General features: G+C 32.0%; 110 protein-coding genes, 2 tRNA genes, 2 pseudogenes and 1 riboswitch (1 of these 115 only partly in view). Of the genes and pseudogenes, 88 read left to right on the top strand and 26 right to left on the bottom strand.

Annotation, left to right across the window (positions count from 1 at the left end):
• The 40 genes from fusA to J2Z39_RS00630 form a co-directional block, all read left to right on the top strand.
• A protein-coding gene (gene fusA, locus J2Z39_RS00825) for an elongation factor G (protein WP_209813287.1) crosses the window boundary here: on the top strand, positions 1-1536 show its 3' portion. It extends 519 nt beyond the left edge of the window; the window shows 1536 of its 2055 coding nt (coding positions 520-2055); its start codon lies beyond the left edge, outside the window; its stop codon occupies positions 1534-1536.
• Positions 1537-1550: 14 nt separating this feature from the next.
• Positions 1551-3545 carry an alpha-amylase family glycosyl hydrolase gene (locus J2Z39_RS00820; RefSeq protein ID WP_209813285.1) on the top strand — a complete coding sequence of 665 codons (1995 nt, stop codon included), beginning with the start codon at positions 1551-1553 and terminating at the stop codon, positions 3543-3545.
• On the top strand, positions 3542-4030 hold the full coding sequence (locus tag J2Z39_RS00815) for a GDSL-type esterase/lipase family protein (protein WP_117520094.1): 489 nt from the start codon (positions 3542-3544) through the stop codon (positions 4028-4030). The genes J2Z39_RS00820 and J2Z39_RS00815 overlap by 4 nt, the downstream gene beginning before the upstream one ends.
• 9 nt (positions 4031-4039) lie before the next feature.
• A complete protein-coding gene (gene mnmL / locus J2Z39_RS00810) occupies positions 4040-4969 on the top strand; it encodes a tRNA modification radical SAM protein MnmL/YtqA (RefSeq protein WP_209813284.1) in 930 nt (309 codons plus the stop codon).
• Entirely contained in the window at positions 4954-5568 is a 615-nt protein-coding gene (locus J2Z39_RS00805) for an isochorismatase family protein (protein ID WP_209813283.1), read from the top strand. Before mnmL ends, J2Z39_RS00805 begins: the two co-directional genes overlap by 16 nt.
• Before the next feature lie 292 nt (positions 5569-5860).
• Entirely contained in the window at positions 5861-10138 is a 4278-nt protein-coding gene (locus J2Z39_RS00800) for a 2-hydroxyacyl-CoA dehydratase (protein ID WP_209813282.1), read from the top strand.
• 9 nt (positions 10139-10147) lie between these two features.
• Positions 10148-10531 (top strand): pyridoxamine 5'-phosphate oxidase family protein, encoded by a 384-nt coding sequence (locus J2Z39_RS00795; RefSeq protein ID WP_117520086.1) that lies wholly within the window; start codon positions 10148-10150, stop codon positions 10529-10531.
• 117 nt (positions 10532-10648) lie between these two features.
• Positions 10649-11791: an LCP family protein gene (locus J2Z39_RS00790; RefSeq protein ID WP_117520084.1), complete on the top strand. Its 1143-nt coding sequence runs from the start codon at positions 10649-10651 to the stop codon at positions 11789-11791.
• 2 nt (positions 11792-11793) lie between these two features.
• The gene (gene fni / locus J2Z39_RS00785) at positions 11794-12813 is read left to right on the top strand and encodes a type 2 isopentenyl-diphosphate Delta-isomerase (RefSeq protein ID WP_209813281.1); all 1020 of its coding nucleotides are present in this window, start codon (positions 11794-11796) and stop codon (positions 12811-12813) included.
• Positions 12814-12908: 95 nt separating this feature from the next.
• Positions 12909-13535 carry an NfeD family protein gene (locus J2Z39_RS00780; protein WP_117520080.1) on the top strand — a complete coding sequence of 209 codons (627 nt, stop codon included), beginning with the start codon at positions 12909-12911 and terminating at the stop codon, positions 13533-13535.
• On the top strand, positions 13532-14479 hold the full coding sequence (gene floA, locus J2Z39_RS00775) for a flotillin-like protein FloA (RefSeq protein WP_117520078.1): 948 nt from the start codon (positions 13532-13534) through the stop codon (positions 14477-14479). Before J2Z39_RS00780 ends, floA begins: the two co-directional genes overlap by 4 nt.
• Positions 14472-14987, top strand: coding sequence for a hypothetical protein (locus J2Z39_RS00770; protein WP_117520076.1), 516 nt, complete (start codon positions 14472-14474; stop codon positions 14985-14987). The genes floA and J2Z39_RS00770 overlap by 8 nt, the downstream gene beginning before the upstream one ends.
• Positions 14988-15069: 82 nt before the next feature.
• Positions 15070-16011: a PhoH family protein gene (locus J2Z39_RS00765; protein WP_117520074.1), complete on the top strand. Its 942-nt coding sequence runs from the start codon at positions 15070-15072 to the stop codon at positions 16009-16011.
• 81 nt (positions 16012-16092) lie between these two features.
• Positions 16093-16542 (top strand): rRNA maturation RNase YbeY, encoded by a 450-nt coding sequence (gene ybeY / locus J2Z39_RS00760; RefSeq protein WP_209813280.1) that lies wholly within the window; start codon positions 16093-16095, stop codon positions 16540-16542.
• Positions 16535-17380 (top strand): diacylglycerol kinase, encoded by an 846-nt coding sequence (locus J2Z39_RS00755; protein ID WP_209813279.1) that lies wholly within the window; start codon positions 16535-16537, stop codon positions 17378-17380. Before ybeY ends, J2Z39_RS00755 begins: the two co-directional genes overlap by 8 nt.
• Positions 17377-17778 carry a cytidine deaminase gene (gene cdd / locus J2Z39_RS00750; protein ID WP_117520068.1) on the top strand — a complete coding sequence of 134 codons (402 nt, stop codon included), beginning with the start codon at positions 17377-17379 and terminating at the stop codon, positions 17776-17778. Before J2Z39_RS00755 ends, cdd begins: the two co-directional genes overlap by 4 nt.
• Positions 17775-18656 (top strand): GTPase Era, encoded by an 882-nt coding sequence (gene era, locus J2Z39_RS00745; RefSeq protein ID WP_117520066.1) that lies wholly within the window; start codon positions 17775-17777, stop codon positions 18654-18656. Before cdd ends, era begins: the two co-directional genes overlap by 4 nt.
• Positions 18643-19410, top strand: coding sequence for a DNA repair protein RecO (gene recO, locus J2Z39_RS00740; protein WP_209813277.1), 768 nt, complete (start codon positions 18643-18645; stop codon positions 19408-19410). Before era ends, recO begins: the two co-directional genes overlap by 14 nt.
• A 4-nt stretch (positions 19411-19414) precedes the next feature.
• Complete coding sequence (gene glyQ / locus J2Z39_RS00735) at positions 19415-20296, top strand: glycine--tRNA ligase subunit alpha (RefSeq protein ID WP_117520598.1); 882 nt, start codon at positions 19415-19417, stop codon at positions 20294-20296.
• A complete protein-coding gene (gene glyS / locus J2Z39_RS00730) occupies positions 20286-22355 on the top strand; it encodes a glycine--tRNA ligase subunit beta (protein ID WP_316122416.1) in 2070 nt (689 codons plus the stop codon). Before glyQ ends, glyS begins: the two co-directional genes overlap by 11 nt.
• Before the next feature lie 17 nt (positions 22356-22372).
• Positions 22373-23188, top strand: a complete 816-nt coding sequence (locus J2Z39_RS00725) for a pyruvate, water dikinase regulatory protein (protein ID WP_316115883.1) — start codon at positions 22373-22375, stop codon at positions 23186-23188.
• Between the two features lie 15 nt (positions 23189-23203).
• Positions 23204-24736, top strand: a complete 1533-nt coding sequence (guaA, locus tag J2Z39_RS00720) for a glutamine-hydrolyzing GMP synthase (protein ID WP_209813276.1) — start codon at positions 23204-23206, stop codon at positions 24734-24736.
• 302 nt (positions 24737-25038) lie between these two features.
• Entirely contained in the window at positions 25039-25620 is a 582-nt protein-coding gene (locus J2Z39_RS00715; RefSeq protein ID WP_115595586.1) for a hypothetical protein, read from the top strand.
• An 80-nt stretch (positions 25621-25700) separates the two neighbouring features.
• The gene (locus J2Z39_RS00710) at positions 25701-26501 is read left to right on the top strand and encodes a class I SAM-dependent methyltransferase (RefSeq protein ID WP_209813274.1); all 801 of its coding nucleotides are present in this window, start codon (positions 25701-25703) and stop codon (positions 26499-26501) included.
• Between the two features lie 41 nt (positions 26502-26542).
• Positions 26543-27004, top strand: a complete 462-nt coding sequence (locus tag J2Z39_RS00705) for a hypothetical protein (protein WP_209813272.1) — start codon at positions 26543-26545, stop codon at positions 27002-27004.
• Between the two features lie 872 nt (positions 27005-27876).
• Complete coding sequence (locus J2Z39_RS00700; protein WP_209813270.1) at positions 27877-29313, top strand: LCP family protein; 1437 nt, start codon at positions 27877-27879, stop codon at positions 29311-29313.
• Between the two features lie 40 nt (positions 29314-29353).
• Entirely contained in the window at positions 29354-30889 is a 1536-nt protein-coding gene (gene murJ, locus J2Z39_RS00695; RefSeq protein ID WP_209813267.1) for a murein biosynthesis integral membrane protein MurJ, read from the top strand.
• A gap of 1 nt (position 30890) precedes the next feature.
• A complete protein-coding gene (locus tag J2Z39_RS00690; RefSeq protein WP_209813265.1) occupies positions 30891-31514 on the top strand; it encodes a sugar transferase in 624 nt (207 codons plus the stop codon).
• 31 nt (positions 31515-31545) lie between these two features.
• Positions 31546-32652: a glycosyltransferase family 4 protein gene (locus J2Z39_RS00685; protein WP_209813264.1), complete on the top strand. Its 1107-nt coding sequence runs from the start codon at positions 31546-31548 to the stop codon at positions 32650-32652.
• A gap of 11 nt (positions 32653-32663) precedes the next feature.
• Complete coding sequence (locus J2Z39_RS00680) at positions 32664-33983, top strand: nucleotide sugar dehydrogenase (protein ID WP_209813262.1); 1320 nt, start codon at positions 32664-32666, stop codon at positions 33981-33983.
• A gap of 9 nt (positions 33984-33992) precedes the next feature.
• Complete coding sequence (locus J2Z39_RS00675) at positions 33993-34970, top strand: SDR family oxidoreductase (RefSeq protein WP_209813260.1); 978 nt, start codon at positions 33993-33995, stop codon at positions 34968-34970.
• A gap of 53 nt (positions 34971-35023) precedes the next feature.
• Positions 35024-36157 (top strand): glycosyltransferase family protein, encoded by a 1134-nt coding sequence (locus J2Z39_RS00670; RefSeq protein ID WP_209813258.1) that lies wholly within the window; start codon positions 35024-35026, stop codon positions 36155-36157.
• A gap of 195 nt (positions 36158-36352) precedes the next feature.
• Entirely contained in the window at positions 36353-37633 is a 1281-nt protein-coding gene (locus tag J2Z39_RS00665) for an O-antigen ligase family protein (protein ID WP_209813256.1), read from the top strand.
• A gap of 30 nt (positions 37634-37663) precedes the next feature.
• The gene (locus tag J2Z39_RS00660; RefSeq protein ID WP_209813254.1) at positions 37664-38875 is read left to right on the top strand and encodes a glycosyltransferase; all 1212 of its coding nucleotides are present in this window, start codon (positions 37664-37666) and stop codon (positions 38873-38875) included.
• 36 nt (positions 38876-38911) lie between these two features.
• Positions 38912-39946 (top strand): polysaccharide biosynthesis protein, encoded by a 1035-nt coding sequence (locus J2Z39_RS00655; protein WP_209813251.1) that lies wholly within the window; start codon positions 38912-38914, stop codon positions 39944-39946.
• 13 nt (positions 39947-39959) lie between these two features.
• On the top strand, positions 39960-41159 hold the full coding sequence (locus J2Z39_RS00650) for a UDP-N-acetyl glucosamine 2-epimerase (RefSeq protein WP_209813250.1): 1200 nt from the start codon (positions 39960-39962) through the stop codon (positions 41157-41159).
• A gap of 2 nt (positions 41160-41161) precedes the next feature.
• Positions 41162-42358, top strand: a complete 1197-nt coding sequence (locus J2Z39_RS00645) for a polysaccharide biosynthesis C-terminal domain-containing protein (RefSeq protein ID WP_209813249.1) — start codon at positions 41162-41164, stop codon at positions 42356-42358.
• Positions 42359-42456: 98 nt separating this feature from the next.
• Complete coding sequence (locus tag J2Z39_RS00640; protein WP_209813248.1) at positions 42457-43596, top strand: glycosyltransferase family 2 protein; 1140 nt, start codon at positions 42457-42459, stop codon at positions 43594-43596.
• Between the two features lie 237 nt (positions 43597-43833).
• Positions 43834-44763: an ATP-grasp fold amidoligase family protein gene (locus tag J2Z39_RS00635; protein WP_209813247.1), complete on the top strand. Its 930-nt coding sequence runs from the start codon at positions 43834-43836 to the stop codon at positions 44761-44763.
• Between the two features lie 2 nt (positions 44764-44765).
• Positions 44766-46256 carry a lipopolysaccharide biosynthesis protein gene (locus J2Z39_RS00630; protein ID WP_209813245.1) on the top strand — a complete coding sequence of 497 codons (1491 nt, stop codon included), beginning with the start codon at positions 44766-44768 and terminating at the stop codon, positions 46254-46256.
• Positions 46257-46367: 111 nt separating this feature from the next.
• Here the strand turns inward: J2Z39_RS00630 and J2Z39_RS00625 are convergent, their stop codons facing one another.
• Together J2Z39_RS00625 and J2Z39_RS00620 are read right to left on the bottom strand one after the other, a co-directional pair.
• On the bottom strand, positions 46368-47453 hold the full coding sequence (locus tag J2Z39_RS00625; RefSeq protein ID WP_209813243.1) for an NAD-dependent epimerase/dehydratase family protein: 1086 nt from the start codon (positions 47451-47453) through the stop codon (positions 46368-46370).
• 12 nt (positions 47454-47465) lie between these two features.
• Positions 47466-48938: a nucleotide sugar dehydrogenase gene (locus J2Z39_RS00620; protein WP_209813241.1), complete on the bottom strand. Its 1473-nt coding sequence runs from the start codon at positions 48936-48938 to the stop codon at positions 47466-47468.
• Positions 48939-49209: 271 nt separating this feature from the next.
• Here J2Z39_RS00620 and J2Z39_RS00615 point away from each other — a divergent pair, with 271 nt between their 5' ends.
• The 5 genes from J2Z39_RS00615 (at position 49210) to J2Z39_RS00595 (ending at position 53083) form a co-directional block, all read left to right on the top strand.
• Positions 49210-49905: a YveK family protein gene (locus J2Z39_RS00615; protein WP_209813239.1), complete on the top strand. Its 696-nt coding sequence runs from the start codon at positions 49210-49212 to the stop codon at positions 49903-49905.
• Positions 49906-49911: 6 nt separating this feature from the next.
• Positions 49912-50568, top strand: a complete 657-nt coding sequence (locus J2Z39_RS00610) for a CpsD/CapB family tyrosine-protein kinase (RefSeq protein ID WP_209813237.1) — start codon at positions 49912-49914, stop codon at positions 50566-50568.
• Positions 50568-51344 carry a tyrosine-protein phosphatase gene (locus J2Z39_RS00605; RefSeq protein ID WP_209813235.1) on the top strand — a complete coding sequence of 259 codons (777 nt, stop codon included), beginning with the start codon at positions 50568-50570 and terminating at the stop codon, positions 51342-51344. The genes J2Z39_RS00610 and J2Z39_RS00605 overlap by 1 nt, the downstream gene beginning before the upstream one ends.
• On the top strand, positions 51341-51862 hold the full coding sequence (locus J2Z39_RS00600; RefSeq protein ID WP_209813233.1) for an SH3 domain-containing protein: 522 nt from the start codon (positions 51341-51343) through the stop codon (positions 51860-51862). The genes J2Z39_RS00605 and J2Z39_RS00600 overlap by 4 nt, the downstream gene beginning before the upstream one ends.
• Before the next feature lie 435 nt (positions 51863-52297).
• The gene (locus J2Z39_RS00595) at positions 52298-53083 is read left to right on the top strand and encodes a CPBP family intramembrane glutamic endopeptidase (RefSeq protein ID WP_209813231.1); all 786 of its coding nucleotides are present in this window, start codon (positions 52298-52300) and stop codon (positions 53081-53083) included.
• 1619 nt (positions 53084-54702) lie between these two features.
• Here the strand turns inward: J2Z39_RS00595 and thiH are convergent.
• From thiH to thiS, 4 genes are read right to left on the bottom strand one after another with little or no spacing between them, the layout of a single operon-like run.
• Positions 54703-55863, bottom strand: coding sequence for a 2-iminoacetate synthase ThiH (gene thiH / locus J2Z39_RS00590; RefSeq protein ID WP_209813229.1), 1161 nt, complete (start codon positions 55861-55863; stop codon positions 54703-54705).
• A 1-nt stretch (position 55864) separates the two neighbouring features.
• The gene (locus tag J2Z39_RS00585; protein ID WP_117519979.1) at positions 55865-56635 is read right to left on the bottom strand and encodes a thiazole synthase; all 771 of its coding nucleotides are present in this window, start codon (positions 56633-56635) and stop codon (positions 55865-55867) included.
• Positions 56625-57239: a sulfur carrier protein ThiS adenylyltransferase ThiF gene (gene thiF, locus J2Z39_RS00580; RefSeq protein ID WP_117519977.1), complete on the bottom strand. Its 615-nt coding sequence runs from the start codon at positions 57237-57239 to the stop codon at positions 56625-56627. The genes J2Z39_RS00585 and thiF overlap by 11 nt, the downstream gene beginning before the upstream one ends.
• A gap of 1 nt (position 57240) precedes the next feature.
• Positions 57241-57438 carry a sulfur carrier protein ThiS gene (thiS, locus tag J2Z39_RS00575; RefSeq protein WP_117519975.1) on the bottom strand — a complete coding sequence of 66 codons (198 nt, stop codon included), beginning with the start codon at positions 57436-57438 and terminating at the stop codon, positions 57241-57243.
• A gap of 158 nt (positions 57439-57596) precedes the next feature.
• Positions 57597-57693: riboswitch (TPP riboswitch) on the bottom strand.
• 107 nt (positions 57694-57800) lie between these two features.
• Between thiS and J2Z39_RS08405 the strand changes: the two are divergent.
• The 3 genes and pseudogenes from J2Z39_RS08405 to J2Z39_RS00565 all read left to right on the top strand — a co-directional run.
• Positions 57801-57956, top strand: a pseudogene (locus J2Z39_RS08405) (pyrimidine dimer DNA glycosylase/endonuclease V); the annotation flags it as partial.
• A gap of 19 nt (positions 57957-57975) precedes the next feature.
• Positions 57976-58167: a hypothetical protein gene (locus tag J2Z39_RS08400; RefSeq protein ID WP_245325659.1), complete on the top strand. Its 192-nt coding sequence runs from the start codon at positions 57976-57978 to the stop codon at positions 58165-58167.
• A 474-nt stretch (positions 58168-58641) separates the two neighbouring features.
• Positions 58642-59301, top strand: a complete 660-nt coding sequence (locus J2Z39_RS00565; RefSeq protein ID WP_209813227.1) for a hypothetical protein — start codon at positions 58642-58644, stop codon at positions 59299-59301.
• A gap of 766 nt (positions 59302-60067) precedes the next feature.
• Here J2Z39_RS00565 and J2Z39_RS00560 read toward each other — a convergent pair.
• From J2Z39_RS00560 to J2Z39_RS08690, 3 genes and pseudogenes are all read right to left on the bottom strand, one after another.
• The gene (locus J2Z39_RS00560) at positions 60068-60901 is read right to left on the bottom strand and encodes an IS3 family transposase (RefSeq protein WP_245325643.1); all 834 of its coding nucleotides are present in this window, start codon (positions 60899-60901) and stop codon (positions 60068-60070) included.
• An 82-nt stretch (positions 60902-60983) separates the two neighbouring features.
• The gene (locus J2Z39_RS08395; protein ID WP_245325642.1) at positions 60984-61517 is read right to left on the bottom strand and encodes a transposase; all 534 of its coding nucleotides are present in this window, start codon (positions 61515-61517) and stop codon (positions 60984-60986) included.
• A 79-nt stretch (positions 61518-61596) separates the two neighbouring features.
• Positions 61597-61725 (bottom strand): annotated as a pseudogene (locus J2Z39_RS08690) (cadmium transporter); the annotation flags it as partial.
• Positions 61726-61889: 164 nt separating this feature from the next.
• Here J2Z39_RS08690 and J2Z39_RS00550 point away from each other — a divergent pair.
• The 3 genes from J2Z39_RS00550 to J2Z39_RS00540 all read left to right on the top strand — a co-directional run bounded on the left by J2Z39_RS00550 (position 61890) and on the right by J2Z39_RS00540 (position 63334).
• Positions 61890-62039 (top strand): hypothetical protein, encoded by a 150-nt coding sequence (locus J2Z39_RS00550; protein ID WP_209813225.1) that lies wholly within the window; start codon positions 61890-61892, stop codon positions 62037-62039.
• A gap of 467 nt (positions 62040-62506) precedes the next feature.
• Positions 62507-62986 carry a hypothetical protein gene (locus J2Z39_RS00545; protein WP_209813223.1) on the top strand — a complete coding sequence of 160 codons (480 nt, stop codon included), beginning with the start codon at positions 62507-62509 and terminating at the stop codon, positions 62984-62986.
• 12 nt (positions 62987-62998) lie between these two features.
• Positions 62999-63334, top strand: coding sequence for a hypothetical protein (locus tag J2Z39_RS00540; RefSeq protein WP_209813221.1), 336 nt, complete (start codon positions 62999-63001; stop codon positions 63332-63334).
• A gap of 164 nt (positions 63335-63498) precedes the next feature.
• Here the strand turns inward: J2Z39_RS00540 and J2Z39_RS00535 are convergent, their stop codons facing one another.
• Genes J2Z39_RS00535 through J2Z39_RS00525 form a run of 3 tightly spaced genes read right to left on the bottom strand, consistent with a single transcriptional unit; the run spans position 63499 to position 65847 of the window.
• Positions 63499-65346 (bottom strand): heavy metal translocating P-type ATPase, encoded by a 1848-nt coding sequence (locus tag J2Z39_RS00535; RefSeq protein ID WP_209813219.1) that lies wholly within the window; start codon positions 65344-65346, stop codon positions 63499-63501.
• 3 nt (positions 65347-65349) lie between these two features.
• Complete coding sequence (locus J2Z39_RS00530) at positions 65350-65574, bottom strand: cation transporter (protein ID WP_040398200.1); 225 nt, start codon at positions 65572-65574, stop codon at positions 65350-65352.
• 9 nt (positions 65575-65583) lie between these two features.
• Positions 65584-65847, bottom strand: a complete 264-nt coding sequence (locus J2Z39_RS00525; protein WP_209813532.1) for an ArsR/SmtB family transcription factor — start codon at positions 65845-65847, stop codon at positions 65584-65586.
• 164 nt (positions 65848-66011) lie between these two features.
• Between J2Z39_RS00525 and J2Z39_RS00520 the strand changes: the two genes are divergently transcribed.
• The 5 genes from J2Z39_RS00520 (at position 66012) to J2Z39_RS00500 (ending at position 68493) form a co-directional block, all read left to right on the top strand.
• On the top strand, positions 66012-66725 hold the full coding sequence (locus J2Z39_RS00520) for an ATP-binding cassette domain-containing protein (RefSeq protein ID WP_209813217.1): 714 nt from the start codon (positions 66012-66014) through the stop codon (positions 66723-66725).
• Positions 66718-67833, top strand: coding sequence for a hypothetical protein (locus J2Z39_RS00515; RefSeq protein WP_209813214.1), 1116 nt, complete (start codon positions 66718-66720; stop codon positions 67831-67833). Before J2Z39_RS00520 ends, J2Z39_RS00515 begins: the two co-directional genes overlap by 8 nt.
• Before the next feature lie 13 nt (positions 67834-67846).
• Positions 67847-68023, top strand: coding sequence for a hypothetical protein (locus tag J2Z39_RS00510; protein WP_209813212.1), 177 nt, complete (start codon positions 67847-67849; stop codon positions 68021-68023).
• Between the two features lie 71 nt (positions 68024-68094).
• Positions 68095-68268, top strand: coding sequence for a hypothetical protein (locus tag J2Z39_RS00505; RefSeq protein ID WP_181965094.1), 174 nt, complete (start codon positions 68095-68097; stop codon positions 68266-68268).
• Between the two features lie 63 nt (positions 68269-68331).
• Complete coding sequence (locus J2Z39_RS00500) at positions 68332-68493, top strand: hypothetical protein (RefSeq protein WP_181965093.1); 162 nt, start codon at positions 68332-68334, stop codon at positions 68491-68493.
• A 58-nt stretch (positions 68494-68551) separates the two neighbouring features.
• On the opposite strand, the gene J2Z39_RS00495 is transcribed toward J2Z39_RS00500, so the two are convergent.
• The 4 genes from J2Z39_RS00495 to dhaK form a co-directional block, all read right to left on the bottom strand.
• Complete coding sequence (locus J2Z39_RS00495) at positions 68552-69244, bottom strand: PepSY domain-containing protein (RefSeq protein WP_209813210.1); 693 nt, start codon at positions 69242-69244, stop codon at positions 68552-68554.
• Between the two features lie 128 nt (positions 69245-69372).
• Positions 69373-69759, bottom strand: coding sequence for a dihydroxyacetone kinase phosphoryl donor subunit DhaM (gene dhaM, locus J2Z39_RS00490; RefSeq protein WP_117519959.1), 387 nt, complete (start codon positions 69757-69759; stop codon positions 69373-69375).
• On the bottom strand, positions 69752-70351 hold the full coding sequence (gene dhaL / locus J2Z39_RS00485; protein ID WP_117519957.1) for a dihydroxyacetone kinase subunit DhaL: 600 nt from the start codon (positions 70349-70351) through the stop codon (positions 69752-69754). The genes dhaM and dhaL overlap by 8 nt, the downstream gene beginning before the upstream one ends.
• Positions 70352-70359: 8 nt before the next feature.
• Positions 70360-71337 carry a dihydroxyacetone kinase subunit DhaK gene (dhaK, locus tag J2Z39_RS00480; protein ID WP_209813208.1) on the bottom strand — a complete coding sequence of 326 codons (978 nt, stop codon included), beginning with the start codon at positions 71335-71337 and terminating at the stop codon, positions 70360-70362.
• 455 nt (positions 71338-71792) lie between these two features.
• Between dhaK and uvrB the strand changes: the two genes are divergently transcribed.
• The 5 genes from uvrB (at position 71793) to J2Z39_RS00455 (ending at position 79094) form a co-directional block, all read left to right on the top strand.
• Positions 71793-73760 (top strand): excinuclease ABC subunit UvrB, encoded by a 1968-nt coding sequence (uvrB, locus tag J2Z39_RS00475; protein ID WP_209813206.1) that lies wholly within the window; start codon positions 71793-71795, stop codon positions 73758-73760.
• A gap of 1 nt (position 73761) precedes the next feature.
• A complete protein-coding gene (gene uvrA, locus J2Z39_RS00470) occupies positions 73762-76584 on the top strand; it encodes an excinuclease ABC subunit UvrA (RefSeq protein ID WP_209813204.1) in 2823 nt (940 codons plus the stop codon).
• Positions 76585-76593: 9 nt separating this feature from the next.
• Positions 76594-76872 carry a hypothetical protein gene (locus J2Z39_RS00465; protein WP_117519949.1) on the top strand — a complete coding sequence of 93 codons (279 nt, stop codon included), beginning with the start codon at positions 76594-76596 and terminating at the stop codon, positions 76870-76872.
• Between the two features lie 163 nt (positions 76873-77035).
• A complete protein-coding gene (locus tag J2Z39_RS00460; RefSeq protein WP_209813202.1) occupies positions 77036-77926 on the top strand; it encodes an ABC transporter ATP-binding protein in 891 nt (296 codons plus the stop codon).
• Positions 77919-79094, top strand: a complete 1176-nt coding sequence (locus J2Z39_RS00455; protein ID WP_209813200.1) for an ABC transporter permease — start codon at positions 77919-77921, stop codon at positions 79092-79094. Before J2Z39_RS00460 ends, J2Z39_RS00455 begins: the two co-directional genes overlap by 8 nt.
• Before the next feature lie 401 nt (positions 79095-79495).
• Here the strand turns inward: J2Z39_RS00455 and J2Z39_RS00450 are convergent, their stop codons facing one another.
• On the bottom strand, positions 79496-80068 hold the full coding sequence (locus tag J2Z39_RS00450) for a biotin transporter BioY (RefSeq protein WP_209813198.1): 573 nt from the start codon (positions 80066-80068) through the stop codon (positions 79496-79498).
• Between the two features lie 162 nt (positions 80069-80230).
• Here J2Z39_RS00450 and bioB point away from each other — a divergent pair, with 162 nt between their 5' ends.
• Positions 80231-81199, top strand: coding sequence for a biotin synthase BioB (gene bioB, locus J2Z39_RS00445; RefSeq protein WP_209813196.1), 969 nt, complete (start codon positions 80231-80233; stop codon positions 81197-81199).
• Between the two features lie 199 nt (positions 81200-81398).
• Here the strand turns inward: bioB and J2Z39_RS00440 are convergent, their stop codons facing one another.
• Positions 81399-82313: a helix-turn-helix domain-containing protein gene (locus J2Z39_RS00440; RefSeq protein ID WP_209813195.1), complete on the bottom strand. Its 915-nt coding sequence runs from the start codon at positions 82311-82313 to the stop codon at positions 81399-81401.
• 192 nt (positions 82314-82505) lie between these two features.
• Here J2Z39_RS00440 and J2Z39_RS00435 point away from each other — a divergent pair, with 192 nt between their 5' ends.
• Together J2Z39_RS00435 and J2Z39_RS00430 are read left to right on the top strand one after the other, a co-directional pair.
• A complete protein-coding gene (locus J2Z39_RS00435) occupies positions 82506-83594 on the top strand; it encodes a hypothetical protein (protein ID WP_209813193.1) in 1089 nt (362 codons plus the stop codon).
• Complete coding sequence (locus J2Z39_RS00430; RefSeq protein WP_209813191.1) at positions 83594-84367, top strand: pepsin/retropepsin-like aspartic protease family protein; 774 nt, start codon at positions 83594-83596, stop codon at positions 84365-84367. Before J2Z39_RS00435 ends, J2Z39_RS00430 begins: the two co-directional genes overlap by 1 nt.
• Before the next feature lie 107 nt (positions 84368-84474).
• On the opposite strand, the gene J2Z39_RS00425 is transcribed toward J2Z39_RS00430, so the two are convergent.
• A complete protein-coding gene (locus J2Z39_RS00425) occupies positions 84475-84744 on the bottom strand; it encodes a hypothetical protein (protein WP_245325641.1) in 270 nt (89 codons plus the stop codon).
• A 292-nt stretch (positions 84745-85036) separates the two neighbouring features.
• Here J2Z39_RS00425 and J2Z39_RS00420 point away from each other — a divergent pair, with 292 nt between their 5' ends.
• The 7 genes from J2Z39_RS00420 to iadA all read left to right on the top strand — a co-directional run bounded on the left by J2Z39_RS00420 (position 85037) and on the right by iadA (position 94441).
• Entirely contained in the window at positions 85037-86650 is a 1614-nt protein-coding gene (locus J2Z39_RS00420; protein ID WP_209813189.1) for a substrate-binding and vWA domain-containing protein, read from the top strand.
• The gene (locus tag J2Z39_RS00415; RefSeq protein ID WP_209813187.1) at positions 86650-87261 is read left to right on the top strand and encodes a 5-bromo-4-chloroindolyl phosphate hydrolysis family protein; all 612 of its coding nucleotides are present in this window, start codon (positions 86650-86652) and stop codon (positions 87259-87261) included. Before J2Z39_RS00420 ends, J2Z39_RS00415 begins: the two co-directional genes overlap by 1 nt.
• Positions 87258-88316, top strand: a complete 1059-nt coding sequence (locus J2Z39_RS00410) for a hypothetical protein (protein WP_209813185.1) — start codon at positions 87258-87260, stop codon at positions 88314-88316. Before J2Z39_RS00415 ends, J2Z39_RS00410 begins: the two co-directional genes overlap by 4 nt.
• A 9-nt stretch (positions 88317-88325) precedes the next feature.
• Entirely contained in the window at positions 88326-89474 is a 1149-nt protein-coding gene (locus J2Z39_RS00405; RefSeq protein ID WP_209813183.1) for a toxic anion resistance protein, read from the top strand.
• A gap of 80 nt (positions 89475-89554) precedes the next feature.
• Entirely contained in the window at positions 89555-91417 is a 1863-nt protein-coding gene (locus J2Z39_RS00400; protein WP_209813181.1) for a hypothetical protein, read from the top strand.
• A gap of 451 nt (positions 91418-91868) precedes the next feature.
• Entirely contained in the window at positions 91869-93317 is a 1449-nt protein-coding gene (gene nhaC / locus J2Z39_RS00395; RefSeq protein WP_209813179.1) for a Na+/H+ antiporter NhaC, read from the top strand.
• Positions 93314-94441 (top strand): beta-aspartyl-peptidase, encoded by a 1128-nt coding sequence (gene iadA, locus J2Z39_RS00390; RefSeq protein ID WP_209813177.1) that lies wholly within the window; start codon positions 93314-93316, stop codon positions 94439-94441. The genes nhaC and iadA overlap by 4 nt, the downstream gene beginning before the upstream one ends.
• A 227-nt stretch (positions 94442-94668) precedes the next feature.
• Here iadA and mnmM read toward each other — a convergent pair whose 3' ends face one another.
• The 3 genes from mnmM to J2Z39_RS00375 are packed head-to-tail and all read right to left on the bottom strand — an operon-like array spanning position 94669 to position 96157.
• The gene (gene mnmM, locus J2Z39_RS00385) at positions 94669-95211 is read right to left on the bottom strand and encodes a tRNA 5-(aminomethyl)-2-thiouridylate-methyltransferase MnmM (RefSeq protein ID WP_209813175.1); all 543 of its coding nucleotides are present in this window, start codon (positions 95209-95211) and stop codon (positions 94669-94671) included.
• On the bottom strand, positions 95208-95756 hold the full coding sequence (locus J2Z39_RS00380) for an ImmA/IrrE family metallo-endopeptidase (protein WP_209813174.1): 549 nt from the start codon (positions 95754-95756) through the stop codon (positions 95208-95210). Before J2Z39_RS00380 ends, mnmM begins: the two co-directional genes overlap by 4 nt.
• Positions 95756-96157, bottom strand: a complete 402-nt coding sequence (locus tag J2Z39_RS00375) for a helix-turn-helix domain-containing protein (RefSeq protein WP_209813172.1) — start codon at positions 96155-96157, stop codon at positions 95756-95758. The genes J2Z39_RS00380 and J2Z39_RS00375 overlap by 1 nt, the downstream gene beginning before the upstream one ends.
• A gap of 206 nt (positions 96158-96363) precedes the next feature.
• Here J2Z39_RS00375 and citD point away from each other — a divergent pair, with 206 nt between their 5' ends.
• From citD to J2Z39_RS00340, 7 genes are all read left to right on the top strand, one after another.
• Positions 96364-96657, top strand: coding sequence for a citrate lyase acyl carrier protein (gene citD / locus J2Z39_RS00370; protein ID WP_117519918.1), 294 nt, complete (start codon positions 96364-96366; stop codon positions 96655-96657).
• Positions 96654-97547: an aldolase/citrate lyase family protein gene (locus J2Z39_RS00365; protein WP_117519916.1), complete on the top strand. Its 894-nt coding sequence runs from the start codon at positions 96654-96656 to the stop codon at positions 97545-97547. Before citD ends, J2Z39_RS00365 begins: the two co-directional genes overlap by 4 nt.
• Complete coding sequence (citF, locus tag J2Z39_RS00360; RefSeq protein ID WP_117519914.1) at positions 97544-99094, top strand: citrate lyase subunit alpha; 1551 nt, start codon at positions 97544-97546, stop codon at positions 99092-99094. Before J2Z39_RS00365 ends, citF begins: the two co-directional genes overlap by 4 nt.
• 18 nt (positions 99095-99112) lie before the next feature.
• A complete protein-coding gene (locus J2Z39_RS00355) occupies positions 99113-100462 on the top strand; it encodes a CitMHS family transporter (RefSeq protein ID WP_209813170.1) in 1350 nt (449 codons plus the stop codon).
• A 62-nt stretch (positions 100463-100524) separates the two neighbouring features.
• On the top strand, positions 100525-101226 hold the full coding sequence (locus tag J2Z39_RS00350; RefSeq protein WP_209813169.1) for a GntR family transcriptional regulator: 702 nt from the start codon (positions 100525-100527) through the stop codon (positions 101224-101226).
• Positions 101216-101764, top strand: a complete 549-nt coding sequence (gene citX, locus J2Z39_RS00345) for a citrate lyase holo-[acyl-carrier protein] synthase (protein ID WP_209813168.1) — start codon at positions 101216-101218, stop codon at positions 101762-101764. Before J2Z39_RS00350 ends, citX begins: the two co-directional genes overlap by 11 nt.
• The gene (locus J2Z39_RS00340) at positions 101754-102749 is read left to right on the top strand and encodes a hypothetical protein (protein WP_181965090.1); all 996 of its coding nucleotides are present in this window, start codon (positions 101754-101756) and stop codon (positions 102747-102749) included. Before citX ends, J2Z39_RS00340 begins: the two co-directional genes overlap by 11 nt.
• A gap of 4 nt (positions 102750-102753) precedes the next feature.
• Here J2Z39_RS00340 and J2Z39_RS00335 read toward each other — a convergent pair.
• The 3 genes from J2Z39_RS00335 to J2Z39_RS00325 all read right to left on the bottom strand — a co-directional run bounded on the left by J2Z39_RS00335 (position 102754) and on the right by J2Z39_RS00325 (position 104812).
• A tRNA-Pro gene (locus tag J2Z39_RS00335) sits at positions 102754-102830 on the bottom strand.
• 226 nt (positions 102831-103056) lie between these two features.
• Entirely contained in the window at positions 103057-104055 is a 999-nt protein-coding gene (gene citC, locus J2Z39_RS00330; RefSeq protein WP_209813167.1) for a [citrate (pro-3S)-lyase] ligase, read from the bottom strand.
• Positions 104024-104812: a triphosphoribosyl-dephospho-CoA synthase gene (locus tag J2Z39_RS00325; RefSeq protein ID WP_117519902.1), complete on the bottom strand. Its 789-nt coding sequence runs from the start codon at positions 104810-104812 to the stop codon at positions 104024-104026. The genes citC and J2Z39_RS00325 overlap by 32 nt, the downstream gene beginning before the upstream one ends.
• Positions 104813-105073: 261 nt before the next feature.
• Between J2Z39_RS00325 and J2Z39_RS00320 the strand changes: the two genes are divergently transcribed.
• Positions 105074-106057, top strand: a complete 984-nt coding sequence (locus J2Z39_RS00320; RefSeq protein WP_209813166.1) for a hypothetical protein — start codon at positions 105074-105076, stop codon at positions 106055-106057.
• 295 nt (positions 106058-106352) lie between these two features.
• Here the strand turns inward: J2Z39_RS00320 and J2Z39_RS00315 are convergent.
• Positions 106353-106429: transfer RNA gene (locus J2Z39_RS00315), tRNA-Pro, on the bottom strand.
• A gap of 188 nt (positions 106430-106617) precedes the next feature.
• Here J2Z39_RS00315 and J2Z39_RS00310 point away from each other — a divergent pair.
• From J2Z39_RS00310 to rlmH, 9 genes are all read left to right on the top strand, one after another.
• Entirely contained in the window at positions 106618-107769 is a 1152-nt protein-coding gene (locus J2Z39_RS00310; RefSeq protein WP_117519898.1) for an NAD(P)-dependent malic enzyme, read from the top strand.
• Between the two features lie 348 nt (positions 107770-108117).
• Positions 108118-108930, top strand: coding sequence for a Cof-type HAD-IIB family hydrolase (locus J2Z39_RS00305; protein WP_209813165.1), 813 nt, complete (start codon positions 108118-108120; stop codon positions 108928-108930).
• An 8-nt stretch (positions 108931-108938) separates the two neighbouring features.
• Positions 108939-109730: an MBL fold metallo-hydrolase gene (locus tag J2Z39_RS00300; RefSeq protein WP_117519894.1), complete on the top strand. Its 792-nt coding sequence runs from the start codon at positions 108939-108941 to the stop codon at positions 109728-109730.
• 9 nt (positions 109731-109739) lie between these two features.
• A complete protein-coding gene (locus tag J2Z39_RS00295) occupies positions 109740-110552 on the top strand; it encodes a tRNA 2-thiocytidine biosynthesis TtcA family protein (RefSeq protein ID WP_117519892.1) in 813 nt (270 codons plus the stop codon).
• Complete coding sequence (locus tag J2Z39_RS00290) at positions 110545-111426, top strand: undecaprenyl-diphosphate phosphatase (RefSeq protein WP_209813164.1); 882 nt, start codon at positions 110545-110547, stop codon at positions 111424-111426. The genes J2Z39_RS00295 and J2Z39_RS00290 overlap by 8 nt, the downstream gene beginning before the upstream one ends.
• Positions 111427-111672: 246 nt before the next feature.
• Complete coding sequence (locus J2Z39_RS00285) at positions 111673-113124, top strand: APC family permease (protein WP_209813163.1); 1452 nt, start codon at positions 111673-111675, stop codon at positions 113122-113124.
• Between the two features lie 796 nt (positions 113125-113920).
• A complete protein-coding gene (locus J2Z39_RS00280; RefSeq protein WP_209813162.1) occupies positions 113921-114349 on the top strand; it encodes a DUF2188 domain-containing protein in 429 nt (142 codons plus the stop codon).
• On the top strand, positions 114346-114747 hold the full coding sequence (locus tag J2Z39_RS00275; RefSeq protein WP_117519886.1) for an ATP cone domain-containing protein: 402 nt from the start codon (positions 114346-114348) through the stop codon (positions 114745-114747). The genes J2Z39_RS00280 and J2Z39_RS00275 overlap by 4 nt, the downstream gene beginning before the upstream one ends.
• Positions 114748-114786: 39 nt before the next feature.
• The gene (gene rlmH / locus J2Z39_RS00270) at positions 114787-115269 is read left to right on the top strand and encodes a 23S rRNA (pseudouridine(1915)-N(3))-methyltransferase RlmH (protein WP_117519885.1); all 483 of its coding nucleotides are present in this window, start codon (positions 114787-114789) and stop codon (positions 115267-115269) included.
• The last annotated feature ends 74 nt before the right edge of the window (positions 115270-115343 follow it).

Below are 115343 nucleotides of genomic sequence, written 5' to 3'. Positions count from 1 at the left end.
ATTATAGATGTTTTAGATAAAAAAGCTTACACTTACGAAAATGGTGTAAAAAAAGAAGTAGAAATACCTGAAATAAGACTTGCAGAGGTTGATGCGGTTTATGAAGAAATCATAGAAGCTGTTGCTGAAACAGATGATTCTTTGATGGAAAAATTCTTTGAAGGAGAAGAATTTTCTGAAAGTGAATTTATAAAAGGACTTAGCCAAGCTATACTTGAAGGAACAGTAGTTCCGCTAATAGCAGGTTCTAGTGAAAAAGAAATAGGCTTGACACAACTCTTAGAAATCATAACAAGATATATGCCTTCTATAGATGATGAAGCTGCTAATATCGGATTTAGAGTTAAAGATGGATATGAAGCTTTTACTCCAAGAGAAGATGGACCGTTCTCTGCGGTAGTATTTAAGACTTTAGCTGATCCATTTTTAGGTAAGATTTCGATCTTTAAGGTATTATCTGGAACAATTAATAAGGATGATAAGATCTTTGATGTGAATAAAGATGAAGAACTTAAAGCTAGCAATCTATTTTTCCTAAGGGGTAAAGAGCAAATCAAAACTGACAAGCTTGTAGCAGGCGATATTGGAGCTTTCTCTAAATTAGATATCTTATCAACTGGGGATACTCTTGCAAGTAAAGATAAGCCAATAGAATATAAGCCTATCAAATATCCAAAACCAGTTTTATTTTATGCTATAAACCCTATAAGTAAAAATGATGAAGATAAGATCTCTGAAGCTTTATCAAGACTTATAGAAGAAGATCCAACCCTTAAAGATGAAAGAAATATAGAAACCCACCAACAAATATTATCTGGACTTGGAAATGTTCAACTGGAAGTAATATTGGATAAACTTCGTGATAACTACAGTGTAAATACAGAGGTTGTTGAGTACAAGATTCCATATAGGGAAACTATAAAGGGAAAATCAGACGTACAAGGTAAGCATAAAAAGCAATCTGGTGGAGCAGGTCAATATGGTGATGTATTTATTAGATTTGAATCAACTGATGAAGAATTTTTATTTGATGAAGAAGTTTTTGGTGGAGCAGTTCCTAAAAATTATTTTCCGGCTGTAGAAAAAGGTTTAGAAGAATCCTTAGTTGAAGGACCTCTTGGTGGATTTAAGGTTACTGGAATCCATGCAACTCTTTATGATGGATCCTATCACCCAGTAGATAGTAATGAACAAGCTTTCAAAACAGCTGCTAGACTTGCCTTCAAAAAGGGTATAGAAGAAGCAGACCCTATACTTTTAGAACCGGTTATGAAACTTGAAATAAAGGTTCCGGAAGAAAACATGGGTGATGTAATGGGAGATATGAACAAAAGACGTGGTAGAATCTTAGGTATAGAGCCACAAGCAGATGGTAGTCAAATAATACTAGCAGAAGCTCCGCTATCAGAAGTGCTAACTTATGCAATAGATTTAAGAAGCCAAACCTCAGCGCGCGGTTCATTCTCCATGGAATTTGAAAGATATGAAGAAGTGCCAAAAGAAATTACTCAAAAGGTTATAGAAGATAGATCATAATATAGGAGGAATATATGGCAAAGCGGGAAATTTTAGACATAGATCCTTGGATAAAGGACTATGAAGATGACATCAATCTTAGAATGAATGAATATGAAAAGCAGAAAAGTAGACTAATAAGTGATGGAGAAAAACTTACAGACTTTGCCAATGCTCACCATTATTATGGCTTCCACAAGGTAAAAAATGGATGGATTTATAGAGAATGGGCTCCTCATGCCGATGGTCTTTATCTAATAGGAGACTTTAATGATTGGGATAGGCATGCCCACCCACTTACAAAAATAAATGAAGAAGACTGGGAGATATTTATAAAAGGCATCAAGACAATTCCCCATGGTTCAAGGATTAAAGTTTTGGTAGATACTAATGGCTCTATAAGTGATAGGATTCCTCTATATGCTACTCGTGTAGAGAGGAATGATGATGGAGACTTTGCTGCTATTATGCAAAATCCTAGGTCTAAATTCAAATGGACTGATGAGGAATTTAAGGTAAATCACGATGATCTTTTAATCTATGAATCTCACATAGGTATGGCAGGAGAAGAGGGTAAGGTTTCTACTTATAAGGAATTTGAAGTAGATATACTCCCTAGGATAAAAAAAGCAGGTTACAATACAGTTCAACTTATGGCTATAGCTGAGCATCCATATTATGGTTCCTTTGGTTATCAAGTAAGCAACTTCTATGCACCTAGTTCTTGGTATGGAGAAATAAATGATTTAAAATCATTAATTAACACAGCCCACGAAATGGGACTTAATGTAATAATGGATTTGGTTCATTCTCATGCAGTAAAAAATACTGTGGAGGGGATCAATGAATTTGATGGCACGGATTATCAATTTTTCCATACTGGGCAAGAAGGTAATCATCCTGACTGGGATAGCAAGCTTTTTGACTATGCTAAGCCAGGTGTACTTCACTTTTTATTATCTAATGTAAAATATTGGTTAGAAGAATTCCACTTTGATGGTTTTAGATTTGATGGTGTAACATCAATGATTTATAAAAACCATGGTCGTGGAGATGCCTTTAATAATTACAAAAAATATTTTTCTATGAACACAGATATAGAAGCTATAAATTATTTACAATTAGCTAATGAATTAGCACGAGAGGTTAAACCAGATGTTATAACAATAGCAGAGGATATGTCAGGAATGCCTGGTATGTGCTTACCTATATCCAAGGGTGGAGTAGGTTTTGATTATCGCTTAGCTATGGGTATGCCAGATTTTTGGGAGCGTACCCTCCTAAAAAGAGATGAAGACTGGGATTTATCAAATATGTGGTATGAACTATCTACTCATAGACCGGAAGAAAAGCGCATAGGCTATGTAGAAAGCCATGATCAAGCCTTAGTTGGATCAAAGACTACAATCTTTCGATTGGCAGACAAAGAGATGTATGATTCTATGACTAAAGATAGTGAGAACTATATCATAGATAGAGCCCTTGCACTTCACAAGATGATTAGGTGGATAACTATATCTATGGGAAGTGATGGATATCTTAACTTCATGGGTAATGAGTTTGGTCATCCAGAATGGATAGACTTCCCTAGAGAGGGCAATGATTATTCTTTTCATTATGCTAGACGACAATGGTCTTTAGCAGACAATGAAAACTTGAAATATCATTATCTATCAGATTTTGATAAAGCTATGCTAAAGCATAGTGAAAAATATAATCAATTAGGTAATACTATATTTAGATTGTGGATAGATAATGACAGAAAGATAATAGCTTTTAGAAATAAGGATATAGTCTATATATTTAACTTTCATCCGACAGATTCTTACGAATCTTTTGCGGTACCAATTCATGATGTTGGACAATTTAGAGTTGTCATGGATACAGATGAAGAGAAATTTGGAGGAGCAGGTAGGATTAGCCACTCATATGTTTATAACACAGAAAGACTTGCTGGAACGGATTATGATGGCATAAAAATATATATACCATCAAGAACAGCTTTAGCTTTGGAGAAATATAACAAATGAAGATAATCTGTTTGGGAGACTCATTTACTGAAGGATTTTTGGTTGACAAAAGCTATGCAGATTATTTAGAAGACATGGGTCATAAAGTTATAAATCTTGGTATAAATGGTAATAGGACTTATCAAATGCTTGAAAGATTTATACCAGAAAAATCAGATGTTCTGATAATTTTTGGCGGTTCTAACGACACCTATGATCAAATAAGTCCTGATGATAGTTTTGAAAATATAGAGAAAATTTTGGATAAATCTTTATCTGATAAAAATATTGTGATTATACCACCACTAATGGAGTTAGAAGAGGCCTACCCAAGATATGAACTAAATAATAATGCTATCAATGCTCTGGGAGATTTGATAAACTCCCTAGAATGTGATGTAGTAGATGCTAGAAAAATCGAGCCTTCATATTTTATAGATGGCCTTCATATGAGAGGAGACTTTCATAAAAGGTTAGCAGATGAGATATCGAAATTTTTAAAGTAAAATAAAAGTATGCAGATTAATAAAAAACGTTACAATGATCTTGATAGCTATTATAAAAGAAAATATAATAAAAAAATTATAAAGCTCCCTTTAGATGGGGGCTTTACTTGTCCTAATAGAGATGGAACTTTATCAAAGCGAGGATGCATATATTGTTCAGATGAGGGCGCTGGAGAATGGACATATAAATCAGCAGGAGATATAAAAGCTCAGATTGCCTATCAAAAATCTAATTTATCAAAGCAGGGTAAGGATGAAGGCTATATAGCTTACTTTCAAAGCTTTACCAATACTTATGGAGATGTAGGTAAAATGCGTGAGATGTTCTATTCTGCACTGGAAGATGAAGATATAGTAGGGCTTTCAATAGCAACTAGAGCTGATTGCTTGCCTGATGAGGTATTAGACTTATTAAATGAACTTAATTCTATGACTGATTTGACGGTAGAACTTGGTATGCAAACAGTAAATGATAACACTATCAAATTTATAAATAGAGGCTATGATCATGAAAGTTTTAACTTAGGTCTTAACAAATTACATTATCTAGGAATAGCGACTATAGCTCATGTTATAGTTGGGCTGGTGAATGAAAGTATAGATGATTATATAAGGGATATAAGTTATATAAATGATAAAGGATTTTGGGGGATTAAAATCCACAACCTTTATATAGAAAATAACACCTATCTTAAATATTATTATGAAAAAAACAATATATCCTATACAATGACTAAGGAGGACTATGTAAATATAGTAGTAAGGATGCTTAGAAACTTAAATCCTGGTATAGTAATTAATAGACTAACGGGAGATGGAATAAGAGCAAATATCGCTTATCCTACTTGGTCAAAAAACAAGGGAGCTGTTTTATCAACTATTGATAAAATAATGAAAGAAAAAGATTATAAACAGGGGGACTTATGGAAAGAAATTTAGATGCAAAATACTATGTGAATTCTTATGATAAAGAAAAAAATATCTATTCAAGTAAAGAAAATACATTACTTTTAGTAATAGATGAACAACCAAAACTAATGAATACTATGGAAAATGGGGAACAAACTATTTTAAATACTCTAGTACTAATAAATGCATTCAAAGAATATGGTATGCCAATCCTTGCAACGGAACAATATCCAAAAGGGCTTGGTAGATCAGATGATAGATTACTAGCAGAAATAGAAGAAAATAATATTTTTGCTAAATCAATCTTTGATGCAGCTATTCCTGAAGTTATAGAATATATAAGAGAAAACAAGATTACAAATGTAGTTTTGACAGGTGCAGAAGGTCATATTTGTGTTTACCAAACAGTTAGAACTCTAAGAGATTTAGGACTTAACGTATTTTTGGCAGAAGATGCAGTTTCATCTTATTCAGAAGAACTAAAGAATACAGCTCTAATAAACATGAGAGATATGGGAGCTATGGTAGTAAATACAGAAATGTTATTATTTGATATAGCGAGAGATTCAAAAGATGCACATTTCAAAGTTATATCAAATCTTGTAAAAGAAATAAGAGCTAGAGATTAATTTCTCTTAGCTCTTTGCTTGAGTTTGATTTTTTCTATAGTTTGCATTTTTATCTAAGAATTATTAAAACAAATTAGATAGTTTTTGTAATTCTTGTATTTTTTATCTTTTTAAAAGTCTTTTAAATTCTTTGATTTGTTATTTTTAATGTGATTTATTTTTTGTCTAATTCCTAGTTTTTTGCTTGTGATTAAATTTTCTAAAGTGGTAAAATAGTATTGTTACTTATACAATAAATAAAATTATTTTATAGATAAATTTCACTATAGATTAAAATAAGGAAGGCGCTAATATGAATTTGCATATGGGACTTGATGTTGGTTCTACTACTGTAAAAATTGTTATTACAGATGAGAATTTCAACACCCTTTATCAAGTATATAGAAGACATAAATCAGATGTCAAAGAAACGGTAAAAGCTGTCTTAAACGAAGCTTATGATGAGTTTAAGGATGATAATATAACTATAAATGTAACTGGTTCTGGGGGTATGTTCCTTGAAAAATATATGGGAATCAATTTCGTACAAGAGGTTATAGCTGAAACCGCAGCTATTAGAAAATTTATTCCGGAAACAGATGTTGTTATAGAGCTAGGTGGAGAGGATTCTAAGATCACCTACCTATCAGGTTCTGTTGAACAGAGGATGAACTCAATCTGTGCTGGTGGTACAGGAGCCTTTATAGATCAAATGGCGGCTCTACTAGATACTGATGCATCTGGACTTAACGATCTATCTAAAAATTACAAGAAAATTTATCCTATAGCAAGTAGATGTGGAGTTTTTGCAAAGACTGATATACAAGCATTGATGAATCAAGGTGCGAGTAGGGAAGATATAGCAATCTCTGTTTTTCAATCTGTAGTTAACCAAACTATATCAAATCTTGCTTGTGGTAGACCAATTCGTGGTAATGTAACATTTTTAGGTGGTCCACTTCATTTTTTGCCAGCTTTAAGAGATAGGTTTATAGAAACTCTTGGAGAGGATGAAAATACATTTACTACACCAGAAGATGCTCAGCTTTATGTAGCAAAGGGTGCAGCTATCCTTTCTGCTGAAAACGAAGACTATGTTCCTTATAAGGACTTAATAAAAGAACTTGAAAAAGAAGCTCCAGAAGATATGGAGATGACAAAAAAGCTTGATCCACTTTTTACTTCAAAAGAAGAATACAAAAAGTTTGTAGCAGATCATAAGACGGAACAAATAGTTTATGAAGATATCAAAGACTATGAAGGTCCGATCTATATAGGGATTGATGCAGGATCTACAACTAGTAAAATGGTTTTGATAACAGATGAGGGTCATATATTACACGATGATTATAGGATGAATTTAGGTCGACCACTTGAAGTAGTCATAAATATGCTAAAAGACGCCTATGCTAAGAAAAATCCTAAGGCTTATATAGCTTCATCTGGTATTTGTGGTTATGGAGAGGATTTTATTAAAAATGCTCTACATATAGATAATGGAGAAGTAGAAACTATAGCTCATTATTCAGCAGCTAAGTTCTTTAATCCTGATGTTGACTTTATCCTAGATATAGGTGGCCAAGATATGAAAGCTATGCATATTAGAGATGGTATTATAGATTCTATCCAGCTAAATGAAGCTTGCTCTTCAGGCTGTGGGTCTTTCTTATCAACATTTGCAGCAAGTGTAGGTATGAGTGTGGAGGACTTTCAGAAAAAAGCTCTATTTGCAAAAGAGCCAGCTGATCTTGGTAGTCGTTGCACAGTATTTATGAATTCAAAGGTAAAGCAAGCCCAAAAAGAGGGCTCTGAAGTAGGAGATATAGCGGCAGGACTCTGTTATTCTGTAATCAAAAATGCTATCCAAAAGGTAATTAAGGTCCGTGATCCAAAATCTCTTGGCGAGAATATAGTTGTTCAAGGTGGTACATTTTATGGAGACGCTATCCTTAGATCTTTTGAAAATATCACTGGAAGAAGGACAACTAGACCAGAAATAGCAGGACTTATGGGAGCTATGGGTATGGCTCTTATTTCTCGTGATAAGTCTACTGGTCAATCAACACTAGCGGGTGTAGATGAGTTAGAGTCCTTTACTTATAGCCAAAAAAGTGCAAGATGTGGTCTTTGCACCAATAATTGTGCTCTTATCATAAATGTATTCCCAGATGGAACTCGCTATGTAACAGGCAATAGATGTGAAAGAGGCGCAGGAGTCAAAAAAGAAGAAACAGCAGCAGATTTAAACATGTATAAGTTTAAAAATAATTTGCTCTTTAATAGAAAAACTTTAGGTGATAATGCTCGTATGGGTAGGGTAGGACTTCCTAGAGTATTAAATATGTACGAAGACTATCCATTCTGGCATAAATTTTTTACATCACTAGGTTTCGATGTTGTTCTATCTGGCAAGTCTGATAGGAAAATGTATGAAAAAGGTATCAGCTCTATTTCATCAGAAACTGCTTGCTATCCAGCAAAACTTGCTCATGGTCATATAGAAGATCTAGCAGCAAGGGATGACTTAGATTTGATATTTTATCCTGCAATATTCTACGAATATAAACAATTTGATAAAGCGCAAAACCACATGAACTGTCCAGTAGTAAGTGGTTATCCTGATGTTATTAAAAATAACGTAGAAAACCTAGAAGGCAAAAACTTCATGAATCCTTATCTATCACTAGAAAGTGAAAAGATAATTGCTGATAGATTAGTAGAAGAATTTGATGGATACACTTATAATGGCATTGTCCTTAGTAAAAAAGAAATAAAAAATGCGGCTACAGCTGCCTGGAAAGAGCTTCAAGACTATCACGACCAAATAAAGATCCGTGGTAAGGAGATTATAGATTATGTAAATGCCAACAATCTTAATGCGATAGTTTTAGCAGGTCGCCCATACCATATTGATCCAGAAGTAAATCATGGTATACCAGAGTTGATTGAAGGAATGAAAATTCCAGTTATATCTGAAGATGCAGTTGCATATAATATAGAGGATGTAGACACCAAGGTACGAGTACTTGACCAATGGTCTTATCATGCTAGACTTTACCGTGCAGCAGAATATGTAGCAGATAACCCAAATCTACAACTAATCCAACTAAATTCTTTTGGTTGCGGACTAGATGCAGTAACAACAGACCAAGTACAAGATTTATTGGAAGCTCATGGTAAAATCTATACACTTCTTAAAATAGACGAAGTCTCAAACCTTGGTGCTATTAAAATTAGAATTAGATCACTCCTCCAAGCTCTTAATCAAAAGAAAATGGAAGGTATTGTATTTAAAGAAGACCTAGATCGACTTGATTATTCTACACCAGAATTTACAAAACAAATGGTTGATGAAGGTTATACAATACTTGCACCACAAATGGCTAGAGAACACTTTAGAATACTTGCTCCTGTATTTCACCATTATGGAATGAATATAGAATTTTTGGATTCGGTAAATGATAAGGTCTTAGACCAAGGTCTAAAATACGTAAACAATGATTCATGTTATCCATCCATAACAGTAGTAGGTCAGTTCATGGAGGCTGTTAATTCTGGTAGATATGATACAAATAAACTAGCTATAGTGATGACTCAGACAGGTGGGGCATGTCGAGCAAGTAATTATGTAGGATACATTAGAAAGGGGCTACGTGATGCGGGTTATCCAAATATCCCAGTAATAGCCTTATCTGCTCAAGGAATAGAGACAAATGCAGGTTTTGACCTTAAGAAGCCATCAACTATACCTTTCCTAAAAAGAGGATTTAGAGCGATAATATTTGGAGATCTAATCAATAGAGTTGCCAATGCAACAAGACCTTATGAAGTAGAGAAGGGTGCTACAGATAGCTTAAAAGAAGCTTGGATAGAAAGACTACAGGCAGAAGCTCCTACTATGAGTGATAGGGAATATAAAAAGTGTGTAAAAGAAATAGTTGATAATTTTGATAATATTCCAGTAAAAGATATTAAATTGCCAAAGGCAGGTATAGTAGGGGAAATACTAGTAAAATTCTTGCCAGAAGCTAATAACAACCTACAAAAAGTCTTAGAAGCAGAAGGAGCAGAGGTAATCTTACCAGATCTTACAGACTTCTTTATGTATTGTATGAAAAACTCAGAACTTAAAGCAGATTTATACGGCAAAAGTAAGATGAGTGCAAGGTTTGGTAGATTAGGTATAAATATAGTAGAACAATATAGAAAACCAGTTAGAAAAGCTCTTAGAGCATCCAAAAGATTTAATGAGCCAGAATATATCGATCAGATAGTAGAATATGCTGATACAGTTACAAGCTTAGGTAACCAAGCGGGTGAGGGATGGCTACTTGCAGGTGAAATGGTGGAGCTAATCCACGCCGATGCACCAAACATAGTTTGTATACAACCATTTGGTTGTCTACCTAACCATATCACAGGTAAGGGAGTTATGAAAAAAATCAGAGAAGATTATCCACAGGCCAATATTGTAGCAATAGACTATGACCCAGGTGCTAGTGAAGTAAACCAAATCAACCGTGTAAAACTAATGATGAGTCAAGCAAGAGATAATCTAAAACAAAAAGAATTACAAGAAGTGAATAAATAGGAGAAAACAATGTTAAGTGAAAAATTTTATGATGTCATAGATCATGAAGGAAGTGTATCAATAACTTCATGGACAAAAAAAGGAGCTCATGTAACTTGTACATGGAATAGCTATCTACAAGTGGTGAAAGAAAATAATATAGAAAAAATACTTATACCGGCAGCAGGTATGACAAGTACAGAAAATGATGTAAAAGAAAATGACAATGTGATCTTAACCATGGCAGCTAGAGAAGTCGAAGGATTTAATGGATATCAAGGCACAGGATTTAGAATAATTGGATCAGCTGAGTTTTTAAATGAAGGAGATTATTTCAATCAAGTACATGATAAATATTCATTTGCTAATAGAGCATTAGTAGTGACAGTAAAAGAAGATAAGCAACTATTATAAAAAAAATAAAGCCGCCACAAAATAGAGTTATTATTTTGTGGCGGCTTTATTTTTTTACTATAAAAGTTCAAATCTATTTACATATGGTATAATGAACTAATAAAGGAAGATTAAAATATGAAAGCAAAACGATTTTTTATTGCCTTACTTGTAGTCCTAGCCTCATTTTTTGGAACAAAATTAGTTCTTGATAAATTTGAAGCTAATGAAAAAGACTATGCTTATAAGGACATACCAAATTATGATGATGATGCAGTTAAAACAGCTGATGGAGAATATCTAATTCTATTAGTTGGTGTAGACAAGAATGGAGATGATGATAACAATACAGACTTTACTCGTACTGATACTATCATGCTTTTAAAGGCAAATACTAAAACAGGCAAGATGGATCTTATGAGTATACCTAGAGATAGTCGTATCAAGATTCGCGATAAGTTTGATAAGGCTAATCACGCCCATGCCTTTGGAGGTATAGAGCTAACAATGCAATCTTTAAGAAGCTTTTTAGGACTTGATATAGATTATTATGTCCAAATAAACTATCAAGCTCTTATAAATATTATTGATGCTCTAGGTGGAGTAGATTATGACGTACCAGAAGGCATAAGTATTGATAAGGGTAAGGTTCAAATCAAACCTGGAGAGAATCACCTTGATGGTAACGAAGTTATGTGGTATCTAAGAACTAGAAATATATATAATAATGGTGATATAGGTAGAGTAAATACTCAACAAGGCTTTGTAAAAGCTATGGTAGATGAATTGGTCAAAAAAAGTAAAAATATGAATCTGATGACCTTCATATCAAACTACCTTAAATACGTCAAAACTAATTTGCCTATGAGTGTAATAATGGATCTAGCAGGTAATGTTAATAATTTTTCATCAGATAAGATGGACACTCACATAGTTCCAGGTATGGAACAAACTATAAATGGGGTCAGCTATTATATCCCTGATTATGAAAAAACTTGGCAAATAGTAGATGAAGTCTATCCAAACTTTAAGCTTAAAAATTGGAAGAAAGAGGATTCTGGTTACCATGAGTACGATAGCTATGGAGATATCATAGATGAATCCAAAAGAAAAGGAATACCAGAAGTAGAAAAACCAGAGCAAGAACCTAAAAAAGATATTAAGTTGCCTGAAACCAAGACTGTAGAAGAGACTAGATCAGAAAAAAATAACCTTGCTAAACCAGATGAACCTAGAGATATGCTTGATGAATCATTAAGTGATGATAAGGAGAATTACTAAGTATGAATAGTCAAAGAAGAGAGAGAAAAGACCAACATATAGAAAATTACTTAAGAACTAGGTCAGGTGAAAATACCCTTCTTGAAGATGTGTATATAGAGCATTACGCTATATCAGATATTTCTTTGGATGAGATTGATACTTCTATAGAATTTATGGACAAGACTATAGCTATGCCACTTATGATAGATGCCATGACTGGAGGGGGCTCTTCTTCTGAGTCTATTAATGAAGACTTATCATCGATATGTGAGTCTTTAAATATTCCCATGGCTGTAGGAAGTGAATCTATAGCTATTTCCGATACAGATTCTAGGGAATCATTTGAATTAGTAAAGGCAAAAGAAGACTTACTAAGAATAGGTAATCTTGGATTTGAGAGAGACTTTGATGACTTTGTATTTGCTAGAGATTTGATAGATGCTCATGCTATGCAAGTTCATTTGAATCTTGCTCAAGAGTTAGTAATGAAAGAAGGGGATAACTCTTATCATTCATCCATAGGGCTTATTAAAGATTTGGTTGAAAACTTTAATTATCCAATTATTGTAAAGGAAACGGGTTCAGGAATCTCTAAAGCAGTAGCTGAAAAGTTAGTTGATGTAGGAGTAAGATATATTGATGTTGCTGGTAAAGGCGGCACCAATTTTATAGAGATTGAGGACTTAAGAGATTTTGAAATTGATTATTCAGATCTATATAATTGGGGGATTCCAACAGCGAAATCTATAATAGATGTAAGAAGTATATCAGATGAAACATTTATTATAGCTTCAGGTGGTATAAGAACTGCTATGGACGTTGTGAAATCCATTATAATAGGAGCAGATATGGCAGCTATGACAGGAGAAGTTCTAAACTACCTTCTACACGGTGGCTATGAAGCTTGTGAAGACTTTCTAAAAGAAATACAACACAAAATAAAAATAATAATGGCTCTACTAGGTGTGAAAAATATCAAAGAATTAAAGGAAGTTGATTACAAACTAGTGGGAGAGCTAAAGGAATTGATCGAAGGCTAGCATTTGCTAGCTTTTTTCGTTAATGTAAATATCTTGCAATTTTATAAACTTTATAAGATAATTGATGTAAGAAAAATAAGAGGGGGGTGTAGCAGATGCTTATAAACGATATTGTGATTGCTCTAAGCTTTGTTTTGGCAGTGATTTCTTTGATATCGGTTCTTTTTACTAACAAAAAATTACTTTTTGGCATAATAACTCTAATATTATTTGGATATTTTTACTATCAAAATAGTAAATATAATGTGGCAGATAATGTAACAATATTAACCTTTATAATGGGTATAACTCTCTTGGCTTTGGAAATATTTATACCAAGCTTTGGGGTTATAGGGATCATTGGTCTGATTTTAACAGGATATTCAGTAATGGATAGTTTTTCTGATAGCATGATGGGGATTTTGGTATTAGTAGTAACAGCGCTTGCTATAATCCTCACAGTTACTATTTATGTAAAACTAGGTTTTGATAGGTCTTTATTTGATAGGATGATCTTGTCAAATACGAATTCATCAACTAGAGGATATAATAGTAAAACTAATCATAATAATTTAGTAGGTAAGACTGGCCTTAGTAAGAGTATTTTAAGACCAACTGGTAGAATTGAAATTGATGGAAACACATATGATGCAAAATCTGAGAGTGATTTTATATCAAAGGATAGAAATGTTTTAGTAACTAGCATAAAAAATGGACATATAATCGTAAAGGAGATAGCATGAGTAATTTTATAGTACCAGCAATAGTAATTATAGTTTTGATAGTATTTTTCACCATGGTGCCAGTAGGTCTTTGGATAACAGCAAGATTTTCTGGAGTTAATATTTCTATGGGTTCCCTTGTAGCTATGAGATTTAGAAGATTAAATCCAAGTCTTATAGTAAATGCACTTATAAAATCTCACCAAGCAGGGCTTGAAATCAGAACAGAAGATTTAGAAAGTCACTATCTAGCAGGCGGTAATATCAATCAAGTTGTAGATGCCTTAATAGCAGCAGAAAGAGCGAATATTGATTTGACATTTGAACAAGCAGCGGCAATAGATCTTGCTGGACGTAATGTATTTGAAGCAGTACAAGTTTCTGTAACACCAAAGGTAATCAATACACCAGTTATAGCAGCAGTTGCTAAAAATGGTATAGAAGTAAAGGTTATTGCCAAAGTAACAGTAAGAGCAAACATAGAAAGGTTAGTAGGTGGTGCAGGAGAAGAAACAATTATCGCTCGTGTCGGTGAAGGAATTGTAACAACTGTAGGCTCTGCTAAATCTCATGCAGAGGTTTTAGAAAATCCAGATAATATCTCCCAAACAGTACTATTAAAGGGATTAGACTCTGGTACTGCTTATGAGATTTTATCTATAGATATAGCAGATGTCGATGTAGGACGTAATGTTGGTGCTGAGTTACAAAGAGATCAGGCAGAAGCTGATAAGAATATTGCCCAAGCTAAGGCTGAGGAACGTCGTGCCCAAGCTATAGCTCTAGAGCAAGAAAATAGAGCTAAGGTAGTAGCTGCAGAAGCTAAAATTCCAGAAGCTATATCAAAAGCTTTTGAAGATGGTAACCTAGGTATTATGGATTATTACAATATGAAAAATATCAATGCAGATACTAAAATGCGAGAATCATTATCAGATGTAGATAGTGGTGATATGGATGTTTAAGAAAAAGAAAAAAAGTGATAAAACAATAAAGTCATTTGATGACTGGGCAAAGCAAGCCAAACAATATCTAGATGATCTTGAAGCTGAGGCTAATGAACAGTCAAAAGATAAAAAAGTATATAGGAAATTTTCTAATAATAAAGAAGTGAGCGAACTCTTTCCTAGAGAGTCTAAAAATAAAAGCAAAAAAAATAAGAAAAGCTCAAATAATATAGACAAGAAAACTCATGAAGGCAATGAGAGCATAAGAGGCAGCATAAGAGGATCTACCATGATGGGAGCGCAAGGAGATCCAGTAAACCCTGACCTTAGAAGAAGACTTGCTGAAAAAAAGGCAAAGGATAGGCAAAAGGAAAGAGAAGAAGCCTATACTAGAAAAAAAGAAGCTTATGCATTAAAAAAGTCTAAGGCAAATCATAATGCTCTAAAAAAGAAAAAGGAGCTTAAAAAAGCCATCCTGTATGCAGAAATCCTATCTCCACCTCTTTCTAAGAGAAAAAATCGCTAAAAAAGGTATAGTATATACACAAATTTAATGCGGAGGGATAGACATTAATACAAGTATACAAATAGATAATCCAAACAATGTCGTGACCTTGTTTGGCAATTTTGATAAAAATAGAAAATATATAGAAGAACGCTTTAACACAAAAATAAAATTAAAAGAAGATGCTATAGATGTTACTGGTGAAGGTATCAATGTCGAGTTTACCAAGGAACTTATCATAGAGCTTCTCAATGAGATAAATAAAAATGGCAATCTTGAGTTTCAAAAGATTAAATACCATGCTGATATGTTGGAGCGAGAAAACAAGGATGTCATCAAGCAAGCCCTTGATGACTCAATAATAATAACTGCGACGGGCAAACCTATAAAACCAAAGACATTAGGACAACAGTCCTATATAGATAAAATTAAAAATAACGATGTAGTATTTGGTATAGGCCCTGCAGGTACTGGTAAGACTTACCTTGCTGTAGCTATGGCTGTCAGAAGTTTTAAGCAAGGTGAAGTAAATAGGATCATCCTAACCCGACCGGCAGTGGAAGCTGGAGAAAGCCTAGGATTCTTGCCAGGGGATTTGCAAGATAAAGTAGACCCATATTTACGTCCACTTTATGACGGACTTTTTGAAATATTAGGATTTGAAACTTATCAAGGTCTTGTAGAAAAAGGCATGATAGAAGTTGCTCCCCTTGCATATATGAGAGGTAGAACACTTGATAATGCTTTTGTTATCCTAGATGAAGCTCAAAATACTACAAGTGAACAAATGAAGATGTTTTTGACCCGTCTAGGCTATGGATCAAAAGCTATTATAACAGGAGATAAAACTCAGGTAGACCTTCCTCGTGGCAAAAATAGTGGGTTAAAGACAGCAGAACGCATACTAAAGAGTGTAAAAGGAATAGGGTTTCAAAACTTCACATCAATAGATGTAGTAAGACACCCACTAGTGCAAAGAATCATAGATGCCTACGATAAAGAGGATGCTAAAATGGAGCTAAAAATAAAAGAAGAACAAAAGTAGGGCGTAGGGCGGTGTAGTTTAGCTGACTTTATGTTGATTTCTAATAGTTTCATAGCATAGAAAAAAGAACAGGAAAAAATTATGAATCTCATTATAACAAATCAAACAGACCAAGATATAAATATGGATGATAAGTTAGAAGACGTTATTACTACAGTTCTTGAAACAGAAGGACTTTCTTTGAATTATGAAGTTTCTATTAGCTTTGTAGATAAGGATGAGATTCACAGATTAAATAAATATTACAGGAAAGTAGATAGGCCAACAGATGTCCTATCTTTTCCTATGGATGAGGACTTTTTTATAGAGGGTGTAGACACAATGCTAGGTGATATAGTGATTTGCATGGATGTAGCGAAAGATCAAGCAAAAGATTTTGGTCACAGTCTAGACCGTGAAATAATGTATCTTACAGCTCATTCTTGCTTGCATCTTTTAGGGTATGATCACATGGAAGATGATGAAAAAGTAAAAATGCGCGCCCGAGAAAAAGAAGTTATGAAAAGCTTGGGAGTCTTTAAAAATGAGTGAGAAAGACCAGAGAGAAATTCTTAAAGAAGAAATCAAAGTAGAAGTCCTTGAAGAGCTGAAAAGAGAACAAGCAAAAAAGGAAGAGGCAGAGCAAAAGCTCCATGACCGAAACTTTGAAAAAGAAGAGCTTAGTCATGGACAAAAGTTCCTAAAAGGTTTTGATTATGCCTATGAAGGGCTGGTATGGGCTATTAATCATGAAAAAAATATGAAATTTCATATGTTTGCCCTAGCTATACTCCTAGTTGCTTCTTTATTTTTTAACCTATCTAGGGTAGAGATGATTACCCTAGTTTTTGCTGTTTGCTTTGTCCTGGCTTTTGAGCTTATTAATACATCGGTGGAGCAAGCAGTAAACTTAGCAAGCAAGGGTAAGTACTCATCATTTGCCAAGGCAAGTAAGGATCTTGCGGCAGCAGCTACTTTTATAGCAGCTCTCAATGCACTTTTTGTAGCATACCTAATATTTTTTGATAAATTTATAGATTTTTACAATTCAGTTATCGTAAGGATAGTTCGAAGGCCAAGCCATCTTGCCATTATAACACTATCTCTAGTAATAGTAGTAACTATATTTTTAAAGGGTGTCTTTTATGAAGGACATGGAACTGCCTTTAAGGGTGGCTTTGTAAGTGGTCATACATCTATAGCCTTTGGCATAGCTACAATTGGTATGTTTTTGACTACTGATCCATTAATTAGACTTATGCTAATAGGACTAGCACTAATAGTTGCAGAAAGCAGATATGAAGCAAATATTCACTCAATGGCAGAAATAATTAGAGGAGCCATCCTTGGTACATCCATGGCAATGGCAATATTTGGTATATTTTCATGAATGAAATCGAACAATTAATTAATATAGCTTTAGAAAATAAGAAAAATTCATACTCGCCTTATTCTCATTTTAGAGTATCCTGTGCTGTAAAGACTGGAACAGGTTCTATTTATAAGGGAGTAAACATAGAAAACGCCGCTTATTCTCCATGTATATGTGCAGAAAGATCTGCCATGAGCGCAGCGATAAGTGCAGGAGAAATAGAATTTACCCACATAGTTATAAATGGAGATAGTCATGATACTTTTCCATGTGGGGTTTGTAGGCAATTTATAAGAGAATTTGCCGATAAGAATACACAGATTGTAATAGCAAATGCAGTTGATGACTATAGAATATTCACCATCGATGAGCTTTTGCCACATAGTTTTAGTAACGAGGATTTAAAAGAGATATGAAATCAGGATTTATATCAGTAGTAGGGAGAGCTAACGTTGGTAAATCAACTCTTATGGAGAAAATTCTTAGAGAAAAGATTTCCATAATTTCAAACAAGCCACAGACTACTAGAGATAAGATACAGATAATTTATAATGACGAAGATAGTCAGATTATTTTTATAGATACGCCAGGTATTCAAACTCCTAAAAATAAACTACAAGAAAAATTATTTGAGTTTAGTGAGGATAGTCTTAAGGAATCTGACATAGTAACATTTGTTATAGACAATTCGCTAGAAATAGGTAGACTCGATAATGAAATTATAGAAATGTTAAAGGGCATTCATGTTCCAAAAATATTGCTTATAAATAAAACTGACCTTTTAAGTGAAGAAGAATTTGAAACTATAAAAGAAAAGTTTGAAGCAATGAATATGTTTGAAGCTATAATTGGTATATCTGCTCTAGAAGAAACTAATATTGATAATTATATTGAGCAGATAAAATCAATGCTTGATGTGGGTCCAGCTTACTATGATAGGGATATGATAACTGATAAGAGCGAACGCTTTATAGTGTCAGAGATTATAAGAGAAAAAGCTCTTAACAATCTTTCTTATGAAGTTCCTCATGGTATAGCAGTTAGAATAGATAATTTTAAGGAACGTGATAATAAAAAATTAATAGACATAGATGCCACAATTATAGTCGAGAAAAATTCACATAAAGAAATTGTAATTGGCAAGGGTGGATCTATGGTAAAGAAAATAGGTATAGAAGCTCGCAAAGAAATTGAAAAATTCCTAGATAGCAAGGTCAATCTCAAGCTTTGGGTAAAAGTTGAAAAGGACTGGCGCAAAAAAGAAAAACTGGTGGATAGGTTTGGCTACAAATGATCTCTCAGATGTATGTGGCTTTGTTTTAAGAGAATTTCCTTATAAAGAAACAAGCAAGATTATAGAGATATTTACAGCTGACTTTGGAAGGATATCAATCCTTGCCAAAGGAGCTCTTAGTAAAAAAAGCAAAACTCTTGGGGTTACCCAAAGATTTGTGAAAGCTTCCTATAATTTATATAAATCTGGAAATGATTTTTATGGAATTAAGGAAGCGATCCTTATAAAATCTTACGGCAAATCAAACAAAAATTTTGATGTTATCCTCTATAAATCAGCCATTGCAGATTTACTTTTAAGAACAATTGATCAGATCCAATCTGAGACGATTTTTAAGCTGCTTGACAATACATTTGAAGCCTTTGAAAATGCAGATTGCAATCAAATTAATATATTTTTGGCATTTTTATTAAAATATATCTCATTTTCAGGTTTTAAACCAAACTTAAATTCTTGCAGTATATGTGGAAAAAGGCTAAGTTATAAAGAGGTGTTTTTCTCACCTTATGAGTCATCAATAATTTGTGATGATGACAAAAATTTGATACGTGATAAAATTTTCCTAAATAAGGAAGAATTTACCTACCTAAAAAAACTCCTCTATACAAAATCAGAGGACTTGGCTGGTATAGAAAAGCCAGCAGGCTATAAAAAGATAGCAATTTTAATAATTGATTACACCCTAAAAAACATTGAAATAACTAGGTTTTCATCTATTGATTGGGTGTATAGAAATGTTAGTGAAAGGAATTAACATGTTGTATTTTGAAGATTTAATACTAAAATTAGAAGAGTATTGGAAAGAACAAGGTTGCTCAGTCATGTTCCCTTATGATATAGAAAAGGGAGCAGGAACTATGAACCCAAATACTTTCCTAAGAGCACTAGGACCAGAACCTTGGTCAGTAGTATATGTAGAACCATCTCGTAGACCTGCAGATGGTCGTTACGGTGAAAATCCAAATAGACTCTACCAACACCATCAATTACAAGTTTTACTTAAACCAAGCCCAGATAATATCCAAGATTTATATCTACATTGTTTAGAAACAATTGGTATTGATCCAAAAGAACACGATATAAGATTTGTAGAAGATAATTGGGAATCACCAACACTAGGTGCTTGGGGACTTGGTTGGGAAGTATGGTTAGACGGTATGGAAATTACTCAATTCACTTATTTCCAACAAGTAGGAGGTATCAACTGCGAGATTGAAAGTGGAGAGATCACTATAGGTCTTGAAAGAATTTGTATGTACCTTCAAAATGTTGATAATGTTTACGATATAAAATGGTCAGAGAATCTCACATATGGAGATGTATTTAAGATTCCAGAATACGAAAACTCAAAGTATTCATTCGAAGATGCAGACAATGATACACTCATGCACTTGTTTGATCTATACGAAAAAGAAGCAAATAGACTCATAGACTTAGACTTAGTTTATCCAGCCTATGATAATGTACTCAAAACCAGCCATGCTTTTAATACACTTGATGCCAAAGGGGCTATTTCAGTTTCTGAGAGAAGCCACTATATAAAAAGAGTGCGTGATGTAAGTAGCAAGGTTGCGAAAAATTATTTAGCAAAAAGAGAAGAGCTAGGATACCCTCTTCTAAGAAAGGATAATGATGAGTAGATACTTATTAGAAATCGGAGTAGAAGAGATACCTTCAGATTATATTGAGGCTACTAAAACCCAATTAAAAGATAAATTTAAAAAATTAATAGATGATAATAAACTTACTGTAGATGAGATTAGAGTAGAATCAACTCCTCGTAGATTTGCAATATTTTTAGAGAATATCAATGCAGGTGAGTCTGATGAGCTAATCTCTATAAAAGGACCTAGTGCAGCTATAGCTTATGATGAAAATGGAAATCCTAATAAACCACTTTTAGGATTTTTAAGAGGTCAAGGAGCAGAGTTATCAGATGTAGTAGTAAAGGACTTTAATGGGTCTGATTATATATTTATAGAAAAAAAAGAAGAGAGCAAATCCGTAGAAGAAGTTCTAAGAGAAAATGTATATGATCTAGTAAAATCAATATCATTTAATAGGTCTATGCGCTGGGGAGCCAAATCCATCCGTTGGGCAAGACCTATCAGATATTTTGTATCAATTCTAGATGATAAAGTCTTAGATTTTGATGCAGAAGGTATCAGCGTAGGCAATATTACAAAAGGACATAGAAGTCTTGGTAGTGATCATATAGAAATATCAACTATAGATGAATATGAAGATAAACTTCGTGAAAATTATGTAATACTATCTAGTAAAGAACGACGTGATTTAATTATACGTGGTCTTAATAAGATAAATATGGAAAAGGGTGGAGAGTTCATGAAAGATGAAGACCTCCTTCATGAAGTAGTAAATATAGTAGAATACCCTACAGTGCTTGCTGGAAATATCGACGAGAAGTATTTGGAACTTCCAAAAGAAGTAATCATTACACCTATGAAAGACCACCAAAGGTATTTTCCAGTCCTAGATGAGAAGACAGGTCATTTGTTACCATACTTCTTACTGGTACGTAATGGCGATGATAACCATAGCGAAAATGTAGTTTCAGGTAATAAAAAAGTACTAGTAGCAAGACTCGAAGACGCTAAGTTCTTCTATGATATTGATACAGCAAGACCACTCGAATCATATGTAGAAGAGCTTAAGAATTTAACATTCTTTGAAGGTCTTGGCGATATGTACCAAAAAACTCAAAGACTTATGGATCTTACAGCTAAGTACCAACAACAACTTAACTTAGGTGAGGATATCAAAGAAGATTTAAAAAGAGCAGCTTACCTTTCTAAGGCAGATCTTGTAACAAAGATGGTAATAGAATTTACAGAGCTTGAAGGAACTATGGGTAGGATATATGCCAAAGAATCTGGCGAATCAGATAGAGTTGCAACAGCTATAGAAGAACAATATTTTCCAAACTCAGCAGGTGGAGCTCTACCAAAATCTATTACGGGTATAGTTTTATCCATAGCAGATAAGATAGATTCTATAGTAGGACTTTATGCTATAGAAAGGTATGTAACCGGTAGCCAAGATCCATTTGGTTTACGTCGTAGAGCATTAGGTCTTATTAATATTATCCTTAAAAACAATATTGACGTAGACCTTAAAAAGCTAATTAACGACTCACTTATAGTCTATACAGAAAAAAATGGCTTGCCATTTGACTATGATACAACTATGGAAAAATCAATAGAATTCATTAAAGATAGACTTAGAAACTTACTTATAGATGATGGCTATAGATATGATGTAGTTAATTCTGTAATTAATTCAGATGATACAAATATATTAAGGATAGCACAAAGAGTAGCAGCAGTAAGCGATTTTGTAGAAGATAATGATGACACATTAAGTTATTTTACAAGGATAAATAACCTAGCTAGGGATAGATCTCTTACAGAAATAAATCCAGATTTATTAGAAAATGATATAGAAAGAAGCTTCTATGAGACTATTAAGAGTCTAGAAGAGAAGCCTTTCCAAAATAGCGAAGATTACAGAAATGAGCTAAAACTGATAGCACAAACCCAAAATGTGGGTAATGATTATTTAGATAATACAATGATAAATGTAGAAGATGAGGCTGTCAAAAACAATAGACTTGCTATGTTAAATACTATTTCAAATAGAATAAGTAGAGTATTTGATATTAGCCAAATAGTCAGATAAGCTAGAAAGGAATTATGATGGGAGAAACATTAACAATTGTAATTATAAGTGATTCGACAGGTGAAACTGCTGATGCCTATCTAAAATCAGTTACAACCCAATTTCCAGATTTGCCAATTAGGGTAGTAAGACATCCAGAAGTGCGAAATATGGAACAAGTAGATGAGATATTTTTAACTATACCTAGCTACTCTATCATAGTTCCAACAATGGCTGATAAAGAAATATCTGATTACATTTGTAAGCTTGCAGATGAAAATCATATAGAGGTTCTATCAATCCTTGAGTATGGACTTGATGTATTTGAAAAAGTAACAGACAAAAAAGCTGTTAGAAAGCCAGGGTTAATCCGTACTCTTTCCCAAGAATATTTCAGTATGATTGAGGCGATAGAATTTGCTATTCAATACGATGATGGCAAAGATCCTAGAGGATTTTTAAAATCAGATATAGTACTTTTGGGAGTTAGTAGAACTAGCAAAACGCCTACAACTATGATACTTGCAACTAAGAACTATAAAGTAAGTAATCTACCGCTTGTACCAGAATCTAGAATGCCACGAGAGATTTTTGAGGTAGATCCAGATAGAATAATAGGTCTTATCATAGATCCAGAAAAACTTGTAGATATAAGAGCGGATAGGAGCAAGGAATTAGGCTTAATTGGAGATTCTATTTACTATAATGATGCAAGAATCAATAGAGAGTTAGAATATGCTAAAGAAGTCTATAAAGATCTAGATTGCAAGGTTATAGATGTAACCAACAACACTATTGAACAAACGGCCACAGATATCATCGAATATTATAAAGCAAAATTCGGCGATGAATAAGAAACAGGAGAAAAGATGAGTTTAAACAAAATTATTGTACTAAATTTTGGTGGACAAACCGATCAACTTATCGTAAGACGTGTACGTGAACTAGGAGTTTATGCAGAACTTCACCCATGCGATGTTGATATCGATAGCTTAGATTTAGAAGGATTAGCTGGAATTATTCTAACAGGTGGGCCACAATCAGTAAACGACAAAGATTCTTTAAGAGCAGATAGCAAAATATTTGAACTAGGAGTACCAATATTAGGTATTTGTTATGGTTTGCAATATATCAATAACTACTATGGTGGACAAATCGAAACACCCAAAAATGGAGAATACGGCAAGACACCACTTTTAGTAGATAAAAATAGCGAGATATTTAAAGATGTCCCACAAGAATCAACAATTTGGATGAATCATAGAGATAGAGTAAGCAAGCTTGCTGATGGTTTTAAGAAAACAGCTTGGACACTTCACTGTCCAGTAGCAGGTATGGAAAACAAAGAGAAAAACATCTATGCAGTACAATTCCACCCAGAAGTTGTTCACTCAGAATACGGTAAAGAAATGATAGCAAGTTTTGTTCTTGGTATTTGTAAAGCAGAAAAAACATGGAAGATGGATGACTTTGCAGATAAAATTATAGCAGAAATCAAAGAAAAGTACGCTGGGGAAAAAATGATATGCGCCTTATCAGGCGGAGTAGATTCATCTGTAGCAGCAACTATAGTATCAAAAGCTATAGGAGATAATCTTCAATGTATTTTTGTAGATCATGGTTTACTACGTAAAAACGAAGCAGATGAAGTTATGGAAACTTATAAAAATTTAGGACTTAAAGTCAAAAAAGTAGACGCAAGTAAAGAATTTTTAGACTTACTCAAAGGAGTAGATGATCCAGAGACAAAAAGAAAGATCATTGGTAACCATTTTGTAGAAGTATTCGAAAGAGAAGCTAAAGAATTCGGTGAAGCAAAATATCTAGTCCAAGGAACAATCTACCCAGATGTTATAGAAAGTGGAAAAGACAAGGCAAGTGTCATTAAATCTCACCATAACGTAGGAGGACTTCCAGAAGATATGCTCTTCGAAGGCTTAGTAGAGCCATTAAGAGATCTCTTCAAAGACGAAGTAAGAGCTCTAGGTGAATCCATAGGAGTACCACACGATATGGTATGGCGTCAACCATTCCCAGGGCCAGGTCTTGCCATAAGAGTCATGGGAGATATTACAGAAGAAAAACTAGAGATAGTGCGAGAAACAGACGCAATACTTAGAGAAGAAATCAAAAACCATGGTCTAAACGAAGACATATGGCAATATTTTACAGTATGGACACCAATTAAAACAGTAGGAGTAAAAGGCGATGCTAGAGTCTATGACAATGTAATAGCAATACGCGCAGTAGAAACAACAGATGCAATGAGCGTAGAGGCAGCAGAGCTACCATTCAATCTGCTACAAACCCTATCAAGTAGAATGATAAACGAAGTCGCTGGAGTTGGTAGAGTAGTGTATGATATAACCTCAAAACCACCTGGAACTATTGAATGGGAATAGATCAAAAAATTTCAGATTTAAGAATATATAAAAATATAAATTTAATTTTATTAAGTTATAATGGTCAATGATTGTCATTGACCATTTTAGTATAAATAATTAATACTTATAGTTAAATATATTTATAGTATCATACTTGAAATAAAAGAGACTGTATTATTTATAAATTCTATTATCTAATTTTAAAATTATAGTTTGTATTATAGAAGAACAAGAGACAATAGCCTTATTAATTGAGGTTTATATTATAAGCAATAATTAAAATCTTTAATTAGATTTTAATAAAAATTTTGGAGAATAATTTGGAAAATAAAACTTATAAAAATGTTTTGAATACTTTATTTGGATTATTAATTATAGGTATAGGTATTTATTTCTTAGTTAAGTTAATTATAAAATTTTTTTATTGGATTAGGAGCTTTGCCTCTAACACTGAAGCAGTTATAGTAGTTGCTTTAATTACAGGAACTTTATCGCTTTTAGGTATTGTAATATCAAATATTATTGAGTATAAACAGAATACTAAAAGATATTTATATGAGAAAAAAGAAGAAGCTTATTCGGAATTTATAGAAATGGTATATAAATTACAACAGATACAGAAAGATGGAAAGATATCTGAGAAAGAGATAACAAAGGATTTAATAAGTTTTTCTCAAAAATTAACTTTATGGGGTTCGGATGAAGTGGTTAGAAAATGGATTGAAATTCGAACATCAAGCTTAAATTCTGATAGCAATTCTATAAATAATCTTTTTGTTTTAGAAGATATAATTTTTTTAATTAGAAAAGATTTAGGTCAGAAGAATAAGGGGCTTAAAAGAGGTGATATTTTAAGTTTCTTTATAAATGATATAGATAATTACCTACCAAATAGCAATTAGATTTCATAAAAAAGATAGGTTTAGACTCTGAATATGGGGTTAAACAACTATCTATATACAATAAAAATTGGAGGTATAAAATGGATATTAAAGATGTTCTACAGATAAATGATGATTTAAAAAGAAATGAAGAATTATATAATATTTTCGATGAAGAAAAAAGACTACTAAGTAAAGCTGGTCAGGTTGAGAAGATTACTACCTTACGTGGGATCTCAAAATTAATAAATAATGATTCTAAAATTTTAGATATTGGTGCTGGAACTGGTGTTTACAGCGTGCCATTAGCAGAAGAAGTTTCTGAAGTGGTTGCTTTTGAGCCTGCAAGTAATAATTATAAACAAATAGTTGCAAAAGCTAAAGATAAGAATTTAAAAAATATTATTGTTGAGAATAAAAGCTCACTTGAGATGGATGATTTAGATGATAAATATTTTGATGTAGTATTACTTTTTGGACCTATGTATCATTTATCAAATGAAAAAGATAGGATAGAAACTTTAAGGCAAGCAAAGCGAGTGGTCAAAGATGATGGTTATATTTTAATTTCTTATATTAACCATGACATGGTCCCTATGACTGAAACTAAATTTGATAGCAACTTTTTTGAAAGCCCTCTTTATGTGAGTGATAAGCAAAGACTAATTGATAAACCGTTTATTTTCTTTACTTTAGATGAATGTATAAAAATGCTTGAAAAAGAAAATCTAAGTATTATTAGAAAGATAGGGACCAGTGGATTTTCTGAAATTTTAAGTGAAAGGATTGATGAAATGAGTGATGTATCTTATCAAAGATACCTCGATTGGCACCTAAACCATTGTGATAAGGAAGAATTAATAGGGGCTAGTAACCATTATTTATTTGTATGCAGGAAATAAATATCTAATAACTTAATTTATTGTAATAAGGAAGTACAAAATTGTTAAAAATAATTGTCTTACTAATATTTATAGTCCCAACAATCTATAACTTCATAATCCATAGAAATAATGTAATAAATGTAAAAAAGAAAGCGGTATTTGGATTTATACTAGCTATATTTTCTCTAATTGCTGGTGGTTTGTGCTATAGACTTGATAATACAATCTTAGGATATGCAATTGCTATCTCAGCAGTATTATTGGTCTGTACCGTAATGTTCTTTCCGGGTATTAGAAAAGATGGCTTCAATATTTTCTTAGGATCAAGTCCAATTTTAAAATTTGTAAGTTTTGATAAGGTAAAGAGTGTTGGTATTAAGTCAAGTAAAAATAATGATCTAGAATTGACAATAAAGGCGCATGGTGATACTTATAGTCAAACTTATGACTTAAAAGATAAAGACGTTATTATAAAAAATATTGAGAGTAAAACTAATATAAAACAAATATTTGAACAATAAAATAATACTAGTATATTATCATCAACAATCAAAACGGAGGTAAATGTACATTGATTTTATAAGTAATACAGAAATTTTGATACTATTTTTAGCTTATTTAGGTTGTTTTAGTATGCCATATTGTGAATAAGATCGGTGCGTTTACATAGTAATAGGTCTACTCACTTTTGTGAGTGGGCCTTTTTTATATTTTATTTTTGATATGATATGCTTCTTTAAGAAGGATTTATGCTTTCTATAAAAGATTTTATAATTGGACTACTAATGAACACATTTATGAGAAACTTGATCTAAGCTTAGGAGACTATAACAAATATGAATATATTAAATTATCAAAACTATTATTGAGTTTAAATTTTAAAAGATAAAAAATGTACAGAAATATTTCTAACTTATTAAGTGGGTAAAAAGTAAAATTTTTTTTACAAAAATGAATTTATATAAGGCATCTATATAATGATAGATGAACAAATTAAAAACTCATAAATATTTTTCAAACCACAAATAATATAAGATCTGAAAGAATATAAAGGCGTGATTATAGAAATTTCACGTGATAGAGCGATTAAAAAACCAAAAATTTGATAGTATATATTAATTGTATAATAATGGATTGAGAAAATATTTAAATGCAACTAGGAATTTCATTAAGTAATTAGTTTAATAAGTAAGATTCTTAGGTAGAATATGAGTCTTTTCAATAAAAAATACTCTTTAATAGTAAATATTAAATAACAATTATGCAAACATATTCCCGACAAAATGTTCACATATTTCCTACATTTTTATCTTATTATAATTGACAAAATCGATATGATAATATAATATGTTTAAGGAAATATATATATTATAAGGTCAGATGGAGTGGATTAATGGAAAGATCTAGTAACAAATTTTCAAAAATTGTAGTCATATTAGCTACTATTATTAATATTTTCTTTTTTATATTTTTGTTTAGATACAATATTTTACCATCAAAACAAAGATTGATACTATTGTTAATTTTTGCAATCTTTATTGCTTATTCTCTATATTCAGCATTCAAAAAAAAGAAATCATCAAAAGCTCTTACAGTTTTTGCAGTTATATTGATAATTACAAGTATATTACAAGGCTTTTTTGTAGCTTATGCTAACAAATCAATCAAGACTGTAGAGCAAATCAATCAAAAAAATGAACTTAATAAGAACGAGATGTCTTTTGTTGTATTAAAAGATTCGAGTATCCAAAGCCTAGAAGAAGCAGCTACCAAAGAGATAGGAGTTGCCAATGCTTACGATGAGGATAATACTAAAAAAGCCTTAGCGGAATACAAAAAAAATTATTCATATGATCTTATTACAAAAGATATGCGTACTTATTCACAAGCAGCCAGTGCTCTTATGAGTGGCGAAAGCGAAGTGATGCTACTTAACGAAAACTATAGACCACTTATAGAAGAAGATATAAAGAACTTTTCAGAAAAGACAAGGGTATTAGAGTCATTAGTAGTAGCAGATGATAAGAAAGAAAAGAAAGAAAAAGAACAAGTCAAAGAATCAGAATCATTCAATGTCTACATATCAGGTATCGATACCTATGGTAGTCTTTCTACAGTATCTAGATCAGATGTAAACTTAATATTAAGTGTCAATCCAGTAGATAGAAAAATCCTTATAACAACAGTGCCAAGAGATACCTACCTAGCTTTAGGCGGAGATAGTAATAAACTAGATAAGCTTACTCATGCTGGATTATTTGGTATAGATACATCTATAAGAAGTTTGGAAAATTTATTGGATGTTGGTATAGATTACTATGGTAAAGTTAACTTCACCACACTTACGGAGCTTATAGATGTTATCGGTGGAATAACCGTAGATAATCCTGTGGCCTTTACAGCTTCTAGTGGCAAATACGATTTTCCTCAAGGGAAAGTAGATATGGATGGTAAGAAGGCATTAGCATATTCTAGAGAAAGATACAATCTATCAGAAGGAGACTTTGATAGAGGTAAAAACCAAACTAGAGTCATGACAGCCATTATTAAAAAGATGCTTAGACCAGAAATCCTGCTAAACTTCAACGAAATATCAAGCATAGCTCTTAAGTCAGTAGACACAGACATATCCTATAACAAGATGATAGAACTAGTAAATAACCAATTAGAAGACGGCAGAGATTGGACAATAGAAACACAAGCACTAAAGGGTGAAGGAGCAAGTGGTTTAAACTCATATCTCATGCCAAATTCCAAACTTTACATGATGCAACCAAACAAGGACTCCATAAAAGAAGTCCACGACAAGATAGAAGAGAATAATAAGTAAGATAAATAGAACACAAAAGATAAACTTAAGGAAAGAAATAATGGGACAAACGACAATAGTGCTGATGATCTTAACAGTAATATCTAAAATATTTGGATTCGTAAGGGAATCAGTAATGGCGTCGGTAATAGGAGCTGGTGACTTAAAATCAATTTATGTCACCGCCACCACTATCCCAGATTTAATGACCTACACGGTAATAGTAGGCATTGTCGCTGCCTATATACCTGTATATACAAAAATAAGCTCTGAAAAAGGTGAAGGCGAAGCAGAGAATTTTACATCTAATCTAATAAATACGCTCATGATATATGGAGCTATAGCTTTTTTTATTGTAATTATTTTTGCAGGGCCCATATCCAAATTATTCTCACCAAAACTTACAGGCGATACCTTACAATTAGCAAAAGACTTTACTAGGATAATGGCTATATCCATATTTACTTTCCTGTATTCATCTGTAATTAGAGGATATCTAAATGCCAAAGGGAACTTTATTGATCCAGCAATACCAGGAATTATCATAAATGTATTCGTAATAGTATCGACTATACTTACGGGTATTTTTAATAATTCCTACATTTTAATTATAGGAACTCTAATAGGATATATTATTCAATTCGTTCGATTCCCATTTGTGAGTCGCAAGCTGGGCTATAGTTACAAGAAAACTATAGATTTTGAAGATCCTTACATAAAACATATGTTTACAATAATGATTCCAATCATTATCTCAAGTGCAGCAAATAAAATAGCTATACTAATTGATAAATCTATGGCATCAGCTTATCTAGGTATAGATTCTGTAGCAAAGATTTTCTACACTGAAAACATGCTGGATTTTATAGTGGAAGTATTTGCTATAAATATAGCAACAATAACTCTTCCTCAAATAGCGAAACTAGCAAATGATGGTAATATCAATCAGATGAAAGAAAAAACATCATCGACCCTGGTACTTACAATGACTGTGATAATACCAGCGACTCTTGGATTGATGGTTTTATCTACACCTATTATAAGACTAATATACGAAAGAAATGCCTTTAGCCCAGCAGACACAAGTATTGTAGCGTCACTATTAGTATCATACGGACCATACATCATTTTTATATCTATACTAAAGATAATATCAAATGCATTCTATGCAGTTGGAGATTCAAGGTCACCATTGTTAATTATCTTATTTCAACAAGTCATTAACATGGTTTTAAATGTATTTTTAGTAAAAAGATATAACATTGATGGCATTGCACTAGCGACATCTATTTCTACAATAATTGGGAGTATATGTATGATGATTGCTTATTATAATAGATTTGGGAGTCCAGCAAATAATAAAAATATTTTGTCGACTGGAAAAATTTTAGTAAGCTCAATTGTAATGGTATTAGTAGCAATAAGCACCTACGACTATATGACAATTAAACTATCATTAGTACCAGGCCTATTAATATCAGTTCTTTTAGCGGGTATTATATATTTAATTTGTATTGGATTATCTAAGATTGATGTTGTGGATGGGTTAAAAAGTGAAATGATAAGCAGAATAAATGATAATAAATTAAGGAAGTAATATGAAACCATATATTGTTACAAAAAGAATATTAGATGTATTGATTTCATTGATATTAATTATACTACTATCTCCCTTGCTTTTAATTATTTCAATAGCAATTACGATTGATAGTCCAGGGCCTGTTTTTTATAGACAAACAAGAACCGGTTTAAATGGCAAAGATTTTACCTTGATAAAGTTTAGATCTATGGCTGCGGATAATGATGTTTATGATTTTAAAACAGGAGATAAGATTACAAAAGTAGGACATTTCATACGAAAAACATCACTAGATGAACTTCCTCAATTAATTAATATATTAGAGGGAGACATGTCTTTTATAGGACCTAGACCATGGTTACCATTATTTAATGAATACTATACAGAATATCAAAAACAAAGATTTTTAGTAAGGCCAGGCATCACCGGACTCGCACAAGTAAGTGGACGTAAGGATTTGAGAATATTGGATAGAATAGATTATGATGTTAAGTACGTAAAAAGCATGAGTTTTAGGATTGATACAATTATTTTTCTAAAAACTATTGAAGTTATACTTAAGAAAGAAAATAATACATACGCTAACTATACCATTGAAGACGAATTTAATGATTTAATAGGTAATTACGAAAGATATACTTAGAGTAAAAATGTTAATTAATCGAGGTGTAGATATGGGAAAAAAAATAATGATTGTTGCGAATGATACCTCTTATTTTTATAGATTACGAAAAGAAATCTTAGAGAGAATATTAATAAATGGTAACGAATTAGTAGTTGTATCAAAAAAAACAAATTTTGTTAGGGAAATAGAGGAGTTAGGATGCAAATTTATAAACTTAGATATACCAAGACATGGAACTAACCCGATAGATGATTTAAGGTTGTATAGAAATATAAAAAGAATTTTAAAATCGGAAAAACCAAATTTGGTTTTTACTTACAATATAAAACCGAATGTCTATTTTGGAATAGCATGTAATAAACTTAATATTCCTTTTATTCCTAATATTACTGGATTAGGCGGAGCACTATTAAATCCTGGATTTGTTCAGCTTATTTCAAGAAATCTTTATAAGGCTGGATTAAAAAAATCAAAAATTGTATTTTTCCAAAATGAATTTAACAAAAACTTTTTTTTGAAGAATAAAATAATAAGTAATGAGAAGAGATATCATGTGATACCGGGTTCAGGAATAAATTTAGGATACTATTATTATTCTGATTACCCTTATGCAAATGATACGATAAATTTTATCATGGTATCAAGAATAATGAGGGACAAAGGTATAACTGAATATCTTGATGCAGCAGAAAGTATAAAATCAAAGTATCCAAACACTGTATTTACACTAGTTGGAGATTATGATGATTTGAGCTTTAAAGATAGAATTGATAATTTAAATGATAACGGAATTATAAATTATCTTGGTTATAGAAAAGATATTGATAAATTAATTAGAAGATCTCACTGCTTGATTCATCCTTCATATCACGAAGGCTTATCCAATGTTCTTTTAGAAGCAGGTGCAACTGGTAGACCAGTGATAGCTAGTGATGTTCCAGGGTGTAGAGAAACATTTGTTGATGGTGTATCGGGTCTAGCAGTAAAGGTAAAAGATTCAGAAGATTTAACTCACAAGATAGAAGAATTTATTAATATACCTTATGAGAAGAAAGTTCAAATGGGAAAAGCTAATAGGGAGCATGTATCAGAAAATTTCGATAGAAAAATTGTAGTAGAAAAATATATAGAGTGTATTGAAAAGTTTGCTAAATAGGCAGGAGCATTATGTATAAGGAATTATTTAATAAATTAAAAAATAGAGAAATAAGTTTATCTGTTGTAGGCTTAGGATATGTAGGATTGCCATTAGCAGTGGCCTTGGCCAGAAAATACAATGTATATGGTTTTGATATAAATGAACAGAAGATAAACTTATACAAAAATGGTGAGGATCCAACTAATGAAGTAGGAGATGAGGAACTTTCTAAATCAGATCTAAAATTTACTAACGAACCTAAGGACTTAGAAAAATCTAAATTCCACATAGTTGCAGTTCCAACACCTATAAACCAAGACAAAACTCCAAATCTTACACCTGTTGTAGAAGCTAGCAAATTATTAGGCCAAAACCTTACTGAGGGTAGCATAGTTGTGTATGAATCTACAGTATATCCAGGAGTTACAGAAGATATATGTGCGCCTATTTTGGAGAAAGAATCTGGATTAGAGTGTGGAGTAGATTTTAAAATTGGATATTCACCAGAAAGAATCAATCCAGGTGATAAAAACAACAGACTAGAAAATATAGTCAAAATTGTATCTGGTATGGATGAAGAGAGTCTTGAAATAGTATATGAAGTTTATAGCTCAATTATCGATGCAGGGGTACATAAAGCACCGACTATAAAGGTTGCTGAAGCTGCAAAAGTAATAGAAAACTCACAAAGGGACATAAATATTGCTTTTATGAATGAGATATCAATCATATTTGACAAAATGGGTATAGATACCAAGTCAGTGCTAGAAGCAGCTGGTACTAAATGGAACTTTCTAAACTTCTACCCAGGATTAGTTGGTGGACACTGCATAGGAGTAGATCCATACTATCTAACATATGCTGCCAATCAATATGGTTACAAAAGTGAAGTAATACTTTCTGGTAGAAATATCAATGATAGTATGGGAGTTTATATAGCTGATAAGCTTGTAAAAGTATTAATTGGAGAAAAGAAAAATCTAAATACTGCTAAAGTCGGTATACTAGGATTTACTTTCAAAGAGGATTGTCCAGATACTAGAAATACAAAAGTATATGATATAGTAAACGAGTTGAATGAATTTGGAGTAAATCCAATTATCGTAGATCCAGAAGCTGATAAAGAAGAAACCAGAGAAATCTACAGCATAGAATTAGAAGACTTTGATAAATTAAATGATTTGGATGCTCTTATAGTAGCGGTATCTCACAAGCAGTTTAAAGAGTTAGATAAAGATAAGATTTCTGCTTTATACAATGATGGTAAGAAAATTCTATTTGACCTAAAAGGAATCTATGATATAAATGAATATGAATCTGATGATGACTATGCATATTGGAGATTATAAGGAATAAATATGGGATACAAAGATATAAAATTTGAAGAAGATAGTTTATTTTTAGTAACTGGTGGAGCAGGGTTCATAGGATCTAATCTATGTGAAGCCTTACTGAAACTAGGATACAAGGTTAGATGCCTAGATGACCTTTCCATGGGAAAACAAGCAAATATTGATTTATTCATTGACAATCCTAACTATGAATTTATTAAAGGCGATATTCAAGATCTAGATACTTGTATGAAAGCTACTGATGGTGTGGACTATGTACTACATCAAGCAGCATGGGGATCTGTACCAAGAAGTGTAGAAATGCCTTTAAAATACAATGATATCAATATCAAAGGTACCCTTAATATTTTTGAAGCATCTAGACAAAATGGAGTGAAAAAAGTAGTCTATGCATCTAGTTCATCAGTATATGGTGATGAAGAGACACTACCTAAAAAAGAAGGAAAAGAAGGAAAAGCTCTTTCTCCATACGCCTTAACAAAAAAAGTTGATGAAATGTACGCAAAGATATATGCTGACCTTTACAATCTGGATACTTACGGGCTAAGATATTTTAATGTGTTTGGTAGAAGACAAGATCCAGACGGTGCGTATGCTGCAGTGATACCAAAATTCATAAAGCTATTGTTAAATGAAGAAAGACCAACCATAAATGGAGACGGCAAGCAAAGTAGAGACTTCACATATATTGAAAATGTAATTGAAGCTAACCTAAAGGCACTAAAAGCGGATTCAAAGTATGCAGGAGAAGCCTTCAACATTGCCTACGGTGGCAGAGCATATCTAAATGATATGTACGATACCATAGCAGAACTAATGGATAAAAGTGACATAAAACCAATATATGGCCCTGACAGAGTTGGAGATATAAAACATTCCAACGCTGACATAAGTAAAGCAAAGGAAATTCTTGGATATGATCCAGATTGGAACTTTGAAGATGGTATTAAAGAAGCTATAGATTGGTATGTGAACAACCTATAAGTTGATATTGGAGTTATATTTATTAATTAATGTTGTAGTTAGGAATAAAATATATGACTGATACTATTATATATATAGGTGGCTTTGAGATGCCCGATAAGAACGCAGCAGCTCACAGGGTATTGAATAATGCAAAAATATTTAAAGATATTGGGTATGATGTTGTTTTTTGTGGAGTTGATAAAAGTATAAGTGCAGACTCTAATAATGTCGAATATTTTGATGAATTTGCAAGTATGCCTACGGCATATCCAAAAAGCAATTATCAATGGATCAAAAGTTTATTAGACTTTAATCATATAAAAAGAGTTATTAAAAAATATCCAAATACTAAGTTTGTAATTGCTTATAATATGCATGCAATACCACTCTCAAAACTAAGAAGGTACTGTAAAAAATCTAATATTAAATTAATTGCTGATATTACAGAATGGTATGACAATAGAATATCCATAAACCCTGTTAAATTTATAAAATGGATAGATACAAATATAGTGATGAGAATATTACATAAAAGAGTAAATGGTATTATTGCTATTAGCGATTATTTAAAAAATTATTATAGCAAGTATGTTTGTAATATTGTTCAATTACCTCCGTTAGTAGATATCAATGACCCTATTTGGAATCCTAAAAATGTTGAATATTGGAAATCAGGTATAATTAAGTTTGTTTATACAGGTAATCCAGGTAGGTCAAAGGATAAATTAGAAACTATTATAAAGTATTTATATAAATATAAGAACCTGGATTTTAAATTTAGTATTTATGGATTAACAAAAGATGACTTTTTGAAATATAATCCCTCATATAGAGAAATTATTAGCAGTTTAGAAAATAAACTGGAATTTTTTGGTCGGGTCAGCCATGAAGAAAGTGTAAACGCTTTATATCAGTCTGACTACTGCATTATACTAAGAGATAGGACTAGGAAAAATATGGCAGGATTTCCAACAAAATTTGTTGAGTGTGTCACATCGGGTGTTGGTATAATAGCGAATGATTTTAGTGATATTTCAAAATATTATCCAATGGATAACTACTACATGGTTAATAGAGTAGAAGAATTGGAGGAGGTTATATATGATTGTATATCAAATGGCAGACTCTCAAATTCTACTATTGATATTTTTCATTATAGTAATTATTTGAACGAAGTAATAGATTTCTTAAATCAAATAGATTAAGTATTTATTTAGTAATGAAATATTAGAAGGTATTTTAATTTAATTCTATTGTAAAATAATCATTTGAATTTGACGGTTTAAAAGTATATTCAATTGGAATTTTTTTTAAATTATTTATAAATAAAAATTTGGTATTTAAAATATATTATTAAAGTCAACATTTATATATAGATTATAGTAAGTTAGGATTTTAACATGACTGATTTTAAAAGATTAAAAAATATTATTCCTCAAAACTTAGTTATATTAGCAACCTTATCAATTATTATCTGTGCATTCTTAGTAGAGTCAAATAATCAGTTGATTGCCTCAATAGTAACTTTAGTTTTATCAATTATATTAGGATTACAACCAGTACCAGTAGCAATTTGCTTTATTATGATGTTAATTCCTAGTAGTAGATCAGTAGAAGCATTTGGCATTTCTGGCGCGGTATTAATATCTTTTTTTTGTACATTATTTAATATAATAAATCATAAAAAAATTGATAGGAAGCTCATTGTATTCTCTCTTATATACATTTTGTATAGTCAGCAATATTTAATTAGATTTGGTGATATAAATATATCAATAATTATGCCGGTTAAAATTATAGTGTTTATTTTATTGTTTTCATTTTTAATAGAAGACTGTATTATAACAAAGGATATTGATTCATTTTTATATAGTGCTAACACTGCTCTGTTCATTGGCATTATTAGCTCAGTTATCCCAAGTATTATAATTGGAACTGGGATTAGATTATATGTTATAAATAATGATTCAAACATGCTTGCAATTGAATGTGTATTCGCATTTTCTATGTATAGCCATCTTTATTTTGTTAGAAATATATTATCAAAAACTTTTTTCGTTTTTTCGTCGATAACTCTGTTTATTTTGACGATTATGTGCGGGTCTAGAATGGGGATAGTTTTATTAATATTTGTATTAATTAGCTCAATTACTATGAATATACGAAATTTAAAGAAATATTTACTAACATTTCTATCACTGTTTATATTATTATTTATATTTATTAATTCGGATTTTGGGCAACAATTGATTCAAAATATAATTATTAGAAATAAAGCATTGATATCCAACCAAAATTTTAATAATGGTAGACTGGATATTTGGTCAGATTATCTTACCGTACTGAACTCTAATAAATGGTTGTGGATATTTGGGCTTGGTGATTACAGGCGTTTTGATTTATTTTTTATGGCTCATAATTTTATAATTGAGGATATTGCCGCTTATGGATTAATTGGACTAATTATTTTATATTTTATTTATTTTTATTCATTTAAAAATATTGCGAAACATCTTAATATAAGATTCTCAAGAATATCTTTATTCTCATTAGTTCCTTTGCTTGTACCAATCATCGGGGGAATGACTTTGCATGGCTTAGGAAGTTTACCAAATTATTCTATGCTGTTTTTGGGATTTTTAGCTATTATAAGTACAGAATTAAGCAAAAACAAAAATTAATGTAAATTTAAAATATATAGAGGATACTAAATGCGAATTTTACAAATTAATATAACCATGGATATAGGAAGTACTGGAAAAATTGTACATGATATTTCCAATTATATAACGTCAAGAGGTCATGAGAGTTACGTCATGTGTGGATATCAGCTAAAAAATTATGATAATGTGTACTGCTTTTCTCCAGATTTTTTACAATTTAATACAAAGAAAGATACTCTTATTTCTAGAATCACTGGGAAAATGGGATATAGATACAAATCAAAGACTAAAGATGCAATGGCATGGATTGAAAAAATAAATCCTGATATAGTTCATCTTCACAATATACATGGTGATTGGATAAATGTTCCGGTTTTAATTAATTATCTGGCAGACAAAAAGATTCCGATTGTGTATACTCTGCATGATTGCTGGAGTTTTACAGGCAGATGTTCACATTTTGAGAATATACAATGTTATAAATGGAAAAATGGTTGCTATGATTGCAAAAACTTAAAAGTATACCCTATTTCTTATTTTTTTGATTTTTCTAAAGAAATGTGGCAAGATAAACAGGACTGGTTTAGTAGGTTAAATATAGTTAAGATAATTACACCTTCTAATTGGCTTAGAGATTATGCATCAGAATCAATATTAAAAGATTACTCTATTACTACGATTAATAATGGTATAGATACAGATAGATTTAGACCTTCTTTATATGATGAAAGTTCTATTAATCAAACCGATAAAAAAATTATTTTAGGTGTAGCATCTACATGGACGAAGTTTAAAGGACTACATGATTTTTATGAATTAAACAGACTTATTGATCATAGTAAATATCAAATAGTATTAGTTGGCCTTAATAAAAGACAGTTATCTGATGTGCCAGATGATATAATAGCAATTGGCAGAACTAATAACGTAGATGAGCTTATTGACATATATACAAGATCAACAGTATTTGTAAATATGACTTACTTAGATAACTATCCCACTGTTAACCTAGAAAGTATTTCTTGTGGCACACCTGTAGTAACATATAATACTGGTGGAAGTCCAGAAAGTATTAATAAGTCAACTGGCTTGGTTGTCGATCAGGGGGATATTCCTGCAGTATTAGAATCAATAGAGTATTTTTCTAATTTAGATAGAAAAACTGTTGAAAAAGATTGCAGGCTATATGCTGTGAATAATTTTAGTAAAGAAAATAGGTATGAACAGTATTATAATATCTATCATAATATTATGAATTAAGGTTACTAATAGATTAATTATAAGAAAGAGAGTGCAATGACTTTATTTAAAGAAAAAACATTAATGATAACTGGTGGTACAGGTTCATTTGGAAACGTAGTACTAAATAGGTTTCTAGAAACTGATATAGGAGAAATAAGAATATTTTCTCGTGATGAGAAGAAGCAAGATGATATGCGTCACGATTTTCAAGTTAGGATGCCGGAAGTTGCCCACAAAATCAAATTTTATATCGGTGATGTCAGAGATCTGGAATCTTGTAGAAATGCTATGCGTGGAGTGGACTATATCTTTCATGCAGCTGCTCTTAAGCAAGTTCCATCTTGTGAATTTTTCCCTATGGAAGCTGTAAAAACTAATGTTATAGGAACTGATAATGTACTTACAGCTGCAATAGAGGAAGAAGTAGAAGCTGTTATATGCTTATCTACTGACAAGGCTGCTTATCCAATTAATGCTATGGGTATGTCAAAGGCTATAGAAGAAAAAGTTGCTATTGCGAAATCTAGAAACTCTGGCAAAACAAAGATTTGTTGTACAAGATATGGTAATGTAATGTGTTCTCGTGGTTCTGTTATTCCACTTTGGATTGATCAAATACAATCTGGCAACCCTATTACTGTAACTGAACCAACAATGACAAGATTTTTGATGAGTCTTGAAGAAGCGGTTGATCTTGTTATGTTTGCCTTTGAGCATGGAGAAAATGGTGACCTGTTGATTAGAAAATCACCTGCTTGTACGATTCAAACTCAGGCAGAGGCTGTTTGTGACCTTTTCGGTGGAAACAAAGACGAAATAAAAGTTATAGGAATCCGTCATGGTGAAAAAATGTATGAGACCCTTTTGACAAATGAAGAATGTGAAAAAGCAATTGATATGGGAGATTTCTATCGTGTTCCAGCTGATAATAGAAGCTTGAACTATGACCAGTTCTTTACTGATGGTGATAAGCAAAGAAGCACTTTAAAATCGTTTAATAGTAACAATACACGCAGATTAGATCTTGAAGATACAAAAGCGGAAATCTCTAAATTAGATTATATACAAAATAGACTTTTAGAGAAGTAAGATTGGGTTTATAATGGATTATAAATTTGAATGGAAAAATAATGGTAAGACAAAACTTTGTATAGGTTTAGGTACTAGACCAGAGATAATACGTCTTGCTGCTGTCATCAAAAGATGTAGAGAGTACTTTGATGTTTGTGTCGTTTATTACAATCAGAACTGGGACAGAAATCTTAGTACAGTTTTTTGGGAAGATTTTGAACTGATAAATAGTCAAGGAGAATTTGGACCGGATATTATTGTTCCAGTTGTAGGAGATAATCTTGGTGAAACTTGTGGCAATATTATTGCAAAAAGTTATGAGATTTTATCTGAACTCAATCCAGAGGGGTATTTAGTTTTAGGTGATACCAACTCTTGCTTATCAGCATTATCAGCAAAAAGGATGCATATTCCGTTGTTCCATATGGAAGCGGGGAATAGGTGCAAAGATGAATGTCTACCAGAAGAAACAAACAGAAGAATTGTAGATGTAATCTCAGATGTCAATCTACCTTACTCAGAGCCAGCTAGAAAATACCTACACGAAATGGGGATGCCTAAAGAAAGGACATTTGTTACAGGATCACCTATGGCAGAAGTTCTATCAATGAATCTTGACAAGATAAAAGAAAGTGATGTTCTAGATAGACTTGGCCTTGAAAAGGACAAATATATCTTACTATCTGCTCATCGTGAAGAAAATATCGACACTAAAGAGAATTTTATTAGTCTTTTCACAGCTATAAATTCACTTGCGGAAAAGTACGATATGCCTATTCTATATTCATGTCATCCTAGGTCTAGAAAAAGGCTTAAAGAAAGTGGATTTGAATTAGATCATAGAGTTCGTATTAATGAGCCATTAGGATTTAATGACTATAACAATCTTCAAATGAATGCTTTGGCAGTTGTTAGTGACAGTGGAACTTTGCCAGAAGAGAGTAGCTACTATCTTTCAATAGGCAGTCCAATTGCTGCTGTCTGTATAAGAACATCCACAGAGAGACCAGAAGCCTTGGAAACAGGAAACTTCATATTAGCTGGTATAACTACCAGAGAATTAATAAATGCAACTGAAATGGCAATCAGTATGAAATTAGATGGAGTTTTGGGAAATCCAACCCCAGATTATACAGATAAAAATGTATCGATGAAAGTTGTTAGGATTATCCAAGGGTATGTTAATGTTGTAAATAAGATGGTTTGGAGAAAAAGTAATCAAGGGAGTTAAGCATGAATATACTTGTCACAGGTGCAAAGGGCATGGTGGGCACCTCACTTGTAAATAATCTTAAAAATATAAGAGATGATAAAAATAGAACTAGACCAAACTTAAAGATTGATAATATATTTGAGTATGATCATAAGAGTACACAGGATGAACTTGATCAATATTGTAAAAATGCAGATTTTGTTTTCAATCTAGCTGGGGTTAATAGACCTAAAAATGAAGAGGACTTTATGAGAGGAAACTTTGGTTTTGCAAGTACTCTTTTAGAAACGCTTAAAAAATATGACAATAAAGCTGGGATAATGTTATCTTCATCCATCCAGGCAACACTTAAAGGGAGGTTTAAAGATAGCGAATACGGTAAGAGCAAGAAGGCAGGAGAAGACTTATTCTTTGAGTACGGAGAAGATACAGGATCACCAGTATATGTCTATAGGTTTCCAAACTTGATGGGCCATTCTAAACCAAATTATAATAGTGCTATAAGCACATTCTGTTGGGCGATTGCCAATGATGAATCTTATAAAGTAAATGATAGAAGTACTGAGCTAGAAGTTTTGTATATAGATGATCTTGTAGAGGGTATGCTCGATTTATTAGAAGGAAAAGAAAAACATTGTGACTTTGAGAGTGGAAATATGGTTGCAGATAATAATGGTAAGTTTTGTTACATTCCCGTTACTCATTTTGTTACACTAGGTGAAATTGTAGACTTGCTAGAAAAATTCAAAGATCAGCCAAAAACACTAATGATGCCAAAAATGCCAGAGGGGTCATTTGCTAAAAAACTATTCTCTCTTTATTTAACATATCTACCTACGGATAAATTTAAATACCAAATGAAAATGAATGTAGATGATAGGGGAAGTTTTACCGAATTGATTCATACAGAAGATTGTGGACAAGTATCCATAAATATAAGTAAGCCTGGTATCACTAAAGGCCAGCACTGGCATAACTCTAAATGGGAACAATTTATCGTAGTTCATGGTCATGGACTTATACAAGAAAGAAATATCAATACAGATGAAATAGTTGAATTTGAAGTAAGTGGTGATAAAATCGAGGCAATATATATGATTCCAGGATGGACTCACAATATTATAAACTTATCAGAAACAGATGATTTAGTGACTGTGATGACTTGTAATGAAATATTTGATCCAGATAAACCTGATACTTTTTTTGAAAAAGTTTGAAATTGAAAATGAAACGATACAATAAAACTTACATTAAATATTTTGTAAGAAAATTTGAACATAGTTTTATAATATGAATATTAAACTAAGGTCAATTTATGCAAAAAGAAAATTTAGATAACTCAAAATTAAATAGAAACTACAACAATAGATTATCAAGGTCTTCTTCAAAAAAGACTTGTGAGTATAAATTCGAAAAACCTATGATTTCCGTTCTAATGACAGTTTATAATACTAAAGAAAACTGGTTGCGTTACTCTATAGAAAGTATTTTAAACCAAACCTATGAAAATTTCGAATTTATTATTGTAACCGACTGTCCTACTGATGGAAGTGATGATATTGTTGATGAATATGCAAAAAAAGATAGTAGGATAAAACTAATAAAAAATAATGAAAATTTAGGAATTACAAAAAGCTTAAATATAGGAATGGATGCATCATCAGGCTTATTTATAGCTAGGATGGATTCTGATGATATATCTGTTAATAATAGGCTAGAGCGCCAGTTACAATTTATGTTAAACAATGAAGATGTAAGTATAGTAGGCTCTCGAATTGTAAAATTTAATCATGATATGTTCACGATCGGTTCTACTAAATGGAGAAATAATGCGCGAGAGGCAAAAGTGAGTCTTATCTTTGGAAATACAGGTATAGCTCACCCTACAGCATTTATTAGAAAATCATTCCTGGACACACATAATGTATCGTACAATGAGAAATATATTAAATCACAAGATTACGGATTATGGATCGATACTGTAAGCAGTGGAGGAACCATATATGAAATGGACGATATTTTATTATATTACAGATCATCGCCAACTCAAATTTCCACTATGAACAGGAGTGAGCAATCCTACTATAGAGATATGATTATGATTGATTATTTAAAATCATTTTATTCTCCCTCAGAATCAGACATTTTAATTCATAAAGATTTGGTAAAACGCAAATATCAATATAGTAGTGGGGATTATATAAATTATCTAAATAAATTAAAGGCAAAAAATACTAACTTTGATCCGAGTTTATTAAATCTTGAGATTTTATCATTATGGTTAAAGTTCGCATTAAAAAGTAAGGACTTAAAATTAATCGTAAATATATTTACTCTAAAATCCATTTTAAGTCCAGGAGTTCTACGTCTATTGATTAATCAACAAGTAAGAAAATTGATATATAATAAGCAAGTTAAGAAATTTATTAAAACTAATAATAAATTTTATTTATAGGAACTAGAGTAACATACTACGAAAATGAAAATTAATCCACATTTATTAAGTTATAGAAATTACAAGGTAAAAATTATCCGAAGTTATATTTAGAGATTTTATGAATTTTGAAAATAGATGTGGAGTTAAGTCTGTATTTTATATCTCAAATTTTAATGTTAATAAAAGATAAATGTATACTATAAATATTACCTTATTAATGTTTTAGGATTCTATAAAAAAATGAAAGGTTAAACTATGAAACTTATAAGTCATATCAGAGATTATTTGTTTAATCCTTATAAAAGAAGATCTTATAATGTATCAATTGTAAGAAGAATGGGGTTTCTTGGAGATTCTTTGGATGATAGGAGTTATTTAAAAAGATTATTTAAATTAAAAATGGGAAAGAGATTGGATTTATCTAATCCTGAAACATTCAATGCAAAGTTGCAATGGCTAAAGCTTTACGATAGGAATCCAGAATATACAACCATTGTAGACAAATATAAAGTTAGGGAGTATATATCTGAAAAAATTGGAGAAGAATACCTAATACCTCTGATAGGAGAATGGGATGATCCTGACAATATTGATTTTGATTCATTACCTAATCAATTTGTATTAAAGTGTAATCACAATTCTGGAAAAGTATATATCTGCAAGAATAAAAAAGACTTCGATATAAGTAAAGCTAAAAAAGAACTGAGAAAAGATTTAACAGTTGATTATTATTTGCCTGGAAGAGAATGGCCTTATAAAAATGTACCTAGAAAAGTAATATGTGAAGAATACTTGGGAGATAATCCTAAAGACTATAAATTTTTCTGTTTTAATGGGAAAGTACATTATGTATTAGTATGTTCAGATAGGTTTAATAATCTAAAAGAAACTTTTTTTGATAGAAATTGGAATGTAGCTCCTTTTAAAAGACCAAATATTGAAATAGATAATAAAATTAACAAACCGATAAACTTTGAGAAAATGATAGAATTATCGGAGTTTTTATCAAAAGATATCCCATTTTTAAGGGTCGACTTTTATGAAGTAGAAAACAAAATATATTTTGGAGAATTAACTTTTTTCCCAGCAAGTGGATTTAGTGGATTTGAACCGAATGAATGGGATTATAAATTAGGTGATTTAATTGAGATACCAGAAATTAAGAATATTGAGGAAGGTTACTAAATTTGAATAGAAAAAAACTCTTAGCTCTTAATACAAGTTCATCTTTAATATTCCAGCTAACTACTATTATTTGTGGCTTTATTGTACCAAGATTAATTTTACAAACATATGGATCTGAAGTAAATGGACTTATAAATTCTATAACACAATTTCTAGCAATTATAGCATTTCTTGAGTTAGGTGTGGGTGCAGTAATTCAATCATCTTTATATAAGCCATTGGCAGAAAAAGACGATGATGAGATTAGCAAGATTGTTGTATCTGGGCAGAAATTCTTTTCTAGATTAGCATCTATACTTTTTGTTTATGTGATTATACTTATGGTTATTTACCCCCTTGTAGCGAAAAGTGATTTTGGTTTTTTGTATACAGCTACAATGATTCTAGTAATAAGCATAAGTTCATTTGCACAATATTATTTTGGAATTGTAAATAGTTTGCTTATAACAGCGAATCAGAGAGGTTATTTTTCCTATAATATCCAAACAATTACTTTAATCCTTAACACTATTGCTTGTTTTGTATTAATTAAGCTAGGTGCCTCAATACATATAGTAAAGCTAACAACTTCATTAATTTATCTTTTTAGACCACTGTTGCTTTCACTTTACGTTAAGAAAAATTACAATATTGATTGGAAAATAAAATATTCTGGAGAACCTATTAAGCAAAAGTGGAATGGTATTGCACAACATGTCGCTTCAGTTATATTAGATGGCACTGATAATATTGTTTTAACAATTTTTATGGGGCTAGAGGCTGTATCTATATATTCAGTATACAATTTGGTTGTATCTGGGGTTAAGAGATTGCTTTTGTCTATGACTAATGGAATTCAGTCGTTGATGGGAGAGATGCTTGCAAAAGGTGAATTGGAGAAATTGCGAGGGTTCTTTGGTTGGGTTGAGTGGAGTATACACACAGGAACAATTTTTATATTTGGAGTAACTAGTGTTCTTATAGTTCCTTTTGTAGAAGTATATACATCAGGAATAAACGATGCAAATTATATTCAGCAAGTTTTTGCTTCACTTATTGTAGCAGCCAATGCAGGTCACTGTTTGAGATTGCCTTATAACTTATTAATATTAGCTGGGGGACATTATAAACAAACGCAAAATAATTATGTGGTTGCTTCTATTCTAAATATCGTATTATCGATTTTATTAGTGAATATCTTTGGATTAATTGGAGTAGCAATAGGAACTTTGGTGGCTATGTTATACCAAACAATATGGATGGCTATTTATGATTCAAACAACCTAATAAAATGGCCGATTAAAAATTTTATAAAACAGTTCTTAATTGATATATTAACTGTTCTAATAATAATATTACTTGGAAGAATGTTTAGCTTAAATGACGTAACATGGATTGCTTGGATTGTTTATGCAATTAAAGTTTCCTTATTAGCAATAGTTTTTATTTTTTTGATTAATTACATTTTTTATAAATCTTACATCATCAAGATGTTCGAAAAGTTTAAATTATAATCTTATTTAATACAATATAAGTTTTGACATTTCATATAAATACATTTATTTACTAAAAACCTTAAGAATCGATAATACTACTTCTTAAGGTTTTTTAGTTATACCAATATATTAAATTTCATAAAACTCTTTATACCACTCAGCAAACTTCCTAATCCCATCTCTAAGGCTAGTATCAGGTCTAAATGCAAAATCTCTTTCTAGCGGGCTTGTATCAGCATATGTGATTGGTACATCCCCTGCTTGCATTGGGACTAGTTTTTTGTGGGCCTCGAAGTCATAATCTTCTGGAAGAACTTTTGCTCTTATTAATTCTTCTTGGAGTATATTTACAAAGTCCAGTAGATTTTCTGGATTACTGTTTCCTATGTTGTAGACTTCGTATGGCGGAATTGGTAGTCCATCTTCACCGTTTTTTCTATCCGGAGCTTTTTCCATTACTCTTGTGACACCTTCTACTATATCATTTATATAGGTGAAGTCTCTTTTGCAGTTTCCGTAGTTGAATATTTCTATAGTTTCACCCTTTAATAATTTGTTTGTAAAACCAAAGTAAGCCATATCTGGTCTGCCTGCTGGTCCATATACTGTAAAAAATCTTAGACCTGTTGAAGGTATGTTATATAATTTGCTGTATGCATGCGCCATTAGTTCGTTTGATTTTTTGCTTGCTGCATATAGGGAAACTGGATTGTCTACCTTGTCTTCTGTACTGTATGGTACCTTCTCATTTGATCCGTACACTGATGAAGATGATGCATATACCAAATGCTCTACACCTTTTGCTCCTTCATCGTAGGAGTGACGGCAGGCTTCTAAAATGTTGTAAAATCCAATGATGTTTGACTGTATATAAGCATCAGGATTGCTGATAGAGTATCGTACTCCTGCTTGAGCAGCAAGGTTTACTACAACATCTGGTTTGTGATTTTTAAAAATTTTGTCTACTACAGCTTTATCTGAAATATCTTCCTTATAAAAAGTATAGTTTGAATCAGTATTGTCTGAGGCGAGTTTTTCAATTTCTTTAAGCCTCCACTCTTTTAAGCTAGTATCATAGTAATCGTTCATATTATCAATGCCTATGATATTTATAGGGGAATAATTTTTAAGTAAGTTCATTACTAAAAAAGATCCTATAAATCCAGCAGAACCAGTTACAAATATAGTTTTGTTTTTTAAATCAATATTAGTCATTTTCTATCCTTATTAGTCTCTTTTAAATATATCTCTAGTATATACTTTCTCTCTTACGTCATCTAGACAAGTGTCATATCTATTTGCAATTATAGCCTGACTCTTCTTTTTGAATTTTTTTAAGTCATTTACCACTTCAGACCCATAGAAGGTTTCTCCATTTTCCAAAGTTGGTTCGTAGATTATTACCTTAGCTCCTTTGGCTTTGATTCTTTTCATTACTCCCTGGATAGATGATTGACGGAAGTTATCTGAGTTTGATTTCATAGTTAGCCTATAGACTCCGATAATAGTTTCTTCTTCTTTTGCAGGGTCCCAAGTGCTATTTGCTGAGTATGCACCTGCAGTACTAAGGACTTGGTCAGCTATAAAATCTTTTCTAGTCCTATTTGAATCTACTATTGCTGATATCATATTTTGTGGAACTTTGTCGAAGTTTGCTAGTAGCTGCTTGGTATCTTTTGGCAAGCAGTATCCACCGTATCCAAAACTTGGGTTGTTGTAGTGGCTGCCTATTCTTGGATCTAGACATACTCCGTTTATTATTTCTTCGGTGTTTAAGCCCTTACTTTCAGCATAGGTGTCTAGTTCGTTAAAATATGATACACGTAGAGCAAGATAGGTATTTGCAAATAGTTTAACGGCTTCTGCCTCTGTAAAACTCATAAATAGCGTATCTATATCTTCTTTTATAGCACCTTGTTGCAATAGATTAGCGAAAAGTTCTGCTCTCTCTCTAGAATTATCATCACAAGAAACTATTATCCTGGAAGGGTATAGGTTGTCGTATAGGGCTTGAGATTCTCGTAGGAACTCTGGGCTAAAGATTATATTTTTTGTATTATATTTTTCTCTTATAGATTTTGTATATCCAACGGGGATGGTTGACTTTATTATCATAGTCGCACTTGGATTTACTTTTAGAACTAATTCTATAACATCCTCTACAGCTTTGCAGTCAAAGAAGTTTTTCTTGCTGTCATAGTTTGTTGGAGCTGCTATGATTACAAAATCTGCATCTTTATAAGCACTTTCTGCGTTTAAAGTTGCTATTAGATCTAGATCTTTTTCTTTAAGATATTTTTCTATGTAGTCATCTTGTATAGGAGACTGTTTTTTATTGATTAGTTCTACTTTTTCAGGGATTATATCAACTGCTGTTACATGATTGTGTTGGGATAAAAGAGTTGCTATTGACATGCCAACATAACCTGTACCTGCTACTGCTATATTATATTTTTTATTTATTGTTCTAATATTTAAAATTTTATTTTCTTCTTCAAATAGATCTACAATTTCAAAATCTAATATTTCTCCTAAAGATTGTAGTTGATCTATAGAAGGAATATAGTCACAAGACTCTAATCGGCTTATCATAGCTCTATTTATTCCACTTATTTCTGCTAATTTTGATTGAGTTAAGTCTTTTTCTTTACGATTTTTTATCACTGTATCAGCGAGTTTGCTTACTGATAGTTTTTTCATAATTTTCTCCATTTCTATTAATTAATGTTTATATAATAGCATTTTTCATACATGATGTCAATTTAAATAACAATATCAAGATATATATTGATAAAATCACACTAATACGATGTTTAAAATAACATAATTTATTATTATTGATCATTTTTATATACAATTGCGAAATAAATATTGAAATTTGAGTTGTTTTATTATAAACTATAAGATAGCTATGATTATAATTTCTTTAGTTAAGAGGTTATATATATTAAAAGTAACAAGGAGAAAATAAATGGACGAACAAGAAATTGACTTAGTGGAATTATCGAAAAAACTTTCTAAGCACTTGCCTTTGATTATTCTATTTTCAATAATAGTTGGAGTTATTAGTTTTGCATTATCTAAATATGTTGTAACACCTAAGTACGATTCTAATGCGACTATGATTGTTAGTAGCTCAACACAAAATAATGATCCTAATAATCCTCAAACTGATGTTGATTATAACCAAATTCAAGCTAATAAGGCTCTTACTTCAACATATTCAGAAGTGGTTAAGTCAAAAGGCATAGCTGATAAGGTTATAAATAATTTGGATCTTGATATGGATTATGAAGAGTTCTCATCAAAAGTATCTATTGAACCTGTGAAAGATACTCAGATAATATCTGTAAAAGTTGTTGATACTATTCCTGAAAGATCTAAGGATATTGCTAATGAGACAGCTAATATATTTAAAGATTCTATTGGCGATATCATGAAAGTTGACAATGTACAAATACTAGATGGAGCTACACTTCCTGAAGGACCTTCATCACCAAATATTAAGAAAAATACAGCTATTGGTATTGTATTAGGTTTAGTTTTAGGAGTGCTTATTGCAATATTTAAGGAACTATCAGATAAGACTATAAAGTCTCAAGAACAAGTCACAGAATATTTTGATATACCAGTCATCGGTGTGATTCCAGATAAGAAACAAGGATAAGAGATTATGGCAAAGAAAAATTATGGTTACTACAGCTCATCTATGTATGATGAAGCTATACGTTCAGTAAGAACTAATATACAATTTAGTGGAGTTGATAAGAAGAATAAGGTTATATCTATAACATCTGCAAAGCCAGCAGAGGGTAAGTCTACTATTATATACAATTTGGCTAAATCTTTTGCGGAAAATGGCGATAAAGTAATATTACTTGACTGCGACCTTAGAAAGCCTACTATTCCTTTGATATCTGGTGTGGATAATAATATTGGTCTTACCAATTATTTGACAGGAAAGGTTGATTATTCTAGGATAATTAATACTGATCCTGACCAAGAAAATTTTGACATGATCTTTACTGGTCCTATACCACCAAATCCTGCTGAGATTTTGGCCTCTAAAGCATATAAGAACTTAGTTGAACAACTTTCTGATATCTATGACTATGTATTTATAGATACTCCTCCAGCAGGACTATTTACAGATGCATCTATTGTATCTACCCTATGTGATGGAGTTATTTTTGCTATCAAATCTTCTGATACTAAAAGAGAAGAGATAGTTCAAGCTTTGGATAATCTCAAAAAAGTAGATGCTAATATCTTAGGTACTGTACTTACTCATGTGCCTATGAAACATAAAAAGTATGGGAATTATTATTAATGATAGATATACACAATCATATCGTATATGGAGTTGATGATGGCTCTCGTAATCTTGATGAAAGTATTAAGATGGTTGAGCTTTATAAAAAAGCTGGATTTGACCAGATAATAGCTACAAGCCACTATGATAAGTCAAGATATACGGTAGATGCTAACGAGATAAAAGAAAAAGTTTCTATTATAAATGATGAGATTGAAAAACGAACTTTAGATTTTAAAGTCTATCCAGGTCATGAAATTCAAGTTGAGCTTGACATGATAAAAAAAATTAAGAGTGGAGATTTGCTTACTCTTAATAACTCTAGATATGTGCTTTGTGAGCTATCTTTTGTAAATAAACCCACTTTTTTGAAGGATTTGTTCTATAATTTAGAGCTTGAAGGATATGTTCCAATCATAGCTCATGTGGAAAGATATCCCTATGTAGAAAATAATATAGAATGGTTGGAAGATTTTATAAAAATGGGGGCTCTTATACAAATAAACTATTCATCTATTAAGTCTAATTATGAGATTACTAGAGAGCTTTTAGAAAGAAATATGGTTCATATAATAGGAACGGATTCTCATCAATCTGAATGGAGAAATCCTGATATTAGAGCATATAAGGATGAGATTCTAAAAATCGTCTCAGAAGAAAGATTTGAGATACTTTCAACTATCAATCCAGCTAAGGTTATAAATGATGAATTTATATCAAGTGAGTATGATAAGATAATAAAGCCAGAGAAAAGAGAAAAAAAGGGGATATTTAATTTTTGGAGAAGAAAATGAAAGCTAAAAATTTAATTTATTCTGCAATGATTCTATTAAGTCTTGCCGCTTGTAATAAAGAAGAAGACCATTATGAGAGCAAAAATGTCAAGGTAGATTCTGTTTTTGACAAAGAGGAAGATGCTAAAGACAGCAATGATACAAATAATCAAGCAGATAAAAAAGAAAATCAGGATAATCAGCAAGCGTCTAATAATCAAAATCAAGAAAAAAATAAAGATCAGAATGGTAATAATGATCAAGCAAAAGAAGAAGATAAGAAAAATCCTAATGAAAATAATAAGGATAATAACGCAAACAATAGCAATAATAAGAAAAAATACAAGGCGACAAGTTCCCTAAACTTAAGAACTGATCCTAATACTAATGCAGATAATATTATCACAGCTATAGATTTAGGTACAGAATTTGAGGCATTGGAAGAATTAGAAGCTAATGGAAAGGCTTGGGTGAAGCTAGAATACCAAGGTAAAACTGGCTATGTTGTAAAGGATTTGCTTCAAGAAGTTAATAATTAATTTGAACTACCAATTGAAACTCATGGGTTTTGCTTGGTAGTTTTTTGAATTTATAAATATATGAGCAATTATTTTGAATTTAAGAGACCTCTCCGCTTCGGTCGAGGTGGAGTGAATAATTGGTCGAGGTGGAGTGAATAATTGGTCGAGTTGGAGTGAGTAATCGGGAGATTGTATGATTAATTTGCCGATATGATGTGAATTAGCTGAGCTGGTATTAGGAATAGACTTAGCTGGTAAGGAGGAGTTGGAGGTAGTGGAATTTGGAAGTAAGCTATATAGGTAATGCTTAAAGTAATCTTTATATGTAAATGAATAAGTAGTAGAAAAGTAAACAATAAATTAATATATTTGATTTATAGATCAATATATTTTATTATTTACTTCTATTGTGTTCTAAAAATTAATTAGTATAGTAATTTTATGGAAAAATTAATGAAAACTATTTTAAAATCTATTATATTTTTTGTGACATGGCTAGTTTTATCTGTATTGATTCCCATACCAGATAGTCTTGATGATGCTAAATGGCGTTTTGTAGCAGAATTGATCTCTTTTGCTGCAATTATAATAATTACATATATATTTTATAGGACGGATAAGGATAATATAATTGTATTTCCTTATAATAAGTCTATCAAAGATTTAGTATTAGCTATACTAGCTGGATTTATTTGGTTCTTTTTACCATTTTGTTTACTTAAAGTATTTGGATATTTAGAAATATCAAGCAAAAATTCTATAGATATGCTCCCACTTTGGATATTTTCGGCTTTTATAAATACTATTATGCAAGAGCTTTTGGCTAGGGGTTATATTTATCAACTAATAAAAAGGGAATACAATCTGTGGGCTGCAAGTATTGTTACTACTTTGATATTTACCTTTATGCATGGAGGAGCATTTGAGGCTGGACCTATAGCTGTTATCAATGTAATAACTATGTCTTTACTTATGACTATTATTTTGGAGTATAGCAATTCCCTAGTTATTCCAGTAATTATGCATTTCATATGGAATACTTTTGGCGGTATTATCTTTGGTACAGTTTCCTTAGCGGATGATTATCCTCATTTATATAATATAAAAATAACTGGAAATCAGCTTATATCTGGTGGTGGTTTTAAGATGGAAGGTAGTATTTTTGTATTTATCATTAATATAATTATGATCTTTATAGTGTACTATCTTTATAGGAGAAAAAAATCAATTTGTAAATAAGGAAGCTCCCAAGTCTATTTTAGGACTTGGGAGCTTTTTAAAATTAGATTTAAGCTTTTTGTCTGAATCATGATTATAATAATACACTCACCTACTGTTTCGGCTATATGCACCTAGACCGAAGTGGAGAGGTCTTTAAGCTTAGAGTATAAATTTGCTCATACAATTAAAATAGAGATCTCTCCATGCATTCGCTACGCTCATTTAGTCGAGATGGTTGCCTTTTACACTTTATATAAGTTTTTCGAAATAAGAACTAATTCGGTAACTATCTAGTTTTTCAACTTAGACTGTTTCAGCTCTATCCACCTAGATCACTGCATCCTATGTCCACCTCGACCGAAGTGGAGGGGTCTTTAAGCTTAAAGTATAAATTTGTTCATACAATTAAAATAGAGATCTCTCCATGCATTCGCTACGCTCATTTAGTCGAGATGGTTGCCTTTTACACATTGTATAAGTTTTTCGAAATAAGAACTAATTCGGTAACTATCTAGTTTTTCAACTTAGACTGTTTCAGCTCTATCCACCTAGATCACTGCATCCTATGTCCACCTCGACCGAAGTGGAGGGGTCTTTAAGCTTAAAGTATAAATTTGTTCATACAATTAAAATAGAGATCTCTCCATGCATTCGCTACGCTCATTTAGTCGAGATGGTTGCCTTTTGCACATTATATAAGTTTTCCGAAATAAGAATTAATATGTTGAAATCTTCATCCACTCCACCTCGACCGAAGTGGAGAGGTCTTTAAGCTTAGAGTATAAATTTGCTCATACAATAAAATAGAGATCTCTCCATGCATTCGCTACGCTCATTTAGTCGATATGGTTGCCTTTTACACATTGTATAAGTTTTTCGAAATAAGAACTAATTCGGTAACTATCTAGTTTTTCAACTTAGACTGTTTCAGCTCTATCCACCTAGATCACTGCATCCCATGTCCACCTCGACCGAAGTGGAGAGGTCTTTAAGCTTAGAGTATAAATTTGCTCATACAATTAAAATAGAGATCTCTCCATGCATTCGCTACGCTCATTTAGTCGAGATGGTTGCCTTTTACACTTTATATAAGTTTTTCGAAATAAGAACTAATTCGGTAACTATCTAGTTTTTCAACTTAGACTGTTTCAGCTCTATCCACCTAGATCACTGCATCCTATGTCCACCTCGACCGAAGTGGAGGGGTCTTTAAGCTTAAAGTATAAATTTGTTCATACAATTAAAATAGAGATCTCTCCATGCATTCGCTACGCTCATTTAGTCGAGATGGTTGCCTTTTACACTTTATATAAGTTTTTCGAAATAAGAACTAATTCGGTAACTATCTAGTTTTTCAACTTAGACTGTTTCAGCTCTATCCACCTAGATCACTGCATCCTATGTCCACCTCGACCGAAGTGGAGAGGTTTTTAAGCTTAAAGTATAAATTTGCTCATACAATTAAAATAGAGATCTCTCCATGCATTCGCTACGCTCATTTAGTCGAGATGGTTGCCTTTTGCACTTTATATAAGTTTTTCGAAATAAGAATTAATATGTTGAAATCTTCATCCACTCCACCTCGACCGAAGCGGAGAGGTCTCTAAGTTAGGTGTTAATGTTTATATTATAGCTTATTATAAATTTATATAGTCAGTAAAAACAGCGGTCATACCTATATCTTTGAGGTCATTTACTACATCATCAGTGCTTCTTTTATCATCTATTTCAAATTGACTTCCGCCACCATTTTCGCTTTTCTTAGATCTGTGACCTATAGAAGTGTCTACTGATGCAGATACTTTTGTAGCTGCATATTTTACAGTTAGGTTTCTAAAGTTTCTTGATTCTCTAGTAGATAAGGTTATGGATGCATATGGCAAGAATATTCTAATTGCTAATAGTATTTGGAAAAATTTCTTATCGTCTATTATATTTTCAAATATAAGGCTTTCATCTGCTCCATGGGTAGGTCTTATTCTTGGTAGAGATATGGCTATTTCTGCATCTGGATATTTCTTTTGAATTAGGCTTGCATGAATTCCCAATTTGAAGGCTTCTTCTATAGGATTTCCAAGACCAAATAGTGTTCCAAATCCTACTCCTCTCATGCCGCCCATCAGAGCTCTTTCTTGAGTATCTATCCTATAAGAGAATGATCTTTTATGTCCTGCTGGATGGTAGAAATCGTAGTATTCTTTATTATAGGATTCTTGGAAAACTGTGACAAAGTCAGCACCAGCTGCTCTTAATTTTTTATAATCATCAACATTTGCTGGGTATATTTCTATACCAATTACTTTAAAATATCTTTTAGCTATTTGGCAAGCTTTTGCTATATAGTCTATTGATGAAAATTTTTCGCTTTCTCCTGTAAGGATCAATACATCTTCTATACCAGTTGCAGCAAGTGCTGCCATCTCAGCTTCTATCTCTTCAAAGTCAAGCTTAGCTCTTTTGATATCGCTTTGTGCTCTAAATCCACAATATTTACAAGAGTTTTCACAATAGTTTGCTATATAGATAGGGGAGAATAGAGTAACATTGTTACCAAAGTATCTTATTCTCTTCTCATATGCCTTATCTCCCATAATTTCTAAGAACTTTCCATCTTTATCATTTAGAAGATTATAAAAATCTTGATAGGATAGACTCTCTTTTTCCATAGATGATATTATATCAGCATCATTGACTTCATTATTTTTGACTTCCTCATATATAGTATCAATTTTATCTTTTATATCTGAATCGATTATATCCATTCCTGGGAAATAATCTTCTACACTTTTTATATTCATATTAATCAAAAAAGTCCCTTAGTGGGCTTGATGGGTCTGCACCCTTGTCTAAGATTCTGCCTGGTTTAGATAGATATGCGAGTCTACCACCTTGGATACCTAACTTGAAGGCTTCTGCCATCATAGTTATATCTCCAGCACTTGCTATACCTGTATTTGCCATAATTGCAGCAGCCCCCATTTCCATAGCTTCTGCAGCTTGGGATGGTGTTCCTATACCTGCATCTACTATAACTGGTAGGTCGATTTCATCTATGATTATTTTTATGAAGTCTTTAGTAGATAAGCCTTTGTTTGATCCTATCGGACTTGCAAGTGGCATTATTGAAGAAGCTCCTGCATCTCTTAAATCACGAGCGTAGTTTAGGTCAGGATACATATATGGAAGTACAACAAAGTCTTCTTTGGCCAAAATTTCTGTGGCTTTTAGAGTTTCTGCATTGTCTGGTAAGAGATATTTGGTATCTCTCATTATTTCGATTTTTACAAAGTTACCACAACCCATTTCACGTGCTAGTCTTGCAATTCTGATTGCTTCATCTGCATTGCGTGCTCCTGATGTGTTTGGGATAATTGTGATATCTTTTGGTATGTAGTTTAGGATATTGGCTACATCTTTTGTGTTTGCACGTCTAAGAGCAACTGTTATCATTTGTGCCCCTGCACTTTGGATGGCAGCATCTATGAGTTCTGGAGAGTATTTACCGCTTCCTAGTATGAATCTTGATGTAAATTTCTTATCCCCAAGTTCTAAATAATCTTTATTTTCCATTATAATCTCCTTTTATAATTTTTATAGCAACTAGAGCTTCTAGATTTGCTATAAGTGAAACATAGGCTAGGTACAATCCATCATTTGGATTCGAATTAAAATCACCTATCATAGTTACATTTTCTATTTGTTTTATCTTTATATCGGAAAGTTCACCAAGTCCTGAGACACCTGATCCTGTGATGAGAAGTTTGTCTTTTCTACCTACAAAATAATCAAATAGCATAGTTTTAGATTCTTTGTTGTCAAAGGCTTCTATAAATATATCTGTTTTATCTACAATAGTATCCATACTTTCTGTTGTTAAATATATGTCTTTGCTATGGCATTTTACATAGGGAAGTGTAGATTCTATTTTCTTTTTGGTAAGATATGCCTTGCTTCCTCCAAGCTCATCAAGTGTATAATTTTGGCGGTTGAGGTTGGAATATTCCACTATATCATAATCATATAAGAATAGTTCTCCTATACCACTACGGGCTAGGGTCATAGCAATATTTGACCCCAATCCACCACAACCTAGAATAGAAACTTTAGCATTTTTTAGTTTTTCATTAACTATAGGATCTTGTCTTTTTAGCACTTTCTCTCTAATTTCATCCATATCAACCTCCTCCTACAAATGAAAATACTTCGACATTTGATGTGTCTTCTAAGATATATTCTTTAAAATTTTCTCTTTTGACTAACTTTTCATTAACTTCCACAGCTACAAAATCTGGATTAAAGTTACTCCTTTTAAGTAATTCATACAAACTTTCATTTTCTATAAATTGTATTTCTTTAGAATTTATTTTTAACATATTTTCACCTCCTTTATTAAAAAAGCGCGAAGGAAATACCATACCCGTGGTGGTATGCCCCTTCGCGCTTAAAGCACTCTAACAAAAACTTTATTTAATTTCTAAGAGACTTAAAAGTTATAAAATAAAAAGACTCTCTTGAGAGAGTCTTTAAAACTTAGCCTAATAATTAGCTTTCTTTCGTCGGTATTAGCCGCATCAAGTTTTAAGGGTTGACCAAAGTCTCTCAGCTATGAAGCACCCCTAGCTTCACCTATATTATAAGACATAGTTATAAATATTGCAAGGACTTTTTATATATTTATTTATAATCGTAAAAATCCTTATAGGATAATGTTTTCAAAAAGTGATAAGGAGTGGATATGAGACTTTGGCATGAAGATTTGATAAAGGACCTATCCCGCCAGCAATTACTAGGTCAACATAGGGAGTGTGCTGCTTTACGAGGTAAGAGATAGGGGAAGAAGCATTTTGTAATGGACTATGTATTTACCTATAGTCCTTATAAGATCTACCAGTACCATGTGCTTATCATGGATGAAATGGAGAGAAGAGGCTATAGCTCTGATAGCAAATGGCGCAATCCTCTTTATAGGGGGCAAGTCAGTAGAGCCATACGAGTCCATAAAAAAATTAGATTGGACCTATCCAATTTATCCTGACCATGACGAAAAGTATTTAAAAGAGTGCTTGAAAAACTTAAGGGATAAGGGAGTTGATATTGAATAAATAAGTAAAAATGATATAATAATCTTAAGAGAAGCCACCTCTTTCCAGCCAAAAAAGCCCTTGAAAGTATCAAGGATAATATAGAGTACGATGATTCTCCAGAGGAATCAAAAAAGGGATGTTGCAAAATAGATAAATCGTTCCACAATCATTCGAACACCCTCTCAAAAAATTTGGCCTCCACGAGCCGGCGGGCTAAATCTCAAATTTTCTGAGAGTGTGCCCCAATGATGGAACGATAGATATCTACTGATTTGCAACAGCCCTTTTCTTTTACTTGTTTTTGCACTTATAAACTATATAACTAGCACATAAAGCAACCAACAAGAGGTAAAACTAATTTTTCAATAATAACGGTAGGTAGTGTTGTAATCACTCTTAATTAAAAACAAACTTCATCCAATCATAAACATTATCTCATATTGAGGCCATAATTTTAAATAATATAGTATTAACATGATTAAGAATATAAAAATGAAGAAAAATAAAATAATTTTACTGGTTTTTTCTCTATCTTTTCTTGTAGCTTGTAAGAATGGTGGAGAGAATGATATGCCAAAAACTGTAAATGTAGAAGAGGAGGCAAAAGAAGAGTCAAGTAGTGATGTGGATATTGCCTCTATTAGTGATTATCTTTTTGAAAAGCTAGATAGTCAAAAGCTTGTAAGAAATTATGGAGAAGATACTGGCTGGACTAATCTAGAATTTACAGAGGATGGGAATTTTACTGGATCATACTTTGGAAAGATCAAAAACGATGGATATGATGGAGGTCTTACTGACTATGCTTGGAACTGGCATAGAGGTGAGGAGATCCATACTTCTGACTTTAAGGGAAAGTTTAAGATCATAGAAAAGGTCAATGACTATGTGTACAAGATGAAGCTAGATAGTTTTGAGATTACATCTGAAAATGGTAGGTATGATGATATCTATATAAATGTAGACTTTGCCCTAGGTATAAAGCCAGATGCTGACTATTACCTCTATATACCAGGCACTCCATATGAGTACGCCCCAAATGAAGACAGTAGGCTAGACCAGTTGTGGAGTGTGGATGGAGGAGAAGGAAAAAGTCAAGGCTTTGTGATTTGGAATAAGTATGAAGATGAGGTTTTTGATGAGAGGTATTAACTTTTACAAAAGTAATAATTAGCTATTGAATAATAATTATTCGAGTAGATCTCTCGACTCCGCTCCGCTCGAGAATGACTCTTCGAAGATTGTGATTATAAGTTATTCTCGACTAAGCGAATGCAATGAGCGCATGGAGAGATCAAGTTTGGACGTGCATTACCATTGATATGAAGGTAATGATACTTTAGGTAGATCTCTCGACTCACTGCGTTCGCTCGAGAATGGCTCTTCGAAGATTGTGATTATAAGTCATTCTCGACTAAGTGAGTGAAACGAACGCATGGAGAGATCAAGTTTGGACGTGCATTACCATTGATATGAAGGTAATGATACTTTAGGTAGATCTCTTGACTCACTGCGTTCGCTCGAGAATGACTCTTCGAAAATAGAGATTATAAGTCATTCTCGACTAAGTGAGTGTGAGCGAATGCATGGAAAGATCTAGTTAGGATTTATATTACTTTTGATATGAAGGTAATGGTACTTTAAGTAGATTTCTCGACTCGCTCCGTTCGCTCGAGAATGGCTCTTCGAAGATTGTGATTATAAGTCATTCTCGACTAAGTGAGTAAAACGAACGCATGGAGAGATCTAGTTTGGGCTGGATTTACTTGAGATATAGCTTTAATAATTTTTTAATTTATCCAAAACAAAAAGCTCTAAGAATTAAGGTGACCCCATAAAGTTGGACCTAATACCAGAGTTAGAACTAAACTAGCTCTGGTATTTATTTGACACTCCTACCCCTAGGGGTAGGAAATTTTTATGCTGCATTCTTCTTTCTATATTCTACTGGTGATAAATATCCTAGTTTTTCTTTTATTCTTTCTTCATTGTAATATTTTATGAAGTCTTCTATTGTTTTCTTTAGGTGCTCGTACGAATAGAATTTATTTCCGTAATATATTTCTTGTTTTAATATTCCAAAGAAGTTTTCCATTGGTGAGTTGTCTAAGCAGTTTCCTTTTCTTGACATGGATTGAGTGATGTCATTTTCTTCTAGTTTTGATGTGTATTGCTTTACTTGGTATGCCCAGCCTTGATCTGAGTGAAATATCCTTTCTTCTTTTGTTTTCTTAGTTACCTTTATTGCTTTGTCTAAAGCTTTTAGGATTGGTTCTATTGTTGCTTTTTTTGATATTTCATAGCTTAGTATTTCACTATTGTACATATCTAAGTATGGGTTTAGATAGAGTTTCTTTATTTGATAGGTTCCTGTTTTATCTTTTTCTAAATATTTAAATTCTGTTGTATCTGTTGTTATTTGTATGTATGGTTTTTCTACTTTAAAGTTTCTTTTTATCTTATTGTCTGCTATTTTTCCTACCTGTCCTTTGTAGGATGAGTATTTTCTTGATTTTCTTGAATAACTTCTTACTTGTAGTTTTAGCTTTTGAACTAATCGTTGTACTTTCTTTTTGTTTATTATCAGTCCTGATCTTTTTAACATAGCAGTTATTCTTCTGTAGCCATAGTTTGGATTTTCTTTTCTAATCTTAAGTATTTTATTTTCTATTTCTAGATCTTTATTTGGCATATTTAAACGTTTTTGCCAATACATATATGTTGATTTTGGTAGATCAAAGTATTTTAGCAAGTCTTTAAGTTTGTATTTGCTTCTTAAAATCCCGATTGTTTCAGCAATTTTCTTATTTCTGCATCTGTCATTTGAGACAATTCTATCTTTTTTTTATTGCATCATTTTCTAGTTGAAGCCAGTAGTTTTTTTCTTCTAATTTCTTTATTTTTTCTTTTAATTGTGCTTCTGTTAATGAATTGTTTTCTGAATTAGTTAAGTTTTCTGACGAATCTATTTTTATATCTGTTGATTTCTTCGGTAATTTTGGCATTTTTGAAGGTCTTCCTCTCTTCTTAGGTTTTAGTCCTTCTATGCCTTTTTCTCTAAAATCATTTACCCATCTTGCTATTATTGATGGGTTGTTTATCTTTAATTCATTTGCTAGGCTCTGATAGGACATTTCTCCTGTTAAGTACAAGTTTACTACATTTAATTTATATTCCAAAGTATATTGTGTATTTTGTCTTTTTACTTTTAGCCCTTCATAGCCTTGTGACTTGTATGCATTTACCCAGCTTTTTATTACGCTTTCTGATGGTATGCAATATTTATCTGATAAAGATTTATATGAGATGTTTGATTCTAAATATTCTTTTACCACTTTCATTTTAAATTCTGTGCTATATTTTGCCATTAAAAAACTGACCTCCTTAAGTTGATTTTTAGGTCTAACTTTTGGGGGTCAGTTCAAATTTTCACCTAGAGCTTTTTATCTAAAACTTTCTTCTTAAAATCCTCATAGACCATAGGACTGCTATTATTGTTACTCCAACATCACCGAAGATTGCTAGCCACATACTTGCATGTCCTAAGATTCCTAGGGCGAGTATTAGGATTTTGATTGCTATGATAAATATTACTTATTTTATTTTTAAAAACTTAAGATTTACAGAATAGAATTCTAAGATTTGAGGGATCATCTACAATATTAGACTTAACTCATAAAGATTTTGATTCTATAAAGTCCAGCTATCCTTTAGCAAATAAACACTAAAAAATTAGGAATATGTTTAGGAATATTGATGACTTAATCGAAAATCAACAAGTCAAAGTTTCTAAGATGAAAGATTTTAAAAAATCGATACTCCAAAAAATGTTACCTAAAAAAAGCGAGATTGTATATGAGTTTAGATATGATGGTTTTGATAAGGACTGACAAGAAGAAAGACTGAGAGAAATAGGTAACACGTATACTTGTTTATCAGGAAAATCAGATCAAGATTCCGGAAATGGACAAGCAGCCTATGTAATTAATATAATGTATACAAATACTTAATTGCTGATATAAATGAAGTAGGACTTAAATAAATTTTTTAAAAAAACATAATTATTAATTGAGACTTTTTCTTCACAACCTCTTTTGAAATTTCAAAGGAAGCACGATTTTCGTCAACTTTCATTTACTATAAATCAATGTTTATTTAAATAGACTGTGTTTCAGATTTAAACCTAGCCTGAATAATAATGCTACTTGCTTCATATATTGTTTCAGGACTGTGAAATTTAGAAAATATCTTGTTATATTTCTCATGACGTATAAAATATACTGAATAAAAAAATTAACCTATAGTCTTGAAAAAGCAAATTATTAAAATATAGTTTTTTTGAAAGGAGAATTATGTTATGGTAAAATATCTAAGAAAATTTGTAACAATCATATTAACAGTTGTATTACTTTTCAATGTATTCAGTACAGAAGCATCAGCCGGGAGTGGTCAATGGATATATAATAAAGGTGGGTGGACAGTTCGATTAGATTCTCCTGATGGTGCAAAGCCATATTATCATCTTCATTTTTATAAAAAAGGGAGAAATATATATTGTTTGAGATTGGATAATATGCAACCATGTGATGGTAAAGGAAAGAATAAAGATAAAGTACCTAAAACAGTTATGAAAAGTGTGATGGCACAACCTAAGGTAAAAAAAGCTGTATCATATCATACACCAGCTATAAATAGTGCTTGGGTTCGAAGTATTGTGAAACCATTATTGGTAGCAGGAGCTGGAGCATTGGTTGTAGTTTCTGCAGTTAATATTTTTACAGGACCAATTGATGATATAGCAGCATGGGCAGCCTTGTCAGCTGCGTTAGGAATGTAAGGAGTTATGGGGTTGAAATATTCAGATGGCGATATGATTACTAATGAAGATTTAGTCGCATGTTATCCTAGAAGAATCAAAAAAATTAAAAGTTACGAAGTTTGGCAATTTCCATATGTTAATAATGAAGTGTTATATGATGAAGATGATATAGTAGGTATTAGTTTCGGTAACGGAATTAATAAAATATATATAATATCTATGTTTAAAGATAGACTCGAGGATTTAGATTTTATTAATCGTGTAATTTCTCTAGTGCATGATATTTCAGATGAATTTGAAATTGAGAAACAATTAGTTGAAACTGAACTTTCAATAGAAGAAATATTAAAAATGATAAAGGAATAGCTAATAGTAATCTGATTAATTATGAGGATTATGTAACCTCTCTATTTATGGTAATAAACAATGTTACCAATATAAATAAGTGAAGTAAACCACTCCATCTAAACTGCCCCTTAAAGTTGTTTGGTCCAACTTTAAGGGGCAGTTCACATGCGGGCTTTTTCTCTCTATAATTTCATTCTTAATAATCTCATAGACCATAGGACTGCTATTATTGTAACTCCAACATCTCCAAATATTGCTAGCCACATATTTGCATATCCTAGTAGTCCTGCTATTAGGATTCCTATTTTGACTGCCATTATGAAAGTCACGTTTTGCCTTACTGTCCTATTGGTAAGGTCTGAGATTTTCATTAGCTTGCTCATCTCTCTAAATTCTCCGTTAACTACGAGTATATCGGATGATTCTATAGCAAGGTCAGATGCTGTTTCTCCCATTGATATACCAACATCTGCATTGGTAAGGACTGGGGCGTCGTTGATACCATCTCCTACAAAGACTGTAGGAAGTCCTTTATCTTGGTAGCCTTTCATAATTTCTAGCTTCTGGTCTGGCATGACTTCTGCGTAGTAGTCATCTAGGCCAAGTTCTTTGGCTGTTTCTTCAACTGCATTTTTGCCATCGCCTGATACTACAGCTATATTTTCAAAATGGTTGTGAAGATCTTCTATAGTTTCAAATGATTGGTCTTTGATTTCATCTTCGATTATTACTTTTGCAGCAAGCTTGTCATCTATAGATACATAGATTGCCCTGTCATTTTCTTCTCCATCATAGCCAATAAATCTAGCAGAACCTATCTTGATTAGGTCTCCATCCTTGCTAGTAGCTCTTACACCAAGGCCCTTTTCATTGGTTACTTCTTCAAACAAATCATGTTTTTCATCACGGTCTAGACTTTCTACGATCCCTTTTGCTATAGGATGGGTACTCATTAGCTCGATATTATATATATAATCGAGGATTTTTTCCCTATCATGGTCAGTAAAATATTCTATATCTTTTACTTTGAAATTCCCTGTAGTGAGGGTTCCGGTTTTGTCGGATAATAGGACTTTGGCATTGTTTAGTCCTTCAAAATACTGGCTTCCTTTTATAAGGATGCCATTTTCACTAGCTAGGCCAAGGCCTGACATAAAGCTTAGTGGGACTGATAATACTAGGGCACATGGGCATGATATTACTAAAAATGTAGCTGCCAAGAATATAGAGTCATACCAATCTCTTCCAAAAAATAGAGGAGGGATAATCGCTACTATAAGCGCAATAGCTACAACAATTGGGGTATAGACTCTGGCAAATCTTGTTACCATCTTTTCACTTTGAGATTTACTTTCTGCGGAGTCTTCTATAATCTCCATAATCTTTGCTGCAACAGAATCATCAAATTCTTTCTTAGCTTCCATCTTGATAATACCCTCAGTAAGAAGGGATGAAGATATAATCTCAGACCCTACTTCGGCTTCTACTGGCATGGATTCTCCAGTGACAGAGGATGTATCAAGGAGGCCGTGACCTTCTATAACTACACCATCCACACCAATTTTCTCACCATCACGAACCAGGAGGATATCTCCTACTTCTACATCATCTAGGTCGATTTCTGTAGTAGAACCATCTGGGTTTACCTTATTGGCCACATCAGGCACTAAGTCTAGGAGTCCTTCTATGTTTTGGCGGGACTTATGGCTTGCTATATTTTCAAATAAATCACCAAAGTTATAAAAAAGTACAACAGCTATAGCTTCTATCTGTTGTCCCAAGAGAAAGGCTGATATGGATGCTATAGTCAAAAGGAAGTTCTCATCCATGGCCTGGCCACGGATGATTCCCTTAAACCCTTTTATCAAAACACTCCATGCGGATAGCAAGTAGGCTAATAAAAACCCACCCACAATCCATATATTTTCACCTATAGTATTCCTTAATACTGCTAATATAGCAGTAAAAATACCTAAGGCTATAAGTTTACTAAGCTCCTTTTTGTGAGCATCTGTCATAGACTCAAACATGTCCTACCTCACTAAGACAGTCCCTGGCTCAAGTTTATCAGCAAGTCTATTAGCCTCATCAAAGATAGCATCTTCATTAGCACCATCAGCTAAGTCCATCTTTAGTTTCAAAGTTAGGAATGATAGGTTAGCATCATTCACTCCATCAATTTTTTTAACAGCCTCTTCAATCTTTGCTGCACAATTTGGGCATAGGTCATCGCTTTCTACTTTGTATTTTACTTTCATTATATTCTCCTATTCATTAATATGTTCTAGTCCTGTCTTAAAAATTGTCTTTATATGATCATCGGCAAGTGAATAATATATAGACTTGCCATCTCGTTCTGATTTTACTAAGTTGCTATCCTTTAGATACTTAAGCTGGTGGCTGATAGCTGATTGGCTCATATCAAGAGCGTCTGCTATGACTCCTACACTTATAGGCCCATCAAAAAGCTTATGGAGGATCCTAAGTCTAGTAGAATCTGCAAAAACCTTAAATAGGTCTGAGAGCTCCATTATATCTTCAAGTCTAGCATTTTTTATCGATTCATCCACATTACCTCCTTAAAATACATGAGTGATTACTCATATGAATATTATAACATATGTAAAAAATAAATCAAAGTTTAAGATTAAATATAATTTTCTGGGTAAAAATTAAGCGAGAAAGGAGTGAGTAAATGGGAGAAAATCTTATAGAGATTAGCAATTTAAAATCTTGGTATAAAAAAGATTTAAATATCATTGATGATGCTTCATTTTCTATTGATGAAAATGAAATAGTAGCCTTAGTTGGATCAAATGGTTCTGGAAAGACCACCTTGATAAAAACAATCATGGATATACATCCAAATTTTGAAGTATCTGGGCTAAGTTTTTTGGGAAATGATTTAGAGTTTAAAGATATTAATTTTAAGAAGAATAGGATAGCAGTTTTTTCTGATGACACTGCCTTTAGGTACTGGGCTTTTTGGGAATATATAAAATTTTTACATAAGACTTATGGCAAGAACATCGATAGAGATTATATAGAGCATTTATTAGATGGGTTTAATTTTAAAAAGTATGAAAATTATATATTAAAAGAGCTGTCTATGGGTAATAGAAAGAAGTTTTATATAATAGCCGCCCTAGGACTTAAATTACCTTTTTTAGTATTGGATGAACCTGTAGATGGACTGGATTTTGAATCAACTGTCTTTTTATACAAGGAATTAAAAAAATACAAAGAGTGTGGTTCGATTCTTATGTCTACCCATATTCTAGAATCTATAAATGAAGTTGCCGACTCTTATATACTTTTGCACAATGGTAAGCTTAGTGAGAAAAAACCAATAGTTAAAAAATTGAGCTCTGATGAAATTATGAAATCTTTTGGAGCAAACGATGTTTAAACTTTTTAAAAAAGATCTCCTAGATAGGCAAAGGATTATAAAATATTTAATTTACGCTGTCTTAGTTTATGCACTTTTAGATGGATATTTGAAAGACAAGGAGGACTTTGAGATTAATTCTAGGTTTTTACTGTTTATATCTCTAGCTCTTATAGGTTCTATGTTCTATTATATAAGAGGATATGTAGGCAATGATAGAATTTTATCTTATTATGCCTTACCTGCTAGTAAAAAAGATGTAAATTTAAACTTTGTCCTAGCGGTTATTATAGATACAATTTTTAGTAAGCTATTATTAGTTTATATAGCTTCTTACCTATTTAAAGCTCCTTTTGATATCTATATAAAACTAGCCTTTCTTACACTTGTAAGTCTTTGCCTAGCCTTGGCTAGCAATGCATTAAGCTTAAAAAAGGTTCACTTTATACTTATAGGGATTGCAAGTATTGCTAGTATTTATATAATCATAAAATTTAATTTATTTTATGGGGGATTAGCTACAGTTTTAATCCTTATATTATCAGTATTTTTTTTAAAGGATACATATTTTTCTACTAATACTAATGCAAAGATATCTAAAATTAGTATGAACAATTATTTTTTGAAGTTTTCTATGGCTGAAAATATTTATATAATAAACACTGTTTGCATATTATTAATGGTTGGATTTGCAATTTATTTTATGCCAGCTCCTATGGGAATAGTTATAGCAAGTGCTGTTGGAGCAGTGAATACTCCACTTTTAACTATGTTTTCTTCTAGTGAGGGGCTTAGAGCTTATGATAAGATGCTGCCAGATGATAAAATAAGCTTGAGAAAAGAATACACCAAATTATTAGTGTTTTATTTTCTTATAGTAAATGTGATTATAAGTATCTTATCCTATAATAAGATAAGTCCTACATATTTGCTTATAGTAAATATGATAATAATAACTATAATAGAAGTAAGTGTTTCTTCTTTATTTGAGAGTAAGAAAGTTATTAGTAATGCAAAAACACAAAATGATATATGGAAACATCCCAGGAAGTATATATTACCAGTTATTGTATTTTTGATAAGTTTTGTTGTGTTGGTTATGTTTAATAATGGAAATTTGGTTAATTAAAAAGGAGTTAACAATGGAGAGAAAAAATATTAGACTTGTGATTGGTGCTATATGGATTATTGTGGGAATATTAGAATTTACTAGAAACAAGATTCCTTTTGCTCTTTTAGGTATAGTAGTGGGATTATTGTTTATCTTAATGGGTGTCAAAAGTACTTCTGATAATCCAAACCAATCTGATAAGTATTAGAAATGATTAGGATAAAATTAGAAATTTGGGTATAAATACATATAAGATATATATTAAAGAAAGGATTAGTTATGGAAAAAGGAAAGATAGCAGAAATAATTGGTGCTATAGTAATGTTATTTTCTGTATATATGTTTTTTGACAAAAGAGGTGGCTTAGGATTTTTCGTACTTTTAATCGGTGCCATTGTATTTGGTATAGGCAAGAAAAGCGAAAATGAAAATCAAAACTATGTACCAAGATAACTATAATAGATTTTAGCCTTCCCATGGGGGGCTATTTTTTATACATAGATAGAGGAGATAATTATGAGAAAAATAAAAGTAGAAAAGACTTTAGGAATTTTAATGATAATCTTATCTGTTTTTATGTTCTTTTCTAAAGAAGGCGAGCTGGGATTTGTTATTTTTATAATTGGTCTTTTTTTATATATTTATAGTAGGAAAGGTACTGATTATAGGTCTATATAGATTTTATTTATAAGTTTAAAAAAGGATGTTGAGAAATCAACATCCTTTTTATCACATATTATTTATGGATTATATCTAGAGTTTCAGCGTCTAATTCTACATCATCGCCATCTTCAATATCTATGTTATAAACTAATTTATCATCATCGTTATATTTTAGTTCATAAGATTTTACTTGACCTTCGTTATTTTCTAAGGCTTTTGTCATAGCTTCTTTTGGACTCTTGATTGCTACGAAGTCTATTGACTTATCATCTTTTGACTCTTTCTCTTTTTCTTCTTCTTTAGATATAATTTCTCCACTTTCAGCATCTATTTTTGCTTCATATTCATTATCTTCTGTATAACCTTTGATATCATAAGCGTATTTGTCATCTTCTTCATCAAATTTTACAGATGAGATTTCCATTGATTCTTGATTAAACTCTTCTTTAAATTTATCAACTGCATCATCAAGACTAATATCAAATTCTTCATCCTCGATGCCAGCTTTTAATTCATCGACTTTTTTATCTACTGAATCCTTAGTAGAGTCAACTTTTTCATCTACTGTATCTTTTGTAGAATCAACTTTATCGTCTACTTTATCCTTAGTAGAATCCACTTCTTCATTAACAGCTGTTTCTGTATGACTTGCTGCATCCTTTGCATCATCTTTTGCTTTGTTAGCATTTTCATTAGAACAAGCTGAAAAAGCAAGTGCTAATGCTAAAGCTGATGCTCCATATTTAATATTTTTATTTAATTTCATAATTACCCTCCTAATTTGAAATTTATATTGTTAATGTACCTCTTATAATAAATTAAACAAGAAGGGCTTTAAAAATTAATTATATTAATTTTTTTATTCCTTTTTTAAAGTATGCTTTATATAGAATTTTAGCCTAATTTATTTAGATCGTACTTATTAACCATTTCTTTTATATCCTCTATACTAGTATCTTCGGTAATGCTTATAGCTATTTGCACGCTAGATTCAACTAGAGGAGAGCCTGCAAGAATTACTTTTTCTTGTAATTCAGGATCAAGCATATCATAGGCTGTTTCGCAGTTCATCATTGATGATCCCAGATCAAAGAATACTACTAGTCCATCTTCTGCAAGACTTGTCATTTTATCATTGATTTCTTCAAAGTTTGATCCTAGTTCTCCATCTTCTGTACCACCTGAATACTCAATATTGATATCTCCTGCCATTTGTCCAATAAGTTCTTTGAGCCCTTCTGCAAGTTTTCTGCTATGGCTTGCTATTAATATATTAATCATCTATTCCTCCTAAAGCTTCTTTTATAATTATATATGAGCTTGCTGCACCTGGATCTATGTGACCAATAGATCTTTCTCCAACATATGAAGCACGACCTTTATTAGCCTTTATGTCCTTAGTTTTATTCATAGATTCTTCTGCTATTTGTATTATTTCATCAAAGGATTTGTCTTCATTAAGAGCATTAGATACAGGTTCTAGGACATCTACCATAGTCTTGTCACCAACTTCTGCCTTACCTCTTTGCTTAACTCCATCTACTCCTGCTTTAAAGGCTTTGTTAAGCTGATCACGATTAAAGTCATCTATGTCTTTTAAACTTGCTGCAAATTTCATGAAAAATGATCCATAAAGCGGTCCACTTGCTCCACCTACTTTTGATAATAATATAGTAGCTACTTTATTAAATAGTGTTTTGTAATCATCAAAATCATCTTCTAAAGCTTCTTTGGTGAAATTGAAGCCTTTAGCCATGTTATTGCCATGGTCAGCATCTCCTATAGACCTATCCAGGTCTGTTAGATAGTCCTTATTTGCTATTATTTCATCTGCTGCTTTTATTAATCTTTGTTTTACTTCATTAATTTCCATTTTTCTCTCTACTTTCTAACTATATCTACTTCTTTATCTAAAAGTTTGAGTCTATCCTCATCTACTTTATATAAGGTAATTGAAAAGCCTGCCATATCCATACTTGTCATAAAGTTTCCTATATATGATCTAACTACTTTTACTTTTTTTTCTTCTAGATAATCATGGAGACTATTGCTTATAACGTATAATTCCATTTCTGGAGTTGCTCCCATTCCATTTATTAAAAGAGCATACTCACTATCAAGATCTTTAACCTCTTCTAGGAGTCTATCAACCATTTCTTTTACGATCTTATCAGCTGATTTCATTTCCTCTTTTTGTATACCCTCTTCACCGTGGATACCAATACCCATTTCTAGTTCATTTTCGGCAAGTTCAAAGCTTTCTTTGCCATCGGATGGATTGGTACAAGGCTTGGTTGCCATACCTATAGATATGATATCTTTTATAATTTTATCAGCTGCTTCTTTAATTTCAGCAAGGCTTGCTCCATTTTCTGCCATAGCACCGAGAGTTTTATGAACGAAGACTGTCCCTGCAACTCCACGTCTATCTTCTTTATTTTCTACAACTATATCATCGTTTACTATGACATATTCAACTTCAATATCTTCCATTTCAGCCATTTCCTTGGCCATTTCAAAGTTCATAACATCGCCTTGGTAGTTTTTAATTACCATAAAGACACCCTTACCAGAATCAGCTTTTTTTATAGCCTCTAAAACTTGATCTGGTGTAGGGGATGTGAAGACATCTCCTGCTACCGCACAATCGAGCATACCACGGCCTACAAAACCAGCGTGGGCAGGCTCATGTCCAGATCCTCCACCAGATATAAGTCCGACTTTACCTTCTACTGGTGTATCTTTTCTTGCAATTACATTTGTATCTTCTATTCTAATAATTTTATCTTTATTTGCTTTAACCAAACCATCTAGCATTTGGTCAACTATGTCTTCTGGATTATTGATAATTTTTTTCATAATATACCTCCAATTATACAAATCCGTTACAATACTCTTATACCCAATGAAAAGGGAAATATTTATTGAAATTTAGGGAATAGTAAAGTATATTAAATGGGTAGAAATTAGTAGAAAACAAAGGTCAGAGTTAGTCAAAAACTTTGATTTTTTCATTATAGATAAGTTGAAATTAGTAATTTTGATTTATTGAATATAGTAGAGATTTCTCCACTTTTTTCATTCGGTCGAAATGGTTTCAGATTTAGTTAAAAGATACTAATTAGGGATGAGTATATAGATTTATAAGCTTATTATTATAAAATTTTAGAAATTATAGTTTTATAAATCTTTTCCTTAATGTAAATGAAAACTTATACGATATCGACTAGGCAAAGTGCATGGAGAGATCTTTAAGTTTAGTTAATAATATTTAAAAATACTAAATTTATAAATAAGAAAGAAAGGATCAATCTTTGCAAAAATTTAAGATAAATTCCGAATATAAACCTCGTGGAGACCAGCCTGAGGCTATTGCCAGCCTTGCAAAGGGCCTTAAAGATGGCAAAAAGCATCAGATTCTTAGAGGTGTTACTGGTTCTGGTAAGACTTTTACCATGGCTAATATTATAGAAGAAGTTCAAAGGCCGACTTTAATACTTGCCCATAACAAGACCTTGGCCTATCAGTTATTTACAGAATTTAAAGAATTTTTCCCAGATAACGCTGTTGAGTACTTCGTTTCATATTATGATTATTATCAGCCAGAAGCTTATGTAGCTGCTACTGATACGTATATAGCTAAAGATTCATCGATAAATGATGAGATTGATAAGATGCGCCACTCAGCAACAATGGCACTTTTTGAACGTAAAGATGTAATAATTGTAGCTTCTGTTTCTTGTATCTATGGTCTTGGAGATCCTATTGATTATAAGGAGCTGGTAGTTTCCCTACGTCCAGGTCAAGAGATAGCTCCAGAGGAAGTTATGAGAAAGCTTATAGATGTTCAATATGTGAGAAATGATATAGACTTTGACAGAGGAACTTTTAGAAAACGTGGGGATATCCTAGATGTTTTCCCAGCAGGTTTTGACCAAAAGGCTATACGTTTTGAGTTTTTTGGAGATGAGATAGAAGAAATATCTGAGTTTGATTCGCTTACCGGCAAGATTACTGCAAAGCTTAGCCATGCATATATATATCCAGCTAGTCACTATGCGACAACTAGTGAGAAGACAGAACGTGCTATTGTAACTATAGAAGAAGAACTCGAGCAAAGACTTGCTGAACTTAATAAAGAAAATAAACTGTTAGAGGCTCAAAGACTCGAGCAAAGAACACGCTATGATATAGAAATGTTAAAAGAGATTGGCTTTTGCTCAGGCATAGAAAATTATTCTAGACACTTAAGCCAAAGAGAGCCAGGTAGCAGACCCTATACATTGATCGACTATTTTCCAAAAGACTTTGTGCTAATGGTGGATGAATCTCATGTGTCTATTCCACAAGTTGGGGGTATGTATGAGGGAGATAGGGCTCGTAAGCAAAATTTAGTAGATTATGGTTTTAGATTGCCATCAGCTCTAGATAATAGACCTCTTAAGTTTAATGAGTTTGAGAGCTTGGTTAACCAAGCAATCTATGTTTCGGCAACACCGGGTCCATATGAAATGGAAAAAACTGGCGGGGATATGGTTGAGCAAATCATACGTCCAACAGGATTACTAGATCCATTAGTTGAAGTACGACCAACAGATAATCAAATTGATGACTTGATTGGTGAAATTAATACTACAATTGAAAAGGGAGATAGGGTTCTTGTGACTACTCTTACTAAAAAGATGGCAGAAGATCTTACGACCTATTTAACTGAAACAGGAATTAAGGTAAAGTATCTGCATTCAGATATAAAAACTATAGAACGTAGTGAGATTATTAGGGAACTTCGCTTGGGAGAATTTGATGTCTTGGTAGGTATAAACTTATTAAGAGAGGGTCTAGATATACCAGAAGTAAGTCTAATAGCAATACTAGATGCTGATAAAGAAGGTTTCTTACGTTCAGAAACTTCCCTCATCCAGACAATCGGACGTGCAGCTCGTAACTCAGAGGGACATGTAATAATGTATGGAGATACCGTTACAAAATCTATGAAAAAGGCGATTGACGAGACAGCTAGACGTCGTGAGATACAAATGGTCTTTAATGAGGAACATGACATAACACCAACTACAATTAGAAAAAATATAGGTGAGATGATTCAAATTACTAAGGCAGCAGAAGATGCTGAGATAGAAGAGTTTAATAGAGAAGATATAGATGAAATTTTAATCAATCTTGAAAGTCAAATGTATAAGGCAGCAGAGGAGCTTGACTTTGAACGTGCTGCAAATATACGTGACCAAATCAAGAGTATGAAAGAAAACTTCGCAGGAGTATAAATTGACAGAACACGATATAGTTATAAAAGGTGCTAGGACTAATAACCTTAAAAATGTTGATATTACACTACCACGTGATGAGATGATAGTTTTTACAGGACTTTCCGGATCTGGAAAGTCCACTTTAGCCTTTGATACTATTTATGCTGAAGGTCAAAGACGATATGTAGAAAGTCTTTCATCTTATGCTAGACAGTTTTTGGGCAATGTGGATAAGCCAGATGTTGACACTATTGAGGGTCTATCGCCATCCATATCCATAGATCAAAAGACAACTAATAGAAACCCAAGATCGACTGTCGCAACAGTAACAGAAATTTATGATTATTATAGATTGCTTTATGCTAGAATAGGAGATGCTTATTGTCCAGTTTGTGGCAAAAAAATAGAAGCTCAATCTATTGATCAAATGGTAGATAGAATTTTGGAGCTGCCAGAAAAAACAAGGATTCAAATATTAGCACCAGTAATTAGAGGTAAAAAAGGACAACATAAAAAAGCCTTAGCAAATATACAAAAAGAAGGCTTTGTAAGAGTTGTAATAGATGGGCAACGTCACGATTTAGAAGAAGATATAGAGCTTTCTAAGACCAAGAAACACGATATATCAATTATAGTAGATAGGATTGTAATAAAAGAAGGTATAGAATCAAGGCTAACAGACTCCTTAGAAACTGCCCTAAGACTTTCTGATGGTCTAGTATTTATAGATGTTATAGATGGCGAAAGTTTTATGCTTAGTAGCAAGCTTGCTTGTCCTGATGGACATGTGAGTCTGCCAGAGATTACACCAAATATGTTTTCTTTTAATGCACCACTTGGTATGTGTCCAGATTGTAATGGATTAGGATTTCACTTACAAATAGATCCAGAACTAGTAATCCCAGATATGAATTTATCTATAAATCAAGATGCAGTTGATGCCTATAGTGGATCAGCTAAGGACTCTTATTATTACCAAACTATAAGAGCTATAGCCGATCATTATGATTTTCCCTATGATGAGCCAATAAAAAATGCCCCGAAAGGCTTAGTTGAGGATATACTCTATGGGACAGATTATGATTTAAGCTTTGTCTTTGATTCTAGATTTTCTGGAAGAAAGAGATATAAAGGAAAATTTGAAGGAGCGGTAACGAATCTTGCAGATAGATACGAAAGAACTAACTCTGAAACTCAAAGAAAGAGATTTAGAGAATTTATGGGCGAGGAAGAGTGCAAGACTTGCCATGGAGATAGGCTAAAACCAGAAGTTTTATCTATAAAAGTAAATGAAACAAATATAGCAGAGCTTAGCAAGCTTTCTGTTGAAAAATCAGCAGAGTTTTTTGATAAGCTGGAACTATCAGAAATGAAAGCAAATATAGCAGAGCTTATTATAAAAGAGATTAAGGCAAGACTTAAGTTCCTCAATGATGTTGGACTTGGTTATTTAACCCTTAATAGAGCAGCATCAACACTTTCTGGTGGAGAAAGTCAGAGAATAAGACTTGCCACCCAAATAGGTTCAGGTCTTGTAGGGGTTTGCTATGTACTGGATGAGCCATCTATAGGTCTTCACCAAAGAGATAATGATAGACTAATATCATCCCTTAGAAACTTAACTGATATAGGAAACACTTTGATAGTAGTAGAACACGATGAAGAGACTATTAGAGAGGCAGACTTCATAGTAGATATAGGGCCAAGAGCAGGTATTCATGGGGGTGAGGTAGTAGCCAAGGGATCTGTAGAAGATATAATAAATTCAAAAAGATCTATAACAGGTGACTATCTATCAGGTAGAAAAGAAATCCCTATTCCAAAAGAACGTAGAAAAAGTGATAAATTTATAGAAATAAGGGGAGCCGCTGAAAATAATCTTAAGGGTATTGATGTAAAAATTCCCGTAGGCGTTTTGACGTCAGTAACAGGAGTATCTGGATCTGGTAAATCTTCACTAGTTAATGAGATTTTATATAAGTCCGTCACCAAAAAGCTTAATAAGACTAAAGTTAGACCTGGAAAGCATAAGGAAATACTAGGACTTGATCAAATAGATAAGGTAATAGCTATCGACCAATCACCAATAGGTAGAACTCCAAGATCTAATCCAGCTACTTATACCAAGGTATTTGATAATATTCGTGATGTCTTTGCTATGACCAATGAAGCAAAAATGAAGGGATACAATAAGGGTAGATTTTCATTCAATGTAAAAGGTGGACGTTGTGAAGCCTGCAAGGGTGATGGTACAATTAAGGTGGACATGATGTTTTTACCGGATGTCTATGTTCCTTGTGAAGTATGCCATGGTAAACGCTACAACAGAGAAACTCTTGAAGTAAAATACAAGGGTAAGGATATATCTGAAGTCCTAGATATGACTGTAGAGGAAGGCATAGAGTTTTTTGCCAACCATGCTCCAATAGTAAGAAAGCTTCAGACCCTATATGATGTTGGACTTGGATATATAAAAATTGGGCAACCATCAACAGAATTATCAGGTGGTGAAGCTCAAAGAGTAAAACTTGCAACAGAACTTGCCAAAGTAGGTACAGGTCAGACTCTATATATACTAGATGAACCTACAACAGGTCTTCACATGGCAGATGTTCACAAATTAATCGACGTTTTAAATAGGCTTGTAGATCAAAACAATACTGTAGTAGTCATAGAACATAATCTAGATGTTATAAAAGTATCAGACTATCTAGTTGACCTAGGGCCAGAAGGTGGTGATGGAGGAGGTACACTTGTAGGTTGTGGAAATCCAGAGGAACTTTCTAAAAATAAGAAGTCATATACAGGTCAATATTTAAAGAAAATTTTAAAAGAAAAATAGGAGAAAAGAATGGGATTAGAAGAAAAAAGAGACAATAAGTCAGATAATAATATGGATTCAAAGTCTAATGGTAGACCGGTAAGCTTTAGCCTAGGCGATGGAAATGATTTTTCTATAGATCTACCTACAAACTTACCAGGTGAAGAAGATATAGAAACAAGTAATCTAGATAGCGAAGAAATGGAAGAGCTAACAGGTGACTTAGATAAAACAACAAAAAAATTACAGGATGCTCTAAAAGAAATGGGTGTGGATGATATACATCAATTTTTAAAAGATAATGAATAAGAAAGAAGCTGTTGCAAAATAAATTCTTACAAATATCATTTTGCAACAGCTTTTTTATGTCATAAATATTGAAACCTAATGGCTCCACTTTTATATTAACTATTTTTTACAATTAATATTATTTCTTATGATATAATAAGATAAAAAATGAAAGGAATTATTTATGATTGATGTACAAAATGTATCCAAGAGCTTTGGATCACTCAAAGCGCTCGATAATGTATCATTCACTGTCGAAAAGGGAGATGTTTTTGGCGTAATTGGTCAAAATGGTGCTGGAAAATCTACACTTTTTAGATGCATGATGAACTTTTTTGATGATTACACAGGAGCTATTATATATGATGGAGTTAATATGAAAGATATAGCCCTTGAAAAAATAGGATTTTTACCAGAGGAGAGGTCCCTATCTCCTAAAAAAACTATAGAGGAAGAAATCCGCTACTTTGCAAAGCTTAACTGTATGGATAATATTCCAAAAGAAAACTTAGAAAAGTGGTTCGATAGATTTGAGATAAAGGGAAAGCTTACTGATAAAATTAAGTCTTTATCTAAGGGGAATCAACAAAAGGTCCAACTTTTGGCGGCAGTTATTTATAAACCTGACTTTGTAATATTAGATGAGCCTTTATCAGGTCTTGATCCTTACAATATTAGGCTTTTAGAAGATATTATTAAAGAATTAAATGCTATGGGCATGACAATTTTATTTTCTTCTCACAATATGGAAAATGTGGAGGCTCTTTGTAATAAGCTTGTTATGATAAAAAATGGTAGCATTGTTTTAAATGGTACACCACAAGAAATCAGAAACTCATTTCCTAGAGAAAAAGTGGTGGTTGAAACGGACAAAGACTTGCTTCCGCTAATAGAAGGTAAAGTTAAAAATTATATTAAAAAAGGAGATTTTTGGACTATTTATCTAAATAATCCTAGCGATAGTAAAGAGATTTATCAATTAATCAATGATGATATTGGTTTTGTATCTCAATTTAGCCAAGCTGCACCAAGTTTAAATGAAATTTTTGCAAAGGTGGTGGAAAGTCATGAATAGAACAAAAATTGTAATGTTAGAAACCCTAAAAAATCATCTCAAATCTGCAAGTTTTTGGGCTATGATTTTAATTCCTATAGTTTTTGGAGTTATTAGTGGTATAGGAGGATATTTTGCTGGATCATCTAATAGTAGTCAAATAGGCATAGTTGCAAATGAAGATTTAAATGCATACTTTGATGATGAAAAATTTAGATCTGTAAGTGAAGATGAAATTGATAAATTAATTGATGATAAAGAAATATCTACTTATGCAAAAATAAGAGAAAAAAATGGTCAAATAATTGCAGATTTTAATGAAGCAGATGCTTCAATGACTGAAATATTAACCTTTCAAAATATTTTAACAAGTATACAACAGAGTCTTAATGAAAAAAATGCAAGTTTAAATAGTGATCAGCAAGAAATACTTGCAAAAACACCAATTATAAACAAAATCACAGATGAAAATTCTGATAATAAGTTGATTGGTAAAGCGGTATACTTTGTACTATTATTCTTAATGTATATTGTACTAATGAGTTTTGTAAACCTTGTACTAGCTGATATAGCTACAGAAAAAGGTACAAAGATGATAGAATTTATCTTCTCATCTGTAAAGCCTGGAGATTATTTTGCAGGCAAGATGTTTGGTAACTTTATAGCGGTTTTTGTTCAAATCATCACCTATGTGATATTTGGAATAATAGGATTTTTTATTGTAAAATCAAAAGGTTTACTAGATGAAATTGATTTATCATTTAATATTTCTGGATCTACTTATGCAATGATAGCAGAGATAGTGTTACTATTTTTACTAGGCATTTTTATATTTTTAGTAATTGCAGGTATGCTTGGTTCCTTTGCTACCAAAGTTGAAGACGCTGGAAAGATGGGAACTCCACTTATTTTTTCAACTATAATATTATTTTTCCTAGCAATGATGTTACAAGATAAAGGAGATATTTTGGCTACAAAAATTTTAAGTTTTGTGCCATTAGCATCTACTTTCTTTATGCCGCTTAGACTTTTAAATGGACATGCTAGCCTAACAGAAGGGCTAATCTCTATAGCTATCCTAGTAGTTACCATATTATTAGTATATAAATTTGGTGAAAGAGTTTATAAGAGAAATATACTAAACTATTCTACTGATAACTGGTTTACTAGAAGAAAGAAAAGTAAATAAGTGTAAGTTTAATATATAATCTTTTATATAAAATAAGAATAATTAAATGTTAGTCAGAATATAGGATATTACTTATAAGAAAGTATACCCAAATACTAAAAAAGGATAAATTAAAATCAAGCATAATACAACCATACTTATGGTCCAGACTGTTGACAAACTAAAAATTTGCCCATTTCGACCGAGTGCAAGGAGTGGAGAAATCTCATGAGATCTCTCCATGCGTTCGTTTCACTCACTTAGTCGAGATGGGGTATAGCGTAATTTTATTTTTGAATTATTAATGAATTATTAAACTGACTTTGTCTACGCTCTGAACCATACTTACGGTCTTATTATGCTTGATTTATTTTTATCTTTATTAAATTTTGCTAATTCAAATTATTTTAATATAAGTAACTTTAATGATTATTAGCCTTGTAACGTTTCAATGAAGTTAAAATTTTAGGTGCGATAAGTGCTGCAAGAACAGCTTTTAATAAATCTGGTATTAAGAAAGGAATCATACCAGCTGCAAGAGTCGACTGAAAAGTCATAGGTGTTCCATTAACCTTTGTAAGTATTATGTACATATATGGCAAACCAATTACATAAAATAACACTTCTGCGAGAATAAGAACGCCTAAAATTTTAGTGAATTTCTTTTCTCCATAAGCAAGTTTTGAAATTAATACAGCTGCTATAATAAATGAGATTAAAAATCCAAATGTTGGAGCAAAAATCATCTGAGGACCTCCGGTAAAACCTGCAAAAACTGGAAGACCTATTAGTCCTATAACAACGTATATAAGTACACTTAAGCCTGCAAGCTTAGGAACAAGTAAAAGTCCTGCCATAAATACAAAAAAGTTTTGCATAGTAAAAGGTACAGGACCTAATGGAATAGTAATGAAAGCACCTATAGCAATCAAAGCAGCCATAAGAGCTGTCTGAACTAAATCTTGGGTTTTCATTTTACTTTTTGTTTGATTCATAATTCATACCTCCTTAGAGTATTTTAAACAATGAAAACGATTCTGTCAATTAATTGACATATTGAAGAATTTCTATTATACTATAGTAATAAAAGAAATAATAAAAGATGTTAATATATAATAAGTAATAATTAAGTAATAATAAAGATAAGGAGTGATGAAATGAAAGTAGAAGAGCTAAAAAACAAGGTATTAAATGGTGAACAAATATCTCGTCAAGAAGCTATTGATTTATATAATGAAGATTATGAAGAACTAAGGTCGGCAGCTGAAGAAATCAGAAAATATTTTTGCAATGATAAGTTTGATGTGTGTACTATTATTAGTGCAAAAAGTGGACGCTGCCCAGAAAACTGTAAATTCTGTGCCCAATCTGCTAGTAGCAATGTAGAAGGAGTAAAAACATATTCTCTTTTAGATAAAGAAACAATTGTAAATGATGCTGTTGAAAAATACAACAAAGGTGTCCCTAGATATTCTTTAGTATCTGCAGGAAAATCACTAAGTGAAGAAGATATTGATAGTGTTTGTGATATTGTAGAGACTATATATGAGAAAGCTCCAGGACTTAAAGTATGTTTATCAGGTGGACTAATTTCTGAAGAAGGCTTTAAAAAATTAAAAAATGCTGGAGTATTGAGAGTACATAACAATTTAGAGACTTCTGAAAACTTCTTTAGTGAAATCTGTACAAGCCACAGTTATGATCAAAAAATCCAAGCTATAAAAGATGCTCAAAAAGCTGGTATGGAAGTTTGCAGTGGAGGTATTATAGGCTTAGGAGAAGACATCGAAGATAGGGTAGATATGTTTATTAGTCTGCGCGACTTAGATGTATCATCCATACCTGTTAATGTTTTAAACCCTGTAAAAGGAACTCCTCTGGAAAATAATAGAATTTTAGACCAAGAAGAGATAAATAGAACAATTGCTATTTGCAGATTTATTAATCCTAAAGCATCTATTCGCTTAGCTGGTGGTCGTACAAATATGGAAGAATTAGGAAAATCATGCTTAAGATCTGGTGCCAATGCAAGTATAACTGGCGATATGCTCACAACTCATGGAACAAGCATAGAAGATGATATGGAAATGATTAGATCAATGGACTATGAGATTGGTGCTGTATAAAATATAATAAAATATTCTTTTAACTAAGCTCCTAAGGTTTGTTTATCCCAAACTTTAGGAGCTAGTTTAATAAAAATATTTTGTTATGCACAGTAGTGTCTATATTATTTTTATCTTTTAACCTTGTGAAATCTAAGACACTTTCTTAATTCAAGTTATTAAGTATAATCTGAATCTTTAATTGATATAAATAATTTTCTCACTTATCAAAAAATATAGCTATAGCAATTTGTATAAAACTGGATATTACAAATATTACCCAGCTATTATGCCAGTTACCTGTTATAAAGCTATATCCTAGATATATACCTATAGTAAGTACCCATAGTATGGCTGAAGCCTTACCAAGGCTGCCTTCTTTCTTCTGTATTTTTGGGTCACGGTATTTTAATATATCTTTGTATGATGAATACCTTATAAAGCTATATCCCATAAGTATTGCCCCTAGTGCTATTAGCACTAGAAATACATATGTTGATATATCTTCAGAAATATTAAAGCCTTCACTTAGGACATATAGGGCAGGTGCTAGGAAAAATATTACAATAGAAATAATTACATTTCTTTTAAGGGTAGGTTCATAGTCGTTTAAGTTTTTTTCTATGACACCCTCAACTCCATAGGAGAAATTGTAGGATTCCTTTTCTATAAACTCATACTTACTTGCCATAAATCCAGAATTGACAAATAGGCCAACTGCAAAGGCAATGATTGCAAAAAAAGTAAACATTCCAAGATTTTCGTTAACTTTTTCAAGTGCCATATAGGCAATTGGAGAAATTATTGCAAGCCCTACACCAGCAGGTGTATATTTAGCTATCTTTTCATAAGTATCAAAATAATCATTAAGTAAATCTAGGTCTATTGTTTTTGCTATATCTTCATTTTTTTGATCAACAATTATTTCTTCCATGCCCAAATCATCATTTAATAAAAAGTCTGTGCTTACAGCAAAAATATTAGAAAGCTTTATTATCTTATCTAAGTCTGGCATAGACATGGATGCTTCCCATTTTGAAACGGACTGTCTGCTAACACCAACTTTGTTAGCTAAATCTTCTTGAGTCATTCCTTCTTTTTTTCTTAAAGCAGTAATTTTATCAGCTAGTATCATAATAGCCTCCTTATGTTTTATTAATGTTATTTTACAAAAAAATATCGTGGCATACCAGCAATTGGCTTTGGAAATTTGTCAACTGTTGGTTGCATCTTTGGAAATTAGCCGTTTATTTTATTCGTTAATTTATTATAATACATATATACCAAATATAAAAATAATGTATAATAGAACATAGGGAGGAAAGGAATGAAGAAATTTTTATTTATTTTTGCTAGTATATTTTTATCATCTTGTACTAATAAGGAGTCAGCAGATCTAGAACCTGCTAAAAAAATTGTAGCCCCCATAGAAATAAATACTGATTATGATTCCTTTAAACTCAAAGGTCAAACTTATAGCTTGCCCTTATCCTTTGGAGAGTTCGAGAAAAATGGATTTTATATAAACGAAAATGAATACTATCATCCTAATATAAATAAAAGTCAACAAATAATGGTAAATATGAAAGCTGATGGATCAGATGTGAGCGCAACTTTTAAGAATACAAAAGATGGGCCTATAGATACCAAAGATGGAACTATCATTGAGTTATACATAAATAATCAAGATGGTAAGAATCAAGATTTTAGCATACATGACTTAGCTTGGGGAACTTCCTACGAAGAAGCTAGTAAGGCTCTTAAGGACTTAAATACTGAGCAAGCAGCTACTGAAAACGATAGAACTTTAAACTATTATACAGATGATAATTTTGTTTCGCTATATTTCGCTAATAATAAGTTATCATCAGTAGCTATTTTTTCTAAATCTTTTATGAGAGATGAAAATTATGTTGGAGGAGAGTTTGCAATATTTGGCCAAACAGTTAAATTTCCTTTAAGCATTAGAGATTTAGAAGAGCTTTTATCAAGTGATTTCAATATAAATAAAGATGGAGATAATCAAAACCTAGATCCAGGTGAAGAAACGACCTATAGAATATATTCTCCAATGTATGAAAAAATAGAAGATAAGAATAGCTCATATGGGGTGGATTTCTATCTTAAAAATACGTCAGATAAGCCAATGTCATATGAAGATGCTAAAATAATAAAACTCGTTGCAGAAAATAGTTCAGACTTATCTGTAGGGAATGCCTATGTAGGAGCAAGTATTGATGAGCTAAAGAAAATGGATAAGAAAAATCAAAATCCAAGACGACTTTTAAGAGAAGGCAAAAATAAAGATGGGACACTAAAGATGGTATTTAGTGCTGAAAACAATACCAATTATATCTTTAATATAAATGAAAAAACTATTACCCATATAGAAGTAATAAATCAGAAGGAGCAATAATGAAATATAGTAAAGTACCAGTATCAGATAAAAAGTATCTAAATTATATATTTATAGAATCAGCTATAGATGGAAAAGTAGTAACTACTATGTTTGATACTAGGGGAAATACCTTAATTAAAAAATCTATAGCTGATCAAATAAATGTATCCTATATAGATAATAAACCAATAGATGAAAAAAGAGGTTGGAGACGTGCTCGTGTAGATATGAGGATAGGCGGACTTGAGATAGGTAGTGCCCCTGTTATAATTGCAAATGATGATTCATTTGACCTTATGCAAGACCCACAAGGTAATAAATTCCCTGCAGATATGATTTTAGGCTGGAATATTATTTCGCAATTATGTTTTAGAGGAGATCTTAGAAAAGGAGATTTTGAAGTTCAAATAGATGATTTTAGAAAATCAAAATCAAAAGACCAACAAAATGCACCAGTGCTATATATAGAATTTGAAGGAGAAAAAATACTTGCTGCCCTTAATTCTTCACTACCAGTAACAAATGTTAGTCAAGAAATTTTTGACAAGATTGTGGATAAAAAAGATACAAAAAAAACTATAGAAATGTTAGGATTAAATGAAAGTGAAAATCTAAGCTATGAAACAACTCTAAGATTTAAAATAGATCAAGATGAGATAAGTCTAAAAGGTGCTCAATTAAATCCGCATCTTAATAATAAAGATGTTCAAATAATTTTTGGAGCAGATCTTTTATGGTCAACTACATGGGCAATATACTCTCCTATGAGATATATAAGGGCCAAGCAATAATCTGATTATAAATTAAAATCCCTAGAATGAGAATAATGTGACCCTCCTTAAGTTGGTTCAAACCAACTTAAGGAGGGTCAGTTTAGAATTCTAGGGATTTTGCTAATCTAGATTAGATTGTTTTCTTTTAATAAGATTTCTATATCTGTATCTTTGATTTTCTTTTCTAAGTTATGAGCTGCTAGTTTTGGAATTGGTAGGTGGGGTTTTTCATAATCGTTTAATGCACTTACTGCATTCATCAAGTATCTCATATCATATCTTGACGCGTATACCTCAGGGATTCCCTTTTCTACACCGCATAGGGCATATACAGCTTCCATAGCAGTTCTACTTACAAATTTAACTCTCTCATCATAACTATCTATTACTTTCATTATTTTCTCCTTTTGATAAGATATATTTTTAACTAGTATGTAATAAGTTAAAATTTCTTATCAATTAAATAATACTCTGCTAAAAAAAATATAAACAAAACATAAATACTTTTTTAAAAAATATTTAATATTAAATATATAAATATATCGTCTTTTATATTTGAGAGAATATGTTTAATATATAAATGAACCCTAAGCTTTTTTGTAAAATATTCATTACAAATTGCTGGTTATGCTTAAAAATAAAAGCTTTTTGGTATAATTATAATAAGAAAAATAAAAGGAGAAATTTATGAAGAGGCTACTTACCATCATCTTATCATTATTTTTACTAAGTTCTTGCAGTCAAGTTGATAATGAACTTCCAGTTGCTAATAGTTCTAATTTTTCATCTTCTTATAACAAGGGAGAAGCTTTAAAAATTGTATCTGGTTCTGAGAATAAAGAACTAGAGCCTATAATAGAAGAATATGCCAAGGAGAATAAACAAAATATACAAATCGACTACCAAGGATCACTAGATATTATGAGACTTATAGGAGATTCAAATATTACATATGATGCGGTTTGGCCAGCTTCTTCTATATGGCTTAATTTAGGAGATAGCAATCACATACTAAAATATACAGAGACTACTTCTCAAACACCAGTTGTATTTGGAATTAAAAAATCTCTTGCTGATGATTTGGGATTTGTAGGTCGTGATGTAAAAACAAGTGAAATTATAGATGCTATAAAAGCTGGAAAGCTAAAATTTACTATGACTTCAGCTACTCAGTCTAACTCTGGCGCAAGTGCTTATTTAGGATTTCTTCAAGCTCTAGCTAAAGATAAGGATGGCCTTACTAGCGAAGATTTAGCTGATAAAAATCTTAAAGATCAAATAATTTCCTTATTATCTGGTGTAGAAAGATCATCAGGTTCATCTAATTGGCTGGTAGATCTATTTTTAGAGGGTGATTATGATGCTATGGTAAACTATGAGCAACTAATAATTGCCACAAATAAGAAATTAGAAGAAGAGGGCAAAGAACCTTTGTATATGATTTACCCAGTGGATGGCTTATCAATATCTGACTCTCCACTAGCATATGTAGATAAGGGTGATGGAGAAAAGGAAAAAGCCTTCAAAAAATTACAAGAATATTTACTAAGTGATAAGGCTCAAAGTAAAATCGAAGCTATAGGTAAAAGGTCTGCCTATGGAAATGTTAGAAAAGAAAATAGAGAAGTATACAAAAAAGAATGGGGAATAGATTTAGATAAGACTTTATCACCTGTAAGGATGCCAAAAGCAGATGTTATCTTAGAAGCATTAAATATGTACCAAACAGAGTTTAAAAAGCCTGCATTTACCATATATGTTTTAGATTATTCAGAATCTATGGATGAAAATGATGGTTATAATCAAATAATGGAGGCCATGAATCAAGTTCTAATTCCAGAAAATGCTAGTAAAAATCTTTTACTAGGAACTAGCAAAGATTACACTTTCGTGCTTCCATTTTCTAAACAAATTATAACTATATTGCAAGCTGAAGGAAATAGCGATGAGCTTACTTATCTATATAACGATTTGAAACAGTATAATACCCTATCGGCAACTTATATGTACGAAGCTATAGGAGAAGCTATAGATATATTAGAAGAAAATAAAGATATCTTAAAAGATTACTCACCAGCTATAGTTGTACTAACAGATGGTAGGCCTAATGGTGAATGGAGTTTTGAAGATCTTAAAGAAGCTTATGATGATCTAGACATGGATATACCGATTTTTGGGATAATGTTTGGAGATGCGCAAGAAGAAGACCTAGAGGAAATAGCGACAATGTCAAAGGCAAGAGTTTTTGATGGAAGAAATGATATGATAAAGGCCTTTCAAAATGTAAAGGGATATAACTAATGATAGAAGTAAGCAGAACTATTAAGGCTTTAATAGCCTCACTTTTAACTTTTTTTGGCCTGCTTGTTGGTCTTAAGCGGAGCTTTTGGATAGCAGCTATTCTTGCTATAGGTGTTTATACAGGTGTTTATCTTATAAGTAAGCCAAAAATGATGATAGGTAATACTGATGTAGAAGCTTTGGAAAATGGAGAAGAGATACAAGCTATATTTAATGAGTTTGAATTAAGAATTGAATTTCTAATAACCCTAGCTGATAGTATAAAAGATAAGAGTATAAAAACAAAAGTTATAGAGTTAAGCAGAACATCCAAAGATATCAAATCATATTTAGAAAATAATCCTAGACAGATATCCAAATCTAGGTATTTTCTGGATTACTATATGAAAACAGCTGAAGAAATAGTCAAAAACTACAGTAACCTTGATAAGGCAAATGTAAGTGAGGATAAGTTTAAAGAAATCAAGGAAAAAACGTCAAGATCCTTAGACTTACTCAATGAAATATTTAAAAGACAAAGAGATTCTTATTATAAGGATAAAATAACTCAACTTGAGGTAGAAACAGATCTTCTTGAACAAACTATGAAACTAGGGGGAGATATTAAATGAAAGAAAAAAAGCGGGGATTAATTGTATTATTGTTGGTAATAGTAGGCGCTGGCGGCTATATGTTTTACCAAAAGCAAACTCCTGACCAAGTATCTATAAATGGATATATAGGAGGAGAAAAAATTCCCTTTGTGGAAAACGATGAATTTAAGAAAAAGGTAAAAAAGGCCTATGGTCTAAGTATGGATTATCGTAAAGAAGGTTCCTTAGCTATGGCGAATGTTGATACAAGTGATAAAGACTATTTATGGCCATCAAGTCAACTTGCCCTAGAGCTTTTTAGAAAAAATGGAGGTAAGGACTTACAAAATGAAATAGTATTTAACACACCAATAGTCCTATATTCAAGAAAAGTTGTAGTAAATGCACTAGAAAAAGAAGGCGTAGTAGATAATCGAGATGGAGTTTATTATGTGGATATGATAAAACTTGCAAATCTTATGGTTGAGGAAAAAACTTGGACGGATATAGGGTTAAATCAGTTATATGGACCTATTTTAGTTGACACCACAGATCCTAATGAATCCAATTCAGGCAATATGTTTCTAGGACTTTTAGCAAATGCCTTAAATGGAAATAAACCAGTTTCTAAGTCAAATATTGATGAAGTGAAAGATAATATAGTTCATATTTATAGGCAACTTGGCTATATGCAATCATCATCTATAGATATGTTTAACCAATTTCTCCGCCAAGGGGTAGGATCTTATCCTATAATAGCAGGTTATGAATCCCAATTATTAGAGTTTTCTAAGCAAGAGTCTGATATGTATGATAAGATTAGAGATGATGTCATAATCATGTATCCAGAACCAACAATCTGGTCATCTCATGTTTATATTGCACTAACAGAGAGTGGTAAGGTAGGTCTTAACGCTTTGATGGATAAAGATATTCAAGCTTTGGCATGGAAAGATCATGGATTTAGAACAACAGTATCAGGAACAGAAAATCCTGATGAATTTGATGTAAACGGTATGGCAGATCAAGTAACTAAAATAATGCCGATGCCAAGTGTAGATGTAATGTTAGAACTCATGGAAGCTATAAAATAAGGAGATATTATGGCAGATTATTCACTAGATAATCTTATGAAAGATAGTGGCAAGGTTAATGATATAAGCTTAGATAAAAAGGAAATCGCAAAACTTACAGAAAAAAGAGTAGAAAAGATCAGTCCAGAAGATAGATCTAAAATAGATGAGATTAAAAATCAGATAGACCTTAGAAATTCACAAATGTCATCAGTTTATGGAACCAATGCTCAAAAATCAATTGCCCAATTTTCAGAAACTATTCTCTCAGAAGTAAGAAGTAAGGATGCTGGAGAAGTAGGGGAGTTGATGAGCGATTTGCTTGTTAAAGTAAATGATGTTGATATACAAACTATGGGTGAAAAATCGCTTATAGATAGGATTTTTGGTGGATCTAAAAATCAAATTGAAAAATATATGACTCGCTTTCAAAATATGGAAGTACAGATAGATAAGATTTCTGCCAAACTAGAAACTGCTCGCATGGAGATTTTAAAAGATATAGGTGTATTTGATAAGCTTTACGAAGAAAATATAGATTATTTTAAAGAACTTGAAAGATACATAATAGCAGGTGAAGAATCTATAGAAGAGATGAGAAATGAAACGCTCCCTGCCTTATACAAAGAAGCTGAAGCTTCAGATGAGCCTATGGCTATGCAAGTGGTTAGAGATTTTGAAGAAAATGTAAATAGATTTGAAAAGAGGATATTTGACCTAAAGACTAGTAAAGCAGTAGCTCTCCAAACTGCACCACAAATAAAACTCATACAAAACAATGACCAATTACTTGTAGATAAGATTACAGATTCTATAAATAACACTATCCCACTCTGGAAGTCACAAGTTATAATAGCTCTAGGATTAAACCGTCAACAAGAGATAGTAGATATGCAAAAACAAGTTTCCGATACTACAAATGAACTTTTAAAACGCAATTCAGAAAATCTTAAAAACTCTACAGTTGAAATTCAAAAAGAAGCTCAAAGATCAACTATAGATGTTGACACACTAAAAGAAGTTAATCAAAATCTAATAGATACTATCCATGAATCTATGCAAATTCAAGAAGATGCTACTAATCAACGCAAGCTTGCAGAAAAAGAACTTATGGATATACAAAATAATTTAAGAGATGAACTTAAAAATACACTCACTCCTAAAACTAGAGGAGAATAATTTTAGTTATATTTATATAAAGGCTTAAATTTTTGAAAAATAACTTGATTTGAGTAAAATGTTATAAATTTGGAGGATTCATGAAAAATACAAAAAACACAAAAATAAAAACTTATAGCTCATTTGCCCTGGCTTTAGCCTTATTTGTACCAATAAATTCTTTTGCAAGTGAAACATTAGAAAATAGCCAAGAAGTCGAGCAAAATATTAGTGAAGATCAAAATGATCAAGTGGAAAAAAGTGAAAAATCTTATATAGATCTAGTTTCTAACAATCTATCAAATGACGGTAAAAAAGCATCTTACACTTTCAATATACCTAAAATAGAGAGCCAATCTAATCTAAGAGCCTACATCTATTTGCCAGATAACTCTAATCTTAAGAATCTAAATGTAGTTAATAGCAATGCTAAGTTAACTTTTGATCAATTAACTTCTATGCAAAAGATTGAACTTGACTTATCAAATACAGATCAAAATACTATAACTTTAGAAGCTGATATTAAGGAAGATTCAACTACTACTTACTCATTTGATTTAGCCTTAGTAAGTGAAGACGAGAGTATCAAGGAAGTAAAGAAAGTATTTTCCGAACTTATAGAAGATTCTAAGGGCAATAAAGCTCTATTAGATAAAGACCTTGATGGTGTTGCATCTATTCTTTCTGGTAAGTTTGTGGGAAATAATCAAATAGAGTGGACAGATTATCTAACAAATACCACTGATAAAGATATAAAACTTGCTTATCCACTAGAGCCTAGTGAAAATCAAAGTTTTGAGCCATCTAGTCTTAAGCTTCAAGGATATCAACTTACAAAAAATGGTTATGAGCCAGCAGGTCAAGTAAGTGAAATTAATGTAGAGGATTTCAATGGACTAGTAATACCAGATAATACCTTGGTAAAACTTACAATTAATTCTACAGTTGATCCAAATAAGGATTCAGCTTGGGATATCAATGGTGTAAGAGTTAGTAAAGGAGAAATCCAAGAGCAAGATCAAAAATCTAATGAAGAAATAAAAGAATTAAGTGGAAATTTAGATAATAATGCTAAGCAAATCAAAGAAACTATCACTGATATAGATAAAGAGAATGAAACTAGTAAAAAAGATGTTCAATCAGATGATAAGAAAGCTTTAGAATTATCAAAGAAATTAGAAACTACAAATCAAAATCTTAGCAATTCTTTAGATGAAGTCAATAGATCAAGTAATGAGAATGGTGATAAATCTGATGTTATTTTAGATGATGATAACTCTAATCAAAACGCTTATGATGTTCCAAAAATAACAAAAGAACTTGATAATGTTACTACAAAAATAAAAGAAATGATTAAGATGATTGATTACGAAGAAGCAATGCGAGATGGAGTAAGTAAAGAAGATACATCAGATATAGAAAATGATGGTGTAGAGTATATCAAAACACTTACCGAGAAAATCCAAGAATCTAACAAATTAGTTCAAGAAGAACTTTCTAATGTCTATGGTAAGTCTGCTGTTAAATCGGTAATGACTCTAAGTCACAATATAGATGATGATACCTATAAAATCCTAACAGGACTTGGAGAAAGTACAGCAAAGACCGATGAAATAGCAAGACAAATTAACCTATCTATTGAAACAGGTAAGATAATTGACAATCCAGAAGAAAAAAAGCAAATAGTAGCCATTATTAATGACTTAGAAAGTATAGAAGCTTCTAACAATAAGGTTTTGGAAAGTATTGAAGACAAAGAAGAAATAAGTCCAAACTTTGATATTGTAGTAGATGGATTCTCACAAAAGCTATATAAGGACTTCAAAAAAGTTGCAACTGTAACTCTAGATCCACTAGATAAGGCAAGCGTAAGAGTTGATGCTAATAAGGCTAAGAAAGACTATCCGACAATAACAAGTTATTTAGAAAATCTAGACTTAAGACGTGACTTATTAAATAAATAAGATACAAAATATGATATTAAGGTATATAGATGGGGAAAATAAATCTCTCATCTCAGACTGTTGATAAAATATAAATTTACCCATTTCGACCGAATGTAGTGAGCGGAGAAATCTCAGGAGATCTATCCATGTGTTCTTTTCACTCACACTAAAACTCGTTTGCCAGGCAAACTTTTCTGTGCTTTCGCACTAGTTTTAGGGATGAATGTAGCAAATCAAGGTACTTTCATCTAGTCGAGATGGACTGTAGCTTAATTTAAAATTTAAATTATTAATAAATTTAAAAATTGATTTTGTCTACGTTCTAAGATGAGGAAAATAAATTCCTCGTCTTTTTTTATAAAATCTATTTATATATTCTATATTAGTACTTTGTAATAGCATATATTTCTTGACTTTTTAACAAAGTATATTATATAATTATCGAAATAAAATTTCGTGGGGGAATAATATGATAGATACAAAAGAAAAAACTAAACCTAGCACTTTGCAAGCTATTTCACCATTAGTTATTATGATTGTTTTGCTTACTATAGGAGTAGGATTTTTGAAACTAAGGGCAGAACCTATAATTTTAATATGTACGATTATTACAAGCATGATTGCTAAAACATTAGGATATACTTGGGAAGAATTGCAAAGAGGAATAATAGAAAAGATATCAAGTGCTCTACCAGCTACTCTTATTTTATGGTCGGTTGGACTTTTGATAGGTTCTTGGATGTTTTGCGGTACTGTACCTATGATAATTTATTATGGCGTTCAAATTATTAGCCCAAGATTTCTATATGTAACTGCGTTTTTAATCACTGCTGTTTTATCGACGGTTACAGGAACATCTTGGGGATCAGCTGGAACAATTGGTGTTGCAATAATGGGTATTGCTCAAGGACTTAATATGAATTTAGCAATTACAGCAGGAGCAGTTGTAGCTGGTTCATATTTTGGAGATAAGCTATCACCATTTTCTGATACAACGAATTTAGCTCCACTTGCGGCTGGAAGTGAGCTTTACGATCATATAAAACATATGCTATATACAACTGTCCCTGCAGCTATTGTATCCATTATAGTTTATCTAATTGCAGGTCTATCATCAAAGACAAGTCTTGCAAGCGCAGATTCTGTAAATATAATACAAAGTCAACTATCAGGAATTTATAATTGGAATATTATTTTACTTCTTCCAGTAATAATTATGCTTGCAGGTTCAATCTTAAAATTTCCAACTTTACCTACTATGGTAGTAAATTCTTTAATCTCAGTTGTCATTGGAATTTTTATCCAAGGATTTTCCTTAAAAGATGGCTTTGCTTCTATGATAAATGGTTTTGATATTGGAATGACTGGATTTAATGGAAAAATAATTGAAGATATAGCAACCCTTATAAATAGAGGCGGAGCTGTCTCGATGACAACTACTACAATTTTAGTATTTTGCTCTATGGGTTTTGCAGGTATTATGTCAGTTTCAGGTATGCTTGATGTAGTATTGGACGCAATTTTAAGCAGGGTGAAGAGTACATTTGGAGTTGTTATATCAACTATAGTATCTTGCTTTACAGTTGCCTTTGTAACGGGAAATTCTTATCTTTCAATTTTAATACCTGGCGAATTATTTAAAAAAGTTTATCTTGAGAGAAATTTGCATCCTAAAAATTTATCTAGGACTTTAGAAGATTCTGGTACGGTTTTGGTTCCGCTGATTCCTTGGTCAGCAGCAGGAGCTTATATGGCTGCAACCTTGGGAGTTGAAACATTGACTTACCTTCCTTGGGCAGTTTTAAATTATACAGGAATCATATTTGCTATAATTTGGGCAATTACGGGTATAGGTATCACAAAAATAAGTGAAGAAGAAAAAGAAAAATTTTTGACAAAAGAGAGTGAGAAACTATGATTTTAATTACAAATGCGAAAATACTTGGTAAAAAAAATAAGGATAGAATCCTTATTGGAAATGATAGAATAGTCGATATTTTTTCTGGAAAGTCACCATATAAAGTTGATGAAGTATTTGATGCATGCGGTAAAACTGTGATTCCAGGACTTATAGACCAGCATATTCATATTACAGGTGGTGGCGGAGAAGGTGGATTTCATACAAGAGTACCAGAAATTGGTCTTTCAAAATTAGTAGAGGCTGGTATTACTACGGCAGTTGGGCTTTTGGGTACGGATTCAGAAACAAGAAGTGTAGAAAATCTTGTAGCAAAATCTATAGCTCTTACAAATGAAGGAATAAAAACATATTCACTGACAGGATCATATGCTTATCCAAGTCCTACTATAACAGGATCTATAAAAAAGGATATTATTTTTATAAATCAGTTAATTGGAGTAAAGATTGCTATAAATGATCATCGAGATTCTTCTCTTTCTTACAAAGAGCTTCAAAGGATAGGCTCAGAAGCTAGGATCGCTGGTATGATTTCTGGTAAAAGCGGGCATGTAACTATCCATATGGGTGATGGTAAATTTTATTTTGAGCAAATAAATGATGCCCTTAAATATTCTAATCTTCCAATAACAACATTTAGACCTACTCATGTTAATAGGAATAAAGAACTCTATGGAGAGGCTATAAAGTTTGCTACAAATGGGGGATATATAGACTTAACAACTTCTATGAGTAAAGACTTGACTGATATTAAATCCTATAAAAAGGCAAAAGAAAGTAACGTTCTTGATAAAATTACTTTTTCTTCAGATGGATTTGGATCCTGGTCAAACTATGATGATAAAGGAAACTTGATAGAAATTGGATATAGTCCAGTAAATACAGGACTAAAAGCTATAAAAGAACTTGTAAAATCGGGAGAGAAATTAGAAGATGCAATCAAACCTTTTACATCAAATGTAGCAAAGGCTTTAAAGTTAGATAAGGAGATTGGATATTTGAAAAAAGGATACATAGCTAATCTACTATTATTAGATGAAAATTTGGATTTGGATACAGTAATATCAAATGGCAAATTTATGATGAAAGATAAAAATATGTTGGTAAAAGGAACTTATGAATAAAAAAAGAATGTAAAAATAGATCTGCTAAGCAAAAGTAAATCTTAGAATGTAGACAAAGTCGATTTTATAATTTATTAATAATTTAAAATTTAAATTAAGCTACAGCCCATATCTACTCACTACGTTGGGTCGGGTGGTCGAATTTTATATTTTGTCAACAGTAAGTATGAGATCTGCTAAATAAAAGTAGATCTATTTTTATTAATATTTATTATAAGAAGAAAAGCTCAATTTTTAGCAATAACAACACAATAAGGTGGATTGTTTACTTTATTTATATAGTCCATTTTTAAAACTGTAAATTCTTTATAAGATAGAGCTCCTAGGAAATCATCTAATCTTTTTGACTCTATAAAGCCCTCTTTATGGCCTGGGTAAATAGTCATTACAACTTTACCATTCTTTTTTAAAAGTATTAAAACTTTTTCTAAGCTTTTTATAGTGCTATCTGCTTTAGTCGTAATATTTTTATCGCCTTTTGGAAGATATCCTAAATTATAGATTACTAAATCTAGGTCATCTTTTATATACTTATCAATATTAGCATGACTATCTAAAATAAATTCAAAATTATCTTTTTGACCTAATAGATCATAGGTTGCTTTTTTAGCTCTTTCTTGTATATCAAAAGCAAAGAGTTTGTCTGGATCTAATTCATCTAGAATGAACTTGCTATCATATCCATTTCCAGCAGTCATGTCTACTGCGATTTTTATATCTTTTTCACGCTTTATTAGTTCATGTGCTAAGTCTGTTGGCCTATCTATCATAAATAATTACCTAAATTTTCACTACTACCATCAATTTTTGTAAAAAATTTAGAATCAGTTTCGTTTTTTACAATAGGCATACCCATCCTATGCATTTCATTTAGCTTAAAAATCATAAGATTGACATTTACATCATAAAGGCTGGCCAGTTGATTGTAACTATAACCTTCTTTTACATCCTCCATAAGTTTTTTTTCATCAAGCAATAGATGGGCTGCAAAAATATTCGCTTCAATTTCCATTTCACTTCTTATATCAAAAAGCTCGTATTCTGCTGCGCCTTGTTTTGCTTCGGTTCTATGGTATAAATCATGGCCAAGCTCATGTGCGAAGACCATATTTATTATCCTATCATCAACATAGGGATTATAAAAGACAAAACGATTTCTCTTAATGATCTTATACATTCCCAAAACTTTAGTAGGGTTTTGAAAGGGAATAAGAAACACTCCACGTCCTTCAAGGATTTCACGAGGATCGCGAGTTTTATATAAGTTTATTAAGTTATTTACATCAGTGTAAATTTTATCATAGGTAGTAGACATTATTTGTCCTTATGTGGATTATATTTCCTATTTTCTGTTTTAGCTATATAGTATGCTTCACTTATAGCATCAAGGATTGCTTTCTTGTCTTCTTCTGGGATTTCCCCTCCAGCCATAAGACCTATGACTCCTTCTACCATTTCTTCAGCATCTTTGCCCCCAGCATTACCATAGCGCTCACGAGCTTTGAGGATAAAGTCCTCTTCGTCAGTTACCAGGTAATCGTGAGTAGTACCCAAAGCATCAGCTAGGGCATCATAGGTCTTTCTATATCTTGGCCTAGTCTGACCAGATTCATATCTGGAGATAGTCTTTAATGAAACATCGCAATATTTTGCAAGTTGTTCTTGGGTTATGTTGTTAGCTTCTCTTAATTCTTTTAATTTGTTAGCAAATGCCATATTTTCTCCTAATCTATCAAGGACTCTTGATAAAGTCATTTAATGTCTTAATTATACATTAATAGTCTGGGAAAATCAATTTATATTAAATATATATATTTTGCATTTAGATTGTATTTAAGCAATATACAGGGTTCTATTATTATTTATTTATTGTAAAATAGAATTAAGGAATATGAAAACATTTTTCATAGAAAGGGGAGATTATGAAGATTGAAAATAAAGCTAGCGCTGGAACTCTAGAGTCTAGTGATGCTGAAGTTAATGTATATCCTAGTGAAGAGCTAAAATTAGAAGTTAAGAGTAGTGTTTATGCTCAATTTGGTAGTCAAATAGAACAAACAGTCAAAGAAATACTAGATAATTTAGAAATAGAATCAGGTGAAATTTTAGTAGATGATAGAGGTGCACTAGATTGCACTATCAGATCTAGAGTAGAAACTGCGATATTAAGATCTAATAATATTACAGAAAATATACCATGGGGGGATAAGATATGAAAAGAGAAATAAGACGTACCATGATGTTTTTAAATGCTCAAAGAGCATCTCTTGTAAAAGATCCATACATCTATGGTCCTGATTGTGTGATTTTGGATCTTGAAGATGCAGTAAGCCCTAATGAAAAAGATTCCGCGCGTATTCAACTTTACAATACCTTAAAATATATAGACTATGGAGAAACTGAAATTTGGGTTAGAATAAATGCTACTGATAGTCCATATTATAAAGAAGATATCAGAGCTGCTGTAGCAGGTGGATGCGATGGTATAAGAATTCCTATGTGCGAGAGTCGTGATCAGGTAGTTGAAGTTGAGAAATTAGTAGAAGAAGCTGAGAAAGAATTTTGTAAAGATATAGGTATAACTATGCTTATGGCAGCTTTAGAAACACCGCTTTCAATTATAAATTGCTATGAAATATGCACATCAAGCGATAGACTTATGGGTGTGGCACTTTCAGGTGGAGATTTTGCTCGAACTATGCATGCAAAGACTACAAAGACAGGTGAGGAGTACTTCTTAGCAAGATCTCAAATGGTTTTATCAGCTCGTGCGGCCGGAGTTATGTGTTTTGACACAGTATATACAGATCTAGATGATGAAGAAAGTTTAAGACACGATACAGAGTTAATAAAAAATATGGGGTTTGATGGAAAATCAATTATTTCTCCAAAACAAATTGATACAGTCCACCAAGTATTTACACCAAATGATAATGAAATATCAAATGCTGAACGTGTTATAGTTGCTGTAAATGAAGCTAAAGAGGCTGGTATTGGTGTAGTGGTTGTAAATGGAAAGATGGTTGATAATGCCCACGTAGAAGGAGCTTATAGAACTTTAAGTATGGCAAAAGCCGCAGGAATATATGAGGGGGATTTGATATGAAAAACGCAGTAAATAGAGAAATTCCAGATTACTTACTAGAAGATGGTAGTGAAGTCTTTAAGGGAGCCTATGCTAATGATGGTAAAGATCTTGTAAAAGAGACTCCTACTATAAAAACTAATATAAAACCAAGTGAAAACAAATTACTTGAAAATATAAAAGAATCCATCAAGAAAACTGGTCTAAAGGATGGAGATACAATTTCTTTCCATCATCACTTTAGAAATGGTGACTTTGTAGCAGCTATGGTTATGGAAGCTATCCATGAACTAGGAATCAAAGATTTATTTATATGCGCATCATCCCTTGGTAAAGCTCATGCTAACTTTGTACCAATGATAGAAGACGGAACTATAACAGGTATTTCTTCATCAGGTGTACGCGATGAAATTGGGGAAGCTATATCAGAAGGAAAGCTTAAAAATCCAGCATATATTAGAAGTCATGGTGGTAGAGTTGGAGCTATTGAATCTGGAAAGGTAAAGATAGATGTTGCTTTTATTGCTGCGAGTTCTTCAGATGAATACGGCAATGCTAGTGGTATCAATGGTAAGGCTAATTGTGGCGTTCTTTCCTATGCAGGAGCTGATGCTAAATTTGCTGATAAAGTTGTAGTTATAACAGATACTCTAGTTCCGTTCCCAAATTATCCCCATCCAATAAGCTCTGTTGATGTTGATTATGTGGTAAATGTAGGCAAGATTGGAGATCCTTCTAAAATAGCCTCAGGTGCTATAAGAATGACAAAAGACCCGCGTGAGCTAAAAATGGCAGAATATTGTGCTAAAGTAATTGCAAACACTGAGTGGTTTAAAGATGGATTTTCCTTCCAAACAGGTGCAGGTGGGGCAAGTCTTGCAGTAGCTGTAAAGATAAAATCTTATTTAGAGCATACAGGTATCAAAATGGGATGGGCTATGGGAGGTATTACAGAGCCTATTGTAAATCTCTTAAAAGAAGGATATGTAAGATATCTTGCAGATGATCAAGCCTTTGATGTACCAAGTGTAGAGAGTGTTTATACTGATCCTAATCACTTTGAGATAGATTCTAGTGAATATGCTAATCCACTTAATAAAGGAGCATATGTAAATAAACTTGACTATGTAGTTCTTGGAGCATTGGAAGTAGACCGTGACTTTAATGTTAATGTAGTTGTAGGATCAGATGGAACTATACAAGGAGCTCCAGGTGGACATCCGGATACAGCAGCAGGATCTCATTGCACAATTATAGTTGCACCACTTATAAGAGGAAGAATAGCTACAGTTCGTGAAAGTTGTACCTCAATTACAACGCCAGGTGAAACAGTGGATGTTATAGTAACTGACTATGGTGTAGCAGTAAATCCAAATAGGGAAGATTTATTAAAGCAATTACAAAATACAGACTTACCTATAGTAAATATGGATTATCTTATAAAACGTGGTGAACAAATCACAGGAAAACCTAATAAAATAGAATATGAAGATGATGTAGTTGCGGTAGTTGAATACAGAGATGGATCTATTATAGATGTTGTCAAAAAAGTTAAAAATAAAAATTAAATATTACAAGGAGAAAATATGTTATCAGTAATGGGCTTTATAATGATTGCACTGATCATTATATTGTTATTAAAAGAAAAGATGAGTCCAGTCGCAGTTATGGTTCTTATACCAACTTTGGCTGCATTTATAGTAGGTACAAGCATAGACGATCTATCTGTTTATGTGACAGATGGTATGGATTCTATAAAAAATAACGCTTTCATGTTTATTTTCTCTATATTATTCTTTGGGATAATGTCAGATGTAGGTGTATTTGATGCTCTTGTAGACAAACTTGCAAGGTGGGCGGCCGATAATCCAGTAAAGATCACTGTATCTACAGCTCTTATAGCAATCCTTGCTCACCTGGATGGATCAGCAGCAGCCACCTTACTTATAACGGTTCCAGCTATGCTTCCTATATATAAAAGGATGGGAATGAGAAGTCAAACACTTTTAACAATTATAGCTGCATCAGTAGGAGTTATGAACCTCCTTCCATGGGGTGGCCCTACAGTACGTGCAGCAACAGTTATTAAAATGGATCCTACTGAATTATGGAGAGAGTTAATACCTATACAAATTCTTGGCGTTTTCTTAGCTTTAGCAACTGCAATTATATTAGGTATAAAAGAGAAAAGGTATGCAGAAGCTAACTTTAATATAGCTAATACAGGAGAAGTTACGAAAACTTCTAATAAGTCAGAAGCAACTTGTATTGATCAAAATAATAAAAGTGAACTAAGTCCTAGAATTAAAAAGTTATTACCTGTAAATATATTGTTAACGATTGCCATTATAGCTTTACTTATGGCAAATAGTGTAATAAACTTGCCAAGTTATTATGTATTTATGATTGGTACAGTGTTAGCTATGGTTATAAACTTTCCTAATCTAAAAGATCAAAACGATCAAATTAAAAAGAATGCAGCAAGTGCTTTATCAATTGTAGCCACTATAATGGCCGCTGGAGTGATGGTTGGAATAATGGAAGGTACAGGAATGCTAGAAGCAATGGCAAATACTCTAATAAACATTATTCCACAATCCTTAGGTAAATATATACATATAATATTTGGTATTCTAGGCGGACCGCTTGGTATGATTACAGGAACAGATGCTTACTTCTATGGAATATTACCACCACTAGCAAGTGTAGGTGAAGCATTTGGTATTAAATCGCTATACACAGCTATAGCTATGGTATTAGGTAAAAACTGTATATTACTTTTATCACCTATGGTTCCAGCAACCTGGCTTGGATTAGGATTATTTGAAGATGAGATTAGCTTAAAGGATCACATCAAAGCTTCCTTTGTTTGTTGCTATGGTATAAGTTTAATTATGCTATTATTTGGAGTTTTATTTGGAATAATAGCTGTATAGTAATCTAAAAGCCTTTACAAAAGTAGAGGCTTTTATTTTTAGAAAGAATATAAGGTGCAACTATGAATGATACACAAAGTTTATATGAAAAAGTTAGAAGTGAAATAAAATTTAATATTATAAACGGTAAGTATCCTATGGGCAAAAGGCTTAAGGCTAAGGACTTAGCAGAAGAGCTTTATGTTTCTAGAACTCCTATAAATAAAGCTCTAAGTAGCCTTTATGATGAGGGCCTTTTAAACTATAATAGAAATGTTGGTTACAGTGTAAGAATAATAACCGTTGATGATATAGAAGAGATATTTAAAATTAGGACTGCTCTGGATGTTCTTTCCTTTAGAGAAGCTAGCTTGAATATGAGGGAAAATGACTTTTCATATATGAGGCGCTTATTGGATAAGGCAGATCTTGCTTCTAAAAATGGAGAAATTAATGAAATAAGAGCAGCTGCCAAGTTATTTAATGAAGCAATATATGATTTTGCAGATATGCCTAGGCTTACAATGATTATAGCAAACTTAAATGATTATCTAGAAGTTTTAAGAAAGTTATCTTTTGATGGGAGAAGCGAAAATTCAAGAAGAAAATTATCTATAGAAGAGCATAGCAAGATCTTAGATCTTATGGAAGCAAAAGATTTTAATAGTCTGGAAGAATTTATTATAAAACATTTAGAAGGATCAAAAAAATATATAATTGGAGAATCCTATAAATATAAGGATTTCGTTCTAAATGAAAAAGAGGAAGATATCAATGAGGAATGATTATAAATATTTTACATTTGATAATATTCCAAGTTTAAATGATGTATTGGATAATAGAGAAAGAAGAATAATAAAGATTCATGACTTAGAAAAAGTTTATCCTGATATGATTATAATTTGTTTTAAATTGAATATACCAGGAGAACAAAAAATTAATGATGCTATTATTAATATTTTTAATCTTGGAGTAATAGATATAAATTTAACGCTAGATTCTAAAAATATAATTTATAATGATAGCAAAAAAGATATTACAGGACCAGAGTATTTTTGTGTGGCAAAAGGGGATCCTTGTGATTTAAAGATGAAGATGGTAAATATTGAGGAGAATTCATATTTTGGTAGACTTTACGATATAGATTTAATATATAAAGGGAAAAGTGTAAGCAGACAAGAGCTTGATCTTGGATCACGAAAGTGCTTTTTGTGTAATGATGATGCAAAAATTTGTGCTAGATCTAGAAAGCATAATTTAGATAGCATGATAAGATGGATAGAAGATTTGATAGATAATTATGAGGGGACTTATGGTAAATAGAAAGATAAAAATTATAGATTCAACTCTAAGAGATGGAAATCATACAGTAGGTAATAGATTTGATTTGGATGATATTAAATCAATAGTAAAAACTTTAGATCAATCTGGCATAGACTATATTGAAGTAGGATATGGTTTTGGAATGGGAAGTTTTAATAAAGAGGGATTTGCAACAGATTATCAAATTTTAGATGCAGCTATAGGGCAAGCAAAAAATAGTAAGATTGCAATCTTAGTATTTCCAAATAAGGCTGATATAAAAAGTTATGAGAAACTTCTAGACTACGATATAGGACTTATAAGGCTTGCAGTACAAGCTAGTAATGTAGAGCCAGCTAAAGATTATATAAAACTTGCTAGAGATAAGGGGATTCAAGTTGGAGGATTTATGATGATGGCTAGTCGTTTATCTGCAGATGAAATAACAAGTGAAGCTTCAAAACTAAAGAAATTTGGAGCTGATACAATCACTATAACAGATTCTGCTGGAGCTATGATTCCAAGTAGTGTAGTAGATACTATAAAAAAAGTAAAAGAAGCTACAAAACTTGAAATAGGCTTCCATACTCATGATAATTTAGGACTTGCTGTGGGTAATAGTATGCTTGCTATATCAAGTGGGGCAAGCTTTATAGATACAGCAATAGCAGGACTTGGCGCAGGAGCTGGGAATACTAGAACAGAAAGCCTTGTTGCAGTATTAGATAAAGAAGGTTACAAGATTAATGCTGATATGTTTAAGTCTATAGAATGTGTAAAAGTGCTTGATAAAATAATTAAAAAATATGATGTAAATATTAAGGATATGAGAGATATGATATTGATTGGTTACTATGGGATATATTCTGCTTTTATGAAAAATGTAAGTGATTTATCAGATAAGTATGGAGTAAGCAAAAAATACCTAATAGCAAACATTGCTAAAAATAGATATGTACCAGGAGATGAAGAAAAAATAGAAAGTCTAGCTAAGATGTTAAGATAAATATTGGTCGGGGTGAAAGGATTTGAACCTTCGACCTCATGTTCCCGAAACACGTGCGCTACCAAGCTGCGCCACACCCCGCAATATTTACATAGTACTTTTTAATTATAAATTTTCATCCTTAATAATGTAATTATATATTTAATATCTCAAAGTGAACTTATTAATATCCTTAGTATCTAAGTATTCTATTAGTTAGTTGAATTCACAATTAGTAGAAATTTTAATCTGATATAATTAGTAGTTTTATATTTAAAACTATAAATAGATCATTTATAGGACTATGATTACTTATTTTTAATATAAGTCAACTAAATAGCTTCTTTATGTATTCATAGCTAGTAATAGGTATTAGATCCTTTGTATTTTCTAGCTTGCCATTTTTAAGCAAAGTTCTTACTCTGGATGCCGATATTGCCTCTTCATTTACCTTTTTTCTAGGTATTACTACAATTTCTGGTTTATTTGGATTAGGCTTGCTTTTAAAGATCTCTTTCATAGTTTCGTTATAGATTCTAGTAGCTTCATCATTTGGCTCTGTCCCTACAAATCTTTTATCAATATCTAAAACTTTGGAAAAATGATATTTAAAAATTTTGGCATCTAATTTAGCCTGTATTTTTGTTATGGATTTATCTTCATCCATAAAATATGAAGGGAAAGTTGCAGATGATACTAGATAATTATCTGTCTTATGTATAATTACATTTGATAAGTCTCTTACACCTTCCTTAACCATATTGTATCTATCCTCTGTTGTAAAATATGATGCATCTTCGCTTACTACAAATATATGAAGGTGGCTAGTGTTTTTAGCTGCATATTCTATTAGATATTTGTGGCCTATGGTAAATGGATTTGCATTAAGTACAACAGCTCCTATAGATTCACCTTCTACTTTTGTCTTTGAAAGACTTTCTAAGTACTTACTAAAATCATTATGACTTTTTTGCATAAATATTAGATCAGGCTCAACCCTTTCTATTTCCTTAAAGCCTATAGCAGTAAAGGAATTTTCATAAATTGGCTTGGTATATACAAAAGCTCCATCAAAGCCCTTTAATTCAATTTCGTTTAAGGCAACGGTCATAAGCTCATTAAAGATAGCACCACCCTTAAAGTTATCATCAATAGCTACACATTTGATTATATTTTTATATAAAGATGCTGTAGCTATGAGTTTATTATTCTCATATTTAGCAAAAGTTGTATCAATGTTTTCTTCAAACCTTATAGATTCTGATCTGAGAAGTTCAAAAAGGTCCTTTTTATCACTACTTATTTTTTTGGGATAAATTTTTTCCATCAAAATCCTTCCTTAAAAATTCTAGAGTTCTAATAGTTGTAAATAAATCAGCAATTCCACCAGATGAGATATTATTTGATATATAATAATTATTTAACTCTTCTAGCTTATCTTGATAGATGTCGGGGTCCTTAATATCAGCGATATTAGATGCTTTATTTTGAACATATCTTAAAGTATCTAAATTTGACCTGTGAAAAGTTGTTGTATCATCTACATTTGCAATTAGGTATAGGGTCAAGCTAGTATCAGAAATATCCTTATTATAAATATAATTTGTAATACTTATTATTTCTTTATAACCAGTTAGGGGATAGTTCCTTATATCCCTTAATCCATTATTATCCCAGAACATTGCCTTAAATTCAGTTTTATAATCTTTAAGAAGAGGAGAGGCGAAAGTTTTTATGAAATTTTCTAAATCTTTCCATTTTTTTTCATAAACATAGCTATAAGCTAGAAATAGTTGTAAAAATATAAGGCCCTTATGTGTGTTTATATTATTGGTAGAAGCAAACATAGTCTTTTCTATATCAATGCCCCTTTGACGTAAATCATAAAAATCACTAATATTTTGCCATTCAGTTTCTTCGAAAGCTAAGCAAATAGCATTAGCTGATTTATTAAATAAAGTCCAGTCCATGTCCTCATGGGATCCTTTACTATAATAAGTCACGCAACCAAAGCCATATTTTCTGGATAATTCTTTATCTATAGATTTTTTCAGGGCGCATGTGTATTTTTTAATATCTCTCATATATGAAGTATAACATAAATCAAAAAAATATTTTGCATTTTAGATGTATTAAAAATTATTGGTATTATATCTACTAAACTTTATAATGAAGGTGTTTTTATAAATATTTTTAAGTAACATTATTTATAATATAAATTATAGGAGGTTATAATGAAGAATAAATATATCTTAGGTCTTTCTTGGTCACTTTACTTTTGTAATTTTGATAATTGCAATTACTTTCAGTGTTTTGCCTGATAGTCTTATTAGAGATTTTTATTCATGATCATTGTTAGAGAATTGGTAAAATTTTTAGGAAATAATATACATATTGTAAATATTTATTTGGGTATTTCAACAATCGTAGCTATTTTTGATGGAGTTTTCTTTATTTATTTTGGGATTTTAAGAGCAACTTTTGTAAATAAAGAAGATTCTAAATCAGATGATGAGAAAGCTTTAGAATTATCAAAAAAATTAGAAGCTACAAATCAAAAGCTTAGAGATTCAATAGATGCAGTCAAGAAATCAACTAGTGAGAATGCTGATGAATCTGATGCTAGCTTAGATGATGATAACTCTAAGCCAAATGCTTATAATGTCGTAAGAATAACAAAAGAACTTGATGAAGTAACTGCAGAAATAAAAGAAGTGATCAAGGTAGTTGATGATGAAGAAGCGATACGTGATGGAGTAGTTAAAGAAGATGCATCATATATAGGAAAATACAGTGCAAGCTACATTGAATCACTTACCAAGAAAATCCAAAAATCTAATAAGATGGTTCAAGAAGAACTTTCTAATATTTATGGTAAATCTGCTGTTAAATCAGTAATGACCCTAAGTAACAATATAGATGAGGATAGCTATAAAATGCTAACTGGTCTTAAAGAAAATACAGAAAAAATTGATGAAATAGCAAGACAAATCAACCTTGCTATTGAAACAGGTAATGTAATAGATAATCCAGAAGAAAAAGAAAAAATAGCTGCTATTATTAATGACTTAGAAAGTATAGAATCTTCCAATAATAAGGCTTTGGAAAGTATTGAGGATAAAAAAGAAATAAGCCCAAACTTTGATATTGTAGTAGATGGATTCTCACAAAATCTATATAAGGATTTCAAAAAAGTTGCAACTGTAACTATAGATCCACTAGATAAAGCAAGTATAAGAGAAGATGCTAATAAGGCTAAGGAAGAATATCCAACAATAACAAGCTATCTAGAAAATTTAGAATTAAGACGTGATTTATTAAATAATTAAGATAAAAAATTCACCCATTTTGAATGGAGCGAAACGAAGTGGAGAAATCCCAAGTATATAGTCCAAATGAAGAGATCTCTCCGCTCACTACGCTCGGTCGAGATGGATAACCCTCATTTCGACTGAAGCGAAGCGAAACGGAAAAATCTCAAGTATGTAGTCCAAGGACTGAGAAATCTACGCTCTCTAAGTTTGGTTAAACTTAGTCTAAAAGCTCGTAGAGTAAAAGTATCCATTGAGTTTATTCTAATGATTTTAGGACGTTTATTTATTATGTAAGATCTCCATTAAAATATGGTCGGGGTGAAAGGACTTGAACCTTCGACCTCATGTTCCCGAAACACGCGCGCTACCAAGCTGCGCTACACCCCGTAATATCCTTTATTATACTAGTTTTAAGGATATTTAAAACCTTTATGGAAATGTTTGCATTAAAACTTTACGAGTGTTATTATTTATTTAAGATAAATATTTGCTAGATTAAATATAAGATAAATATTTTCTTTATTGACAAATATTATATAAAACTAGTGGATTAATAATATTAAAAGGAGCATATTATGGACGTTTATGAAAAAGCACTAGAAAAGCACAAAAACTGGCAAGGTAAAGTTGGTACAGATGTAAAGGCTAAGGTAAATAATGCAGAAGATTTGACCTATGCTTATACACCAGGAGTTGCTGAACCTTGTAAGAAAATAGCTGATGATGAATCTTTAGCCTATGAATATACTATGAAAGCTAATACTATAGCAGTAGTAAGTGATGGATCTGCCGTATTAGGTCTTGGTAATATTGGTCCAAAGGCAGCTATGCCAGTTATGGAAGGAAAGTCTGTACTTTTTAAAGAATTTGGTGGGGTAAATGCAGTTCCAATAGTTCTAGACACTCAAGACCCTGATGGAATAATCGAAACTGTTAAGAATATAGCTCCAGGTTTTGGTGGAATTAACTTAGAGGATATATCATCTCCAAGATGTGTATATATAGAAGATAAATTAAAAGAGATGTTAGATATCCCAGTTTTCCATGACGATCAACATGGTACAGCTATAGTTACAGTAGCAGCTTTAATCAATGCTCTAAAGTTAGTTGGTAAAAAGCCAGAAGATATCAAATTAGTAATTTCAGGAGCAGGAGCAGCAGGATTTTCTTGTGCTAAACTTATTAGAGATTTAGGTGTAAATAATATTATAGTATGCGATTCACGTGGAGCAATTACAAAAAAAATGTTAGATTCAGACAATCCTGTGAAAGCACAAATAGCTGAAATATTTAACCCAGAAGATTTTGAAGGTTCTTTAAAAGAAGCAATGGTTGGTGCAGATGTATTTGTAGGAGTATCAGCTCCAAATATTATAGATGGGGAAGATATCAAAAATATGAATGAGGACGCCATAGTATTTGCCATGGCTAATCCAGTACCAGAAATAGATTACAATGAAGCTATCAAAGCAGGGGCAAGGGTAGTAGCAACCGGAAGATCAGATTTCCCTAACCAAATCAATAACGTCCTAGCATTTCCTGGAATTTTTAAAGGTGCTCTAGATGCACGTGCATCACAAATTACAGATGATATGAAAATGTCAGCAGCAAAGGCACTGGCAGCCTTTGTGGAAGATGAGGAATTAAAAGAAGAATACATCATACCATCAGCATTTGAAGAAGGAATAGCAGATGCAGTAGCAGAGGCTGTGAAAGAAATAAAATAATTGCTAATTATGAGTATAAAAGTAAAATAAGATTTGTATAAGCAATAAAAAGAACAGAGATTGTTACTAAGTAACAGTCTCTTTTGTTTGTATAAATTATATTGAGCTAATGTTGAGATCTCTCCATGCATTCGTTACACTCACACTAAAACTCGTTTGCTAAGCAAACTTTTCCGTGCTTTCGCACTAGTTTTAGGGATGAATGTACCAAATCAAGGTATATTCATTTAGTCGATATGGATACGCGAAGATATCACTTTTATTAAAATTAAAATAAAGTCATTCAACAATTTCGATCCAAGCGAAGAGTAGTGGAAAAATTTCAATGATCTATATAAGAGAGGCAAAATGAATAAAGATATCAAACTAATAGCTCTAGACTTAGATGGTACACTCCTAGGCAGTGATGAGAAATTGGTAAATAAAAATAAAAAAATAATAAAAAAACTTCATGAAAAAGGAATAAAGATTGTAATTGCAACAGGTAGACCTTTTAATGGATTTTGGTGGATAAGAGAAGCTCTGGGTTTAGAAGATTATGAGGACTACTCAATTTCAAATACTGGAGCTTTTGTAAGACGTAATGCAGATGCAAAAATCATTATAGATAACTCAATGAGCAGAGAGGATTATGAAAAAATCTCATCCCTAATAGAAGATGAAGATATACAACTTGCACTTTTTACAAAAGATGTATTATATAATAATGCAGATGAAGTAAACGAAGGATTTAGAAAAGATCAAGAAGTGATGCATATGCCACGTCAAAAGTTCAAGGACTTTGACGATATAGAAGAAAAAGTAGCCAGAATGAATTTTATGGCAGCTAAAGAAACTATAGATAATTTTTATGAAAAGGTAAGGGAAGGCTTGGAAAAAGACTATATGCTTATCAGAAATGAAAGTTATTCTTTAGAAGTCCATAGAAAATCTTCCGGTAAGGCAAATTCACTCAAAAGATTATGCGATTATCTCGACATAACTTTAGATAAGGTAGTATACTTTGGGGATGGTGCCAATGATAAAGCTTCCTTAGAATTGGCAGGCTTAGGTATAGCCATGGGCAATGCAGAAAAAGAGAGCAAAAGAGCAGCAGATAAAGAAACTTTAACAAATGATGATGCAGGAGTAGGAAAGTTCTTAGAACAATTTTTAGACTAGGGGAATAAATGGATAAATTTGCGATTCTTTCATCTGGTTCATCAGGCAACTGTCTTTTTATAGAATACAAGGGTAGCAAAATCCTGATAGATGCTGGTTTTTCAGCAAAAAGAATTGAATCTTTATTAAATCAAATAGGCAAAACTGCAAGTGATCTTGATGGAATATTTATAACTCACGAGCATGCCGATCATTCAAAAGGTGCAGGTACTCTATCAAGAAGATTTAATCTGCCAATATATGCCAACGGGGGTACTTGGAAAGGCTTAGAGAAATCTTGTGGAAAAATAAAAGAAGAAAATATAAAAGTATTTGACTCCGATAAATTCTTAAGCTTTGGATCAATGGATATACTTCCAATAAAAGTACACCATGATGCTAATGAACCAGTTGGATTTATAATATATATTGGAAACAGAAAGATTAGCCTTATAACTGATACTGGAATAGTAGATGATAAGATGGCTTACGAGCTAAAAGGATCTGATATCTATTATCTAGAAGCCAATCACGATCTTGAAGCACTTAAACGTGGTCCTTATCCATATTCACTTAAGATTCGTGTTATGAGCAATATGGGACACTTATCAAATGACCAAACAGCAGAAGTCCTATCAGATGCACTAGAGGGTAAAGAAGAGAAAGTTTTTTTGGGTCACTTATCAGAAACTAACAATACACCAGAGTTATCAAGGCTAACAGTAGATAACTATCTAACAAGTCTTGGATTAGATACAAAAAATGATATACTTTTAGATGTAGCAGATAGACATAATCCATCTGGTATTGTAGAATTATAAGGAAAATTAATGGAAATTCAAGAAATAGAAAGATCAATTATAAAAAAATATAGAAAAGAAATTTGGTCTCCATTTATAAAAGCGATAAAAGAATTTAAGCTTATAAATGATGGAGATAAGGTGGCAGTTGCTATGTCAGGCGGTAAAGATTCACTATTATTAGCCAAAGTTATAGAAGAATTACATAAGCATAGTAAAGTAGATTTTGATGTAGTATATATATCAATGGATCCAGGCTACGATAAGATAAATCGCGAGCAATTAGAAAAAAACTTAGACTATTTAGGTATAGATGGACAAATCTTTGATACCCATGTATTTGAAATAGCAGAAGAAGTTTCCAAGGGAGAGTATCCTTGTTATATGTGTGCTAGAATGAGAAGGGGTAATCTTTATGCAAAGGCTCAAGAATTAGGATGTAATAAAATTGCTCTTGGTCATCATATGAATGATGTAATAGAAACTATCATGATGAATGTCCTATACGCAGGAAATTTCAAAACTATGAAGCCGAGATTAAAGGCACAAAATTTTGATAATATGGAGCTTATACGTCCATTCTACTATATAAAAGAAGAAGACATTATAAAGTGGCGTGATTATGTAGGTCTTCATGCCCTTAACTGTGCTTGCACAGTAACAAAATCACAGGAAGCCTACACTAGGAAGATGATAAAATATATGATAGCTGATATGAAAAAAGAAAATCCTGATGTAGAAAAGTCAATACTTAAATCTGCAGAAAACGTCAATTGTGATATGGTAATAGGCTATCAACTAAAGGGAGTTAAGCACTCGTTCTTGGAGGAATTTAATGATTGATTTTTTAAAAGTCCTAATACTTTCTATAGTAGAGGGCATTACAGAGTTTTTACCAGTATCATCTACTGGACATCTAATATTAGTAAATGAATTTGTAAAGCTAGAGCCAGCAGATTTTTCAAATGCATTTAATGTAATTATTCAGCTTGGTGCCATACTTTCAGTTGTTGTCCTTTATTTTAAGAGACTTAATCCTTGGGATCATGATAAAACAGCAAAATATTTTCCGAAAAATTACGAAAGATTAAACGGACAATCTAGATTTTATTATAGACTTACTCACCCAGACCAAAAGACTATGGAAATCTGGAAGAGAGTAATAGTAGGTGTACTTCCAGCAGGTATACTTGGACTCTTATTTGATGACTATATAGATGAGCATTTATTTAATCCTATAGTTGTAGCAACTATGCTTGCGCTTTGGGGTGTAATAATTATTCTAGTAGAAAAAAGAAATAAGACCAATACAGGATTTGCTCATGATAATATAGCAAATATATCATATAAGACAGTATTACTAATAGGTCTTTTTCAATCGCTAGCAATGATACCAGGAACAAGTAGATCAGCAGCAACAATAATGGGTGCAATGATTTTGGGGCTTACAAGAGAAGCTGCAGCAGAATTCTCATTTTTCCTAGCTATTCCAACTATGCTTGGTGCAACACTTCTAAAGGTTGTGAAAAATGTTCATGGTTTTTCAGGATACCAATGGTTATTAATACTTGTAGGAATGGTATTAAGCTTTATAGTAGCATATGTGGTAATAAAGAAATTTATGGCATATATTAAAAAACACGACTTTATACCATTTGGCGTATATAGAATAATCCTTTCAGTAATAGTATTCCTATATTTTGGAATTTTTGCATAAAAACATATAAGATAAATAGGTCAGATATAAGTGAAATTATATCTGATTTTTTATTGCGTAAATTTAGTATAGAGATTGTATGAACTCTTCTTGTTTTTATGTTTATTAAACTAGTTATAGCCAAGAAAAGGATATTATAAATTCTATAAATTTAAAATAAACAAAAATCTACAGCACAATTACTTGTAATCTTTTATTGACAAATATTAACTAAAATGATAATTTTATAAGTAATTGGAGGAAACGATGAATACGAAACGAGTAAAAGATAAGACGAAAATTAGCTGGCAGAGCTTGACATTTATGGCTTTTGCTGGGTTGTGGGGCTTTGGTAATGTTGCCAACGGCTTCATGTACTTTAATGGAACCCAAGTAATATTTTCTTGGATATTGATGTTTGCCCTATATTTTGTACCATATGCACTTATGGTGGGGGAACTAGGCTCTACTTTCAAAAATTTAGGTGGAGGAGTTTCATCATGGGTTGAGCAAACCTCAACAACTAAACTTGCCTACTATGCAGGATGGACCTACTGGGCAGTACACGTTCCATATATAGCTTCAAAAGGATCAGGAGCTCTTAAGGCTTTAAGTTGGTTGATATTCCATAATGCCGAAAAATATGATGCAATTCCTGTAGTAAAGATACAAATAGTAACTTTTATTCTACTTTTGATATTTACATTTATAGCAAGTCGCGGACTTAATCCACTTAAAAATCTTACAAGAATAGCTGGAAGCTCTATGTTTGTATTAGGTATTTTATATATTATTCTAGGATTATTTGCTCCAGCTGTTAATCCAAGCGGAAATTATAATGATATAAATCTCTCATTAAAATCAATAATACCAACTTTCAATGTAGGATATTTTACATCACTTTCTATATTGGTATTTGCCGTAGGTGGTGTAGAAAAAATCTCACCTTATATTAACAAGATGGAAGGGAATCCATCCAAAGAGTTCCCTAAGGCTATGATAGTAACGGCTATTATGGTAGTTATTTCTGCCTTATTTGGAACGATTGCCATGGGAAGAATGTTTGACCCTGCAGTTATAAATGCTAGCCAAGAAAGTCTTGATTCCTATGTGGCAAATGGTGCTTATTGGGCATTCCAAAAACTTGGAGAATACTACGGTCTAGGTAATTTCTTTTTGATTATATATGCTCTAGCAAATCTTATTGGTCAATTATCAGTATTATTACTTAGTATAGATGCACCACTTAGAATATTATTAGCTGATCCAAAGACTAGTATCTATGTACCAACAAAGCTACTTAAGAAAAATAAATATGGAGCTTACATCAATGGTATAAAATTGGTATTTGTTCTATCAGGAGCTATAGTACTTTTCCAAATATTCTTACCAGGAGCTGCTTCCGTATTACAAACCTTAACTAAGCTTAATGCAGTAACCATGCCACTTAGATATCTTTGGGTATTTTTAGCCTATTACTTGCTAAAGAAAAAGGGCATGGATAATGGAGAATACAAATTTACAAAATCACAAGGAGCAGGTAAATTCTGGGGACTATGGTGCTTTATAATTACTCTTATATCATGTGTATTAGGAATATATTCACCAAATAAAACAACAATGATATTAAACATACTTACACCACTAGTACTAATAGGTTTAGGTTTGATTTTTCCAGCTATAAGGGCAAAAGAAGATAAAGAAGCTCAACGAGCTTAACTAAAAAAACAGAGTCTAGAGAAAAAAAGACTCTGTTTTTTGATGTGCAAATTATCTCCATTTCGACTGAAGCGAAGCGGAATGTAGAAATCTCCAGTATGTAGTTCAAACAAAGAGATCTCTCCGCTCACTTTGTTCGGTCGAGATGGTTGTATTTTATTGATGATTACTCTTAATATATAAGATAAAAAAACCAACCCATTTCGACTGAAGCAAAGCGAAATGAAGAAATATCCAGTATGTAGTTCAAACAAAGAGATCTCTCTGCTCACTACGCTCGGTCGAGATGGTTGTATTTTATTGATGATTACTCTTAATATATAAGATAAAAAAACCAACCCATTTCGACTGAAGCAAAGCGAAATGGAGAAATATCCAGTATGTAGTTTAAATAAGAGATCTCTCCGCTCACTTTGTTCGGTCGAGATGGTTGTATTTTATTGATGATTACTCTTAATATATAAGATAAAAAAACCTACCCATTTCGACTGAAGCAAAGCGGAATGTAGAAATCTCCAGTATGTAGTTTAAATAAGAGATCTCTCCGCTCACTTTGTTCGGTCGAGATGGTTGTATTTTATTGATGATTATTCTTAATATATAAGATAAAAAACCAACCCATTTCGACTGAAGCGAAGCGAAATGGAGAAATCCCCAGTATGAGTTTAACATATGCATTTTCTAAGATCCTCTAATCGAGATGGCATAAAAACTAATGATGTAAAGAATTTTTACAGGATAATTATAAATTATAAATGGGTAAATAATACAAAAGAAGTAAAAAAGGAGATGCATTATGCCTTTTGATAGAAGAGACTACCCAGTGTCTATGAAAAATCTAGACAAAGAAGTTCGCGATAAAGCTATCGACATAGCAAACGCCATGATAGAGGAAGGATATGACGATGATAATGCTATTCCTATAGCTATATCTCAAGCCAAGGATTGGGCGGCTGATGCCAGTATTAGTGAACTTAAAAAGATTAGAAAAAAAGATTTAAAAGATCATGATAAGCCATATGGAAAATCAGCAGCCAGACTCCAAGATTCCGACGTCATAGTTTCCTATAACTATGATAAAAAAATGTGGCAAGTAGAATCCAAGGGAGCTAGCCAAGTAGAAGGCTATTATGATAGCAAAAAAGAAGCTACTCATAGGGCAAAAGAAATCGCGGATAATAAACAAAGCAAGGTAATAACAAGGACCAAGGAGGAATCTAAATGAGTGAACTAAGTCAAATGGTATTAGATTACTACAAAAACAAAGAATACGATATAAATAAAATAGTTAATGAAATAGATAAGCTTAAAATAGATGTAGTAAAAGATTACCTAGATAATAGTCCAGATGAGAGTCTATATGTTATAAAAAGAAGTGGTAATCTAGAGCAATATTCAAGAGATAAAATAGCAAGATCAATAAAAAACGCAGCAGATAGCAATGGTCAATACCTAAATAGATCAGATGTGGAGATACTTATGGAAGATGTATCAAATCATATGAAAGATCTAAATAGAAAAGTATTTAAAACTTCTGAAATCAAGGAATTCGTGAAACAATCATTAAAAGATGAAGGATATGGTAAAATTTACGACTCATATGTTTCATATATACAAGTCTAAACTCAATCAAAAGATTGAGTTTATTTTTTAGGAGGAATAATGGACATCAAAATCATAGCGGTAGGTAAAATAAAAGAAAAATTCTATAAACAAGCCATAGAAGAATATCTTAAACGTATGCAAACATACAATAATATAGAAATAATAGAAGTGGCAGACGAACCAGCAGGAGAAAATCTTTCGGAAAAAGAGATAGAACAAGTAAAAGACAAAGAAGGAGAAAAAATTCTGAATAAAGTAAAAGACGATGATTACGTAGTGAGCCTAGAAATCTTAGGAAAACAAGAAACAAGCGAATCATTCGCTAAATTCATAGAAACAGAAATGGCAGAAGGCTTTGGAAGAAACCTAGTATTTATAATAGGAGGTAGCAACGGACTATCAAAAAATGTAAGCCAAAGAGCAAACAAAAAACAATCCTTCTCAAAAATGACCTACCCTCACCAACTAATGAGAGTAATACTAATAGAGCAAATCTACAGAGCATTTAGAATTATAAATGGACATCCTTATCATAAGTAGTCCCGAGCTTTTGGGTGGAAAATCCAAAGGATTTTTCATCTGCGAGATAAGCCGAAGGCGAATCCGCAGAACTA

The organism is Anaerococcus nagyae (assembly GCF_017874535.1).
GTDB classification, from domain to species: Bacteria; Bacillota; Clostridia; order Tissierellales; family Peptoniphilaceae; genus Anaerococcus; species Anaerococcus nagyae.
This window is presented reverse-complemented; position numbering and strand designations above follow the sequence as displayed.

Excerpts from the sequence above, each read along its gene's own strand:
- J2Z39_RS00820 (WP_209813285.1), top strand. The coding sequence starts at position 1,551 with ATGGCAAAGCGGGAAATTTTAGACATAGATCCTTGGATAAAGGACTAT.
- J2Z39_RS00815 (WP_117520094.1), top strand. The coding sequence starts at position 3,542 with ATGAAGATAATCTGTTTGGGAGACTCATTTACTGAAGGATTTTTGGTT.
- mnmL (WP_209813284.1), top strand. The coding sequence starts at position 4,040 with ATGCAGATTAATAAAAAACGTTACAATGATCTTGATAGCTATTATAAA.
- J2Z39_RS00805 (WP_209813283.1), top strand. The coding sequence starts at position 4,954 with ATGGAAAGAAATTTAGATGCAAAATACTATGTGAATTCTTATGATAAA.
- J2Z39_RS00800 (WP_209813282.1), top strand. The coding sequence starts at position 5,861 with ATGAATTTGCATATGGGACTTGATGTTGGTTCTACTACTGTAAAAATT.
- J2Z39_RS00795 (WP_117520086.1), top strand. The coding sequence starts at position 10,148 with ATGTTAAGTGAAAAATTTTATGATGTCATAGATCATGAAGGAAGTGTA.
- J2Z39_RS00790 (WP_117520084.1), top strand. The coding sequence starts at position 10,649 with ATGAAAGCAAAACGATTTTTTATTGCCTTACTTGTAGTCCTAGCCTCA.
- fni (WP_209813281.1), top strand. The coding sequence starts at position 11,794 with ATGAATAGTCAAAGAAGAGAGAGAAAAGACCAACATATAGAAAATTAC.
- J2Z39_RS00780 (WP_117520080.1), top strand. The coding sequence starts at position 12,909 with ATGCTTATAAACGATATTGTGATTGCTCTAAGCTTTGTTTTGGCAGTG.
- floA (WP_117520078.1), top strand. The coding sequence starts at position 13,532 with ATGAGTAATTTTATAGTACCAGCAATAGTAATTATAGTTTTGATAGTA.
- J2Z39_RS00770 (WP_117520076.1), top strand. The coding sequence starts at position 14,472 with ATGTTTAAGAAAAAGAAAAAAAGTGATAAAACAATAAAGTCATTTGAT.
- ybeY (WP_209813280.1), top strand. The coding sequence starts at position 16,093 with ATGAATCTCATTATAACAAATCAAACAGACCAAGATATAAATATGGAT.
- J2Z39_RS00755 (WP_209813279.1), top strand. The coding sequence starts at position 16,535 with ATGAGTGAGAAAGACCAGAGAGAAATTCTTAAAGAAGAAATCAAAGTA.
- cdd (WP_117520068.1), top strand. The coding sequence starts at position 17,377 with ATGAATGAAATCGAACAATTAATTAATATAGCTTTAGAAAATAAGAAA.
- era (WP_117520066.1), top strand. The coding sequence starts at position 17,775 with ATGAAATCAGGATTTATATCAGTAGTAGGGAGAGCTAACGTTGGTAAA.
- glyS (WP_316122416.1), top strand. The coding sequence starts at position 20,286 with ATGATGAGTAGATACTTATTAGAAATCGGAGTAGAAGAGATACCTTCA.
- J2Z39_RS00725 (WP_316115883.1), top strand. The coding sequence starts at position 22,373 with ATGGGAGAAACATTAACAATTGTAATTATAAGTGATTCGACAGGTGAA.
- guaA (WP_209813276.1), top strand. The coding sequence starts at position 23,204 with ATGAGTTTAAACAAAATTATTGTACTAAATTTTGGTGGACAAACCGAT.
- J2Z39_RS00710 (WP_209813274.1), top strand. The coding sequence starts at position 25,701 with ATGGATATTAAAGATGTTCTACAGATAAATGATGATTTAAAAAGAAAT.
- J2Z39_RS00700 (WP_209813270.1), top strand. The coding sequence starts at position 27,877 with ATGGAAAGATCTAGTAACAAATTTTCAAAAATTGTAGTCATATTAGCT.
- murJ (WP_209813267.1), top strand. The coding sequence starts at position 29,354 with ATGGGACAAACGACAATAGTGCTGATGATCTTAACAGTAATATCTAAA.
- J2Z39_RS00690 (WP_209813265.1), top strand. The coding sequence starts at position 30,891 with ATGAAACCATATATTGTTACAAAAAGAATATTAGATGTATTGATTTCA.
- J2Z39_RS00685 (WP_209813264.1), top strand. The coding sequence starts at position 31,546 with ATGGGAAAAAAAATAATGATTGTTGCGAATGATACCTCTTATTTTTAT.
- J2Z39_RS00680 (WP_209813262.1), top strand. The coding sequence starts at position 32,664 with ATGTATAAGGAATTATTTAATAAATTAAAAAATAGAGAAATAAGTTTA.
- J2Z39_RS00675 (WP_209813260.1), top strand. The coding sequence starts at position 33,993 with ATGGGATACAAAGATATAAAATTTGAAGAAGATAGTTTATTTTTAGTA.
- J2Z39_RS00670 (WP_209813258.1), top strand. The coding sequence starts at position 35,024 with ATGACTGATACTATTATATATATAGGTGGCTTTGAGATGCCCGATAAG.
- J2Z39_RS00665 (WP_209813256.1), top strand. The coding sequence starts at position 36,353 with ATGACTGATTTTAAAAGATTAAAAAATATTATTCCTCAAAACTTAGTT.
- J2Z39_RS00660 (WP_209813254.1), top strand. The coding sequence starts at position 37,664 with ATGCGAATTTTACAAATTAATATAACCATGGATATAGGAAGTACTGGA.
- J2Z39_RS00655 (WP_209813251.1), top strand. The coding sequence starts at position 38,912 with ATGACTTTATTTAAAGAAAAAACATTAATGATAACTGGTGGTACAGGT.
- J2Z39_RS00650 (WP_209813250.1), top strand. The coding sequence starts at position 39,960 with ATGGATTATAAATTTGAATGGAAAAATAATGGTAAGACAAAACTTTGT.
- J2Z39_RS00645 (WP_209813249.1), top strand. The coding sequence starts at position 41,162 with ATGAATATACTTGTCACAGGTGCAAAGGGCATGGTGGGCACCTCACTT.
- J2Z39_RS00640 (WP_209813248.1), top strand. The coding sequence starts at position 42,457 with ATGCAAAAAGAAAATTTAGATAACTCAAAATTAAATAGAAACTACAAC.
- J2Z39_RS00635 (WP_209813247.1), top strand. The coding sequence starts at position 43,834 with ATGAAACTTATAAGTCATATCAGAGATTATTTGTTTAATCCTTATAAA.
- J2Z39_RS00625 (WP_209813243.1), bottom strand. The coding sequence starts at position 47,453 with ATGACTAATATTGATTTAAAAAACAAAACTATATTTGTAACTGGTTCT.
- J2Z39_RS00620 (WP_209813241.1), bottom strand. The coding sequence starts at position 48,938 with ATGAAAAAACTATCAGTAAGCAAACTCGCTGATACAGTGATAAAAAAT.
- J2Z39_RS00615 (WP_209813239.1), top strand. The coding sequence starts at position 49,210 with ATGGACGAACAAGAAATTGACTTAGTGGAATTATCGAAAAAACTTTCT.
- J2Z39_RS00610 (WP_209813237.1), top strand. The coding sequence starts at position 49,912 with ATGGCAAAGAAAAATTATGGTTACTACAGCTCATCTATGTATGATGAA.
- J2Z39_RS00605 (WP_209813235.1), top strand. The coding sequence starts at position 50,568 with ATGATAGATATACACAATCATATCGTATATGGAGTTGATGATGGCTCT.
- J2Z39_RS00600 (WP_209813233.1), top strand. The coding sequence starts at position 51,341 with ATGAAAGCTAAAAATTTAATTTATTCTGCAATGATTCTATTAAGTCTT.
- J2Z39_RS00595 (WP_209813231.1), top strand. The coding sequence starts at position 52,298 with ATGAAAACTATTTTAAAATCTATTATATTTTTTGTGACATGGCTAGTT.
- thiH (WP_209813229.1), bottom strand. The coding sequence starts at position 55,863 with ATGAATATAAAAAGTGTAGAAGATTATTTCCCAGGAATGGATATAATC.
- J2Z39_RS00585 (WP_117519979.1), bottom strand. The coding sequence starts at position 56,635 with ATGGAAAATAAAGATTATTTAGAACTTGGGGATAAGAAATTTACATCA.
- thiF (WP_117519977.1), bottom strand. The coding sequence starts at position 57,239 with ATGGATGAAATTAGAGAGAAAGTGCTAAAAAGACAAGATCCTATAGTT.
- thiS (WP_117519975.1), bottom strand. The coding sequence starts at position 57,438 with ATGTTAAAAATAAATTCTAAAGAAATACAATTTATAGAAAATGAAAGT.
- J2Z39_RS08400 (WP_245325659.1), top strand. The coding sequence starts at position 57,976 with ATGAAATGGAGAGAAGAGGCTATAGCTCTGATAGCAAATGGCGCAATC.
- J2Z39_RS00565 (WP_209813227.1), top strand. The coding sequence starts at position 58,642 with ATGAAGAAAAATAAAATAATTTTACTGGTTTTTTCTCTATCTTTTCTT.
- J2Z39_RS08395 (WP_245325642.1), bottom strand. The coding sequence starts at position 61,517 with ATGGCAAAATATAGCACAGAATTTAAAATGAAAGTGGTAAAAGAATAT.
- J2Z39_RS00550 (WP_209813225.1), top strand. The coding sequence starts at position 61,890 with ATGTTTAGGAATATTGATGACTTAATCGAAAATCAACAAGTCAAAGTT.
- J2Z39_RS00545 (WP_209813223.1), top strand. The coding sequence starts at position 62,507 with ATGGTAAAATATCTAAGAAAATTTGTAACAATCATATTAACAGTTGTA.
- J2Z39_RS00535 (WP_209813219.1), bottom strand. The coding sequence starts at position 65,346 with ATGTTTGAGTCTATGACAGATGCTCACAAAAAGGAGCTTAGTAAACTT.
- J2Z39_RS00530 (WP_040398200.1), bottom strand. The coding sequence starts at position 65,574 with ATGAAAGTAAAATACAAAGTAGAAAGCGATGACCTATGCCCAAATTGT.
- J2Z39_RS00525 (WP_209813532.1), bottom strand. The coding sequence starts at position 65,847 with ATGGAGCTCTCAGACCTATTTAAGGTTTTTGCAGATTCTACTAGACTT.
- J2Z39_RS00520 (WP_209813217.1), top strand. The coding sequence starts at position 66,012 with ATGGGAGAAAATCTTATAGAGATTAGCAATTTAAAATCTTGGTATAAA.
- J2Z39_RS00515 (WP_209813214.1), top strand. The coding sequence starts at position 66,718 with ATGTTTAAACTTTTTAAAAAAGATCTCCTAGATAGGCAAAGGATTATA.
- J2Z39_RS00510 (WP_209813212.1), top strand. The coding sequence starts at position 67,847 with ATGGAGAGAAAAAATATTAGACTTGTGATTGGTGCTATATGGATTATT.
- J2Z39_RS00505 (WP_181965094.1), top strand. The coding sequence starts at position 68,095 with ATGGAAAAAGGAAAGATAGCAGAAATAATTGGTGCTATAGTAATGTTA.
- J2Z39_RS00500 (WP_181965093.1), top strand. The coding sequence starts at position 68,332 with ATGAGAAAAATAAAAGTAGAAAAGACTTTAGGAATTTTAATGATAATC.
- J2Z39_RS00495 (WP_209813210.1), bottom strand. The coding sequence starts at position 69,244 with ATGAAATTAAATAAAAATATTAAATATGGAGCATCAGCTTTAGCATTA.
- dhaM (WP_117519959.1), bottom strand. The coding sequence starts at position 69,759 with ATGATTAATATATTAATAGCAAGCCATAGCAGAAAACTTGCAGAAGGG.
- dhaL (WP_117519957.1), bottom strand. The coding sequence starts at position 70,351 with ATGGAAATTAATGAAGTAAAACAAAGATTAATAAAAGCAGCAGATGAA.
- dhaK (WP_209813208.1), bottom strand. The coding sequence starts at position 71,337 with ATGAAAAAAATTATCAATAATCCAGAAGACATAGTTGACCAAATGCTA.
- J2Z39_RS00465 (WP_117519949.1), top strand. The coding sequence starts at position 76,594 with ATGGGATTAGAAGAAAAAAGAGACAATAAGTCAGATAATAATATGGAT.
- J2Z39_RS00460 (WP_209813202.1), top strand. The coding sequence starts at position 77,036 with ATGATTGATGTACAAAATGTATCCAAGAGCTTTGGATCACTCAAAGCG.
- J2Z39_RS00455 (WP_209813200.1), top strand. The coding sequence starts at position 77,919 with ATGAATAGAACAAAAATTGTAATGTTAGAAACCCTAAAAAATCATCTC.
- J2Z39_RS00450 (WP_209813198.1), bottom strand. The coding sequence starts at position 80,068 with ATGAATCAAACAAAAAGTAAAATGAAAACCCAAGATTTAGTTCAGACA.
- bioB (WP_209813196.1), top strand. The coding sequence starts at position 80,231 with ATGAAAGTAGAAGAGCTAAAAAACAAGGTATTAAATGGTGAACAAATA.
- J2Z39_RS00440 (WP_209813195.1), bottom strand. The coding sequence starts at position 82,313 with ATGATACTAGCTGATAAAATTACTGCTTTAAGAAAAAAAGAAGGAATG.
- J2Z39_RS00435 (WP_209813193.1), top strand. The coding sequence starts at position 82,506 with ATGAAGAAATTTTTATTTATTTTTGCTAGTATATTTTTATCATCTTGT.
- J2Z39_RS00430 (WP_209813191.1), top strand. The coding sequence starts at position 83,594 with ATGAAATATAGTAAAGTACCAGTATCAGATAAAAAGTATCTAAATTAT.
- J2Z39_RS00425 (WP_245325641.1), bottom strand. The coding sequence starts at position 84,744 with ATGAAAGTAATAGATAGTTATGATGAGAGAGTTAAATTTGTAAGTAGA.
- J2Z39_RS00420 (WP_209813189.1), top strand. The coding sequence starts at position 85,037 with ATGAAGAGGCTACTTACCATCATCTTATCATTATTTTTACTAAGTTCT.
- J2Z39_RS00415 (WP_209813187.1), top strand. The coding sequence starts at position 86,650 with ATGATAGAAGTAAGCAGAACTATTAAGGCTTTAATAGCCTCACTTTTA.
- J2Z39_RS00410 (WP_209813185.1), top strand. The coding sequence starts at position 87,258 with ATGAAAGAAAAAAAGCGGGGATTAATTGTATTATTGTTGGTAATAGTA.
- J2Z39_RS00405 (WP_209813183.1), top strand. The coding sequence starts at position 88,326 with ATGGCAGATTATTCACTAGATAATCTTATGAAAGATAGTGGCAAGGTT.
- J2Z39_RS00400 (WP_209813181.1), top strand. The coding sequence starts at position 89,555 with ATGAAAAATACAAAAAACACAAAAATAAAAACTTATAGCTCATTTGCC.
- nhaC (WP_209813179.1), top strand. The coding sequence starts at position 91,869 with ATGATAGATACAAAAGAAAAAACTAAACCTAGCACTTTGCAAGCTATT.
- iadA (WP_209813177.1), top strand. The coding sequence starts at position 93,314 with ATGATTTTAATTACAAATGCGAAAATACTTGGTAAAAAAAATAAGGAT.
- mnmM (WP_209813175.1), bottom strand. The coding sequence starts at position 95,211 with ATGATAGATAGGCCAACAGACTTAGCACATGAACTAATAAAGCGTGAA.
- J2Z39_RS00380 (WP_209813174.1), bottom strand. The coding sequence starts at position 95,756 with ATGTCTACTACCTATGATAAAATTTACACTGATGTAAATAACTTAATA.
- J2Z39_RS00375 (WP_209813172.1), bottom strand. The coding sequence starts at position 96,157 with ATGGCATTTGCTAACAAATTAAAAGAATTAAGAGAAGCTAACAACATA.
- citD (WP_117519918.1), top strand. The coding sequence starts at position 96,364 with ATGAAGATTGAAAATAAAGCTAGCGCTGGAACTCTAGAGTCTAGTGAT.
- J2Z39_RS00365 (WP_117519916.1), top strand. The coding sequence starts at position 96,654 with ATGAAAAGAGAAATAAGACGTACCATGATGTTTTTAAATGCTCAAAGA.
- citF (WP_117519914.1), top strand. The coding sequence starts at position 97,544 with ATGAAAAACGCAGTAAATAGAGAAATTCCAGATTACTTACTAGAAGAT.
- J2Z39_RS00355 (WP_209813170.1), top strand. The coding sequence starts at position 99,113 with ATGTTATCAGTAATGGGCTTTATAATGATTGCACTGATCATTATATTG.
- J2Z39_RS00350 (WP_209813169.1), top strand. The coding sequence starts at position 100,525 with ATGAATGATACACAAAGTTTATATGAAAAAGTTAGAAGTGAAATAAAA.
- citX (WP_209813168.1), top strand. The coding sequence starts at position 101,216 with ATGAGGAATGATTATAAATATTTTACATTTGATAATATTCCAAGTTTA.
- J2Z39_RS00340 (WP_181965090.1), top strand. The coding sequence starts at position 101,754 with ATGGTAAATAGAAAGATAAAAATTATAGATTCAACTCTAAGAGATGGA.
- citC (WP_209813167.1), bottom strand. The coding sequence starts at position 104,055 with ATGGAAAAAATTTATCCCAAAAAAATAAGTAGTGATAAAAAGGACCTT.
- J2Z39_RS00325 (WP_117519902.1), bottom strand. The coding sequence starts at position 104,812 with ATGAGAGATATTAAAAAATACACATGCGCCCTGAAAAAATCTATAGAT.
- J2Z39_RS00320 (WP_209813166.1), top strand. The coding sequence starts at position 105,074 with ATGATCATTGTTAGAGAATTGGTAAAATTTTTAGGAAATAATATACAT.
- J2Z39_RS00310 (WP_117519898.1), top strand. The coding sequence starts at position 106,618 with ATGGACGTTTATGAAAAAGCACTAGAAAAGCACAAAAACTGGCAAGGT.
- J2Z39_RS00305 (WP_209813165.1), top strand. The coding sequence starts at position 108,118 with ATGAATAAAGATATCAAACTAATAGCTCTAGACTTAGATGGTACACTC.
- J2Z39_RS00300 (WP_117519894.1), top strand. The coding sequence starts at position 108,939 with ATGGATAAATTTGCGATTCTTTCATCTGGTTCATCAGGCAACTGTCTT.
- J2Z39_RS00295 (WP_117519892.1), top strand. The coding sequence starts at position 109,740 with ATGGAAATTCAAGAAATAGAAAGATCAATTATAAAAAAATATAGAAAA.
- J2Z39_RS00290 (WP_209813164.1), top strand. The coding sequence starts at position 110,545 with ATGATTGATTTTTTAAAAGTCCTAATACTTTCTATAGTAGAGGGCATT.
- J2Z39_RS00285 (WP_209813163.1), top strand. The coding sequence starts at position 111,673 with ATGAATACGAAACGAGTAAAAGATAAGACGAAAATTAGCTGGCAGAGC.
- J2Z39_RS00280 (WP_209813162.1), top strand. The coding sequence starts at position 113,921 with ATGCCTTTTGATAGAAGAGACTACCCAGTGTCTATGAAAAATCTAGAC.
- J2Z39_RS00275 (WP_117519886.1), top strand. The coding sequence starts at position 114,346 with ATGAGTGAACTAAGTCAAATGGTATTAGATTACTACAAAAACAAAGAA.
- rlmH (WP_117519885.1), top strand. The coding sequence starts at position 114,787 with ATGGACATCAAAATCATAGCGGTAGGTAAAATAAAAGAAAAATTCTAT.